Annotated in this window: 102 protein-coding genes, 1 rRNA gene, 2 pseudogenes and 2 riboswitches (1 of these 107 cut by a window edge); of the genes and pseudogenes, 81 read left to right on the forward strand and 24 right to left on the reverse strand. The window is 37.8% G+C overall.

Annotated features, from left to right (window positions below; translation table 11 throughout):
* Nucleotides 1-137: 137 nt before the first annotated feature.
* From rrf to purD, 14 genes are all read left to right on the forward strand, one after another.
* Nucleotides 138-254, forward strand: a 5S ribosomal RNA gene (rrf, locus tag RRV45_RS03030).
* A 551-nt stretch (nt 255-805) separates the two neighbouring features.
* Nucleotides 806-1,327 (forward strand): DUF2179 domain-containing protein, encoded by a 522-nt coding sequence (locus RRV45_RS03035; RefSeq protein WP_315668912.1) that lies wholly within the window; start codon nt 806-808, stop codon nt 1,325-1,327.
* Complete coding sequence (locus RRV45_RS03040; RefSeq protein WP_315667273.1) at nt 1,324-1,527, forward strand: NETI motif-containing protein; 204 nt, start codon at nt 1,324-1,326, stop codon at nt 1,525-1,527. Before RRV45_RS03035 ends, RRV45_RS03040 begins: the two co-directional genes overlap by 4 nt.
* Before the next feature lie 93 nt (nt 1,528-1,620).
* A riboswitch (purine riboswitch) is annotated at nt 1,621-1,721 on the forward strand.
* A gap of 141 nt (nt 1,722-1,862) precedes the next feature.
* The gene (gene purE / locus RRV45_RS03045) at nt 1,863-2,348 is read left to right on the forward strand and encodes a 5-(carboxyamino)imidazole ribonucleotide mutase (RefSeq protein ID WP_315667274.1); all 486 of its coding nucleotides are present in this window, start codon (nt 1,863-1,865) and stop codon (nt 2,346-2,348) included.
* A complete protein-coding gene (gene purK / locus RRV45_RS03050) occupies nt 2,335-3,474 on the forward strand; it encodes a 5-(carboxyamino)imidazole ribonucleotide synthase (RefSeq protein WP_315667275.1) in 1,140 nt (379 codons plus the stop codon). The genes purE and purK overlap by 14 nt, the downstream gene beginning before the upstream one ends.
* Nucleotides 3,475-3,493: 19 nt before the next feature.
* Entirely contained in the window at nt 3,494-4,786 is a 1,293-nt protein-coding gene (gene purB, locus RRV45_RS03055) for an adenylosuccinate lyase (RefSeq protein WP_315667276.1), read from the forward strand.
* A gap of 186 nt (nt 4,787-4,972) precedes the next feature.
* A complete protein-coding gene (gene purS / locus RRV45_RS03060; protein WP_315667277.1) occupies nt 4,973-5,227 on the forward strand; it encodes a phosphoribosylformylglycinamidine synthase subunit PurS in 255 nt (84 codons plus the stop codon).
* Nucleotides 5,224-5,907, forward strand: coding sequence for a phosphoribosylformylglycinamidine synthase subunit PurQ (purQ, locus tag RRV45_RS03065; protein WP_315667278.1), 684 nt, complete (start codon nt 5,224-5,226; stop codon nt 5,905-5,907). Before purS ends, purQ begins: the two co-directional genes overlap by 4 nt.
* The gene (purL, locus tag RRV45_RS03070; protein WP_315667279.1) at nt 5,891-8,110 is read left to right on the forward strand and encodes a phosphoribosylformylglycinamidine synthase subunit PurL; all 2,220 of its coding nucleotides are present in this window, start codon (nt 5,891-5,893) and stop codon (nt 8,108-8,110) included. Before purQ ends, purL begins: the two co-directional genes overlap by 17 nt.
* Nucleotides 8,095-9,513 (forward strand): amidophosphoribosyltransferase, encoded by a 1,419-nt coding sequence (purF, locus tag RRV45_RS03075; RefSeq protein ID WP_315667280.1) that lies wholly within the window; start codon nt 8,095-8,097, stop codon nt 9,511-9,513. The genes purL and purF overlap by 16 nt, the downstream gene beginning before the upstream one ends.
* Before the next feature lie 402 nt (nt 9,514-9,915).
* Nucleotides 9,916-10,941 carry a phosphoribosylformylglycinamidine cyclo-ligase gene (purM, locus tag RRV45_RS03080; RefSeq protein ID WP_315667281.1) on the forward strand — a complete coding sequence of 342 codons (1,026 nt, stop codon included), beginning with the start codon at nt 9,916-9,918 and terminating at the stop codon, nt 10,939-10,941.
* Nucleotides 10,941-11,513, forward strand: coding sequence for a phosphoribosylglycinamide formyltransferase (gene purN, locus RRV45_RS03085; protein ID WP_315667282.1), 573 nt, complete (start codon nt 10,941-10,943; stop codon nt 11,511-11,513). The genes purM and purN overlap by 1 nt, the downstream gene beginning before the upstream one ends.
* Before the next feature lie 71 nt (nt 11,514-11,584).
* Nucleotides 11,585-13,120 carry a bifunctional phosphoribosylaminoimidazolecarboxamide formyltransferase/IMP cyclohydrolase gene (purH, locus tag RRV45_RS03090; protein ID WP_315667283.1) on the forward strand — a complete coding sequence of 512 codons (1,536 nt, stop codon included), beginning with the start codon at nt 11,585-11,587 and terminating at the stop codon, nt 13,118-13,120.
* Nucleotides 13,121-13,138: 18 nt separating this feature from the next.
* Complete coding sequence (purD, locus tag RRV45_RS03095) at nt 13,139-14,410, forward strand: phosphoribosylamine--glycine ligase (protein ID WP_315667284.1); 1,272 nt, start codon at nt 13,139-13,141, stop codon at nt 14,408-14,410.
* On the opposite strand, the gene RRV45_RS22060 is transcribed toward purD, so the two are convergent.
* Both RRV45_RS22060 and RRV45_RS03100 read right to left on the reverse strand, forming a co-directional pair.
* A complete protein-coding gene (locus RRV45_RS22060; RefSeq protein ID WP_410489324.1) occupies nt 14,388-14,501 on the reverse strand; it encodes an EYxxD motif small membrane protein in 114 nt (37 codons plus the stop codon). The genes purD and RRV45_RS22060 overlap by 23 nt on opposite strands.
* 290 nt (nt 14,502-14,791) lie before the next feature.
* Nucleotides 14,792-15,067: a YgaP family membrane protein gene (locus RRV45_RS03100; RefSeq protein ID WP_410489325.1), complete on the reverse strand. Its 276-nt coding sequence runs from the start codon at nt 15,065-15,067 to the stop codon at nt 14,792-14,794.
* A 179-nt stretch (nt 15,068-15,246) separates the two neighbouring features.
* Here RRV45_RS03100 and RRV45_RS03105 point away from each other — a divergent pair, with 179 nt between their 5' ends.
* The 17 genes and pseudogenes from RRV45_RS03105 to RRV45_RS03185 all read left to right on the forward strand — a co-directional run bounded on the left by RRV45_RS03105 (nt 15,247) and on the right by RRV45_RS03185 (nt 37,756).
* Nucleotides 15,247-16,989, forward strand: coding sequence for an adenine deaminase C-terminal domain-containing protein (locus RRV45_RS03105; protein ID WP_315667285.1), 1,743 nt, complete (start codon nt 15,247-15,249; stop codon nt 16,987-16,989).
* Nucleotides 16,990-17,139: 150 nt separating this feature from the next.
* Nucleotides 17,140-18,201: a DUF3048 domain-containing protein gene (locus RRV45_RS03110; RefSeq protein WP_315667286.1), complete on the forward strand. Its 1,062-nt coding sequence runs from the start codon at nt 17,140-17,142 to the stop codon at nt 18,199-18,201.
* Between the two features lie 27 nt (nt 18,202-18,228).
* Nucleotides 18,229-18,534, forward strand: coding sequence for a YerC/YecD family TrpR-related protein (locus RRV45_RS03115; protein WP_315667287.1), 306 nt, complete (start codon nt 18,229-18,231; stop codon nt 18,532-18,534).
* A gap of 545 nt (nt 18,535-19,079) precedes the next feature.
* Nucleotides 19,080-19,763, forward strand: coding sequence for a heptaprenylglyceryl phosphate synthase (locus RRV45_RS03120; RefSeq protein WP_315667288.1), 684 nt, complete (start codon nt 19,080-19,082; stop codon nt 19,761-19,763).
* A 68-nt stretch (nt 19,764-19,831) separates the two neighbouring features.
* Nucleotides 19,832-20,515: pseudogene (locus RRV45_RS03125) on the forward strand (UvrD-helicase domain-containing protein); the annotation flags it as partial.
* 741 nt (nt 20,516-21,256) lie between these two features.
* A complete protein-coding gene (gene ltrA, locus RRV45_RS03130; RefSeq protein ID WP_410489355.1) occupies nt 21,257-23,122 on the forward strand; it encodes a group II intron reverse transcriptase/maturase in 1,866 nt (621 codons plus the stop codon).
* Nucleotides 23,123-23,218: 96 nt separating this feature from the next.
* Nucleotides 23,219-24,763, forward strand: a pseudogene (locus RRV45_RS03135) (3'-5' exonuclease); the annotation flags it as partial.
* 49 nt (nt 24,764-24,812) lie between these two features.
* Entirely contained in the window at nt 24,813-26,819 is a 2,007-nt protein-coding gene (gene ligA / locus RRV45_RS03140; RefSeq protein ID WP_315667290.1) for an NAD-dependent DNA ligase LigA, read from the forward strand.
* Nucleotides 26,820-26,857: 38 nt separating this feature from the next.
* Entirely contained in the window at nt 26,858-28,006 is a 1,149-nt protein-coding gene (locus RRV45_RS03145) for a CamS family sex pheromone protein (RefSeq protein WP_315667291.1), read from the forward strand.
* A 233-nt stretch (nt 28,007-28,239) separates the two neighbouring features.
* Complete coding sequence (pruA, locus tag RRV45_RS03150; RefSeq protein WP_315667292.1) at nt 28,240-29,787, forward strand: L-glutamate gamma-semialdehyde dehydrogenase; 1,548 nt, start codon at nt 28,240-28,242, stop codon at nt 29,785-29,787.
* A 467-nt stretch (nt 29,788-30,254) separates the two neighbouring features.
* On the forward strand, nt 30,255-31,547 hold the full coding sequence (aceA, locus tag RRV45_RS03155; RefSeq protein WP_315667293.1) for an isocitrate lyase: 1,293 nt from the start codon (nt 30,255-30,257) through the stop codon (nt 31,545-31,547).
* Nucleotides 31,548-31,806: 259 nt separating this feature from the next.
* Nucleotides 31,807-32,235: a YueI family protein gene (locus RRV45_RS03160; protein WP_315667294.1), complete on the forward strand. Its 429-nt coding sequence runs from the start codon at nt 31,807-31,809 to the stop codon at nt 32,233-32,235.
* A 465-nt stretch (nt 32,236-32,700) separates the two neighbouring features.
* A complete protein-coding gene (gatC, locus tag RRV45_RS03165) occupies nt 32,701-32,991 on the forward strand; it encodes an Asp-tRNA(Asn)/Glu-tRNA(Gln) amidotransferase subunit GatC (RefSeq protein ID WP_315667295.1) in 291 nt (96 codons plus the stop codon).
* Nucleotides 32,992-33,004: 13 nt separating this feature from the next.
* Nucleotides 33,005-34,462, forward strand: a complete 1,458-nt coding sequence (gatA, locus tag RRV45_RS03170) for an Asp-tRNA(Asn)/Glu-tRNA(Gln) amidotransferase subunit GatA (RefSeq protein ID WP_315667296.1) — start codon at nt 33,005-33,007, stop codon at nt 34,460-34,462.
* A 12-nt stretch (nt 34,463-34,474) separates the two neighbouring features.
* Nucleotides 34,475-35,902 (forward strand): Asp-tRNA(Asn)/Glu-tRNA(Gln) amidotransferase subunit GatB, encoded by a 1,428-nt coding sequence (gatB, locus tag RRV45_RS03175; RefSeq protein ID WP_315667297.1) that lies wholly within the window; start codon nt 34,475-34,477, stop codon nt 35,900-35,902.
* Nucleotides 35,903-36,107: 205 nt separating this feature from the next.
* Nucleotides 36,108-36,671 (forward strand): thioredoxin family protein, encoded by a 564-nt coding sequence (locus RRV45_RS03180; protein WP_315667298.1) that lies wholly within the window; start codon nt 36,108-36,110, stop codon nt 36,669-36,671.
* A 29-nt stretch (nt 36,672-36,700) separates the two neighbouring features.
* Nucleotides 36,701-37,756, forward strand: coding sequence for an NAD(P)H-dependent flavin oxidoreductase (locus RRV45_RS03185; RefSeq protein WP_315668914.1), 1,056 nt, complete (start codon nt 36,701-36,703; stop codon nt 37,754-37,756).
* A gap of 52 nt (nt 37,757-37,808) precedes the next feature.
* Here RRV45_RS03185 and RRV45_RS03190 read toward each other — a convergent pair whose 3' ends face one another.
* Nucleotides 37,809-38,741, reverse strand: a complete 933-nt coding sequence (locus tag RRV45_RS03190) for a manganese-dependent inorganic pyrophosphatase (RefSeq protein WP_315667299.1) — start codon at nt 38,739-38,741, stop codon at nt 37,809-37,811.
* A gap of 151 nt (nt 38,742-38,892) precedes the next feature.
* Here RRV45_RS03190 and RRV45_RS03195 point away from each other — a divergent pair, with 151 nt between their 5' ends.
* Complete coding sequence (locus RRV45_RS03195) at nt 38,893-39,642, forward strand: metallophosphoesterase family protein (protein ID WP_315667300.1); 750 nt, start codon at nt 38,893-38,895, stop codon at nt 39,640-39,642.
* 63 nt (nt 39,643-39,705) lie between these two features.
* On the opposite strand, the gene plsY is transcribed toward RRV45_RS03195, so the two are convergent.
* Nucleotides 39,706-40,332 (reverse strand): glycerol-3-phosphate 1-O-acyltransferase PlsY, encoded by a 627-nt coding sequence (gene plsY / locus RRV45_RS03200; RefSeq protein WP_315668915.1) that lies wholly within the window; start codon nt 40,330-40,332, stop codon nt 39,706-39,708.
* A gap of 223 nt (nt 40,333-40,555) precedes the next feature.
* Between plsY and RRV45_RS03205 the strand changes: the two genes are divergently transcribed.
* The 19 genes from RRV45_RS03205 to RRV45_RS03295 all read left to right on the forward strand — a co-directional run bounded on the left by RRV45_RS03205 (nt 40,556) and on the right by RRV45_RS03295 (nt 60,599).
* Nucleotides 40,556-40,750, forward strand: a complete 195-nt coding sequence (locus RRV45_RS03205) for a hypothetical protein (RefSeq protein WP_315667301.1) — start codon at nt 40,556-40,558, stop codon at nt 40,748-40,750.
* Between the two features lie 126 nt (nt 40,751-40,876).
* Complete coding sequence (locus RRV45_RS03210; protein ID WP_315667302.1) at nt 40,877-41,452, forward strand: RNA polymerase sigma factor; 576 nt, start codon at nt 40,877-40,879, stop codon at nt 41,450-41,452.
* Nucleotides 41,449-41,922 (forward strand): hypothetical protein, encoded by a 474-nt coding sequence (locus tag RRV45_RS03215; protein WP_315667303.1) that lies wholly within the window; start codon nt 41,449-41,451, stop codon nt 41,920-41,922. The genes RRV45_RS03210 and RRV45_RS03215 overlap by 4 nt, the downstream gene beginning before the upstream one ends.
* Nucleotides 41,919-43,001 carry a hypothetical protein gene (locus RRV45_RS03220; protein WP_315668916.1) on the forward strand — a complete coding sequence of 361 codons (1,083 nt, stop codon included), beginning with the start codon at nt 41,919-41,921 and terminating at the stop codon, nt 42,999-43,001. The genes RRV45_RS03215 and RRV45_RS03220 overlap by 4 nt, the downstream gene beginning before the upstream one ends.
* A gap of 183 nt (nt 43,002-43,184) precedes the next feature.
* Nucleotides 43,185-44,111, forward strand: coding sequence for a hypothetical protein (locus RRV45_RS03225; protein ID WP_315667304.1), 927 nt, complete (start codon nt 43,185-43,187; stop codon nt 44,109-44,111).
* Between the two features lie 240 nt (nt 44,112-44,351).
* Nucleotides 44,352-45,284: a diacylglycerol kinase gene (locus RRV45_RS03230; protein WP_315667305.1), complete on the forward strand. Its 933-nt coding sequence runs from the start codon at nt 44,352-44,354 to the stop codon at nt 45,282-45,284.
* A gap of 100 nt (nt 45,285-45,384) precedes the next feature.
* Entirely contained in the window at nt 45,385-45,663 is a 279-nt protein-coding gene (locus tag RRV45_RS03235; protein WP_315667306.1) for a hypothetical protein, read from the forward strand.
* A gap of 436 nt (nt 45,664-46,099) precedes the next feature.
* Nucleotides 46,100-47,473 carry a 23S rRNA (uracil(1939)-C(5))-methyltransferase RlmD gene (rlmD, locus tag RRV45_RS03240; protein WP_315667307.1) on the forward strand — a complete coding sequence of 458 codons (1,374 nt, stop codon included), beginning with the start codon at nt 46,100-46,102 and terminating at the stop codon, nt 47,471-47,473.
* A gap of 605 nt (nt 47,474-48,078) precedes the next feature.
* On the forward strand, nt 48,079-49,101 hold the full coding sequence (locus RRV45_RS03245) for a Wadjet anti-phage system protein JetD domain-containing protein (RefSeq protein ID WP_315667308.1): 1,023 nt from the start codon (nt 48,079-48,081) through the stop codon (nt 49,099-49,101).
* Nucleotides 49,092-50,603: a replicative DNA helicase gene (locus tag RRV45_RS03250; protein WP_315667309.1), complete on the forward strand. Its 1,512-nt coding sequence runs from the start codon at nt 49,092-49,094 to the stop codon at nt 50,601-50,603. Before RRV45_RS03245 ends, RRV45_RS03250 begins: the two co-directional genes overlap by 10 nt.
* The gene (locus RRV45_RS03255) at nt 50,593-51,327 is read left to right on the forward strand and encodes a DUF6063 family protein (RefSeq protein ID WP_315667310.1); all 735 of its coding nucleotides are present in this window, start codon (nt 50,593-50,595) and stop codon (nt 51,325-51,327) included. The genes RRV45_RS03250 and RRV45_RS03255 overlap by 11 nt, the downstream gene beginning before the upstream one ends.
* Entirely contained in the window at nt 51,328-55,755 is a 4,428-nt protein-coding gene (locus RRV45_RS03260) for a coiled-coil domain-containing protein (protein WP_315667311.1), read from the forward strand.
* A gap of 443 nt (nt 55,756-56,198) precedes the next feature.
* Entirely contained in the window at nt 56,199-56,528 is a 330-nt protein-coding gene (locus tag RRV45_RS03265) for a hypothetical protein (RefSeq protein ID WP_315667312.1), read from the forward strand.
* Nucleotides 56,529-56,810: 282 nt separating this feature from the next.
* Nucleotides 56,811-57,071 (forward strand): hypothetical protein, encoded by a 261-nt coding sequence (locus RRV45_RS03270; protein WP_315667313.1) that lies wholly within the window; start codon nt 56,811-56,813, stop codon nt 57,069-57,071.
* The gene (locus tag RRV45_RS03275; protein WP_315667314.1) at nt 57,068-57,292 is read left to right on the forward strand and encodes a pepsin/retropepsin-like aspartic protease family protein; all 225 of its coding nucleotides are present in this window, start codon (nt 57,068-57,070) and stop codon (nt 57,290-57,292) included. The genes RRV45_RS03270 and RRV45_RS03275 overlap by 4 nt, the downstream gene beginning before the upstream one ends.
* Nucleotides 57,289-57,447 carry a hypothetical protein gene (locus RRV45_RS03280; protein WP_315667315.1) on the forward strand — a complete coding sequence of 53 codons (159 nt, stop codon included), beginning with the start codon at nt 57,289-57,291 and terminating at the stop codon, nt 57,445-57,447. Before RRV45_RS03275 ends, RRV45_RS03280 begins: the two co-directional genes overlap by 4 nt.
* 531 nt (nt 57,448-57,978) lie before the next feature.
* Nucleotides 57,979-58,833, forward strand: a complete 855-nt coding sequence (locus RRV45_RS03285; protein ID WP_315667316.1) for a malate synthase — start codon at nt 57,979-57,981, stop codon at nt 58,831-58,833.
* A gap of 559 nt (nt 58,834-59,392) precedes the next feature.
* On the forward strand, nt 59,393-59,890 hold the full coding sequence (locus RRV45_RS03290) for a YehS family protein (protein ID WP_315667317.1): 498 nt from the start codon (nt 59,393-59,395) through the stop codon (nt 59,888-59,890).
* A 1-nt stretch (nt 59,891) separates the two neighbouring features.
* Entirely contained in the window at nt 59,892-60,599 is a 708-nt protein-coding gene (locus RRV45_RS03295; RefSeq protein WP_315667318.1) for a M48 family metallopeptidase, read from the forward strand.
* 539 nt (nt 60,600-61,138) lie between these two features.
* Here RRV45_RS03295 and RRV45_RS03300 read toward each other — a convergent pair.
* A complete protein-coding gene (locus tag RRV45_RS03300) occupies nt 61,139-61,780 on the reverse strand; it encodes a WGR domain-containing protein (RefSeq protein ID WP_315667319.1) in 642 nt (213 codons plus the stop codon).
* Between the two features lie 427 nt (nt 61,781-62,207).
* On the opposite strand from RRV45_RS03300, the gene RRV45_RS03305 reads away from it, so the two are divergent.
* The 7 genes from RRV45_RS03305 (at nt 62,208) to RRV45_RS03335 (ending at nt 70,421) form a co-directional block, all read left to right on the forward strand.
* Nucleotides 62,208-62,729: a hypothetical protein gene (locus RRV45_RS03305; protein WP_315667320.1), complete on the forward strand. Its 522-nt coding sequence runs from the start codon at nt 62,208-62,210 to the stop codon at nt 62,727-62,729.
* An 11-nt stretch (nt 62,730-62,740) separates the two neighbouring features.
* On the forward strand, nt 62,741-66,016 hold the full coding sequence (locus tag RRV45_RS03310) for a tetratricopeptide repeat protein (protein ID WP_315667321.1): 3,276 nt from the start codon (nt 62,741-62,743) through the stop codon (nt 66,014-66,016).
* Between the two features lie 611 nt (nt 66,017-66,627).
* Entirely contained in the window at nt 66,628-67,593 is a 966-nt protein-coding gene (locus RRV45_RS03315) for a tRNA dihydrouridine synthase (protein WP_315667322.1), read from the forward strand.
* Nucleotides 67,594-67,824: 231 nt separating this feature from the next.
* Nucleotides 67,825-68,172 carry a VOC family protein gene (locus RRV45_RS03320; RefSeq protein WP_315668917.1) on the forward strand — a complete coding sequence of 116 codons (348 nt, stop codon included), beginning with the start codon at nt 67,825-67,827 and terminating at the stop codon, nt 68,170-68,172.
* Nucleotides 68,173-68,211: 39 nt separating this feature from the next.
* On the forward strand, nt 68,212-68,991 hold the full coding sequence (locus RRV45_RS03325) for a PhzF family phenazine biosynthesis protein (RefSeq protein WP_315667323.1): 780 nt from the start codon (nt 68,212-68,214) through the stop codon (nt 68,989-68,991).
* Between the two features lie 221 nt (nt 68,992-69,212).
* Entirely contained in the window at nt 69,213-69,548 is a 336-nt protein-coding gene (locus RRV45_RS03330; protein WP_315667324.1) for a DUF6054 family protein, read from the forward strand.
* 246 nt (nt 69,549-69,794) lie between these two features.
* Nucleotides 69,795-70,421 (forward strand): GyrI-like domain-containing protein, encoded by a 627-nt coding sequence (locus tag RRV45_RS03335; protein ID WP_315667325.1) that lies wholly within the window; start codon nt 69,795-69,797, stop codon nt 70,419-70,421.
* A gap of 248 nt (nt 70,422-70,669) precedes the next feature.
* Here RRV45_RS03335 and istB read toward each other — a convergent pair whose 3' ends face one another.
* From istB to RRV45_RS03360, 5 genes are all read right to left on the reverse strand, one after another.
* Nucleotides 70,670-71,440, reverse strand: a complete 771-nt coding sequence (istB, locus tag RRV45_RS03340; protein WP_315668918.1) for an IS21-like element helper ATPase IstB — start codon at nt 71,438-71,440, stop codon at nt 70,670-70,672.
* Nucleotides 71,440-72,993 (reverse strand): IS21 family transposase, encoded by a 1,554-nt coding sequence (gene istA, locus RRV45_RS03345; RefSeq protein ID WP_315667327.1) that lies wholly within the window; start codon nt 72,991-72,993, stop codon nt 71,440-71,442. The genes istB and istA overlap by 1 nt, the downstream gene beginning before the upstream one ends.
* Before the next feature lie 293 nt (nt 72,994-73,286).
* Nucleotides 73,287-73,676, reverse strand: coding sequence for an iron chaperone (locus tag RRV45_RS03350; protein ID WP_315667328.1), 390 nt, complete (start codon nt 73,674-73,676; stop codon nt 73,287-73,289).
* 356 nt (nt 73,677-74,032) lie between these two features.
* Nucleotides 74,033-74,602, reverse strand: a complete 570-nt coding sequence (locus RRV45_RS03355; protein ID WP_315667329.1) for a dihydrofolate reductase family protein — start codon at nt 74,600-74,602, stop codon at nt 74,033-74,035.
* Between the two features lie 67 nt (nt 74,603-74,669).
* Nucleotides 74,670-75,290 (reverse strand): class I SAM-dependent methyltransferase, encoded by a 621-nt coding sequence (locus RRV45_RS03360; RefSeq protein WP_315667330.1) that lies wholly within the window; start codon nt 75,288-75,290, stop codon nt 74,670-74,672.
* 522 nt (nt 75,291-75,812) lie between these two features.
* Between RRV45_RS03360 and RRV45_RS03365 the strand changes: the two genes are divergently transcribed.
* The gene (locus tag RRV45_RS03365; RefSeq protein ID WP_315667331.1) at nt 75,813-76,013 is read left to right on the forward strand and encodes a helix-turn-helix domain-containing protein; all 201 of its coding nucleotides are present in this window, start codon (nt 75,813-75,815) and stop codon (nt 76,011-76,013) included.
* Nucleotides 76,014-76,017: 4 nt separating this feature from the next.
* Here RRV45_RS03365 and RRV45_RS03370 read toward each other — a convergent pair whose 3' ends face one another.
* The 3 genes from RRV45_RS03370 to RRV45_RS03380 all read right to left on the reverse strand — a co-directional run bounded on the left by RRV45_RS03370 (nt 76,018) and on the right by RRV45_RS03380 (nt 77,530).
* Complete coding sequence (locus RRV45_RS03370; protein WP_315667332.1) at nt 76,018-76,419, reverse strand: bleomycin resistance protein; 402 nt, start codon at nt 76,417-76,419, stop codon at nt 76,018-76,020.
* A 17-nt stretch (nt 76,420-76,436) separates the two neighbouring features.
* Complete coding sequence (locus RRV45_RS03375; protein WP_315667333.1) at nt 76,437-76,577, reverse strand: hypothetical protein; 141 nt, start codon at nt 76,575-76,577, stop codon at nt 76,437-76,439.
* Between the two features lie 251 nt (nt 76,578-76,828).
* Nucleotides 76,829-77,530, reverse strand: a complete 702-nt coding sequence (locus RRV45_RS03380; protein WP_410489356.1) for a methyl-accepting chemotaxis protein — start codon at nt 77,528-77,530, stop codon at nt 76,829-76,831.
* A gap of 136 nt (nt 77,531-77,666) precedes the next feature.
* On the opposite strand from RRV45_RS03380, the gene RRV45_RS03385 reads away from it, so the two are divergent.
* The 3 genes from RRV45_RS03385 to RRV45_RS03395 all read left to right on the forward strand — a co-directional run bounded on the left by RRV45_RS03385 (nt 77,667) and on the right by RRV45_RS03395 (nt 81,644).
* On the forward strand, nt 77,667-78,092 hold the full coding sequence (locus RRV45_RS03385) for a TSUP family transporter (protein WP_410489326.1): 426 nt from the start codon (nt 77,667-77,669) through the stop codon (nt 78,090-78,092).
* 440 nt (nt 78,093-78,532) lie between these two features.
* The gene (locus RRV45_RS03390) at nt 78,533-80,338 is read left to right on the forward strand and encodes a sigma-54-dependent Fis family transcriptional regulator (RefSeq protein ID WP_315667337.1); all 1,806 of its coding nucleotides are present in this window, start codon (nt 78,533-78,535) and stop codon (nt 80,336-80,338) included.
* Nucleotides 80,339-80,594: 256 nt separating this feature from the next.
* Nucleotides 80,595-81,644 carry a 2,3-butanediol dehydrogenase gene (locus RRV45_RS03395; RefSeq protein WP_315667338.1) on the forward strand — a complete coding sequence of 350 codons (1,050 nt, stop codon included), beginning with the start codon at nt 80,595-80,597 and terminating at the stop codon, nt 81,642-81,644.
* A gap of 174 nt (nt 81,645-81,818) precedes the next feature.
* On the opposite strand, the gene RRV45_RS03400 is transcribed toward RRV45_RS03395, so the two are convergent.
* Entirely contained in the window at nt 81,819-82,544 is a 726-nt protein-coding gene (locus tag RRV45_RS03400; RefSeq protein ID WP_315667339.1) for a CBS domain-containing protein, read from the reverse strand.
* A gap of 325 nt (nt 82,545-82,869) precedes the next feature.
* Here RRV45_RS03400 and RRV45_RS03405 point away from each other — a divergent pair, with 325 nt between their 5' ends.
* From RRV45_RS03405 to RRV45_RS03425, 5 genes are all read left to right on the forward strand, one after another.
* Nucleotides 82,870-85,332, forward strand: a complete 2,463-nt coding sequence (locus RRV45_RS03405) for a tetratricopeptide repeat protein (RefSeq protein ID WP_315667340.1) — start codon at nt 82,870-82,872, stop codon at nt 85,330-85,332.
* A gap of 12 nt (nt 85,333-85,344) precedes the next feature.
* Nucleotides 85,345-85,830: a peptidoglycan recognition protein family protein gene (locus RRV45_RS03410; RefSeq protein ID WP_315667341.1), complete on the forward strand. Its 486-nt coding sequence runs from the start codon at nt 85,345-85,347 to the stop codon at nt 85,828-85,830.
* Between the two features lie 253 nt (nt 85,831-86,083).
* Nucleotides 86,084-86,467 (forward strand): hypothetical protein, encoded by a 384-nt coding sequence (locus tag RRV45_RS03415; protein ID WP_315667342.1) that lies wholly within the window; start codon nt 86,084-86,086, stop codon nt 86,465-86,467.
* A gap of 247 nt (nt 86,468-86,714) precedes the next feature.
* Nucleotides 86,715-88,658 carry a TetM/TetW/TetO/TetS family tetracycline resistance ribosomal protection protein gene (locus RRV45_RS03420; RefSeq protein WP_315667343.1) on the forward strand — a complete coding sequence of 648 codons (1,944 nt, stop codon included), beginning with the start codon at nt 86,715-86,717 and terminating at the stop codon, nt 88,656-88,658.
* A gap of 118 nt (nt 88,659-88,776) precedes the next feature.
* Nucleotides 88,777-88,983, forward strand: coding sequence for a hypothetical protein (locus tag RRV45_RS03425; RefSeq protein WP_315667344.1), 207 nt, complete (start codon nt 88,777-88,779; stop codon nt 88,981-88,983).
* Between the two features lie 164 nt (nt 88,984-89,147).
* On the opposite strand, the gene RRV45_RS03430 is transcribed toward RRV45_RS03425, so the two are convergent.
* Nucleotides 89,148-89,387, reverse strand: coding sequence for a spore germination protein (locus RRV45_RS03430; RefSeq protein ID WP_315667345.1), 240 nt, complete (start codon nt 89,385-89,387; stop codon nt 89,148-89,150).
* Nucleotides 89,388-89,664: 277 nt separating this feature from the next.
* On the opposite strand from RRV45_RS03430, the gene RRV45_RS03435 reads away from it, so the two are divergent.
* The 3 genes from RRV45_RS03435 (at nt 89,665) to RRV45_RS03445 (ending at nt 93,173) form a co-directional block, all read left to right on the forward strand.
* On the forward strand, nt 89,665-90,687 hold the full coding sequence (locus RRV45_RS03435; RefSeq protein WP_315667346.1) for a CapA family protein: 1,023 nt from the start codon (nt 89,665-89,667) through the stop codon (nt 90,685-90,687).
* Nucleotides 90,688-91,037: 350 nt separating this feature from the next.
* Complete coding sequence (locus RRV45_RS03440; RefSeq protein ID WP_315667347.1) at nt 91,038-91,964, forward strand: beta-carotene 15,15'-monooxygenase; 927 nt, start codon at nt 91,038-91,040, stop codon at nt 91,962-91,964.
* 297 nt (nt 91,965-92,261) lie between these two features.
* Nucleotides 92,262-93,173 carry an endonuclease I family protein gene (locus tag RRV45_RS03445; protein ID WP_315668919.1) on the forward strand — a complete coding sequence of 304 codons (912 nt, stop codon included), beginning with the start codon at nt 92,262-92,264 and terminating at the stop codon, nt 93,171-93,173.
* A gap of 97 nt (nt 93,174-93,270) precedes the next feature.
* Here RRV45_RS03445 and RRV45_RS03450 read toward each other — a convergent pair whose 3' ends face one another.
* Both RRV45_RS03450 and RRV45_RS03455 read right to left on the reverse strand, forming a co-directional pair.
* On the reverse strand, nt 93,271-94,581 hold the full coding sequence (locus tag RRV45_RS03450; RefSeq protein ID WP_315667348.1) for a DUF4179 domain-containing protein: 1,311 nt from the start codon (nt 94,579-94,581) through the stop codon (nt 93,271-93,273).
* Nucleotides 94,574-95,092, reverse strand: coding sequence for a sigma-70 family RNA polymerase sigma factor (locus tag RRV45_RS03455; RefSeq protein WP_315667350.1), 519 nt, complete (start codon nt 95,090-95,092; stop codon nt 94,574-94,576). The genes RRV45_RS03450 and RRV45_RS03455 overlap by 8 nt, the downstream gene beginning before the upstream one ends.
* Nucleotides 95,093-95,300: 208 nt before the next feature.
* Between RRV45_RS03455 and RRV45_RS03460 the strand changes: the two genes are divergently transcribed.
* A complete protein-coding gene (locus RRV45_RS03460) occupies nt 95,301-96,281 on the forward strand; it encodes a GGDEF domain-containing protein (RefSeq protein ID WP_315667351.1) in 981 nt (326 codons plus the stop codon).
* A 74-nt stretch (nt 96,282-96,355) separates the two neighbouring features.
* Here the strand turns inward: RRV45_RS03460 and RRV45_RS03465 are convergent, their stop codons facing one another.
* Together RRV45_RS03465 and RRV45_RS03470 are read right to left on the reverse strand one after the other, a co-directional pair.
* Nucleotides 96,356-97,225 (reverse strand): EAL domain-containing protein, encoded by an 870-nt coding sequence (locus RRV45_RS03465; RefSeq protein ID WP_315667352.1) that lies wholly within the window; start codon nt 97,223-97,225, stop codon nt 96,356-96,358.
* A 119-nt stretch (nt 97,226-97,344) separates the two neighbouring features.
* Nucleotides 97,345-98,607: a helix-turn-helix transcriptional regulator gene (locus RRV45_RS03470; protein ID WP_315667353.1), complete on the reverse strand. Its 1,263-nt coding sequence runs from the start codon at nt 98,605-98,607 to the stop codon at nt 97,345-97,347.
* 315 nt (nt 98,608-98,922) lie between these two features.
* Between RRV45_RS03470 and RRV45_RS03475 the strand changes: the two genes are divergently transcribed.
* The 6 genes from RRV45_RS03475 to RRV45_RS03500 all read left to right on the forward strand — a co-directional run bounded on the left by RRV45_RS03475 (nt 98,923) and on the right by RRV45_RS03500 (nt 105,724).
* Nucleotides 98,923-100,224, forward strand: a complete 1,302-nt coding sequence (locus RRV45_RS03475) for an MFS transporter (protein ID WP_315667354.1) — start codon at nt 98,923-98,925, stop codon at nt 100,222-100,224.
* Between the two features lie 93 nt (nt 100,225-100,317).
* Nucleotides 100,318-101,703: a leucyl aminopeptidase family protein gene (locus tag RRV45_RS03480; RefSeq protein ID WP_315667355.1), complete on the forward strand. Its 1,386-nt coding sequence runs from the start codon at nt 100,318-100,320 to the stop codon at nt 101,701-101,703.
* Nucleotides 101,704-101,881: 178 nt separating this feature from the next.
* Entirely contained in the window at nt 101,882-102,694 is an 813-nt protein-coding gene (locus RRV45_RS03485) for a GNAT family N-acetyltransferase (RefSeq protein ID WP_315667356.1), read from the forward strand.
* 111 nt (nt 102,695-102,805) lie between these two features.
* Nucleotides 102,806-102,987, forward strand: a riboswitch (Lysine riboswitch).
* 179 nt (nt 102,988-103,166) lie between these two features.
* On the forward strand, nt 103,167-104,024 hold the full coding sequence (locus RRV45_RS03490; protein WP_315667357.1) for a transporter substrate-binding domain-containing protein: 858 nt from the start codon (nt 103,167-103,169) through the stop codon (nt 104,022-104,024).
* A gap of 84 nt (nt 104,025-104,108) precedes the next feature.
* Nucleotides 104,109-104,831: an amino acid ABC transporter permease gene (locus RRV45_RS03495; RefSeq protein WP_315667358.1), complete on the forward strand. Its 723-nt coding sequence runs from the start codon at nt 104,109-104,111 to the stop codon at nt 104,829-104,831.
* A 158-nt stretch (nt 104,832-104,989) separates the two neighbouring features.
* On the forward strand, nt 104,990-105,724 hold the full coding sequence (locus tag RRV45_RS03500) for an amino acid ABC transporter ATP-binding protein (RefSeq protein ID WP_315667359.1): 735 nt from the start codon (nt 104,990-104,992) through the stop codon (nt 105,722-105,724).
* A 208-nt stretch (nt 105,725-105,932) separates the two neighbouring features.
* On the opposite strand, the gene RRV45_RS03505 is transcribed toward RRV45_RS03500, so the two are convergent.
* On the reverse strand, nt 105,933-106,256 hold the full coding sequence (locus RRV45_RS03505) for a winged helix-turn-helix transcriptional regulator (protein WP_315667360.1): 324 nt from the start codon (nt 106,254-106,256) through the stop codon (nt 105,933-105,935).
* Between the two features lie 207 nt (nt 106,257-106,463).
* Between RRV45_RS03505 and RRV45_RS03510 the strand changes: the two genes are divergently transcribed.
* From RRV45_RS03510 to ribD, 3 genes are all read left to right on the forward strand, one after another.
* Nucleotides 106,464-107,564, forward strand: coding sequence for an FAD-dependent monooxygenase (locus RRV45_RS03510; RefSeq protein WP_315667361.1), 1,101 nt, complete (start codon nt 106,464-106,466; stop codon nt 107,562-107,564).
* Nucleotides 107,565-107,599: 35 nt separating this feature from the next.
* Complete coding sequence (locus RRV45_RS03515; protein ID WP_315667362.1) at nt 107,600-108,367, forward strand: GTP cyclohydrolase II; 768 nt, start codon at nt 107,600-107,602, stop codon at nt 108,365-108,367.
* 140 nt (nt 108,368-108,507) lie between these two features.
* Nucleotides 108,508-109,596 (forward strand): bifunctional diaminohydroxyphosphoribosylaminopyrimidine deaminase/5-amino-6-(5-phosphoribosylamino)uracil reductase RibD, encoded by a 1,089-nt coding sequence (gene ribD, locus RRV45_RS03520; protein ID WP_315667363.1) that lies wholly within the window; start codon nt 108,508-108,510, stop codon nt 109,594-109,596.
* A gap of 312 nt (nt 109,597-109,908) precedes the next feature.
* Here ribD and RRV45_RS03525 read toward each other — a convergent pair whose 3' ends face one another.
* Nucleotides 109,909-110,808, reverse strand: coding sequence for a TetR/AcrR family transcriptional regulator (locus RRV45_RS03525; RefSeq protein ID WP_315667364.1), 900 nt, complete (start codon nt 110,806-110,808; stop codon nt 109,909-109,911).
* A gap of 183 nt (nt 110,809-110,991) precedes the next feature.
* Here RRV45_RS03525 and RRV45_RS03530 point away from each other — a divergent pair, with 183 nt between their 5' ends.
* Complete coding sequence (locus RRV45_RS03530; protein WP_315667365.1) at nt 110,992-112,521, forward strand: DHA2 family efflux MFS transporter permease subunit; 1,530 nt, start codon at nt 110,992-110,994, stop codon at nt 112,519-112,521.
* Between the two features lie 264 nt (nt 112,522-112,785).
* Here the strand turns inward: RRV45_RS03530 and RRV45_RS03535 are convergent, their stop codons facing one another.
* The 3 genes from RRV45_RS03535 to RRV45_RS03545 all read right to left on the reverse strand — a co-directional run.
* Entirely contained in the window at nt 112,786-114,651 is a 1,866-nt protein-coding gene (locus tag RRV45_RS03535) for an ATP-binding protein (protein WP_315667367.1), read from the reverse strand.
* Nucleotides 114,648-115,046: an ATP-binding protein gene (locus RRV45_RS03540; RefSeq protein ID WP_315667368.1), complete on the reverse strand. Its 399-nt coding sequence runs from the start codon at nt 115,044-115,046 to the stop codon at nt 114,648-114,650. The genes RRV45_RS03535 and RRV45_RS03540 overlap by 4 nt, the downstream gene beginning before the upstream one ends.
* A gap of 182 nt (nt 115,047-115,228) precedes the next feature.
* Nucleotides 115,229-115,343 carry the 3' portion of a pyridoxal phosphate-dependent aminotransferase gene (locus RRV45_RS03545; protein ID WP_315667369.1) on the reverse strand. 1,064 nt of this gene lie beyond the right edge of the window, so the window shows 115 of its 1,179 coding nt (coding positions 1,065-1,179); the start codon falls outside the window, past its right edge; it ends in the stop codon at nt 115,229-115,231.

A 115,343-nucleotide genomic window follows, 5' to 3' on the forward strand; every position in this document is an offset into this window, starting at 1 on the left:
ACCTCAACAATTGTATTCATTGAATATTAATTGTAAAACATAGTACATTGAACGTCTGCTCCTGCGCCGCAGCATATTCAGGAAGTAATTCCTCAGCTCGTCGCAAGCCAGCAGGGAAGTTTAATCAATGTCGTAGGCTTAGTGGCGATAGCGAAAAGGTCACACCCGTTCCCATCCCGAACACGGAAGTTAAGCTTTTCAGCGCCGATGGTAGTTAGGGGCTGTCCCCTTGTGAGAGTAGGACGTCGCTAGGCAAACTAAAGAACATCTATATGATGTTCTTTTTTTGTGCGTAAAATTAGAATGGTAATTTTATGAGCATCATGGAACGAATTTTACAAAAAGCTCATTGAAAACACTCACCATGAGAGGTTCATGGAACGTATTTAACTAAGCCCTCATTAAAAACGATTGCCATGAAAGGTTTATGGAACGCGTTTGGCTAAGAATTCACCGAAAACGCTCACCATGAGAGTTTCATGGAACGCATTTTGCTAGACCTCGCCCAAAACGTTCACCATGAAAGAACTTCATAGGTCGTATCTTAATCATAAACCTCAGTAAACCTTTTCAAATCGATTGAAAGCAAAACTATTTAAAAAAGGAAAACAAGTTCTACATTCCCCTTTTTATTACTGGATTGTAATTTTAATAACAAATTATTTTATTCACTTCGCAAACTCAACATTCTCCTGTACAATTATATTTCAATATAGGAGTAAATTTATGTGGGTATAAAAATATATTGGTTAGAGGGATGACAAATTAGGGGGAGGGGCTTGTTTTGCTGGAAAGTGGATTTTTAATGATAATTATTATTCTTTTAATCAATATTGTGTATGTATCCTTTTTTACGATTAGAATGATATTAACGTTAAAAGGTCAAAGATACTTGGCTGCTTTTATTAGCACGATTGAGGTGGTCATCTATGTAGTTGGACTTGGATTGGTTCTGGATAATCTAAACCAAATTCAAAATTTAATTGCTTATGCGGTTGGATATGGGATTGGTGTAATTGTCGGTATGAAAATTGAAGAGAAGCTTGCCCTCGGTTATATTACCGTGAATGTCATAACGAAGGAGTATGATGCGGATATGCCAAAAATGCTAAGAGATAAAGGCTATGGTGTTACAAATTGGGCAGCTAATGGGCTGGAGGGCGACCGAATGGCACTGCAGATCCTAACGCCAAGAAAATATGAATTAAAGCTTTATCAGACGATTAAAGAGCTTGATCCGAAAGCGTTTATTATTGCCTATGAACCGAAAACCATTCATGGAGGCTTCTGGGTAAAAAGTGTAAAGAAAGGAAAGTTATTTTCATGAGCAAAGGAAAAAAGAAAATGGTTTTTGAAGTGCAGGAAAATGAAACCATTGATATGTGTTTAGACCGGATAAAGAATGCAGGTTATGTACCAATTAGAAGAACAGAAAAGCCGATTTTTGAGGAAAAAAAGATAGGTCAATCCACTACCTATGAGCCAGTAGGACGCCAGATTGTGTTTGAGGCAAAAGTAATCGAATGATAAAACACGAACGATACATTATTAAAGTTTTTTATTGTTCGATTATTAGTTGACATGACTATCTATTGTTGTTAAGATGTGCATATAAGTAATAAATGAAGCGAATAATACCCTCGTATAATAATGGGAATAGGCCCATGAGTTTCTACCCAATAACCGTAAATTATTGGACTATGAGGGAAAGTAAATATGCCTGGCGTAAATAGGAATTCATCCTGTTCTATTTAGGTGTGTTCCTGTATGCTTTTTTGCCCAGACAAATACTTTCTCTCTTTAAGGAAAGTATTTGTGTGGGCTTTTTATTTAGAAAAAACAAAGAGCTGGAGGAAAGAAAGATGGCAGAAGTTGTAGTGATCATGGGCAGTAAATCAGATTGGGAAACGATGAAGCATACTTGCGATATCCTTGATGAGCTTGGAATTCAATACGAAAAAAAGGTTGTTTCCGCCCATCGAACTCCAGATCTTATGTTTGAATATGCGGAAAACGCGAGAGAAAAAGGCATTAAAGTAATTATCGCCGGGGCTGGAGGAGCTGCTCATCTACCGGGTATGGTTGCAGCAAAAACGACACTTCCTGTAATTGGTGTACCAGTCCAATCAAAAGCGCTAAATGGTTTGGACTCTTTACTCTCAATCGTCCAGATGCCAGGAGGAGTGCCGGTAGCAACGGTGGCAATTGGCAAAGCAGGTGCGACTAATGCCGGTTTGCTTGCAGCACAAATCTTAGGCTCTTTCGATTCGAAACTAGCAGCCAGACTTGAACAAAAAAGAGAAAACACGAAACAAGAAGTTTTAGAAAGTAGTGATGAGCTTGTCTAATAAAGTGATTTTACCAGGGCAAACGATTGGAATTATTGGCGGCGGACAATTAGGGAGAATGATGGCTATTGCCGCAAAAGCACAAGGCTTTAGGATTGCTGTGCTTGACCCGACTGAAGATTCACCTTGTGGGCAAGTAGCGGATCATGCCATTATCGGCGAATATGACAGCATTGATTCCATAAAGGAACTGGCAAAAGTAAGTGATGTCATCACGTATGAATTTGAAAATATTAACGCAGATGCCTTGGATTGGCTTTGTACCAACACCTATGTCCCCCAAGGATCAGCATTGCTTGAAATGACACAGGACCGGACAAAGGAAAAAGCAGCCATCCAGAAGGCAGGCGCAGAAGTTGCTCCTTATGCAGTCATCGAAACTATAGATGATATTAATAAACACATAGGAAGCCTTGGATTTCCAGCTGTCTTAAAAACAGCAAGAGGCGGCTACGATGGAAAAGGGCAATATGTAATTAGAAATGAACAGGAAATTACTGAAGCAGCGAAGCTACTTGAAAACGGAATTTGTGTCCTGGAGAAGTGGATTCCGTTTGAAAAAGAAATCTCAGTTATTATTTTTCGTAGTGTATCTGGAGAAACTGCTGTTTTACCAGTTGGAGAAAATATTCATAAAGATAATATTCTGCATCAAACAATCGTACCGGCAAGAATATCGGAACAGGCAAAGGAAAAAGCCGTCCATGCAGCAAAGCAGCTTGCAGAAGCATTCGATCTTGTCGGAACATTGGCAGTCGAGATGTTTTTAACAGGTGATGATCATATTTATATCAATGAACTTGCACCAAGGCCGCATAATTCAGGGCATTATTCCATTGAAGCTTGCGAAACCTCGCAGTTTGAGCAGCATATCCGTGCAGTTTGTAATTGGCCACTTGGCAGTACAGAGCTATTAAAACCGGCAGTAATGGTAAACATATTAGGAGAACATCAGGAACCATTATTAAAGAAGATTCCTACTTTAACGGACTGGAAGATTCATTTGTACGGTAAAAAGGATGCCAAACATAAACGCAAAATGGGTCATGTAACTCTTTTGCGAGATTCAGTTGAAACGGCAATTGGTGAAGCTGAGGATAGCGGCATTTGGTCCGATGTGAAATAAAAGATCGGAGGCTAAAAGGATGATTGAACGCTATACAAGACCAGAAATGGGCGCAATTTGGACGGAGGAGAACCGGTTTCAAGCATGGTTAGAGGTTGAAATCCTTGCATGTGAAGCCTGGGCAGAGCTTGGCGATATTCCAAAAGAGGATGTTCAAAAAATCCGCGAGAATGCTTCCTTTAATATGGATCGCATTAAAGAAATCGAGGAAGAGACAAGACATGATGTCGTGGCTTTTACCCGTGCCGTTTCTGAGACACTCGGTGATGAAAGAAAATGGGTTCATTACGGATTAACATCAACAGATGTTGTGGATACGGCTCTTTCCTACCAAATTAAGCAAGCCAATCAAATCCTTCTTAAAGATCTTGAACGTTTCGTTGAAATTTTGAAAAACAAAGCACAAGAACATAAATATACAGTTATGATGGGCCGTACGCATGGTGTCCATGCAGAACCAACTACTTTCGGACTGAAGCTTGCCCTTTGGTATGAGGAAATGAAGCGTAACGTAAATCGCTTTAAGGAAGCCGCTGAAGGCATAGAATTCGGAAAAATTTCAGGAGCCGTTGGAACATACGCAAATATTAATCCCTATGTGGAGAAATATGTATGCGAGAAGCTTGGCTTGAAACCAGCACCTATTTCAACACAGACATTACAGCGTGACCGCCATGCGCACTATATGAGCACAATCGCTTTAATTGCCACATCCATTGAAAAATTTGCGACAGAAATCCGCGGACTTCAAAAGAGTGAAACTCGTGAAGTTGAGGAGTTTTTTGCAAAGGGTCAAAAAGGCTCATCGGCTATGCCGCACAAGCGAAACCCGATTGGTTCAGAAAATATGGCTGGGATGGCAAGAGTGATTCGCGGTTATATGCTCACTGCCTACGAAAACGTAGCATTATGGCACGAACGAGATATCTCTCATTCCTCTGCCGAAAGAATCATCATTCCAGATGCAGCCATAGCCTTAAATTATATGCTTAATCGCTTTGGCAATATAGTAAAGAATTTAACCGTATTCCCTGAAAATATGAAGAGAAATATGGACCGCACTCTAGGATTAATTTACTCGCAGCGCGTTTTACTCGCTCTTATCGATAAAGGGCTCACTCGCGAAGAAGCGTATGACACTGTTCAGCCGCGTGCGATGGAAGCATGGGAAAATCAAGTTCAATTCCGCAGCTTGATCGAGCAGGATGAGACGATTACTGCAAAGCTCTCCTCCAAGGAAATTGATGATTGCTTTGATTATCATTACCACATCAAGCATGTCGATACGATTTTTGAGCGATTAGGTCTTTAAAAAGATAACTTTATCTCTTATTAATGAAAAAAATACCAATCCTCACGCTATGGTGCTATTTGTTTAAAAATGAACACTGTTATACGAAAGAAATAAAAAGCTAAATAAAAATATTTTCTGCACAGATTTTGGAAGTTTAACTAATGCAAATAAAAAAATGATAGCCAAACTGGGAGGCCAAACAGTATGTACAAAGTAAAAGTATTCGTCACATTAAGAGAAAGTGTTATCGATCCTCAAGGGACAGTTGCAAAAGATTCGCTTCACAAGCTAAATTACGGCGAAGTGTCCGATGTTCGTATTGGTAAATATGTAGAGTTAACTTTAGAAAAAACAGATCGAAATATCGATGAAATCGTGAATGAAATGTGTGAAAAATTATTAGTTAACTTGAATGTTGAAGATTACCGTTATGAAATCGAGGAGGTAGTTGCTCAGTGAAGCTAGCGGTCATTGCTTTTCCAGGTTCCAATGATGTTGATATGTACAATGCTGTAAAAGATGTTCTAGGTGAAGAGGTCGAGGTCGTTAGCCATGAGGCGGATAGCCTTGAAGGTTTTGACGGAATCATCCTTCCAGGCGGCGCGTCATTTGGGGATTATCTACGTCCAGGTGCCATTGCATGTCACAGTCGAATTATCGAAGAAGTAAAAAAAGCTGCAGAAGCAGGAAAGCCTGTAATTGGCGTAAGCAACGGGTTCCAAATCTTATTAGAAGCAGGTATTCTTCCAGGAGCCATGAAACAAAATGAAGGCTTAGAGTTTATTTGCCGTTCAGTTGAGGTGAAAGTTGAAAATAATGAGACGATGTTCACATCCGAATATCAACAAAATGAAGTTCTTTCACTTCCAATTGCACACTGGAATGGCAATTACTATTGTGATGAAGAAACACTTAAAAGTTTAATAGAAAATAAGCAAATTGTATTTACGTATAACGGCTCTAACCCGAATGGAAGCCTTGAAAATATCGCTGGGATTACGAACGAAAAAGGGAATGTTTTAGGAATTATGCCTCATGCGGAGAGAGCAGTTGAGGAGATAATCGGAGGATTGGATGGTTTGAAGCTTTTTCAATCGATCGTGAAAAATTGGAGGGAAGCACATGTCGCTAATGCTTGAACAAAGTCCAGAACAAATTAAAGCAGATAAAATTTATAGAGAAATGGGTTTGACGGATGAAGAATTTGCGATGATTGAGAAAATTCTCGGCCGCCTTCCAAACTACACAGAGACAGGTCTATTTTCCGGCATGTGGTCTGAACACTGCAGCTATAAAAGCTCTAAACCGATTTTAAGAAAATTCCCTACAACGGGTGAAAGAGTTCTTCAAGGTCCAGGGGAAGGAGCAGGAATTGTTGATATTGGCGATGAGCAAGCGGTTGTTTTCAAAATCGAAAGCCATAACTCTCCATCCGCTATTGAGCCTTATGAAGGTGCTGCAACAGGTGTTGGAGGAATTCTTCGCGATGTCTTTTCAATGGGAGCAAGACCAATTGCCGCACTGAATTCTTTACGCTTTGGTGAATTAGATTCGCCGCGTGTGAAGTATCTATTCAAAGAAGCGGTTGCTGGTATTGCTGGCTATGGGAACCGTATTGGTGTGCCAACTGTTGGTGGAGAAGTTCAGTTTGATCCAGCCTACGAAAAAAATCCGCTAGTGAACGCAATGGTTGTTGGGTTGCTTGACCATAAGGATATTCAAAAAGGACAGGCTCGTGGAATTGGAAACACGGTGATGTATGTCGGAGCACCAACAGGCCGCGATGGAATTAATGGAGCATCCTTCTCTTCAGCTGAATTAAAAGACGAACCAGTTGAAGAACGCTCTGCAGTTCAAGCAGGTGATCCGTTCTTAGAGAAGCGTCTAATGGAAGCTTGCCTTGAGTTAGTTCAATCAGATGCGCTGATTGGTATTCAAGATATGGGGGCAGCTGGCTTAACGAGTTCTTCGGCTGAAATGGCAAGTAAAGCAGGGTCAGGAGTAGAAATGAACTTAGACCTTGTTCCTCAGAGAGAACCTGGAATGTCGGCTTTTGAAATGATGCTTTCTGAATCACAAGAGAGAATGCTGATTGTTGTAAAAGTTGGCAGAGAGCAAGAAATCACCGATCTTTTTGCGAAATATGATCTTGAGGCCGTTTCAATTGGAAAAGTAACAGACGATAAAATGCTCCGTCTGCTGCACAAAGGTGAAGTCGTAGCAGAACTACCTGCTGATGCATTAGCAGAGGATGCACCAGTCTATAATAAGCCATCACAAGAGCCGGCATATTTCCGTGAGTTCCAAGCAATGGATAATGATATTCCTGCGGTTAGTGATTATAAAGAAACGCTTGTTAAGCTTCTTGAGCAACCAACGATTGCTAGTAAGGAATGGGTATATAATCAGTACGATTATATGGCTGGTACGAATACAGTTGTTGCCCCTGGCTCTGATGCAGCGGTTGTTAGAATCCGCGGAACACGCAAAGGCTTAGCGATGACAACGGACTGTAATGGACGCTATGTATATCTTGATCCAGAAACAGGCGGAAAAATTGCCGTTTCCGAAGCAGCGAGAAATATCGTTTGCTCTGGCGGAGAGCCTATAGCAGTGACGGATAACTTAAACTTTGGCAGCCCTGATAACCCAGAGATTTTCTGGCAAATCGATAAATCTGCTGATGGAATTAGTGAAGCATGCCGCAAATTAAACACTCCAGTTATTGGCGGAAATGTTTCCTTATCCAATCAATATGACGGGAAAGCTATTTATCCAACACCTACAATTGGCATGGTCGGCCTCCTTAAAGATATTGACCACGCAACAACTCAATATTTTAAAGAAGCAGGAGATCTAATCTATTTATTAGGTGAAACGAAAGATGAATTCGGCGGAAGCGAATTGCAAAAATTAACGTACGGAAAGATTTTTGGAAAAGCGCCTGAACTGGATTTAGATATTGAAGAAAAGTATCAGAAACAAGTACTAACTGCCATTCGCGCGGGAATAGTAGCTTCTGCTCATGATTTGTCTGAAGGTGGATTGGCCGTTGCCATTGCTGAAAGCTTAATGGGTGCAAAAGGCCTTGGTGCAAATATTGAGATTTCAGGAAATATTGTGTCTGCCTTATTCAGTGAATCTCAATCTCGTTTCTTACTTTCGGTTAAAAAAGAAAACCAAAAAGAATTTGAAGGCTTGGTTGATGCAAAACTACTTGGTGAGGTTACAGATACAGGAGTTCTTCAAATTAATTCAGAAGAAAAGGAAACTGTGCTTACCGAGCAAGTTGATGTACTTCGACAAGCCTGGAAAGGGGCTATTCCATGCCTGCTGAACTAGAAGGTCTACAAGAAGAATGTGGAATTTTCGGTGTATGGGGTCATACAGATGCATCACAAATAACGTATTATGGCCTTCATAGCTTACAGCATCGGGGTCAAGAGGGAACTGGAATTGTTGTAACGGATGGGTCCAAGCTAAGAGGCGTAAAAGGCGAAGGGCTTGTGAATGAGGTATTTACAGCTGAATCGATGAAAGAATTAGCAGGCAGCTCAGCCATTGGCCATGTAAGGTATTCAACTAACGGAGGAAGCGGATATGAAAATATCCAGCCCCTCCTATTCCATTCACAAAGCAGCAGCAGCATGGCTCTTTGTCATAACGGAAGTTTAATCAACGCTAAAGCATTAAGGAATCAGCTTGAAAACCAAGGAAGTATTTTTCAAACGAGTTCGGATACGGAAATCTTAGCTCACCTTATTAGAAGAGGCGGATTTACTTCTTTAAAAGATCGGGTGAAAAATGCTTTATCGATGTTAAAAGGGGCCTACGCTTTCCTAGTCATGACTGAAACAGAATTAATTGTGGCTCTCGATCCGAACGGCATGAAGCCTCTTGCACTCGGAAAGCTGGGAGACGCATATGTCGTAGCATCTGAAACATGTGCCTTTGATATTATCGGAGCAAAATTTGAACGCGATATTCAGCCTGGAGAACTGCTTGTTATTAGTGACGAAGGGCTCCATTCGGAAATATTTTCAGTGGCATCACAAACAGCCATGTGTGCGATGGAATACATTTATTTTTCACGGCCGGATAGTAATATTAACGGGATCAATGTTCATTCTGCTCGGAAAAGACTTGGGAAGCAATTGGCACTTGAAGTTCCGATTGAAGCAGATGTGGTTACAGGTGTTCCAGACTCTAGTATTTCTGTCGCGATTGGATATGCAGAAGCAACTGGAATTCCATATGAAATGGGACTCATCAAAAATCGCTATGTGGGACGGACATTTATTAAACCTTCACAAGCTCTCAGAGAGCAAGGTGTAAAAATGAAGCTTTCTCCTGTTCGAGGTGTTGTAGAAGGGAAACGGGTGATCATGGTAGATGACTCGATTGTTCGCGGAACAACGAGCAGAAGAATTGTTAATTTGCTTCGAGAAGCAGGTGCAACAGAAGTGCATGTAGTAATTAGCTCTCCTACCATTAAAAATCCATGCTTCTATGGGATTGATATGTCCACTAAGAGAGAATTAATTGCTGCTAATCATTCAGTAGAAGAAATTAGAGAGATTCTGGGTGCGGATTCTTTAACCTTTTTAAGTGTAGAAGGAATGGTTGAAGCGATTAATAAAAATGAATCCGGTGAATCGCATGGCCTTTGTCTTGCTTGCTTTACAGGCAATTATCCAACTGAAATCAATCCGGTTAAAAGCGAAGAAAAAGTTCCGGTTGGTTAGAGTTTGTTTGCGAAACTAGGGTTTGTTTGCTGAACTAAGGAGTTTGTTTGCGGAACTTAAGGGTTTGTTTGCGAAACTTAAGGGTTTGTTTGCGAAACTAGGGTTTGTTTGCGAAACTAGTTAAGCTTTCAGTGAGCATAGAATTTTTAAAGATTTTGATGAATAATCCAGGACATAATTTGAGATGAATTTGATAAAGCGGCATTGAAAGATGTCGCTTTTGTTTTGAACTGATTAAAGAATAAACTTTCGTTTTTGAGAAATGTCTAGCTCCAGCGCCTACCCCCTCGAGGTCATAAGCCGTTCCACCCAGAAAGGTAAAGAACACCTTTCCGTGCGGACCGTCTTATGCTTGTCGGGGGTGAGCAAGGCGCTTGCGCTTTTCGAATAGGAGGACTAATAATGGCAAATGCATATAAGCAGGCTGGTGTCGATATTGAAGCAGGCTATGAAGCTGTATCGCGTATGAAAAAACATGTAGAGAAAACGATTCGCCCGGGTGTTTTCGGTGGGTTAGGCGGTTTTGGCGGGATGTTTGATTTATCGGTTCTAAATTTAAAGGAGCCTGTTCTTGTATCGGGTACAGACGGAGTAGGAACGAAATTAATGCTTGCATTTATGATGGATAAACACGATACAATTGGTATTGACGCTGTCGCTATGTGTGTAAACGATATCGTTGTCCAAGGGGCAGAGCCAATTTATTTCTTGGACTATATTGGGTGCGGAAAAGCTGAGCCATCCAAAATTGAGGCAATTGTTAAAGGAATCGCAGATGGGTGTGAACAAGCAGGTTGTGCACTAGTTGGAGGCGAAACAGCTGAAATGCCGGGCATGTATACGGAAGAAGAGTATGATCTTGCCGGATTTGCTGTCGGTGCATGTGAAAAGTCAAACATTATCAGTGGCAAAGATATTAAAGCTGGAGATGCACTAATCGGTCTTGCTTCAAGCGGAATCCACAGTAATGGATATTCTTTAGTTAGAAAATTATTTTTTGATCAAGCAAACATGTCGTTAACGGACCATGTTGATGAATTAGGCTGCACATTAGGTGAAGAGCTTCTACGTCCGACGAAAATTTACGTAAAGCCGATCCTTTCTGCATTAAATAAATTCAAGATTAAAGGGATGGCTCATATTACTGGCGGCGGTTTTATCGAAAACATTCCGCGCATGCTTCCTGAAGGCTTAGGTGCACAATTAAAAGAAAGCAATTGGGAACTACCTGCTGTCTTTAAGTTAATGGAGAAGATTGGCGAATTAGACCGTAAAGAAATGTACAATATTTTTAATATGGGAACAGGAATGGTCTTAGCAGTAGACCAAGAAATTGCACATGATGTGATCTCCCATTTTAATGAGAACGGCGAAAAGGCTTATCTGATCGGAACAGTAACTGATAAAGAAGGAATTGAGATTTTATAATGAAAAAGATTGCAGTATTTGCTTCAGGCAGCGGTACGAACTTCCAAGCCATAATTAATGCAGTTCATAAAGGTGAGCTTCAAGCTGATATTCAATTGCTTGTATGTGATAAGCCCGATGCATTTTGCATTAAACGGGCTGAAAAAGGGAATATTCCTCAGTTTATTTTTACAGCTAAAGAGTACCCAAATAAAGAAGCCTATGAAAAAGTGATTTTGCAAAAACTTGAAGCTTTAAATGTTGAATATATTATTTTGGCTGGCTATATGAGACTAATTGGACAAACTCTTCTGAGGGCATTTGAGGGAAAAATCGTTAATATTCATCCTTCCTTGCTGCCTGCTTTTCCAGGAAAGGATGCTATTGGTCAAGCATTTGAAGCGAAAGCAAGTGTTAGCGGTGTAACCGTTCATTTCGTTGATGAAGGAATGGATACGGGCCCGATTATTGCTCAGCAAGAGGTTGAAATTAGCTCAGGCGAAACGAAGGAAAGTCTTGAAGCTAAAATCCACGGGATTGAACATCAGCTTTATCCAGCAGTTTTACAAAAGTTGCTAACTAACAATTTGTAATAGCTCTTTCATCTGATTGAGCGGGACATTAATGAATAAGAGAAGGCATAATTTTTTGGAGGGCAAACTTGATGAAGAAAAGAGCATTAATTAGCGTTTCTGATAAAAGTGGAGTCGCTGAATTCGCAAAGGCATTAAGCGAATTAGGGTTTGAAATTCTTTCCACAGGCGGTACCAAAACTGCCTTGGAAGAGATTGGGCTTCCTGTGACAGGTGTCAGCGATGTTACTGGTTTTCCAGAAATATTAGAAGGACGGGTCAAGACATTAAACCCACTCATCCATGGAGGATTATTAGCTAAGTTTGATGAGCCTAGCCATAAGAAACAATTGGATGAGCACCAAATTCAGCCGATTCATGTCGTATGTGTAAATTTATATCCTTTCCAGCAAACCATTGCTAAGCCAGACGTAACTGTTGAGGATGCAATTGAAAATATTGATATCGGCGGACCTGCTATGCTTCGCGCCTCAGCCAAAAACCATGAGTATGTAACGGTTGTTGTCGATCCTTCCGATTATGAAACTGTTTTAAGTCAATTAAAGCAAAACGGTGAGGTGGAAAAGGAAACTCGCCGTAAGTTAGCTGCAAAGGTATTCCGTCATACAGCAGCTTATGATGCAATGATTGCAGAATATATGACGAAGCTTGCTAATGAGGAAGCGCCTGAAAAATTAACAGTTACTTATGAATTAAAACAAACATTGCGATATGGAGAAAATCCACATCAGAAGGCATCTTTTTACCGGAAGCCGTTAGGCTCTGAGTTTTCGATTGCGAATGCCCAGCAATTACATGGAAAAGAATTATCCTATAATAACATAAATGATGCGGATGCAGCCCTTCAAATTGTAAAGGAATTTACAGAACCAGCGGCAGTCGCTGTCAAGCATATGAATCCTTGTGGGATTGGAAATGGAGAAACAGTTTACGATGCTTTTACAAAGGCATTTGCTGCTGATCCTGTTTCGATTTTTGGCGGAATTATTGCATTCAATAGAGAAGTGGACGAAGCAACAGCACAAAAATTATATGAAATTTTTCTAGAAATCATTATTGCTCCTTCTTTTTCAAAAGAGGCTTTAGAGATTTTAAAAGGGAAAAAGAATCTTCGCCTTTTAACGATTCCATTCTCTAAACAGAATAAAGAAGAAGTAAAGTTAACATCTATTGAAGGTGGATTATTAATTCAGGATTTTGACCTGTACACACTAGATCAAGCAGAAATCACGATTCCAACGAAAAGACAGCCTTCCGAGGAAGAATGGAAAGCACTGAAGCTTGGCTGGAAGGTCGTTAAACATGTGAAATCCAATGCTATTGTTGTGAATAACGCAGAAATGACCCTTGGAATTGGCGCTGGCCAAATGAATCGTGTAGGTGCAGCGAAAATTGCTTTAGAACAAGCAGGGGAAAAAGCAAATGGAGCAGCCATGGCATCCGATGCCTTCTTCCCTATGGATGATACAGTTGAAGCGGCAGCAAAAGCTGGCATTACAGCTATTATCCAGCCAGGCGGATCTGTTCGTGACGAAGATTCAATCAAAAAAGCGGATGAGTACGGAATCACGATGGTATTCACGGGCGTTAGACACTTTAAACATTAAAAGTGGGGGATGTTTATAATGAACGTACTAGTAATAGGAAGAGGCGGCCGTGAGCACGCTATATGCAGAAAGCTTTCTGAAAGTCCGTCAGTAGAGAGAGTATTTGTTGCGCCGGGAAACCCAGGCATGGAGGACATTGCTGAGCTTGTAGCCATTACGGAAAACGCACAAGATCAACTCGTCCAATTTGCGAAAGAACATGAAATTGGACTAACTGTGATTGGACCAGAAGTTCCCCTGCTTGAAGGTTTGTCAGATCGTTTCCAGGAGGAAGGCTTAAAGGTATTTGGTCCGAAAAAGGAAGCGGCAATCATAGAAGGCAGCAAGTCATTTGCTAAGGATTTGATGAAGAAATACAACATTCCTACTGCCGATTATGCGGTATTCTCCACATATAATGAAGCTAAAGCTTATTTAGAAGAAAAGGGTGCTCCTATTGTTATTAAGGCTGATGGTTTAGCCGCAGGTAAAGGTGTGACCGTTGCACTAACAATGGATGAGGCGAGACAAAGCTTAGAAGAAATGCTTCTAAATGAAAGATTTGGTGATGCTTCGTCTACTGTTGTCCTCGAGGAGTTTTTGACTGGAGAGGAAATTTCACTAATGGCTTTCGTTAATGGAGAAACAGTGATTCCTCTTGAGATTGCCCAAGATCATAAACGTGCCTTTGACGGGGACAAGGGACCGAATACAGGTGGAATGGGTGCTTATTCTCCTGTGCCTCATATAAGTGAAGACACGGTACAAAGGGCAATTGAAACAATAGTAAAACCAACAGCAAAAGCACTTGTTCAAGAAGGCCGGCATTTTTGCGGCGTTCTATATGCAGGTCTCATCATCACTGAAGCTGGCCCTAAGGTGATTGAATTTAATGCCCGCTTTGGTGATCCGGAAACACAGGTCGTTCTGCCAAGAATGAAATCAGATTTAGCTGAGGTAATGCTAGCTGTTATTAATGGAGACGCCCCTGCCATTGATTGGGATGAACAAGCTATGCTAGGAGTAGTCGCTGCTTCTGTTGGATACCCAGAGGAATATCAGAAGGGTGCCATTTTATCAGGCTTAGGGGATATTAGCAGCGATGTACTAGTTTTCCATGCGGGCACAGAAAAGAATAGTGCGGGGGAATTTATTACTAACGGCGGCCGGGTTTTCCTTGCAGCTGCAAAAGCAAATACTCTAAAAGAAGCACAGGATCAGGTTTATGCAGAATTAGGCAAGGTAAACTGTGACGGCATCTTTTACCGTAAAGATATCGGATATAAAGCTATCGCGCCCTTCTTTTCTTAGATCTGCGCATATAAGAATAGACGAGAGCTATAATGCTTCCAATTAATATGATTAGGACAAAGGACATATCAGTTAAATATTCTAAAAACATAATTGGCACTCCTTATTTTTTAGCCCCCATTTAGGGGGCTTTAATAATTGGGTTGAAATTAAGCGGAATCAAAGAGCGGTTAGTTTCCCGAATTTTTAAAGTTTCATGAAAAGGTGGAAACAAAGAGCGTTAAGTTTCCCAAAATATAAAGATTTCATGAAAAAGAGGAAACAAAGCGTGTTAAGTTTCCCGGAATATTAAAGTTTCATGAAAAGGTGGAAACAAAGCGCAGTTAGTTTCCCGAAATATTAAAGTTTCATGAAAAAGTGGAAACAAACAAGTCAAAACCATTATGTTGGGTTATACGGAATCATTTCACTTAAAGCACCGATTTCGTCTTTATCCTCATTCATTCGTTCCTGCCCGCATCGATAAAGGTCTGTAACAGGACAATATCTTACAATTCCTTCCGCCACCTTCATTGCTCCGAGCACAACCCAAATTAAATTAGATTGGCGCCAAGGTCTTTTGACAAGCTTTGCGGAGGCGCAGGATAAAACAGTAAGTCCGATAGTAATTCGGATTAATGCATTCACGATTCCAATATTAGGTTTGAAGTTCAACAACCTTCACCTTCTTTAAATTTTTTAAAAAGCTAAGCAATTCTTTAGTGCGTTAAATTGCGAAATATGTTAAGATAGTAGAAATGAAAGGGCTTTCTTTTTCTTTTTTTACCAATAAAAATTTATAACCCATACAAAAGTGACGGTTTTTAACAAATAGTAAAACAGGGGAGGGGAGCAAAGTGCTGGAACAGAGATTTCGTTGGAAAAACAAGCATTTGCGTGACCATGTTTCAGTATTAGATGGAAAATTGTCACCGACAATACTACTTAAAAATGCACGATATCTAAATCAGGCATTCCGTAAATGGATGACAGCAAACATTTGGATTTATAATGATCGCATCGTCTATGTGGGGGAGAGGCTTCCCGAGAAATTAGACGAATGCGAAATCATGGATTGTGAAGGTTTAATACTCGTTCCAGGATACATTGAACCCCATTCCCATCCGTTTCAATTATATAATCCCCATTCATTTGCCAGCTATGCATCTCAATTCGGGACAACAACCTTGATTAATGACAATATGGTTCTCGCTTTGCAATTAGATAAAAGTAAGGCGTTTTCCTTTATTGAGGATATGAATCATTTGCCGACATCGATGTATTGGTGGTGCAGATTTGATGCACAAACAGAAATACAAAATGAAGAAACGATATTCTCACATACCAATATTAAATCATGGCTTGAACATGATGCTGTTTTGCAAGGCGGGGAATTGACTGGCTGGCCGAAGCTATTAGACGGTGATGATTTAATTCTTCATTGGATACAGGAAACGAAGAGGAAAGGAAAGAAAATTGAAGGACACTTCCCTGGGGCATCAGAGAAGACGTTGGCAAAGCTTATGCTGCTTGGAACCGATTGTGATCATGAAGCGATGACAGGAAAAGATGTTTACAATCGTTTAATGCAAGGCTATACAGTTTCTCTCAGATATTCATCGATCCGCCCAGATTTACCTGTATTATTGGATGAAATGCATGAGCTAGGCATCAATCATTATGATCAAATAATATTTACAACGGATGGATCCTCTCCTGCTTTTTACGAACAGGGCATCATTGATCAGATGATACGAATAGCTATTGAAAAGGGAGTCCCGATCATGGACGCCTATAATATGGGAACGATAAATATTGCACGTCACTACAATATTGAACATTTGCATGGGAACATCGCAACTGGGAGAATCGCCAATATTAATTTCCTCACAGAAGAGACAAACCCCACTCCTGTTTCTGTTTTGGCAAAAGGAAAGTGGGTCAAGAAGAATGGGGAGCCGTTGGATGCTTATGAGTCAATAGATTGGGAAGATAAAGGCTATAAGCCTTTACAAATAGATTGGAATCTTGATTCCGATGATTTACAATATTCCATGCCGTTTGGAATCAATATGGAGAATACAGTCATTATGAAGCCATACTCCATCTCTATCGATATTTCGGCTGATGAGTTATCCTCTTCTCATGATGAATGTTTTTTCATGCTAGTTGATAAACATGGGAAATGGAGAATTAACACACTGATAAAAGGGTTTGCAACTAATTTAGATGGGTTTGCCAGTTCATTTTCCAATACAGGAGACTTTATCCTGATTGGAAAAAGTAAGCAGGATATGATCAACGCCTTTGATCGAATGAAAGAGATCGGCGGGGGGATTACAGTTTCGGAACAGGGACAAATTGTTCAAGAGATTCCCTTAAATATTATGGGCGTTATGTCCAGTGAAAGGGTTGAAAGTATTATTGAAAAAGAGAATCAGCTCCGCAGTTATTTAAGTGAAAAGGGCTATAAGCACGAAGATCCTATTTATTCTCTTCTTTTCTTTTCTTCAACCCATTTGCCATATATTAGGGTAACACAACAAGGAATATTTGATGTAATTAACAAAACAGTACTCTTTCCAACGATAATGCGTTAAAATGTAAAAGCGGAATAGTAGTTAATTATATATTGTAATCTGCATCTAGACTAACAGAACCAGAGTACCAAAGTATATTGAAATATCCTAACTCACTTCGTAAAAAATGATCGAGGCAAAAATCTTTTTAAATCTTACAGGGGTGTCTTCATGTCAAAACAATGGTTGGCTGCTTTTGCAGTAGTAATGCTGATAGTTTCAGGATGCAGTAAAAATGATAAAACGATCGTAAAGAACGAAGAAAATGATAGTGTAGAAACGGCAGGGGAGAAAGAGCAAGTCACCGAGGAGGAGGATTTTCCTTACCAATTTCCATTAACAGGTATTGGGTCTCGAGAACAGGTGGAAATGAGAGCAATAGCGGTCATGATCAATAACCACCCTCAAGCTCGTCCTCAATCAGGTCTTGGTCAGGCTGACATAGTCTATGAACTGCTTGCAGAAGGGGATGTTACGAGATTTCTTGCAATTTTTCAAAGCGAACAGCCAGAGGAAATTGGACCTATAAGAAGTGCAAGAGATTATTATATTGAATTGGCAAAAGGCTATGATAGTCTATATGTTGCTCATGGATATAGCCCAGATGCGAAAACGTTGATTGATAGAGGATATGTCGATAACTTAAACGGAATGAACTATGATGGGACGCTTTTCTATCGTTCCACTGACCGAAAAGCTCCGCATAACTCTTATTCTTCCTTTGAGAATTTCTTAAAGGGTGCTGAATTAAGAAATTATGACATGGAAAAAGCTCCTGCAGCGCTTACTTTTCTTGATAAACAAGAGATAGAAGCGTTAAACGGAGAAGAAGCCAAATCAGCTATGGTTTCTTATTTTAACAGCAAGCTCTTTAATTCAATCTATGAATATGATGAAACTCTTGAAAAGTATAAGCGGTATTCTAATGGTGAATTAACCGAAGATCAACAAACTGGCGAACCGGTGCTTATAGATAATATTTTCATCGTAGAAACAGAGCACAAGGTCATTGATTCTGCCGGTCGGAGATCTATCAACCTTATATCTGGAGGTAGAGGGTACTTGCTGCAGAAAGGACAATGGAAAGAGGTTGAGTGGCAAAGTATTGATGGGAAAATCCTGCCAATGCTGAATGGACAAATGGTCGGGCTTGTCCCAGGGAAAACATGGATTAATGTTATTCCTTCCAACCCAGGCTTGGAGCAAACTGTTTCTTTTGATGTAAAGGAATAGATTATATATTTAAAGGGGTATGAGCATATGCAAATTGATAAATTAAGAGGAAAAGAGCTGGATCAGTTATTTAAATCGATTTTATCATTAAAAGATTTAGAAGAATGCTATCGTTTTTTTGATGATCTATGCACGGTTAATGAGATTCAATCTTTAGCCCAGCGTCTTGAAGTTGCCCGTATGCTTACAGAAGGAAAAACATATCATAAGATCGAGACCGAAACAGGTGCCAGTACCGCAACCATATCTCGTGTCAAACGCTGCCTCAATTATGGAAATGATGCTTATGAGATGGCTTTAGAGCGAATTAAGGAAGACGAATCTATTAAATAATAATATATTCCATACATGAAAAGCCGCGGGTTTTGATCCCTGCGGCTTTTTGGGGTTTAGGATTTTATTGTGCAGGTCCCCGACATTTAGTGTCCTTTAAAACTAAGTTAAAGGACATACCTTGGTGGCTTCCTCCAATCTGTGTCCTTTAAAACCAAGTTAAAGGACAGACATTGGTGTTTTCACTCATTCTGTGTCCTTTAAAACCAAGTTAAAGGACATACTTTGGTGTTTTCACTCATTCTGTGTCCTTTAAAACTAAGTTAAAGGACATACTTTGGTGTTTTCACTCATTCTGTGTCCTTTAAAACCAAGTTAAAGGACATACTTTGGTGTTTTCACCCATTCTGTGTCCTTTAAAACTAAGTTAAAGGACAGACATTGGTGATTTCCTCCATTTAGTGTCCTTTAAGCTTTTATTGTTTTTTAAAATTATTGGGAAGCGTAAACATTTTTGGATTTTTGTTGTTTCGCGCTTTACTTTTTGATTTATTTCACTAATGATATAATGTTGAAATGGAATGATAGAATGGGGGAAAGTATGGATGTATGATGTTCGCGAGTGGCGCCATGTGTTTAAGCTCGATCCAGATAAATATATTTCTGACGAGGATTTAGAAAAGATTTGCGAGTCAGGTACCGATGCACTTATTGTAGGTGGAACGGATGGAATCACATTAGATAAGGTATTGGACCTAATGGCTCGTATTCGCCGATATACGGTTCCGTGTGCGCTGGAGGTATCCTCTATTGAAGCGATTACACCTGGATTTGATTTATATTTTATTCCAACGGTTTTGAACAGCAATGAGACAAAGTGGATTTCGGGACTTCACCATGAAGCCGTGAAAGAGTATGGAGAAATTATGAACTGGGATGAAATATTCGTGCAAGGTTATTGTATTCTTAATGAGGAATGCAAAGCAGCAAAGCTGACAAATGCAAATACCGGTTTAACTAATGAAGATGTTAAGGCTTATGCCATTATGGCAGAAAAAATGTTCCATCTCCCTATCTTTTACCTAGAATATAGCGGGAAATATGGAGATCCCAAGCTGCTGTCAGAGGTTAGGAAAACTCTTGAAAATACAACCTTGTTCTATGGCGGTGGAATAGAAACAGCTGAGCAGGCTCTTGAGATGAGTACTTTTGCAAATGTAATAGTAGTTGGAAATGTTATTTATACGGATATTCATGCTGCTTTGGATACAGTTAAAGCTGTACGTTAACAGTTGAATGGCATAAGATAATGAGTTAATATTAGAAATAGAACATACGTTTGGCGGTGAGTAAAGAAATGAATTTTTTAACAGATAAGCTTTTAAAGGGGTTAAATCCTGAACAGCAAAATGCCGTAAAGGCAACAGATGGGCCCCTATTAATTATGGCAGGTGCCGGCAGTGGCAAGACAAGAGTGTTAACACACCGCATTGGCTATTTAATGGTAGAAAAGGGAGTAAATCCTTATAATATTTTGGCTATTACCTTCACGAATAAAGCCGCACGAGAGATGCGTGAGAGGATTCAGAAAATGATGGGCGGAGCGGCTGATGAGATTTGGATCTCGACCTTTCACTCGATGTGTGTGCGGATATTAAGAAGAGATATTGACCGCATTGGGTATAACCGGAATTTTACCATTCTGGATACAACCGATCAGCAGTCCGTTATTAAAGGGATTTTAAAGGATAAAAACCTCGATCCGAAGAAATTTGATCCGCGTGCCATCCTTGGTTCCATTAGCTCGGCAAAGAATGAACTAACAACACCCGAGGAATTTTCAAAAACAACTGGCGACTATTATCAGCAGGTTGTAAGTGATGTTTATTCAGAATATCAAAAGAGACTCAGAAGAAACCAAGCACTAGATTTCGATGATCTCATTATGATAACCATTCAGCTTTTCCAGCGTGTACCGGATGTTCTGGAATATTACCAACGAAAATTCCAGTACATACATGTCGATGAGTATCAGGATAGTGCGACACGTTGCTAACTGAAAAGGTTAGCCACTAGAATAATTTCTAGGAGAACTAAGAATCTGATGAGTCGAATGATGGGGTAACGCCCTGAAAGGCTCGCCTAATCCTCCGAATAGCGTTCGGGCGGTGCAAAACGTCTGAGGGTTATAAGCTCGGTGAAGTCGGTTGAAGGTCATCCTAACGTGAAAGTCGAGGAAAGCTCTCTGGAGGCAGGGGGTATGGCTAATAGACCGGGGTTCTACAAAATACCTATGATGAGAAATTAGATGTAACAACCATCTATTGACGAAATTCCGAATGTACGGCTCTAGAGGTATAACTATTCGAAAGGATAGTCCGCCACGCGCGGGTTAGTGGGGTAAAGTAAGATTTGTCTTTATGAAATACCTTATGGTGTTAAAGGCACCATCCAGCTAACAGGGCTAGAGGAATCATCTAAGGGTATATGAATAGATAGGATTCTTGGAACGTGGTAAGCCGATAACGTGGAGAGTTTGCACTCTATGAAGCGGTGTTAGGAAAGCATTAATTGTATAACTAACTTTATATCGGTGAAGGTAGTGGCACAGTACCGGTGAAGCTGTGATAACAAGCAGTGGAGGGATAGCCACTAGTCAACTAATAGAAGACGGACATTTAACACACAGAAATCAGGTTCGAGTATGACTAAGAGAAGTGAAAGCTGAAATTTACAAATCGCTAGGATTTGTAAATGAGGTGAGTAATTGACTGATACCAAAATGAAACCGAAGAAGTTGAAACGGCAAAAGCTGAGGAATAATGAGTATTACAACACGCAAGATATTTTTGATTCTCTTTACAAGAAAAGCACTGAAGGGAAAATCTTTAACAACCTATATGAAATGGTAGTACATCCGGCCAATATTAAACTTGCTTTTCGAAACATCAAGAAAAATCTAGGCAGCAAAACGGCAGGAGTAAACAAAAATACCATTTTCGAAGTAGGTCTTAGAAGTTCTGAAACACTTGTAAAGTATGTTAAAAATAGACTTGAGGATTATAAACCTCATAAGGTTAGACGTAAGGAAATTCCTAAACCTAATGGTGGAGTTAGACCGCTCGGAATACCAACAATCGAAGATAGACTTATACAGCAGTGTCTTAAACAGGTGCTAGAGCCTATATGCGAAGCTAAGTTTCACAAACATAGTTACGGTTTCCGCCCTAATCGCGGAACACTGCACGCATTTTCAAGAGCGGTCACACTAGCTAATAAAAACAAACTACATTATGTTGTAGATGTTGATATTAAAGGCTTCTTTGATAACGTTGACCACGGGAAACTGCTTAAACAACTCTGGTCATTAGGGATAAGGGATAAACGAATACTTTCGATAATTAGTAAACTGCTCAAAGCTGAAATAAAAGGATTTGGAAAACCGACAAAAGGGACTCCGCAGGGTGGAATTATATCACCACTTCTTTCAAACGTAGTTTTAAATGAATTTGATTGGTGGATTAGCAATCAATGGGAAACGTTTGTAACGAAAAGAAATTACACAAGACAACGTATAATTAGCGGAAAAATGAGGGTTGACCAATCAGCAAAATATCGAAGTTTAAGAGATCATTCCGATCTAAAAGAAATGTTTATCGTTCGATACGCAGACGACTTCAAGATATTTTGTCGGGATCATCAAATCGCCTTTACAGTATTTGAAGCAGTAAAGAAATGGCTAAAAGAAAGATTAGGTTTAGAAATTAGTCACGAAAAATCGAAAGTAGTAAACCTTCGGAAAAACTATTCTGAGTTCCTTGGGTTCAAATTCAAGGTAATTCCAAAAGGGAAAAAGCGTGTTGTAAAATCGCATATGTCGGATAAAGCCAAACGAAAAACAGTTGATAAAATTAAGACCAAGTTAGAGAGTATCCGCAGGCATCAAAAAAGAGCCGAGGTTACAAAGTTTAACTCTACAATACTTGGCTCTCACAACTACTATCGACAGGCTACCGAAGCGGTTAAAGATTTCAGTGAAATTGCTTACTCAGTCAAACGAATCCTGTACAACAAATTAAAAAAGGTCAGAAGCAAAAATGGTGTAATAACGAAATACTACCAGATTGCTTATAAAGATTATCTTGGTAAGAAGAAAATCTTTGCTTGTGGATTAGCTCTGTTTCCAATAGATGGAGTTAAACATAAGAAACCAATCAACTTCACTCAAGAAAAAAACAGTTATACTGCAGAAGGAAGAGCCTTGATTCATAATAATCAAGAAGCCGTACCATCCTTTATGGTTCACTACCTTATGGAAAATCCAATTAAGTCTGAGAGTATGGAGTACAATGATAATCGCTTATCGAAGTACATCGCACAACATGGGAAATGTGGAATAACAGGTAATGAATTAGAGATTGGCGATATGGAACTTCATCATAAGAAACCAAAATCAAAAGGTGGAACAGACTCTTTTCAAAATTTGTTGTTCATCACAAAAGATGTTCACAAATTAATACATGCAGTCAATCACAAAACCATTAAGAAGTATCTATCAATACTAAATCTTTATGAGGAAAAACTGAGTAAAGTTAACGACCTTCGAAAACGTGTTGGGAACTGTGTAATTGAAAATGTGACGAGCTAGTAGTTGATGGGGCGCCGTATGAGGTGAAAGTCTCACGTACGGTGCTAAGCGGGGGAAAAGACGGAGATGACTTCAAACTCTTACCTATCGCAACCAAACCGAGCTCAATATATGCTCGTAAAGCTTTTAGCAGCAAGGTTTAGAAATCTATGTGTTGTAGGTGACTCGGACCAGTCTATTTACCGCTGGCGCGGGGCTGATATAGCCAATATCCTTTCCTTTGAAAAAGATTATCCAAATGCTAAAGTGATTCTCCTTGAGCAAAATTACCGATCCACGAAAAGAATTCTTCTTGCAGCCAACCAAGTGATCTCAAGAAATATGAATCGAAAGCCGAAAAATCTTTGGACAGAAAATCCTGAGGGAAATAAGATTTTTTATTTTCGGGCAGATAGTGAGCAAGGGGAGGCACAATTTGTTGTTGGCAAAATAAAAGAACTAACGAAAGACGGAAATCGGAATTTATCGGATATTGCCATTTTATATCGCACGAATGCACAATCCCGTGTAATGGAGGAAGTTCTTTTAAAATCAAACATCGAATACTCCATCGTTGGAGGAATTAAGTTCTACGATCGCAAGGAAATTAAAGATATTCTTGCCTATTTAAGACTTATCGCAAACCCTAGTGACGATATAAGCCTGCAAAGAATTATTAATGTTCCAAAACGCGGAATAGGTTCTGGAACAATTGATAAGATTGCTAACTTTGCATTGCTGCACGAGATGACGATGTTTGAAGCTTTGCAATCTGTTGAACTAATCGGTTTAAGTCCGAAGATTACAAAGGCGGCAGCAGAATTTAGGGATTTAATAAATAACTATACGCAAATGCAGGAATACCTTTCTGTTACGGAATTAGTAGAAGAATTGCTGGAGAAATCAGGTTATCGGGAGATGCTGATAGCTGAAAAATCACTAGAAGCCCAAAGCCGGATTGAAAACCTGGATGAATTTCTATCTGTAACGAAAAGCTTTGAAGAGGCAAGCGAAGATAAAAGCTTAGTTGCCTTTCTAACGGATTTGGCGTTAGTTGCTGATATTGATAAGCTAGATGAAGATGGAGAAAAGGCGGATGCTGTTGTTTTAATGACTCTTCACTCGTCAAAAGGTCTTGAGTTCCCTACTGTCTTTTTAATTGGTCTGGAGGAAGGGGTTTTCCCTCACAGCCGATCACTAATGGAAGAGGCAGAAATGGAGGAAGAACGCAGGCTGGCGTACGTTGGAATAACAAGGGCTGAGCAAGAGTTATTTTTGACCAATGCCCAATTGAGAACATTATTTGGCCGTACGAATATGAACCCGCCATCTCGCTTTATTAGAGAAATACCTGAGGATTTGCTAGATGGACTTCAGCCGGTAAAAAGATCAGCTTCGCCTTTTGGAGGCACAGCGTTTGGATCTTCATCCGAGGGAAGGCCTATGCCTAGAAAGCCAGTGATTCGTCCAGCCATGAATGTAACAGGCGGGGATGAATTAGGCTGGAAGGTTGGCGACAAAGCGGTGCATGGCAAATGGGGTACGGGTACCGTTGTTAGTGTGAAGGGCGAAGGAGAAGGAATTGAATTGGATATTGCCTTCCCAAAACCAATCGGAATTAAACGTTTATTGGCTAAGTTTGCGCCGATAACTAAGGGATAGCATCTTTTTTTAGTAGCAGCGAGTTTTTTCTAAGATAGGGGTTGAATGAATGGACCTTCAAATGGCGGAAACAAAAGTAAATGAATTGAAGAATTTATTAAATCAATATAATTATGAGTATCATGTTCTTGATCAGCCATCTGTTCCGGATGCGGAGTACGATCGGCTTATGAGAGAGTTAGTTGAAATAGAGGAAAGTTTTCCGGAACTGAAATCATCGGATTCTCCTACACAGCGGGTCGGCGGAGAGGTTCTGGATATGTTCGAAAAAGTACAGCACCAGTCCCAAATGCTAAGTCTCAGCAATGCTTTTAGCGAGCAAGATTTAATCGATTTTGACCGCCGCATCCGTCAGGTTGTCGGGGATGATTTTTCCTATGTATGTGAGTTGAAAATTGATGGTTTAGCCGTGTCTCTTCGCTACGAGGATGGATTATTTGTTCTTGGCGCAACGAGAGGGGATGGATCCACTGGAGAGAATATTACAGCTAATCTGCGAACGATTCGTTCCATTCCGCTTCGCTTAAATGAGGAGGTTTCGCTGGAAGCCCGCGGCGAAGCATTCATGCCAAAGCGGTCCTTCGAGGCATTGAATGAGCAAAGAATGGAGAAGGGTGAGGAGCTTTTTGCCAACCCACGAAATGCAGCAGCTGGTTCATTGCGTCAGCTTGATCCGCGAATTGCAGCTTCAAGAAACCTTGACATCTTCTTATATAGTGTGACAGATACAGGTGAAGCAGCTATTGATTCACATAGTGAGGCATTGGACTTTTTAGATACACTTGGTTTTAAGACCAATAAAGAGCGAAAAAAATGTGCAGACATTCATGAGGTCATTGAATATGTAGAAAAATGGACGAAAGAACGTCCTCAGCTTGCGTATGAAATAGATGGAATTGTGATTAAGGTGGACTCGTTTGAGCAGCAGCAGGATCTCGGTTCAACAGCAAAAAGTCCGCGCTGGGCGATAGCCTATAAATTCCCTGCAGAAGAGGTTATTACAACCTTAAAGGATATTGAATTAAGCGTAGGCAGAACAGGTGTCGTTACTCCAACAGCCATCCTAGAACCAGTCCGTGTAGCAGGAAGTACAGTGCAGCGTGCTTCCCTTCATAATGAGGATTTAATTCGAGAAAAGGATATCCGAATTGGGGATAAAGTCGTTGTGAAAAAAGCAGGTGACATTATCCCTGAGGTGGTAAATGTATTAGTTGACCAAAGAACTGGTGAAGAAGCAGAATTTCATATGCCGACTCATTGCCCAGAATGTGAAAGTGAGCTAATCCGCCTAGAAGGGGAGGTCGCTTTACGCTGTATTAACCCAAAGTGTCCAGCGCAAATCCGTGAGGGTCTCATTCATTTTGTTTCCCGAAACGCGATGAATATTGATGGACTCGGAGAAAAAGTGATTGGTCAATTATTTGGAGAAAATCTGATCCATGATGTGGCAGATTTATATAAGCTGAAGTATGAACAGCTTATTGGGCTTGAACGAATGGGAGAAAAATCTGTTCAGAATTTATTGGCTGCGATTGAGGCGTCTAAGAAAAATTCTCTTGAAAAGCTGATTTTTGGCTTAGGCATCCGTCACGTTGGGGAAAAAGCTGCTAAAACCATTGCACAGCAATTTGGTTCAATGGCAGGTCTTGAAACAGCTACTCGCGATGAGTTTCTTGCGATAAATGAAATCGGTGAGAAAATGGCTGATTCAATCGTGGCCTTTTTCGAACAGGATGGGGTTAAAGAACTTCTACAAGAGCTCAGAGAAGCAGACGTGAATATGGAATATAAAGGTCCTAAGCCAATCTCAGCTGAAAATTCAGAGTCGATTTTTGCTGGAAAAACAATTGTGTTAACAGGTAAGCTTGAGCAGCTGTCTAGAAACGAGGCAAAAGACAAGATTGAATCCATGGGCGGAAAAGTATCTGGAAGTGTAAGCAAGAAAACAGATATTGTGATTGCAGGTGAGGATGCAGGTTCTAAGCTGACGAAAGCACAGGAACTAGGGATCGAAATTTGGGATGAAGAGAGACTTGTGGAAGAATTACAGGATTAAATTTTCTAAAGACTAAAGGTAAGAGAGTGGGAAATTCCGTGAAAAAATTAATGTTGCTTGCTCTTTCTTTAAGCCTTCTTCTTGCCGGATGTGCACCAAATTTTAATGAACAGGATGAAGTAGTCCGCGAAAAAGAGGATGCTAAAGAGAAAGCAATAATTCCTAGCTTTAAGATTTCAGATCAGTATTACCAAACGGTTTTGCCTTTTGAACCTAGTGAATCGAGAGGACTGGTCGTAGGCAATATTAATTCAAAATATGATATTACAGAGTTTGAAACGGGCCTGATGAGGGTAGCCCAAAATACTTTTGACCCAGATAAATATTTGTTTCAGGAAGGTCAGCATTTAAAAAGAAAAACAGTGAGCCTCTGGCTAAACCGAAAATTCACTGCTGCCCAATTAGAAGAGAATAAATTAAAGGAAGAGGAAAACATTGGACTTAACCCTCTTGATAACGGGAAAGAAGAAACTCCAAAGTTTTTGGCCCATATATTAGAACATAATTATTTAGTTAAAAATGATGAGGGCAAGTATAAATTAGGAGGAGTCGTCATTGGGCTTGCTCTTAATTCAGTTTACTATTACCAAAAGATCCAATATGGCCCAACATATGAAACGAAAATTAGCCATGCTGAACTTGAAAAAGAGGGAAAGAAGCTCGCGGATGAGGTATTAAGCAGATTACGAAAAATGGATCAACTAAAGGACGTGCCTATCACAATCGCTTTATTCGAGCAGCAAAGTAAAACATCCGTTGTTCCCGGAAATTTCTTCGCCTACGCCAATGCCCCAAAGGGAAGCACTAAATTAGGTGGCTGGGAAAAGATTGAAGAAAAGTATGTCCAATTTCCTTCATCAGCTGCGACTGAATCTCACCGCGATGATTTAACGTCCTTTTTGAACTTTAAACAAGATGTCGAAGCCTATTTCCCTAATTTTAATGGGGTAATTGGTAAGGCATTTTATGTTCAGGGACAGTTACAAGAGCTATCCATTAATATTCCGATTCAGTTTTATGGGAAGGCTGAAGGGATTGGTTTCACTCAATATGTTGCAGGTCTTATTATGAAACATTTTCCGGAATATATCTCCATAGAGGTTAATGTTTCATCCGTTTACGGCCCGGAAGCCCTGATTGTCCGGAAAGCTGATCAAAATGAACCCTTTGTCCACATCTACAATTAGTATTTTTTGGATTAACTGGAAGACGAAAAATTCACTATTGGTAAAGGAAATGTCTATTTTCACATTCAAATCAGAATGCAAATTAGACCATGATGTTTGAAGGGATAAATCAAAACTGATAATATTGTATTTGGGTGCAAAGCTATACAAAGATAACAGTGAGCACATAATTAGCTATTAGTTTACCTTTGTGTTCATTTGTCATTTTTATTAGATTTATGGAGGCGAAGAAAATGGTACAACCTTACAGACACGAACCATTTACAGATTTTAAATTAGAAGAAAACCGTCAAGCGTATTTAACAGGTTTAAAAACGGTTGAAGGCTATTTAGGAAAAGATTACGATTTAGTTATTGGCGGAGAACGCATTACGACTGAAGAAAAAATTACATCATACAATCCTGCTAATAAGGAAGAAGTGATCGGACGTGTATCAAAGGCAAGCCAAGAGCTAGCTGAAAAAGCAATGCAGGCTGCAGTTGAAGCGTTCAAAACATGGAAAAAAGTAAAGCCGGAAATTCGTGCGGACGTTCTTTTCAAAGCTGCAGCGATTATCCGCCGCCGCAAGCATGAATTCTCCGCTCTTCTAACAAAAGAAGCAGGAAAGCCTTGGAATGAGGCGGATGCGGATACAGCTGAAGCAATTGATTTCTTAGAGTACTATGCTCGTCAAATGCTGCGCATTAAAGATGGTGTTCCAGTGAACAGCCGTCCAAACGAATTCAACCGTTATGACTATATTCCATTAGGTGTTGGAATTATTATTTCTCCTTGGAACTTCCCGTTAGCGATCATGGCTGGTACGACAGTTGCCGCAATCGTTACAGGAAACACAGTATTACTAAAACCAGCTTCAACAACGCCAATTGTTGCAGCGAAATTCGTTGAAGTTATGGAAGAGGCAGGACTTCCTGCAGGTGTTCTTAACTTCGTTCCAGGAAGCGGTGCGGAAGTGGGTGACTACTTAGTTGACCATAAAGACACTCGTTTCATCAGCTTCACAGGCTCTCGTGATGTAGGTCTTCGTATTTTCGAACGTGCTTCAAAAATTAATGAAGGTCAAATTTGGATGAAGCGCCTGATCGCAGAAATGGGCGGAAAAGACACGATTGTTGTCGATAAAGAAGCAGATCTTGAATTAGCTGCGACTTCTATTGTTGCTTCTGCGTTTGGATTCTCCGGACAAAAATGTTCTGCATGTTCTCGTGCAGTAGTTGTGGAAGATGTTTACGATCAAGTATTAAACCGTGTTGTTGAATTAACAAACGAATTAACACAAGGGGATCCAACAGATCCAAACAATTACATGGCGACGGTTATTGACCAAAGTGCGTACAACAAAGTGATGAGCTATATCGAAATTGGCAAGCAAGAAGGTAAGCTAATGACAGGCGGAGAAGGAGACGATTCGAAAGGATACTTCGTCAAACCAACTGTATTCGCTGATCTTTCACCAGAATCTCGCATCATGAAGGAGGAAATCTTTGGCCCAGTTGTTGGCTTTACAAAAGCTAAAGATTTCGATGATGCAATTGACATTGCCAACAACACTGAATACGGTTTAACTGGTGCCGTTATTACAAATAACCGTATGAATCAAGAAAAAGCACGCGAAGATTTCCATGTTGGAAACCTATACTTTAACCGTGGTTGCACAGGTGCTATTGTAGGCTACCAGCCATTCGGCGGATTCAATATGTCAGGAACTGACTCTAAAGCAGGCGGACCTGATTATCTGCTTCTTCACATGCAAGCAAAAACAACATCTGAAATGTTCTAATTTTAAAGGAGTGATTTGTCATTGGGCAGATCACTCTTTTTTCGTTTTTCAAAAATAATCATTTTTGGGCATAGAAAAATGAGCGAAAAATTTAAAAACATTACCTGTTCAAGTTCTCAAAAGGGGGCCACTGGTAAAAGAGGTGCAGTTTAATTGCCCGTTCAAGGTTAAAAAGGCGGTCACCGGTAAAAGGAATACCATCTCATTGCCCGTTCAAGGTTAAAAAGACAGTGATCGGTAAAAGCCGCCCCGTTTCATTCCCCGTATAAGTTCAAAATGCGTCATAACTAGCTGAGGCCCAACTCTTTTAAAATTTCCAACAGATATTGAATACAATTTTCTAAAAATTTAATAAAATAGGGTTCCTTTTTTAAACCACCTGTTATATAATACAAAATGTAGAATATAAATTGTAATATAACAACAAAAGAGGATCATCAAATCATATTAAAGGAGGAGTAACACAGATGACTGAATCAAGAGTGAAGCAATTGCAGGAAAGTTGGGAAATGGATGCAGGATGGAAAGGGATTGAAAGACCATATTCTGCAGAAGAGGTCATTCAATTAAGGGGCTCCATCGACATTGAATATACACTGGCACGGAGAGGAGCAGAAAAGCTTTGGAAGCTTGTGAATGAAGAGGATTTTGTTCATGCGTTAGGAGCATTGACAGGAAATCAGGCCGTTCAGCAGGTTAAAGCAGGATTGAAAGCCATTTATTTAAGCGGCTGGCAAGTAGCGGCAGATGCCAATCTTTCAGGTCATATGTATCCCGATCAAAGCCTGTACCCTGCAAATAGTGTTCCGAGCGTAGTCAAAAGAATTAATCAGGCACTGCAGCGTGCTGATCAAATTCATCATATGGAAGGGGATTCATCTATTGACTGGTTCGCTCCGATTGTAGCTGATGCGGAGGCTGGGTTTGGCGGCCAGTTGAATGTGTTTGAATTAATGAAAGGGATGATTGAAGCCGGAGCAGCAGGTGTCCATTTTGAGGATCAACTGTCTTCAGAGAAAAAATGCGGGCACCTTGGAGGTAAGGTTTTATTACCGACACAGACAGCCGTCAAAAACCTAATTTCTGCTAGACTGGCTGCCGATGTGATGGGGGTGCCGACTCTAGTAGTTGCTAGAACAGACGCAAATGCAGCGGATTTAATTACTAGCGATGTGGATCCATATGATGCACCTTTCATTACGGGAGATCGGACACCTGAAGGATTTTTCCGAACTAAAGCAGGACTTGACCAAGCTATTGCCAGAGGATTAGCGTATGCTCCGTACGCGGACCTTGTCTGGTGCGAAACAGCAGAGCCTAATCTGGATGAGGCAAGGCACTTTGCTGAAGCCATCCATGAAAAGTTTCCTGGCAAACTGCTTGCTTATAACTGTTCCCCGTCATTCAACTGGAGGAGCAAGCTTGATGATGAAACGATTGCGAAGTTTCAGGTTGAGCTTGGAAAAATGGGCTATAAGTTCCAATTTGTTACCCTTGCTGGCTTCCACGCCTTAAACCACAGCATGTTTGAATTGGCTCGTGGCTACAGGGATCGCGGCATGGCTGCTTACTCGGAATTACAGGAGGCTGAATTTGCAAGCGAGGTGCATGGCTATACAGCTACAAGACATCAAAGGGAGGTGGGGACCGGATATTTCGATCAAGTTTCAATGACGATTACAGGTGGAACCTCTTCCACAACCGCCTTAAAGGGTTCAACGGAAGAGGAGCAGTTTACATCTGCAAAACAGGAAGTATAATGCATGAATTGTATTTCTGTAGTATGTTAGCCAATTGACTTTCTTTTATCGATTATCATTCTATCGTGATTTTTGACCAAATTTTTCTCCCGATTTTTCCTCTCTTCTTTGTGAAGGGAGGATTTTTTTGTCGCAGGATTTTTCAAAGGCAGCACCACTTGGTACAATAATACATACATATTAATAGCCCTTCTTTTAGAATCGCTTTAGAAAAAACTTGTTTTGGAGGCTGTTGAAAAAAACAACAGGAGGTTTTACTTTGTCTAATAATATCGATGATTATATCCTACAGGGAATCCATGGCCAGAAAGAGACAAATCCTGATGAACGAAGGAAATTCCTTGGCACATTGCGAGAGCGCATCGTTATTGCCCTTAAGCAATCACAAATAAGAGAAAATGGCATCTATCCTCAAGTTGAAGATGCACTAAAGAAGAATAAAGGAGCCCATCTTTACTTAAATGGAAATATGAGCTATGAAGAATTATCGAAATACACAAAAATAGCATCAAAATACAATGTCGCTTATACGATGGTTACGAATAAAGATTATAATTCAGAAATTGGCTTAGCACTTGCATATGACTATGCGATTGATAAAGAGGAGATCTATGTCAAAATGGCGGTGCCGATCAAAAAAGCAGCCAAAAAGAAAAAAGGACTTTTTTCGTTATTTTCAAAGCGATAATTCAAAATTGTATTCCCACGCACCAAGTCCGTCATTGTTCCAATGATGGGCTTTTCATGGTTAGTATACTCCTCAATTATTGTCACAATTGTGAGTCGTGAACCCTTTATAGTGAGTGTTTTCCCAAATGATCAACACAAACGCGCGTCATGAACCTTTAATAATGATTGTTTTCCTCAATGGTCATTCCAAACGCGAGCATGAATCCTTAATAGTGAGTGTTTTCCTCAATTACTTTTACAAATACTAGCCATTATCTTTTCATAATGATTTATTAAACATTTTTCCAATAACCGTCCGATTTGGACAATGTTTGGTCCTGTACTGCGTTTTGTCGAAATTCATGATAAAATCGCAGAGATATTAGTCGAATATATCGGTTAAAATATTGCTTTAACGTGTAAAAGTTTGATATTATCTATATTATTGTGTCTATGGAATGAACACTTTTGGAGGTGTCGATAAATGTCTAGAATTTCAACTGAACAAGTAAAGCATGTTGCAAACTTAGCGAGACTGGCAATAACAGAGGAAGAAGCGGAGATGTTCACAAAACAGCTGGATTCGATGATTTCATTCGCCGAGCAGCTGAATGAATTGGATACGGATCATGTGGAACCGACTTCCCATGTACTAGATATGAAAAATGTCATGAGAGAGGATGTACCACAGGAAGGGCTACCTCAGTCAGAGGTTCTGAAAAATGCACCAGATCATCAGGACGGGCAAGTAAAAGTACCGTCCATAATCGAGTAAGGAGGGATACACGTTGAGTTTATTTGATCATAAAGTGTCAGAGTTGCATCAGCTTCTGCAAAAGAAAGAATTATCAGTTACTGACCTAGTAGACGAATCGTATAAGCGTATAAGCGAAGTCGATGATAAGGTACAAGCTTTTTTAACTTTAGATGAAGAAAATGCACGTGAAAAAGCGAGTAAACTGGATGAAAAATTAGGTACGGATGAGTCGAAGGGGCTTTTATTCGGAATGCCGATTGGTGTGAAGGATAACATCGTCACAAAAGGTTTGCGCACAACATGCGCAAGTAAGATATTAGAAAACTTCGACCCGATTTATGATGCGTCAGTCATCAATAAATTACATACTGCGGAAACCATTACGATCGGAAAATTAAATATGGACGAATTTGCGATGGGATCCACTACTGAGCATTCTGCTTTCAAGAAGACTCGAAATCCATGGAATTTAGAGGTCGTGCCTGGCGGATCTTCAGGTGGTTCTGCTGCGGCTGTTGCTTCTGGAGAAGTGTTGTTTTCTTTAGGAACAGATACTGGCGGCTCAATTAGACAGCCGGCTGCTTTTTGTGGTGTTGTTGGGATGAAGCCAACATATGGACGTGTGTCTCGCTACGGTATTGTTGCATTTGCTTCATCGTTTGACCAAGTGGGTCCAATTACGCGAACGGTTGAAGACAACGCCTATTTATTGCAGGCGATTTCAGGCCTGGATCCGATGGATTCTACGTCTGCTAATATCGAAGTTCCGAACTTTGTAGAATCATTAACTGGAGACATTAAAGGGTTGAAAATTGCCGTACCGAAAGAATACTTAGGTGAAGGTGTTGGAGAAACGGCACGCCAATCTGTTTTAGATTCTTTAAAAGTCCTTGAAAAGCTTGGTGCAACATGGGAAGAAGTTTCCCTTCCGCATTCTAAATATGCATTGGCATCTTATTATCTGTTATCTTCTTCTGAGGCTTCAGCGAACCTTGCTAGATTTGACGGAGTTCGATATGGATACAGGACAGAGAATCCTGAAAACCTGCTTGATCTATATAAAAAGACACGTGCAGAAGGATTCGGTGATGAGGTTAAACTCCGTATTATGCTTGGAACATTTGCCTTAAGCTCTGGTTACTATGATGCTTACTATAAAAAAGCTCAAAAAGTACGCACACTGATCAAGAAAGATTTTGATGATGTGTTAAATAAATTTGATGTCATCATTGGCCCGACATCACCAAAGCCAGCTTTCAAAATTGGCGAGAAAATGGATGATCCGCTAACTATGTATGCCAATGATATTTTAACAATCCCAGTAAACCTTGCGGGTGTACCAGGAATTTCAATTCCATGCGGATTTGATAATGGCCTGCCGCTAGGGCTGCAAATCATTGGCAAGCATTTTGATGAGAGCACTGTTTATCGTGTGGCACATGCGTTTGAACAGGCGACAGATTATCATAAACAAAAACCGGCACTGTAAGGGGGGAAAACAATGAAATTTGAAACGGTAATTGGACTTGAAGTACACGTTGAATTAAAAACAGATTCAAAAATTTTCTCAGCAAGCCCGAACCACTTCGGTGCTGAGCCGAATACGAATACAACGGTTGTTGATCTTGGTTATCCAGGAGTTCTGCCTGTCCTGAATAAAAAAGTAGTTGAATTTGGGATGAAAGCTGCGATGGCTCTTAACTGCGAAATTGCTCCAGTTACGACATTTGATCGGAAAAACTATTTCTATCCCGATAACCCAAAAGCCTACCAAATCTCTCAGCTTGATAAGCCAATTGGAGAGCATGGCTGGATTGACATTGAAGTGGATGGCTATAAGAAAAGAATCGGTATTACTCGAATCCATTTAGAAGAGGATGCTGGAAAGCTAACTCATGGAAATGGCTATTCATTATGTGACTTTAACCGTGCAGGCACGCCGCTTATCGAGATTGTTTCTGAGCCGGATATTCGGACAGCGAACGAAGCTTATGCTTACCTTGAAAAATTAAAGTCGATCATTCAATATACGGGTGTTTCTGATTGTAAAATGGAGGAAGGTTCTCTTCGTTGTGACGCGAATATCTCGATTCGCCCTGTTGGTCAGGAAGAATTCGGAACGAAAACAGAGCTAAAGAACTTGAACTCCTTTAACTTCATTCGTAAAGGGATTGAATACGAGGTAAGCCGTCAAGAGGAAGTAGTCCTTTCAGGAGGCGTGATTAATCAAGAAACGCGCAGATATGATGAAGCGACAAATACGACAATTCTTATGCGTGTGAAAGAGGGAGCAGACGATTATCGTTATTTCCCTGATCCGGATTTAATTGATGTTCATATTGATGATGAATGGAAAGAGCGGATCCGCGCTGAAATTCCTGAGCTTCCAGATCAGCGACAAAAACGTTATATCGAAGAGCTTGGTTTACCTGTCTATGATGCAGCTGTATTAACTGTCGTTAAGGAATCAGCTGACTTTTTCGAGGCAACTGTAAATGCCGGTGCAGATCCAAAGCAAGCATCCAACTGGATCATGGGTGATGTTTCAGCTTATTTAAAGGCGGAGCAAAAAGAGCTAGATGATACAGCCTTAACACCTGATGGGCTTGCTGGAATGATTAAGCTGATTGAAAACGGCACAATCTCTTCAAAAATTGCGAAGACTGTTTTCAAGGAATTAATTGAAAACGGCGGAGATGCTGAACAAATCGTGAAAGCGAAAGGATTAGTTCAGATCTCTGACGAAGGAGCCCTCTTGAAAATCATCTCTGAAGTATTGGATAATAATCCGAAAATTATCGATGATTATAAAAATGGAAAAGAAAAGGCGCTTGGTTTCTTTGTTGGCCAAATCATGAAAGCAACTAAAGGACAAGCAAATCCTCCATTAGTGAATAAGTTACTGTTAGAGGAATTAAAGAAAAGATAAGATGAAAAAGCTGGTGGATTATTTCCATCAGCTTTTCGACTTTTTATCCAAAAAGTGTCGACATATTTCAAGTGTATTTCCCAGGAAAAGACTTGTTAATTTTCATATAACGACAAAAAATGAAAGCAAGTCTATCCATTTCACTTTCACGGAAGGGATATGTAATAATAAGTAAGAATAACTTCGACTTAATAGGAGGGCTATTATGAGCTTAAATCAATGGTTTGAAAAAGGTTTAACAGCGGATCAGTACATAACAGAAATGACGGTTAACCAGAAGGAAATGACCCTTATTCTTGAGAAATTTTCACTATCAGATGCGGAAAAAGAAAGATTGGCTCCTTTTAAAGAAAAAGGTTTAAAAGCCATTGTTTTAACCGAGGACTGGTGTGGAGATGCACTCTTAAATAACCCAGTTTTATTAAAAATTGCTGCAGAGATTGGCATGGAAGTCAGATTCGTATTAAGGGACCAAAACCTTGAATTAATGGATCAATATTTAACAAATGGAACATCAAGAGCCATTCCAATTTTTATTTTTATCGATAAGGATGGAAAAGAGCAGGCTGTTTGGGGACCAAGAGCGAAACAGATTCAGGAAATAGTTGACCGTGAGCGTGGTCAGCTCCCTTCTCAGGATGATCCTGAATTTAAGGAGAAGCAAATGGCATTATATAAAAGGTTAAAGGATTCCTACGTGGAAGATGCTTCCCTATGGCATATAGTAGCAGAAAGTATTATTGATCGATTGGCTGAACAAAGTAAGTAATTCAAAAGGACGTGCTTGTCGTGAAAAAAATGCAAAATGAGGTAACTGAAAGGCTTGGCATTTCATATCCAATTTTTCAGGCACCAATGGCAGGCGGAATTACAACACCAGCGTTAATCAGCGAGACATCAAACTGTGGCGGGCTCGGCAATCTTGGTGCAGGTTATATGCTTCCGGAAGAAATGAACGAGACAATTAAATCGATTAGAGCGTTAACAGACAAGCCGTTTGGGGTAAATTTATTTGTCCCTAATCATCAGGCTTCTTACACAGAAGAAGGGTTTGCCCATGCCGTTAATGTTTTAAAAAAATATCAAGATGATTTGGGAATAGAAGAAGGCAATCCCCAGATAAATCAAGATTATCAAGCTCTTTATGGACAGCAATTAGAAGTCGTTCTAAATAAAAGGGTGCCGGTATGCAGCTTTACTTTTGGAATTCCTGATGAAAGCGTCATAAAGGAGCTAAAGACGCAGGGAACGATTGTAATCGGAACAGCTACGAATGTGAATGAGGCTTTGGAGCTGGAAGCATCTGGTGTCGATATGATTGTTGCCCAGGGAAGTGAGGCAGGTGGCCACCGGGGGACCTTTCATGAAGAAAGCAGTGGGTTAATTGGTTCAATGGCTCTGATTCCGCAAATTGCAGATGCTGTTAAACTGCCTGTCATTGCGGCAGGTGGAATTATGGATGCAAGAGGAATGGCTGCAGCCTTCATTCTAGGGGCAAAGGGTGTCCAGCTTGGTACTGCCTTTTTAACATGTAAAGAAAGTGGAGCACATTCTATTTATAAGGAAGCCATATTAAATTCGACCGGGGAGCAAACCACGTTAACAAAAGCTTTTTCCGGGAAACTGGCGAGGGGCATTAGCAATGATTTTATAAAGGAAATGGAAGGTCAATCGACCGGAATTCTTCCTTTTCCCTTGCAGAATGATTTAACAGGTCCGATAAGAAAACAGGCTGCTAAATTAAACAACCGGGAGTATATGTCCTTATGGGCAGGCCAGGGGTTGCGTCTAGCAACAGAAACGACCGTCAAGGAATTAATGGATCGTTTAACGAAGGAATACTTGGAATTATAAAGCATAGAAAAAAGGAGGAACAATGGATGTTTCTCCTTTTTTGTAATCATTATTATTTTTCAGTTAAAGCTCTTGTAAGTCCAGGGACGATTTGTTTCTTACGGGAAACAACGCCTTTTAATAGGGCACGGTTATTTTCAAGCTTTACGTTATAAGCCTCTTCCACTGCCTTTGTTTCGTTTCCAACAGCGATGGCAACGGAATCATTGTTTAAAATGTCCGTAAGAACGAAAAGGAATAAATCTAATTCCTTGCTTTTAACAACTTCAGATAGCTTTGCTTCAAGCTCGTCCTGGCGGCTTAGAACGTCATTTAGATCGACAGCATTTACTTGAGCAATTTCCGTTTTGTAATTGCCCATTTGGAATTCCTTAGCGTCAAGCGTGATCAGTTCATCAATCGTTTTATCACTAAGGTCTGCACCTGCCTTAAGCATAGCTAAACCATAATCCTCAGCATTGACTCCAGCAATATCTGCCAGCTCGCGTGCTGCTGCCACATCTTCCTCTGTGCAAGTAGGAGATTTGAACAATAAGGAATCAGAAATAATCGCTGAAAGCATTAATCCAGCGGTTTCTTTGCTGATTTCTACAGCGTTTTCCTTATAGATTTTCTTTAAAATAGTTGCAGTGCAGCCGACCGGCTCAGCACGGTAATAAAGCGGGTCGCTCGTTTCAAAGTTGGCGATGCGGTGATGGTCAATAACTTCAAGAATTCTTACATCACGAATATCATCAGCACTTTGTTGGAATTCGTTGTGGTCGACAAGAATGACTTCACTGACTTCCTTGGATACGGCTTCCACAAGACGCGGTGCCTCAACCTTGAAAGTATCAAGCGCAAATTGAGTTTCAGCATTTACTTGTCCTAAGCGGATCGGTTCTGCCTCTACACCTAATTTTGTTTTTAATTCTGCATACGCTATAGCAGAACAGATCGAATCTGTGTCAGGGTTTTTATGACCGAATACAAATACTTTTGACATAATCCTTCTCCTTGGATAAATAGAATAATTGCATGAAAGCCTGTTGTTATTTTACCATATATGCAACAGCAGAAAAAATCAACTTTCGAAAAAATAAAGGGATATAATTAAATATAGAGAAAGTATTAATAAAAGTTGGGAGGGCAGGCAGATGGGAAGTATAGCGGTTATTTCGGATATTCACGGGAATGTAACGGCACTTGAAGCAGTCATGGACAATATTAAATCCAGAGGGATCCAAACCATATTCTGTTTAGGGGATCTCATTGGCAAAGGCCCAAACTCGCAAAAATCGGTTGAACGAATTAGAGAGAGCTGTGAGGTCGTTGTGCTCGGGAATTGGGATGATTTTATCCAGAGACCGGTTGAAATAGACGAGGTGAAATGGCACCAGGACCAGTTAGATAAGGATGCCCTGAACTATCTTAGTTCCTTGCCATTCCATCATGATTTTTATATGAGCGGCAAATATGTCAGGCTTTTTCATGCTTCAGCGAAAAGTGTGTACCACCGGGTTGTTCCAATGAGAGATACATATGAAGAAAAGCTTGCCATGTTTGATAATACGGAGAACATCAATCATAATGGGAAATTACCAGATGTCGTTGGCTATGGCGATATTCATGCTGCCCTTATCGAGCCTGTGAAACCTCAAAAGACACTATTTAATGCTGGAAGTGTCGGGAATTCACTTGATATTCCCCAAGCTACTTATACCATTCTTCACGGGGATTATCTATCTGACAGGACTGCTCCTTTTTCAATTGAGATTGTCAGAATTCCATATGATGTTGAAAAAGAACTGTCCATAGCAAGGGAAATGGGGCTGCCTAATTTAGAGGCATATGCACTCGAGCTGCGTGAAGCGAAATACAGAGGGCCATTCAAATCAAAGATATAACGATTATTTGAAAAAGAAAGCCGAATATTGGACGATCCAATATTCGGCTGCAATGGAGTATTTTTATGCGCGTTTTGCATTATTTTTTGGCGGAATACGGTCATTCTTTAAATTTTTATCGTTAATTTTTGGTTCACGCCGATGGAAATGATTATGAATATTAGATCTGTGAAGGAAAATCAATAATAATAGAAAAATAGAAAAAATAAGTTCATGCTCGCGGCCAGGTGTGAAAAAGGAATAGACGAGCAGAGTCAGGCCGACTGCTAGTGATCCGTAGTATACATATTTCGATATAAAGATAATAAAGAAAAAAGCAAAATAGGCAGCCAAAAACATCCATATATTCGCTACAAGAAGGACCCCTGCCGTTGTGGCAATCGCCTTTCCCCCTCTAAATCCCGCGAAAATTGGAAAGCAATGCCCCATAACAGCAGAGAGCCCAATTAGTAAGGAATCCGTTTCTACCCCTATTAAAGTAGGAAGAAAGGCGGCAAGAGCCCCTTTTCCAACATCGATAAGCAAGACGATGATAGCGGCTTTTTTTCCAAGAACCCTTAATGTATTTGTGGCGCCTGGATTATTGCTGCCGTGCTCGCGTATATCAATATTAAAAGCTAGCTTTCCAACAATAAGTGCAGTCGGAATGGATCCGATAAGATAGGCAACTACAAACAATAATATTGTCATCATATCATCCTTTAACGGAAAATAGTGGGTGGTAATTCCCATGAATTTGGTAAAGTAATTATTTTTATCTTACCATGGATTGATTTCTGATTGTGCGGAAATTTTTTAGACAGGCTATTATGTGATCTAAATCACTTATATCTCTATCAAAGAAATGATATCTTAAATATAAAGAGATTTACACTATATATATGTGGGAAATATAGTTTAAGGGGGTAGGAGTTTGATGACAGCAGTGATATTTTTTGTGATCGTCACCACCATTATCGCAATTATTACTACTATTATATTTATTACTAAAGGTGATCCTAATTACAGAAAATCAGCTAAACGGAATACAATGAATCTGACGATTATATACGTGATAGCTACCATCCTATCATTAATTGCATTAGCTTTTTATATTTGGCTATTTTAATAAAATACATTTTTTGAAAACGCTTGGGAAAGCCAATTTTCTAAGCGTTTTTCTATGCCATTATATTTTTTCTAAAAAAATTACTTTTTAGTGTAGGGATAGAGGTCCTGTCTTTCGTCTATTAAGGTGGAAGCTGTCAGAAAGGGGGAGAGAGCGATTAGCGACCAAGTTCTAATCCAAAAAGTAAAAAGCGGCAATAACCATGCATTTCGGCTTTTGGTTGAAAAGTACCGCAATGATTTGTTCCGGACCATCTACGCGGTATTAAGAAACCAAAAAGAAACGGAAGATGCCACACAAGAAGTTTTTATTAAGATTTACACCTCTCTCTCCCAATATGAAAATCAAGGGTTTAAAACGTGGATAACGAGAATTGCAGTTAATCATGCAATTGATGTAAAGAGGAAGCAGAATCGGAGCCAAGAAGATATAATAGATGTGGCGGAAAATGAAATATTGAGGACTCGATGGGAAAGTGTAGAGGACGAGATTATACATAAAGAAAAAGTTTCCCGTGTTCGTGAAAAGCTCCATGAGCTGCCTGAAAATTATCGAAACGTCATTTACGATTTTTACATTGCAGATAAGACGTATCAGCAAATGGCTGCGGAACAAAATGTTCAAGTGAAGACAATTGAGACAAAGCTTTACCGTGCCCGCAATTGGATGAAGAAGCATTGGAAGGAGGACGATTTTTCATGAGGCATTATTCAATAGAAGAGTGGATGAAATACGTGAAAAATGAATTCAATCAAGACGTCCGCGAGGAGTATGAAAACCATCTTTATACTTGTGACCAATGCTTGGATTTATATCTAGAGGCGGTAACGGTGGCGGAAAGCGAATTGCCAGAGGTTGAGAATGATGTTGAATTTACTAATTCAATCATGGTGCAGATCGCCGAGAGTCATCCTCCTTCATTAAAGGTCGTGAATAAGAGGAAGGAAAGCCGGCCTTTTTATCAAACAGCGATATTTCACTATACAGTCGCAGCGGCCATGACCATTTTACTAATGACAACTGGCGTTTTCCAGTCGATTACACAATATACAGTAAGTGTTCAAACACCAAGCTTCCAGGAAAAAAGGATATCGGTAACAGAAGGAATTGTAGACAAAACCTTCGCCTGGATGGATTCGTTGGATAAAGATAGCAAGGAGGCTAATAAATAATGAAAAATCCGATTATCGCGTTTTTATTGGGATTTTTTCCTGGTGGCGGTTTGTTATATTTAGGAAAAATACTTCGAGGCTTAGCCTATATGTTCGGGGAGTTGTTCCTGATTGCGATCACCTTTATATTGGGTGTTAATGGTGATGGTGATGTTGCAATATTCATCGTTTTTGCAGGGGTGTTTTTATATATCGTCAATCTGGTTGATACAGGAATTTCAGCATCTAGGCTGTTAAATCGCAAGGAAGTCATGCCTGTCGAATCTGGTTCGGCAACAAGTGAAATGGAGTATGAACGGTTTCGGACGATTCTATTATCCTTTATTCCCGGTGTAGGGCATTTTCAACTCGGCTTAATGAACCGCGGGATTACCTTATTAATTGCTTTTATGGGCTTAGCCATTATGGTGTTTTTTGTGGCAATATTGACCCATAGAGAAGAATTCTTAATTTTTTGGGCGATACTGCCTGTCATTTGGGTGTACGGATTTTTTGATGCCATTCAGCAATTAAATAAGAAGCAGCGTGGTGAACAGCTTATAGACCGCACCATCTTAGAAGATTTCGAATCCCGAAGAGAGGAAGGGAAGAAAAGTAAAGCCATCGCTACTTTATTTTCCGTCTTCCCTGGAGCCGGCCATCTATATCTAGGCTTGCAGCGCCGCGGAATTCAATTAATGGCAGCGTTTCTGTTTTCCATCTATATTTTGGACGTATTAAGATTAGGTATTTTCTTATTTTTAATTCCAATTATATGGTTTTACAGCTTTTTCGATGGTTTACAAAAGGCTTCTAAATATGAAGATGAACCGCTTGAGGACACGCCAATCATTTCCTACTTATTTAATCATCAGAAATGGATCGGCATTGGTCTCGTGCTCCTTGGCCTGTATTATTTAACAACGAATATTCTTCTGCCTGTTCTATCACCAATGCTAATGAATGCGATCAATATCGATATTCGCTATTGGTTCGAGCGCTATTTCCAAACAGCAGTTGTCTGTATTCTCTTAATTGGCGGGGGCTTGAAGCTGCTCACGGGGAAAAAGGAGAAGAAAATAGAGGTAACAGAAGAGTAGAGGGTCAATGGTACCCGTTCGCGTGGGTAAGTACGAGGGCAGGGAATCAGATAGCGATCTAGGTGCCCGTTTATGTGAAAAAAAGCGAGGGGAGGCATCAGATAGCGATTCCAGTAACTACTTGCAAGAAAAATACTTTAACCCAAACCCATCCATAGTTTAAAAAAGAAAGGTGGTTATCTAATGAGGACCTGGCGTGTTGGGACTTTTTCTATGGGAGCTTCACTCCTTTTGCTCGGAATATTTCTTCTTTTATCACAGATCTTTGGCTACAAGCTATTACATGTCATGATGTCATGGTGGCCCATTATTTTAATCGTTCTTGGCATTGAAATTTTAGTCTTTTTACTTTTAACAAAACAGGAGAAGCCTTTTTTGAAATATGATTTTCTCAGTATTTTCTTTGTTGGGGTGCTAGGAACCGTTGGAATTGGATTTGCGATCATTAGCTCCACAGGGCTCTTGGAAAAACTGAATGATGTTTTGCAAAGAGAAGAGCGGACCTTGGAGCTTCCAGGCTTTGAGCAGAAAATTAGTGACAGCATTAAAAGAGTAGTAATAAATGCGGAGCGTTCCCCTCTTACGATTGAGGGTTCAAGCGAGAGCGAACTAGCGATATTTGGTACCTATCGTGCACTGTCAGGAAAAAACGAAGAACTGGTTTCTAAATCAGAGGATTACGTTTCGATTACCGAAAAAGGGGATACCCTTTATATAAGCTTTAAGGGATTGCCTAGTGAATCTGTAGGGCCATTTGACAGGTTCGCAAGTTTATCTGCCACTATACTTATTCCTAGCAACGTAAAACTTGAGGTGAATGGAAATGATAACTCCATTACTCTCAAACCGCGTTCCCTTATGAGTGATTGGGCTGTTGACCGCGTTTCCCATCTTTCAGTCCAAATTCAAAACTCGAGCAATGTAAAAGTTACTGCATCAGGGGTGCGGGAAATTCAAGGCGACCTTGAAAAATGGAACATTACAAAAGAATCGGTGCAGAATGAATATGCAGATTCCGTCATTAAGCAAGCAACCTACCAAACTGGGAAAGGAAGTCACCAGCTTCAGATTTTAAATAGTTATCAGGTGAGTTTAAATACAGTCGAGTAGTCTTTATTACGAAATGCAGGTACCCGGATAATCTGGGTATCTTTTTCAAATGGTCAGCATTTATTAGTATTAGAGAGCGGGATAATTAAGCTTGTATATTGGGAATAATGGATTCATGCATTTAGGTTTATTTTCCGATTAGGCAAAAAATTGATATGTTCATGCCTTTTCGATATTATGTTAGAGGGAATAAGAAAAAACGGATGAAACAACTAAAAGTTGAATAATAGGATGATGGGTATGAAAAGAGCAAGAATAATTTATAATCCAACTTCCGGTCGGGAAATTTTCAAAAAACATTTGGCGGAAGTGTTGCAGAAGCTTGAAATAGCTGGCTATGAGACCTCTTGCCATGCGACAACAGGCCCAGGTGATGCCACAAACGCAGCACGAATTGCTGTAGAACGTAAATATGACCTTGTGGTAGCCGCTGGGGGAGATGGTACGATTAATGAGGTCGTTAATGGACTGGCAGAACAAGCATACCGACCGAAGCTAGGAATTATACCTGTAGGAACGACTAATGATTTTGCAAGAGCCCTTCATATTCCAAGAGACATTGAAGCGGCAGCGGATATTATCGCTAAAGGTGATACAATCCCTGTTGATATTGGACGGATTAATGATAAGTATTTTATAAATATTGCTGGTGGGGGCAGGCTGACAGAGCTTACTTACGAAGTGCCAAGCAAGCTGAAAACAATGCTCGGGCAGCTCGCCTATTATTTAAAAGGGATTGAAATGCTTCCATCCATTCGATCAACGGAAGTGAGTATTGAGTATGATGGAAAGCTTTTTGAAGGAGAGGCGATGCTTTTCCTTGTTGGGTTAACCAATTCAGTCGGGGGATTTGAAAAGCTCGCTCCAGATTCATCGATTAATGATGGCCTGTTTTCCTTATTAATTTTGAAAAAGACAAACCTGGCTGATTTTATCAGAATTGCTACATTGGCAGTCCGCGGTGAGCATATTAATGATCCGCAGGTTATTTATACACAGGCTAACCGGATAAAAGTGCAGTCAAGTGAAAAACTGCAGCTAAATCTCGATGGCGAATTCGGCGGATTGCTGCCAGCTGAATTTGTGAATCTCTATCGCCATTTAGAAGTCTTTGTTCCGATTGATCAAATCCGTGACGAAGACCGCCCGCGGGATTGGGAAAGTTCTATATAAAAAAGAGAAGCTCGTTCCGATTGGGGCGGGCTTTTTGCATACCAAGCATATGAAATGTGATAAACTATAAGAGAATTACATAAAAGGGGTGATGTTAAACATGAGTATTAGTGAAAGGCTTGTGAACGAACTGATCACAAAGATGAATCAAATGAATCAGAACCACAGTGAAAGTGAAATCTTTGTCCCTGGAAAGGGAAAATTCAAGATTATCTTACAGACAGAAAATGAAATATCTATAAACGAAGAGGTAATTGCTGATCCCACATTGGCGGAAAAGTTTGAGAAGAGTCGAGATGCCTATCGTCATCAAAGGTTTATGACATCCAAAGAATTAATAAACAGGATAAAAGAAACGGACTTTAATGATGAGAAATAAAAGAAGAGTCATATGGCCAGAACCTATCTATGAAAAACTTTTTACCCTTCAAAGTATACATTTTACACCGGAAGAAACCCAAGATTTTTTAATAAACCTCGTACTAGAAATTGAAGACCTGTTACTAAATCCCATCCTATCTAAATCATATACTGAGGAATTTGGAGAATTCATTGGTATCTCTAGAGTTATTGTCAGGAAGTTTTGTATTTATTATGAGTTTCATGGCTCTGACATTGTTATATTGAACATTAAATTCCCAGGTGAATACTCCGGTTAATTTCTTACCTAATTTTCTTCGATTGCTAAGGTCCCTCAAAAAACTAATAGTAATATCCTCTTTTGTTTCTAACACAAAAGATTCAACAGTATTTCGTATTCCCCCAATAATATGATACAATTTCCCTTATTAATGCTGAAAAAAAGGACGAAACGAATGAGCAAAACATTACCAGTACAAAAAAATGATTATATAGATGTAATTTTTGAAGATTTAACTCATGATGGAGCTGGGGTAGCTAAGGTTGATGGCTATCCATTATTTATTCCGAACGGGCTTCCCGGTGAAAAGGCAAAAGTTAAAGTCATCAAGGTGAATAAAGGCTATGGATTCGGCCGGATTGTTGAAATGTATGAAAAGAGCCCCTATCGGGTTGAGGCGGCCTGTCCTATTTACAAAGAATGCGGTGGATGCCAGCTTCAACACTTAAGCTATGAAGGGCAGCTGAAAGCGAAGGAAAAGCAAGTTAGAGACGTACTAGAGCGGATTGGAAAACTCGAAAATGTTAAGGTTCACCCTGTCTTAGGCATGAAAGAGCCTTGGCGCTATCGCAATAAGGCCCAGGTTCCGGTTGGCGAGCAAGAGGGAGGCCTCATCGGCGGCTTTTATCAGCAGCGTACCCATCAAATCATTAATATGAAAGAATGCATCATTCAGCAGGAAAAAAATGATGAAGTTGTTCAGACTGTGATCGACATTTGCAGCCGTTATGGTGTTCGAGCGTATGATGAAGGCAAACATAAAGGCGATCTCCGTCATATTATGGCCCGACACGGACTCGTAACTGGAGAAGTAATGGTTGTTCTCATTACGAGAACGAATGACCTTCCGAATAAAAACAAAATTGTGGAAGAAATCACCTCACGAATAAAAGGCATCAAATCCATTGTTCACAACGTCAACTCAAAGAAAACGAATGTCATCTTTGGTGACCAGACAAAGGTTCTTTGGGGTGAGGAAGTCATCTATGATTTCATCGGAGATATTAAATTTGCTATTTCCGCGCGGTCCTTTTACCAGGTTAATCCGGAACAGACAAAAGTCCTTTATGATAAAGCTTTAGAATACGCGGATTTAAGCGGTGAAGAAAACGTGATTGACGCCTATTGCGGAATTGGAACCATTTCCTTATTCCTTGCTCAAAAGGCGAAGAAGGTTTTCGGTGTCGAAATTGTTCCAGAAGCAATTGAAGATGCAAAACGGAATGCGGAACTCAATGGGATTACTAATGCAGAGTTTGCTGTTGGGGAAGCAGAAGTAGTTATACCAAAATGGTATGAGCAGGGCAATTCTGCAGATGTGTTAGTCGTTGATCCTCCACGAAAGGGCTGCGATGAAGCACTTTTGGACACAATTATTGAAATGAAGCCGAAGAAAGTTGTGTATGTCAGCTGCAATCCGGGAACGTTGGCGAGAGATTTGCGGATACTGGAGGATGGCGGGTATAAGACAGTGGAAGTGCAGCCGGTGGATATGTTTCCACAGACGATGCATTGTGAGGCGGTTGCTAAATTAGTTATGAAAATATAACCAAAAGCCCTTGACGAAGATGGAAGAGATTTGAATGTTAAATATTACAGAATAGCCCCAATCATTGTCAATAAAAATTAATGCAGAGCCTAATGCAAATGAGATTTATTTAGATCTGTATGAACGGTATATTATAGTAGGAATTCTTACTTATAATCCAATGAATTAACAACTGCGAAAACAACGTATATTGAGATTGTTAAAGAACTATGCGAGAAGTTTGATAGTATCTCTTTTGAGGAATATTAGTGAGAGCAATTAATATATTTCAAGGTAGCTGCCATTGTCTAATTACAACGAATGGCAGCTACCTTTTCTTTTTTATTGGAAAACAGAGGGAAGGGAGTTTTCACAAAGGCTGTTTCTTCATCCCATCTATAACTCAAAATGGTGTGGCTAAGAACTATTGCTTTAAATCAACAGGTAATGCTCAAAGATGATTTGGTTGATGTTAGCGATGTCATATTTATAAAAGCTCTGCCCGTAAATAAAAAAATAACCATATAAGAGGAATTTAGTTGTTATATAATATAACTATCGAAGTAAATACTAGACTATTATTTTATTTCAAATCACAAATTCCTTTCGAAAGTTGAGATGATGTTATGAAAAGAAGATTAATCTCAATCCTTGAAATAGCCAAAAAATCCACGATAACACTAAGTGAATTAGAGAAGACTGCTGATTCTCGTGACACTTATGATGATTTTGCAACGACTATTCAAGCCTTAATAAATGAAGGTTTTATTACTGCTGTTAAAAGCCATGGAACCAATTGGAGGGGGCTGCCCAATAGCTTTCGTATTCAAAAAGGAAAAGTGAAGCAATCCTTAATTGAAGAGATTCTAGAGATGCAATTCAGAGTGCATCCTGTAATTGAGCTACAATCATATATATCTTCTTCTAAGAAGAAATGGATGGAGGATAAAGTATGGATCGAAATAATCGATGCGTATTTACAGAAAAACGGACTACCTACCACCTATACGAATAGCTCGGGGCGTTCTTACGAAATAATGAAGGATGAGAAATGGATTGATGAAAAGGGTGGAAAAACTCTTTTAGAAAAAATGAATCTGTGGGATAAGTTGAAAATCATGAAAACCCCAGACCCTCTCATGTTTGCAATAAACCCGAACCATCTTCTGTCAAATCAAAGCGTACATAGACACCTCATTGTAGAAAATAAAGCAACTTATTCCGGACTAATAGATTCATTATTAAATACCAGTTTCACTACACTAATATACGGTTCAGGATGGAAAATATCTTCGAGTCTAAACCAACTATCCAAGCAGCTTGGCCTCACTGACAAGGAAATTCAACATGAAATCTATTATTTTGGAGACTTAGATTATGAAGGGATAAGTATTTTCCACCACCTCTACCAAAAATACAACGTAAAGCTGGCCACCTCTTTTTATGAAGCCATGCTTAGAAAGCCCTACTATGAAGGGAAAGAAAATCAAACGAGGAATGAAATGGCGATTCAGCACTTTTTACACTATTTCAGTAAAAAAGGTCAAGAGGTCATTGCATCTATGTTTCAGGAAAATGGTTACTATCCTCAAGAATCGCTAATGAAGGAAGAGTTACATCATATATGGAGGAGCACGTTATGGACATAGAATTAAAAGGGATAACGGAAAATTATCGGGAACGAATGCAGCGATTAGCATTATTTGATCCGTTATTCCGATTAGAAAATAAGAGGGAAAAGGATGAGAATAACCAACCCATTGATTACTTCGGATATGGTCTATTAACCCTATTATTTTTCTTTGAAAACATGTTAATTAGAAACAAAAAAACAAGTATACAAGATTTAGCTCAATATTTATATACGATAAATCGAGGTGAATACTCACTTTCCCTTGGAGGGTTTGAAAAGGTTGCTCGAACCATAGTCGAAACCTTTCGTCCACCGAGTGGAAAGCGGAATGAAAAAACATTTTATAACTGGGAAACAAGGGAGTACGAATCTGTCCATTATTCCATTTTAAAAGCCGATCGAGCAGATGTTAGTTCCAATACCCAATATTATAAATTAGATGAACAAGGGCTAGAACTCGTTTTTGCAACGAAGGAGTATTTCACTGAGTTTCAACTTTCCATTAACCAGTTAGTCTTAAGGAAACAGCTTGAAAAAGGGGAATTTGTAGGTGCCTTAAGGCAAATTGATGAAATGCATATTGATGTGGAATCGTTAAGAAATCGAATGACCATTGTGAAACATGAAATTCAACGAAATATTATCTCGGATGAAACGTATGAACGTTATAAACAAATGGTAGAGGACATCAATTCCCGATTAACAAGAGAAAATGAGGAATTCACTGAATTACATACTTTCGTAAAAGAAACAAAGAATCGCTTGGCCTACGATATGAACTCGGAAAAGGAGCAAAAAGCTTACGAATTAATTTTGCAAATTGATCGGGAGCTTGGGGAAGTGCATCATACTCATACAATGTTATTGAAGGAAAGTATCGATTTAAAAACAACAGCGTTACATGCTGCACAAGAGGCTCTATATTTTGTAGGGATTGACTCTTTTAACTTTAAACAAGAAATTACAGCTCCGCTAGTAAGTAAACCTTTACCTCTAGTCGCATCAAAAAGATTAATAGAGCCATTTCTAAAAATTGAACAGAGCGAAACTTGGTCTCCGCTAGTGATTTTTTCAGAGCAACGAATTGAAACACAAGACGGGATCGAACGAACAAATGACTTTGATGAACTTTCAGACGAGGTATTACAGGAACTAGAAAATGCTCAGGTTCGGAAATTATTTGGGGATATTATGACTCTCCTTCTAAAGATAATGGAAGGGAAAGATGCCATAACATTAAAAGAAGTGGTCGAACGAATTCGTGTAGAGGATCCTGACTGGTTGAATCGAAGACTATTTTATCAATTCTGGTATTGTCTCCATCAACGATCACCCATTATTCATGAAAAAAGAGAGGAAAGTAATGAGTCACTATTTGAAGAAGTTTTAGAGTTAATTAAACATCAATATTCCTCTATAGAAGTAGAAGAATTACCTGAAATTATAACAGTGACAGAGCGGTTTTCTATTCAAAATATGAAGCTGCGTTTAATAGTAGGTGAAGAAGATGGATTATAGACAAGAAGAAGTAATAAAGGCTTTTCAAATTTACGCAAAAATTAGTCAAAAGGGTTATAGTGAGGGCGATGAGCTCAGATTGTATTTGGCAGAAGACAAGGTTAGAGGGCTCGTTGATCAATTTGCCAAGGAAGTTGATTGTACGATTTTCTCAGTGGGGGAACGCCTCTACTTTGTACCATTGGCTTTGAATTCCCCCTTTCATATTTCTAATGATACATTGAAAAAAACTTATTTTACGGGAAAAACAGTTAATGCAGATATTTATTTTATGTATGTGACCATTATTATCCTTATTGGAGAATTTTACGATAGTTATCAAACGACAGAGCCTACGCGGGATTTCATTTCGATGAATGACTGGCTAGAGCAAGTGAATGAAAGGCTAGAAACATTGCAAGCAATCGGGGAAGAAGAATTAAAAGAGCTCGAAAAGGAATACGAGTATAGCTGGAGTGCCATTATTGGAAAATGGGCAGATATGGATGATTTAAAAGAAACGGCCAAATCCCAATCTGGAAGAACTATTAGCAGACTTAGTTTTCTTCATACGGTGAAAAGGTTTTTGATTGCGCAAGAATTAGTGCAAGACATCGGGAACGATGAATTGCAATTAACAGAAAAAGCAAAAGTGATTGTCCAAAGGTATTTTATGGAGTTGGAGTATAATCGGGGTATTTTAGAGTTTATTTATTCGATTGACCGACAAAAGGAGGAGGTATAAATGCCTTCCATTTCAAAAATTAGGTTCACCAATGTCGTGTATGAAGGTGGAGCAAAACGTTACAATGACGATATTTTCCTATTTGATAGCCGTAATGGGGCGATCTTACTTGAAAATGGTGGAGGAAAGACCGTATTTATTCAAACGGCCATTCAGGCGATTTTACCCAATGCAGAACTGGCAGAACGCAAAATAAAGGAAACCCTTTCCCTGGAGTCTTCAAGTTCTCATATCGCGATTGAATGGATTATAAATGAACGACCACGACGTTATGGGCTTACCGCTGTTACCTTATTTATGGAAAAAGAAGGGGTCAAATCATATCGTTATACCTATGAGTATGATGAAGGGGACAAGCATCGAATTGAGAAATTACCCTTTGTCCGACCAACTCCAAATGGAAAGCTTCGACCTGCGAATCGTGATGAGATGTATGAATATTATCTGACAATGAAGTCATCACATCCTTTAAAAGCGAGTACGTTTGTCACGGTAAAAAGCTATCATCAACATTTAGAAGATCGATTTAAAATTATCGCTTCGGAGTGGAAAAAAATCGCCATCATTAATAGTTCGGAAGGTGGAGTGGAAAGTTTCTTTGATGGCTGTAAAACGACATCCCAACTTGTGGACCAGCTGCTTATTCCAACCGTAGAAGAGGCAATCGCCGGAAAAGGCTCGACCGATTTTGTCCAAACATTTGAAAAACAGCGTGAGCATTTTAAAGCCCATAAAAGGTTACGACGCGTAATAGAAGAGAATAAACAAGTAGAAAAACAAATTGAAAGTTATGTATCTTCCTTTAAGCAATTAGATCTAGTAGAGAGACAACTAGAGGAACAGAAGGCAAATGCAAAAGCACTGTACAATCATACAAAAGTTGAGCAAGAAGAGACAAGTGAAACTTTAAGGGAAATTCAAACTAGTATAGAAAATTGGCAAGCTGAGCAGGAAGAATGGGAGCGGAAGAACAAATCCTATGAAATCTCCTTGTTGCAGCAAAAGAAAGATGCCGCATTTGATAAGTATAAAGTGGAAAAAGAGGAATTCGATCAATTCATACATGAGCAAAAAGAAAAGAATAGCCGATTAACCCAATTAAAGGTTGCGAAAGTTCTTGAGGATATAAAGAAAAATGAGGAATTACGCCTTCATTATGAAGAACAACTTAGCTCCCTAGAAAAAGATGAAGAAACCATCGATCTAGAGGAGCAATTAGCCGACAATACTGCTTTTTTGAAAGGGTATTTCACCCATGAAGAAGAAAAGATAGAACGAAATATAAAGCAAGTGGATCTTCAAAATAGCAGGAAGCAGGATGAGATAGCGCAAGAGAAAAGGGCGTTTTCTAGTCTTAAAGATGAGGCTGAAACGAGAAAGCTAAAGGAAACAGAGCTAAATGGTAAAAAAGAGCTTTTAGAAAAAGATATGAAAGAAATTGCGAAGGAAATTTTGGCTAACCCTCTCAAAGAAAGTGTAGAGGAAGAGTTTCCGAAATGGGAGCGTGATTATCAACGCTGTGATGAAGAAATTGTTGCTTTTGAAAGTCATCTAAAAGAATTGGAGCAATCGAAAAGGGAACTAAAGGAAGCGATCCCAAATGTGCAAGTGGAGTATTATAAATTTCGGGATGAAGCAACTACTTACAGGCAACAAATAAAAGTTATCGAAGACCAACAAAACGAGATTTTATCAGATCTAGTTGTACGAATGCCCCAATGGATGTATTACAATTCGATTTATGAAAAAGAAGAAACCATTATCGTTCAGCTCGAAGAAAGGGTTGAAAAGCTTACAATAGAAAAAGAAGACCTATTATTCAAAGAAAGACAGGCAACGAGATTCGCTGATGACTATCAAAATAACACATCGTTTACCGCAGACCCTAAACTTGAGCTATGGAAAAATCGTTGGCGAAATCAGTTTACCTATCTTGAACTAGGAACTGATTTCGTTCAGCAGGCAGCCCGATCTTTAGAAGGATCAGTGGAGGATTATTTTCTCAAATATCAGTATTGGGCTATTACGTTTATTGTGACGGAAGCAGAAGTGATGAAGCTGTGTGATAAGCTACATAGTGTTGAATTGGAGATGTCTCATCCAATTTACATTTGTACGGAGGAAGAAGCTCGGACATTGATTCGGGAAGAGGGAAAATCAAATGATCAACAGATTTTTCCTCGTATATGGAAAGAAAACCTCTCTATAGAAAAGTTCCATAACTGGAAGAGTGAGGTCGAAAGGCAAGCGAAGGAATCAAAGAATGAGCGGACGAATAAAGAATCAGAGCTCCAAAACTGGAAAAGCGTTTTATCGAAGGTTCGTGAATTTATTCTGAAATATCCATTTGAGCAGTATGCTCACTTAAAAGAACAATTAAAAGTAGCCTCGGAGGAAGAAGGAAAACAAAAACGAGTGTTGCATGAGCTTAATTCGAAGGTCGACCACAAAGAAAAAGAGATAACAGACTATACTAAGCGATTAGCCGATACTAAAAGCATTTATACTGGATTAGAGTCCATGCTCTCTAAAGGAAGAAATTATTTTACGAAAAAGAAGGAATGGGAGTTCTATCAGAAAGAGCTTATAAGAATTCGTGTAGAATTGGATGAAGTAACTAAAAGAATAGAGAAAAAGGGAAGGCTTCTGACTAAACTTACGAAAGAACTTGATGAATTAGGCGAGCAATTAAAGTTAGCTAAAGAGCCATTATATGATTTAAGGGGCGATACGTATTATAAAGAGGTAGTACAGGAGATTCCAAAATTCTCATCAAAAGGTTATGAGCTATTAGTAAATGAACGGAAATCATTGAGAAGAAAGTTAGAAGATAAGCAAGAAGGCAGGGAGTTATTAGTAGAAAGAATAGGCACAGTGAATAAGAAACTTGAAGAATTAATCGGGGAAAAGGACCTGTTAGAGCAACAATATGGATTAGTCGATGTGATTGAATTTCCAGCTCATGGGAAAGAAGAAATTACTCAGCTAAGCAAGTCGAATAGGGAATTAGAAGGAAAAATCGAAACTTTAAGGCCAACTGTTGAGAGACTTCAAGAGCAGTGGTCTAAAGCAAGTAATGAATATGAAATTCGTAAAAGTGATTTTCAAAAATTATACCAGGATATCGAAATCTTTAATATTTACCTTACCGAGGTAAAGGAACAACTTAATTTAGAGCGGGAAAAGCTTCAGGAAAAATATGTTTTTTTAACTAGTGAACAAAAAAGATATGAGTCATTGGCGAAAGAAATCGAAAAAGCCATTAATGAATTAGAGAAGCAGGATTTTCGCTTTGCCTTCTTACATGAAAGTGTTCCGAAACGTCTTTTAGATGAGCAAATCAAACAAGATAATGCTTATAAGCGGATGGAGATTGTGTCTCATTCAGTTGAAGCCCTGTCATCTGTAAAAGAAAAAGTGGTTTCTTTGCAGAAAAGGCGGGATGTTGAAAAGACACAATTTATCAGGTTTTGCCACGAGAAAATCATTGATATAAAGTTACGGAATACTTGCATTACAGGAATAGAGCATAAACTTACGTATAGCGATGTAATCGAATGGCAAGAAAAAATGAGCGATCGAATTCATCGAACTGTGAAAATTGCTGAAGAAGATATGAGGGAGCATGACAAGCAATTACAACAATTTATCTCCCATCTCCATCTTTACTTGCGAACGATTGCTGATGAATTAAGGTTAATTCCAAAGCAGACTCGTGTAAAAGTAGAAGATAAATCAAAAGACATTTATATCTTTACAGTTCCTGATTGGGATGAACAAGAAGGGAAAGAGGCCCTTCGTCATCATATTGATTGGATGGTCATACAGCTAGACAAGGATGAGTATAAAGATGATGAAGGAAAAGAAGACGAGTCACTCGTTCGCAAACAGATCGAAAAGTGGCTCCATACGAAACAGCTGCTGAAAAATGTCATGAAAGAAAAAGATATAAGTGTTAAGTGTAGAAAAGTCAGCAATGATGGTAAAGTAAGTGGTGCTCTTACTAGTTGGGAAAAGTCAAATGCTTGGTCTGGTGGAGAAAAATGGAGTAAGAACATGACACTATTCCTCGGTATTCTTAACTATTTGGCCGAAAAAAGAGTACCTCTTCAAGGAAACCAAAAGAGACACCGGACGGTCATAGTCGACAATCCATTTGGAAAAGCTTCGAGTGATCACGTATTAGAACCTGTCTTTTTTATTGCAGAACAATTAGGTTTTCAAATGATCGCTTTAACGGCCCATGCAGAAGGAAAATTTATTCGAAAATACTTCCCTGTTGTTTATAGCTGTCGCCTGAAAGAATCTGCAAGCGGAGAAACACAAATCATGACCAAAACTAAAGAAATTAGAACAGCTTACTTTAAAGACAATGACCCTGAAGCAATGGTGAGGCTTGGAGAAGAAGAGCAATTAGCGCTGTTTTAATGGAAACTAACCCTTTGAATTGCACATCAATTGTTATACGTATATAACAATTGATGTGCAGGTTTACTTAGGGCGTTACTCATTCATGTATTTCGTTAAGGACATTTGTCGAAAAGTCTACTTTGACAAATTTAGCAGACTATGAAACTATTAAATAAAATACCTCATATTACCACTTCACATTCTCTTTAACACCTCTATGTAAGTCCTTACGTATTTTGAATTCCTTTTAAAATTTACTACTATGAAGTTTTTTGAGCACCGTCATAATGGTATCTTCGCCATTTTACACTTTGACCTTTTTTCAACCACACTATTTTCAGCCAAAATCAATCATAAAATTCTACTCGAAGGGAGTGATGTCCCATGTAAACTATAGATCCTCATACATAAATCTTTTCTTAGACTGGATAGTAAAGAATTAAATAAAAAGGAGCATGATTATGGGTCACGATATTTCAGGATTTAATAAAGCAGGACAAGAAATTGCTTATGCACGTTTCAGTATGGGGAATTATAATGCTTTAATACTGTATAGGCTGCTTAATGCGCATAAATATTATGCAGGAGTTAGTGGGTCAGGAGGAAGTACTTCCTTTTCGATCCAACAAATTGAAAAAGCAATAGATGATTACAAGCAATTTTATAATCATGGTGATTCATCAGCAGAAAACGATTCCTCAAATTGGGATCAAAAACAAATACTGGACTTTATTCAAAACTGTTTAGAGACGGCACGAATAGAGGGGCGAGTTAGAGTATATTTTGGTTAGTTTTTTAATGCCTGTGTATAGGTTTACTTGGTCCAGTACTTTCTCTTTGCGAACACCATGCTCTACAATAAAATCCCCGGATCTTTTTGTAACAAAAGTGCTTCTGCCATATTTCCTCTTTTCCATTCAAAAAAATTAAAACCAATACTCCATATGATCACCTCGGTTTCCATTAATATTAATTTCAAGAATAGTTTTCAAAGCGTATAGAAAATAATAAATTATCAAATCTAAGCATGTTATAATTTATGGCAAATTGAACTGAAACGGAGGCGCAAGTAAATGAAATGGTCTGAAGTACGTCAGCATTTTCCAGAACGTTGTGTCCTAGTTGAAGCATTAAAATCAGAAACAAGAGGAAACGAAAGAACCATTGAGGAAATGTCAGTGATTGATGATTTTGAGAACGGCAATGCAGCATGGAAGGTATACAAAAAGTTACATGCAGAAAATCAAAACCGTGAATTATATATCTTTCACACGAATAAAAAGGAAATAAAGGTAATTGAGCAGCCATATATAGGAGTGCGAAGAAGAGTATGAAATTTGAAATGGTTGAGCAATTGCCTCTAGTTTCTGTTGAGATTGAATACAATGGAATGAAGAAGACATTTAGCAACGTGCTGCTTGATACTGGCTGTGCTTCAACCATTTTAGATACGGACCTATGTGAAGAAATAGGACTGTTGCTGGATTTAGAAAACCCATTACAAGAAAGATGTATGGAATTGGCGGAACTGATATCTGAATTGAACAAAAAGTGAGCGGAATAAAAATTGAAGAGTTTCAACTTAATAATTTTACTATACAGCTTGGCGATGTTCGGGAAATGCATGGATTTGACGGGATTATTGGCAGTGATTTTTTTCTTGCTAATAAATTAAATATTGATTTTGAAAATATGGAAGTGCGGAAGTAAGTACTAAGTTAAGGTATACTTTACTACACCCATATCCATCTGCCATCAACATCCAAGCCATTATCGCATTTAGTTATAACAGAAAAAACAGGTTTCCGATAAGGGATGTGGGTTATTTAAAAGTTTAATCGTGGAATCAATCCACTTATCACCGGTAATAACAAGTAGTTAATTATAGGGGCTTTCCAGAAGTTTCGCGACTTTTGGGAGGCCTTTATTTCATAGCGGATTTGAATAAGTGCAGAGAATAAAGTTTTATTTTACCCCACAATAAAATGTGTTGTCAATAAGAAATTTGTGGTTTTTTCAAAAAATGTTATAATAGTCTTATAATTGTTTTTTTAATCGTATTCCGAATTCCGCTGTATTTTTTCGCAGATAGAATGATGGATACGTTTTTTTAATATCCTTTTCTAAACCAAAGGAAAATTCAAACAGTCGTGTGAGCTTTGAAGGAAGTTAGTTGAATAAAATTATCAATTTACTATCTAATAGTAACCGAGTTTTTATTCTACAAGGAGGACTAGAATAATGAATCTAATCAATGAGAAAGTTACACACAAGCGTTTTGGCACGGGTAGTATCGTTAATCATAATGATTCTAGTATTGAAATACATTTCGCATCGGAAAATAAAAAGTTTGTTTTCCCCGATGTATTTGGAAAGCACTTAACACTGCATGATAAAAGGATTGCAAATTCACTAGAAAAAATAATACAAAAAAAGGAAATGGAACGAAAAGAGGAAGAATGGAAGAAGGAAGAGGAAAAAAAGCTGCAACAAAAAAATCTGGAACTTCGTTTGGAACATGAAAAACTGATGAAAAATCATAAACTTCATCCCGAATCACAAATGGTATATTGGTGTGACACAGAAGAACAGAATAGTTCTTTGTCGGAGTGGAAGGTTTTTTCAGGCTTAATAAAAAGCGGTAATAACAAGGGGAAGCCAAACAAACCCATTCGCTTGCACCAAAATAGCGCTGTCCTGTTAACGGCAATAGATCCCAGCATGCCAGAAAAAGACAGACGTATCTTAGGTGTCTATATGGTGAATGAAAATTTTGTCGGTAAGCTTTGTGAAGATGGATATATTCCTGCTCATTCAAAATACAAACTCCAACTTACAGAACAGGAATCGGATCAAATGCTTTTCTGGAAATACTATGTAAATAAAAAATTCCCCCACAAAATGACATGGAATACAGGTAAATACCGTTATTTTGATAATTCTTGGATGGCTCAAATTTTGCTTGATATCGTTTCGTTGAAAAGTGATCCAAAGGAACGGGAGCTGGGACAACAATTTTTTGAACATTTTTGTAAAATGAATCAGATAACAGATCAAGAGTTACCAAAGCCTAATGGCGCACTCATGCGTATTTAGACGTTAGCCTAAAGATAATAAGAATGACAGGGGACTGACACATTTTTCCCACCCTTCACTAATGGCGAACAGTTCCTGGCTATTAAGAGCGGTCGCGGTGGTTGGAGTTGGTATTATAGAAAAGCAGTTGATATAGAAAAAATCTATACCAACTGCTTTTTTGTTTTAAAAATACTATTCATGGCCGATTTTCATTTTTACCTGATCATTCATCAATATTCCTAATATTCATCGTATTTCTTCCGCAACCTCTGACCAAGTTTATTCCAACCGATCAATGAAAGAGTGACAGGGCGAGAAGCTAAATAGTAACCGCCGCCATCAATAACTGATGACAACCGAGGCACATATAAATCCTGTAACCTTCAGCACCCATCATATGTTGCCACACTACGCGCACACTGTGAGGCGGTTGCGAAGATAATTTTCTAACCCATTGGGTGTTTCCTATTATTTTTTTGAAATTAGATTTACGATGAGGTAGTATGATATTTATCAATTGGTCAGTACCTTTGTTGGAACAAAGGATTGACACTAATTTTTTATATGGAGGTTTATTGTGGATAATAACGATATTTTAATCCGCTTGAGATATGCGCTGGAAATTAAAAATAAAGAAATGGCTGAGATCTTTAAACTTGGGGGAGTGGATGTAACAGTACCAGAAGTAATAAAGATTCTTACAAAATCAGACGTGTATGAAGAAGAAAATGACGATCAAATCAAATGTAATAACAGTATGTTAGATTCATTTTTAAATGGTTTTATTATTTATAAAAGAGGAAGGCAAGAGCCGAAACCAGGGCAGTCTGCTGCGCCAGAACCGTCTGTAACTAAAAGTGCAAATGTTAATAATCTCCTATTAAAGAAAGTAAAAATAGCATTAGCCTTAACGACTGAGGATATGTTGGATCTATTCGATAGTGCAGGAATCACTGTTACAAAAGGAGAGCTGGGCGCTTTATTAAGAAAAGAAGGGCATAAGAATTATAAGGAGTGCGGAGATAAATTTGCCAGGAACTTCTTAAAAGGATTGGCGACCAAATACAGGGGATAACATGATACATACATACTTAGGTGAGACAATCCGTTTGGAAATCAAGTACAAAAATCGTACCTCTATAGGAATGACAATCGATAGTTATGGAAATGTTGAAGTCCAGGCTCCAAAAGGGACACCTGATGATATAGTGCTTCAATTAGTAGAAGAAAAATGGGATCTTATACAGCTAAAATTAAACGAAATGAAGGATAGGCTGCTGGGGCCACAGAAAAAAGTTTATGAATATGGTGAGAGTTTTCTTTATTTAGGAAACCATTATCCTATACAGATCTTCCAAGATACCAATATTACGCAAGAAAATGTAGTGTTTGAAAACGGTAAGCTCCATATTTATGTAAAGGAGCCTGACATTGAAAAAATAAAACAGGCTTTGAAACGATTTTATTACAAGCAGTGTAAGGCTTTAGTGGAAAAGAGTATTTCCGCTTATCAAAGCAACTTCAAAACAAAACCACGTTCTATTCGCATCTCGGATAGCAAAACGACATGGGGAACTTGCGATTCAAAGCTGCAGTTAACATTTAATTGGAGACTGGCAATGGCACCACGGGAGGTTATTGACTATGTAGTCGTTCACGAAATGTGCCATATGGTGCATCTGAATCACGACCGATCCTTCTGGCGACTTGTCGGAAAAATAATGCCTGACTATAAGGAAAAGGAAAACTGGCTGACCTTATCAAGTTGGAAAATGACTGTTTAGTTGTCTTGAAACGAGTGTCGAAATTTAACAAGAAGACATTTTTCTCATTAATAAATTCATCATCGACTTTGAAAAACACTACTACATTTATATAATCTGCCATCCATCTATGCCATTGTGAGGCGATTGCGAAGATTAATTTAGTTGATAGAAGAAGCTCAAATCCTTAATGATTGGGCTTTTTTTGTGTGTTATTCTTGTGAAACATCTATGGAACAAGACTTTTCGAGGCGTGACAGCCACAATATCTAATGCAAAACTCATTATTGAATTATTCTAGTGTGTACAATGGAATGAAGAATCGTATTTATCATGAATCTCTGGAATTGGAGAATGAAAATATGGATTATAAGGACACAATTGCTGTTGAATAGGCGAAAGTCGAAGGAAAATGGCTGATCTAGGATAGGCAGTAGTATTAAGCTTTGGGAAGAATTACCGATTCCCCTTGTGTCGCCGCATAAAATCTGGACATAGGGTGCATCTCAGCCTAACTTGAAATATTAATAAAGTCTAAAAAGAATTCTTTGTTTCTTCACTCAATATTCATAAGATGAAGCTGAGATCATTTGATTCAACCATTCTTTTTTTGCTTGTACCTTCTTGAAATTATCCAATAGATGGATTTTGTCTATTTGATTTCCAAACACAACAGGAATAACCGAATAAAATTGATTGGACAGATGAATAACATCTGTGTTGCCATTTTGTATCTTCTCTTCAATTTCAGTTAGTATTTGAATCCCTCTATAAAGCTGAATCTCTGAAAGTTTCCCTAATTGGGTATGAATAGAAAAAAGGGGGGCTTGGGAAATCGGGTGAGTTGTTTTTCTTTGAAAAGGAGCTCTGATTGGTATGAGAGAAGATTCGTCCCATTCTTCATCTATCACAATTAATTCATACCCTTTTTTCCGTTTAGAAGAAAGAATCTTTTCAAATGCATTCTTAGCTTCCAAGCGAGTTAGAAAATACCTCTCTTGTTTTCTTGGAGAACTTCCCATCCGTCCGTATTCAGTATAAATGCGGTAAGAGTATTCTCCTACCCCTTCCTGAAATTCTATCAAATAAAATTTATTGGAGTTAGCTTGGATTGAAACATAATTTAGTACAACTCGTTGTTCTACTTCCTTCAACGCAAATAAAGGGGTGTCGTTCGTATAAAGAGAAATTGCTTTTGTCATAAGAATTCCTTCCGGTTTTAGCATGTTAAGTGATTTTTTAAAAGGTATTGATTATCGGTTAATTTAATCTACCATATTGTACATATAGAATCTACCATTGAAGATGAAGATTCAGGAACAACAAATGAATTTGTCTTCAAATTTAGAAGAACTTTTTCCAAACTATTTAACGCTTTAGAGATCGGATTACGTTGCTCTAATTTTTGATGGATTTGGACTGAATTACCAGATTAATCCATTATAAAGGTTTTTTTCTTTGGATAAAATGAAAAAAATGAAAATTTGGACGTTCAAGAAAATCAAATCAAATTAATGTAACACTAGTGAAAAAACTATTTAAAATACTGGAATTGCCCCCCTTCATTGTATGGTATTGGTAGGATAGTAGTGTTAATATGATTAAAGACCTAAAAACAGGAGGTTTAGTATGGATTTTCTAGAAACTTTATACCCGCAAAAAAAACTAGGTTTGTTATTAAAAACAATGGATGAACAGACTGTCAATGTATATCCATGGATTAACGAAGAACTTTTAATAACAGATGAATTGGGGAATACGTTAGGATTTATATCAGAAACGTCCAATGATTATACGCTTTATAACGAACATATGAACATGATTGCTGCTACTAATGAAGTGCAGGATTTTTCAATTCTGCATGATTTTAGTGGGAATACAATTTCTTATGTGCATGATATGCCGAATGGCTTTACGGAACTAGCTTTTACCGGAGAACAAATTGATGCTTTTTCTAATGTGTTTGGCGGTTATGACTTCATTTCATCTGGTGAGGTAATAGGTCAATCTAAATTAGCCAGTGATCATTTTACTTTTACATATAATCCAATTGAAACACATTTTAGTTCATTTGATTTTGCTGGTTTTAATACCATCTTGTTTGATGCTTTCGATTATTATGAAGCACAAGCTTTATTTGACTTCTTATAGGTGGTGTTGATTTGGAACTTATTAAGGCGGAAGATCTTGTTGTAGGATTATATGATATTCGATTTGAAAGACCAACATTATCAGAACAGCAGTTGAAAAATATAGAATTACTCGTTCAAATTGAAGTGGATGCAATATATGATGAGTTAATGAAAAATTGGCGAGCATACAGTCAAAATATTACGCAATCGTTTACCTCTTTGCAGCAAATGAAGGAAACGATAAAAGATGCTCAGAAATTTTCGACAGCTCTTCAATCCATTGAACCTAGTAAGATAGCAAGTAGTTTAAACCAAACTTTTCACGCCAAACGTTTAATAAAAATACAAGAGCATTATACATATACATTTAATCAATTAACGTCCAGCGGCATAGCTGATATTGCAGAACGATATCGTTTGTCGCATCAAGTATTTCAAGTACTTGCAGATGATTTGCTTCAATGGAATGATGAACTCATTCGAAAAATTGAAACTTACAATACAAGCTATAAGCAATTATTCGAGGTTTTAAATAAAGGCAATGCCACTAACTCTGAAGATGAAATATTTATCTTTGGGGCAGGACTGTTAGCTTCGATGCTTGCTGGTCCGCTTGGAGGAATAGCGACTCGAACAGCTTTACGTTCAGCAAATAACCCGTCTTCTCAAGTAGAGCAAGCTGTATGGCATGTATTACAGTCTCTTAATGAAATAGATAATTTTGTTCATGCGTATACAGCCTCTATTGGGAAATATTTAATTTATTTCTTTAGCCATACATACATAGGATTGATGGAATATCTAAAGGGTGATTTACCACAAATTGGTTGGGGATTTATTGATGTTAATCCAATTGAGAAAACGATCATTGTGAAAAAGAATCATCAATATGAGAAAGATAGCGAGCGTTATATTCAACAGTTAAAAAGGCAAGCAAAGGAAGCTGTTGATCAGAATGATTGGGTTCATGCAGAAAAGAATTATGCTGCTTTATTGAAAGCGGCAAATACCGATTTTGATTTAGCGAAAGTACTTGGCATTGATAGTGCTGCTCAAACATTCCATAGTATTGCGAAACAAATTGAGGCGTTGCCCGAACAGAAAAAGCATTTTGCATATAGCAAATTATTTCAAAATACCTATGTAGGAATGGGGCAGATCCCATACTTCGAGGTAAATGATGTTATTATACGTTATATTTTATGTACTGAACATGCTGTAAGTAAGGAACCAGAAAAAGCGATTGCACTTCGAGGTTCGACAGTAAGTCACTTTACAAAATATATTCAAAATTTTTTATCCATTGAAAAGAGATCAAGAGTTTATCGAACAAAAGATGAAGTGATTTCAGGGACAACATTAGCAATCATTCATACATATACACAGTTTGTTTCATCTCAGGGCTTAAACGTACCAAATAAATTGTTAGATACGTTAACGAATTCTAGTAATTGTACGCAACTTGTATATGAACAATTTTTCAAAAAGTATATTAACTCATTTACGTTATATTTAAAAAATAAACCGAGTAACAATCCCTTTCCACAAGACTTAAAGAAAAAAATAATGCCAAGCTCAATGCCTGAAAAACAGCTGCCTTTAATTGATTTTTACATAACGTATGAGTTTAATGAATTAATCCATTTAAATAAACTTGAAGATTCGGATCAAAGCTATCACGAATTCAAGGAGAATATTGACCAGTATGTTTCATTCCGTCATTTAATAAGCGACGTAAGTAACGGGAAGAACGATAAAGATCGATTATTTAATATTGCAGAGCACTATTATTATGGATTAGGTATTGCCCAAAACTATCAGAAAGCGATGGAGTGGTTAAAAAAGGCGGATCAACAAGGACATCAAGATGCAGTGTCTCTCATGGTTGATTTATACAATAACAATAAAATTGCTATTAACCAAAATCACCACAAACATATATTAGAGCGTTTCGTTAAAGAAAACGAAGATACCATATCTCATTATCTTCTCGGTACGTACTATTTACATTCAGAACGTGAAAAAGCCCGACACCATTTTGAAATTGCTGCAAGTGGAGGACATATAGTATCGGCTTACGAATCAGGACTACTTAATGAAATAAAGAAAAATAAAAGAAAAGCGTATGACTATTTCCTTCAAGCAGCTGAAAAAGGGCATGATGAAGCAAAGAATAAAGTAAACCAATACCGAAAAATCAAGTTTATGCAAATAATGCTGTTTGTAGTAGCGCCTGTTACGATTCTGATTATTGCTTTTGTAATCTATAATCAACAACAGGAACAGAAAGAAGCTCTGCAGCGGGAAATTGAATTTGAGGAGTTTAAAAAGGAACAGGAAGCTGAACACCAGGCGTGGCTAGATGCAAACGAACCTTTTACAATTAATGTACATGTTACGCCATATTGCAGCTATTTATCAGATTATCTAGAAAACTTTGCTGAACCACCACTCCCTACTAATGGTGATAAAAAAACGATAGAAATTATCGTCTATCCTCAAACTCAAATAAAATATGAAATGTACGAGTATTATTATTTGAAAAAAGAGGTAGATTGTGTAGTTAATACAATTGATGGAAACATATTAGAGAATGGATTTATTAATAATTTAGATCACCGTCACACATTAGAACTATTAGAAATTATTAATGAGGAATTGGCTTCGGGTGAGTACCGAGAAGGATTTCGTCAATTGATAAATTCTATAGACATTAATTATGTTCGTAATATTGATCAATGGAATGAAGCCATTTCTTTAATGCAGTCAGCAAGTAAAAAACTCGATGACTACTTCAAAGAAAAAGGAATACACGAGCAAAATAATGAGAAGACTACGTCAGAACAAAACAATGATGAATACGTATTGTCTGGCCCAGCTAATAATCCGAATATGATAGGGTATCTTTATGTGAATAGTGAATCTAATTATTTTGAATATATAATTAGTCCAAATTGGGAAGAAGTATTGCCAGGAAAAACAAAATGGGAAGTAGTAGATGAAATGGCTGATGGTTCGGTATTATTAGCAAATGGATATGTTGTTAGTATTGCCGGGGATCAGGATGTGAAGTTTGAACGTACAAAAAGGGAATATCCGCAAGAGAGTTTTAATGGAGTTGCAACCGTAAATGTGTTTTTTGCTAATATACCAGTATATAAAGGTAAAAATATTGAAACAGAATATTATTTAGGAGATGGAGGTGTTTACGAAGTTTCAGAGATTTATTCTGATGGACGAATAAGAATTAGTGAAGATTATTGGGTATATTACGATGAAAATCACATGGGAATTGAATATAATTAATTTTCCTGTAAGCTCAAATAATTTATGCACAAACATTATTAGTGTTTCACTAATTTAATACAATAGATAGGAACGGATTCTGTTATCTGTCAAAACTAAAAAAATGTATAGAAAATAGACCACTAAATTGTTACTATATTTGATGGTCTATTTTCTTTGTTTATTAGCATTATAGTAATGAAACAACAGCCATTTATTGTAGTACATGATAGATACTTTTAGAGGAAATCGATGGATTCAATTATTTTAGACATTAGAGGAAAAAGAGCGGGGTATAAATCATTTAAATTTAATATGGGTACAGTTGTATTTTTACAGTTGCTTTTTGAAATAGTAGAATAAAACGCAGCATTTTAGTGATTATCTTTCTCCAAAATTTAGATATCTTTTATAACAAAATTCATAATGTACGGTACCAGTTTTTGTCATACAAATAATATAAGTCTTCCGGGATAATGAAATTGTCAACGAAGGCAACTATAGATATTATAGTATAGGTATACTATTAGGTTTACTTATTCATTGGATTATGTGTAGAAGAAGCATGAGTTTTTTGCCATTTAATTTAGAGACGAGAGTTTGACTCTTATAAGAGAGGTTTGAGTTTATATATGAAAGAAAATTTTTGGAACGAATTACCAAGGCCGTTTTTTGTACTTGCACCAATGGAAGATGTGACGGATGTTGTTTTTCGCCATGTAGTGAGTAAAGCGGCCAGACCGGATGTGTTTTTTACTGAGTTTACAAACAGCGAGAGTTATTGTCACCCAGATGGGAAGCAAAGTGTGCGTGGGCGTTTGACTTTTACAGAGGATGAACAACCTATTGTGGCTCATATATGGGGGGATAGGCCAGAAAACTTTCGGAAAATGAGTATCGGTATGGCTGAACTAGGATTTCGGGGGATCGATATCAATATGGGCTGTCCTGTACCTAATGTGACATCGAATGGGAAGGGAGCCGGTCTGATTCTTCGTCCGGAAGTTGCAGCAGATTTAATACAAGCAGCAAAAGCAGGAGGATTGCCTGTAAGTGTGAAAACAAGGCTTGGTTACACGGATGTAGAAGAGTGGCAGGACTGGCTAACACATATATTGAAACAAGATATTGCCAATCTTTCTATTCATTTGCGTACAAGACAAGAAATGAGCCAAGTCGAAGCTCATTGGGAGCTGATTCCGGAGATAAAGAAACTTCGTGACGCGATTGCACCAGATACGCTTTTGACGATCAATGGTGATATTCCTGACCGTCAAACTGGCTTGCAGCTGGCTGAACAATATGGTATTGATGGAGTTATGATCGGGCGAGGTATTTTTAAAAATCCTTTTGCTTTTGAAAAAGAGCCAAAAGAACATAGCAGTAAAGAATACCTAGATCTTTTAAGACTGCAGCTTGATCTTCAAGATCAATATGCGGAAGAACTGCCACGTTCAATCTCAGGCCTTCATCGCTTTTTCAAAATTTATGTCAAAGGATTCCGTGGAGCTGGTGAATTAAGAAATCAATTGATGAACACGAAATCAACAGATGAAGTACGTGCATTGCTTGATAACTTTATGCTAGAGAATGAATAATAAAACCATACTACCTGCGATCACTATTAAAGTCATGTGGTAAATGTCGCAGTGTTGGAGTTGAAAAATAAATAAGGTGAAAAAAGAAGTCTAGCGATAGACTTCTTTTTTATGGTGAAACAACAATCAAACCTGTTTAACTACCTGTATGAAGAAGGTATTTATTTTTATTTCTTGAATTTCTAAGTTAAATGGAAAAATCAAATTAGAGATTGGAGCGAGTTTATTATGATGATTAAAGGTTTCGGGGGAATATTTTGGAGGACTAAAAATCTAGAAGCTGTAAAAAAATGGTACAGTGAAGTGCTAAAGATTGAAATGGAAAATTGGAATGGGACCATTATAAAACCCCATACGGAAAATGAAACTATCTTTTCCTTATTTACTGAAGATAACAGTTATTTCCCAACAGAACAGCAAGTGATGTTAAATTTCCAAGTTTATAATCTAAACGAGACGATTAAGCATCTTGAACAAGTTGGTGTACCTCTTGTAATGGAAAAAAAGATTAATGAATATGGTAAGTTTATTTGGATTAAAGATCCTGAAGGCAGACTGGTTGAGCTATGGGAGAAATAAGCGGGTTTAGTTTAAATGAACAACAAGGAGATTAAGAAAATGAGAATCCCAATTTATCAGATTGATGCTTTTACAAACGAACAATTTAAAGGAAACCCAGCGGCAGTATGTCCATTAAACGAATGGATAGAGGATGACTTAATGCAAAAGATTGCAGCAGAAAATAATTTATCTGAAACCGCCTTTTTTGTAAAAAAAGATGCTGAATATGAGTTAAGATGGTTCACTCCAATAGGGGAAATAGACTTATGTGGACACGCCACATTAGCGTCTGCTTATGTAATCTGCACATATTTAGATGAAAATATAAAGAATGTAAAGTTTTATACAAAAAGTGGACTTTTAGAAGTATCGAAGGATGGCGGTCTATTTACATTGAGTTTTCCTTCTAGGGAAGGAGAAAAATGTGATACTCCAGAGGAACTGATTAAAGGTTTAGGCAAAGAACCTAAAGAGGTCTATAAGGCAAGAGATTATTTGGCGGTATTTGATGCAGAACAAGATATTTTAGATCTTGAACTAAATATGGATGAACTAAAAAAACTGGACGGTTTTGGTGTAATAGTGACAGCTAAAGGAAAAGAAGCAGATTTCGTATCAAGATTTTTTGCACCAAAGGCAGGAATAGATGAAGACCCCGTTACTGGTTCAGCTCATTGTACGTTAGTTCCGTATTGGAAGAATAAATTGAATAAAAATGAATTTGTCGCATTGCAATTATCAGAAAGAGGCGGAAAGCTATTTTGTACTGATTTAGGTGAAACGGTAAAAATGTCTGGAGAAGCTGTATCTTATTTAGAAGGATATATAAATGTTTAAGAAAATTTGTTCAACAATATAAAAATTTATTGACGGGTGGTGCTATTCTTCAAGAAAGAGAATAGCATTTCTTATTGAAGGGGCAGGTTTATTCAATAATAAATCACAACAGGGATCTGCATTTACCGTAAAATATTGTTAATTTTTCATAAAATAAATCCATACAAGAAACAATCGTGTTATATAAAGAAAAAATTATTATGGGGGAGGATAGGGTAATCATGGCAAAGTATGAAAAGACAATTGTTGGTCAATTTGAGAAAGTCGTTAATCAATTGCAAAACGATATTGGTAATAATGGAATAAGTATGAGATTAGTTGATGAAAGCAACTACACTATTGGAGAGACAAAAATAGCAGTTCGGGTTTATGATAAATATTTTATGAGAAATGGAAACAGAGCAAGTTTGAGCCTTACTGTGGTAGGTTATAACAGTAATATTTTTATTTCAGCAATTGGTGCTGGCGGGGGACAAGGTGTTTTTTTAAACTTTAGTCTTGGTGCCGAAGATGATATGGTGGCAATAGTGCAAAAAAGTATAGAACAAATGGAATAATACTTAATTTTATTTCTAATTGCAGTTTCCTCGTAATTCGATTCCTGCTTAACTGTGTCGTGAAAAGATGAACTTAAATTAACGCAGCATTTCTGTAATATTGAGGAAAGCTTTTTCACTTAAGGAGCAGGATTATTTAATAGGGGTGGCAATGTCCCCCAGACCGGTGGATAGGTAATTTGAAAGATTACATACATACCCCTTGTTACACCTCAAATCAAAAATCTAATCGCGGGAGTTTTCTAAATGAAATATGAATGGAGAAAGAACGAGAAAGATCTATATATGCCTAAGCAAAAACCTGAATTGGTCACAGTCTCAAAGCAAAACTTCCTTATGATAAAGGGAAAAGGGGATCCCAATAAAGAGGATTTTTCCGAAAGAATAGGAGTTCTTTATTCGTTAGCTTACGCTATTCGAATGATGCCGAAACAAGGATATACTCCGGACGGCTATTTCGAATATACTGTTTACCCTTTAGAAGGGATATGGGATTTGACAGAGAAAGGAAGAATAATAGAAACTTTAGATAAAAATGAATTGCTGTATACGATTATGATCAGACAACCAGACTTTGTAACGGAAGAAGTTGTAGAGAGAGCGATGGAAAGGGTGAGGAAAAAGAAACCACATCCGCTGCTAAATGAAGTGACATTCGATTCAGTTGAAGACGGTCTGTCTGTACAAATGCTCCATGTAGGCTCATATGATGAAGAACCACAAACTTTTGAGAAAATGAATGAGTTTGTAATCACGAATCAACTTGAAAGAGCTTGTTTAACACATCGAGAAATTTATCTATCCGATTTCAGAAGAGTAGAACCGGATAAATTAAGAACAGTTCTCAGATATAAGGTAAAGCTAACGAAATGATAGGTATCATAAACCTTATCCCAATTCCGTAAAAAATACTAAATAATTTTGTTCTAAATGTGTTTTACATTAAATTAAAATGATTTTTTATTCCCTCAGACAATCGTTTTGAGGGATTTTTTAATTGGGATATAATGTGTTTTACTTAAAATTTAGGATTTTACGTGTTTTGGCAATCGAAAAATGCTGTTCATGGCAGTATTAGAAAATGATGTAACCGTCAAGTAGTTTTGAACACTTTTTGCTAATTAATTTTGAACACTTTCTTTGCTAAAAATGGTAGTTCGATGCTTAATTCTATAGCTGTCATTTTCATTTAGTTGAATAACCTCTACTCGATGGAGAAGTCGGTCAAGAATGGCTGTTGTAATTCCTTGATCACCCATTAACTCACCCCATTGTTCTGGTCCCTTATTAGAGGTCAAAATGACTGAGCTGCGCTCATAAAGATGATTAATCAAATGGAAAAATAGGTTAGCTTCTCTTTGATCCATTGCCATATACATTAAATCATCAATAATAACCAAATCTGCTTCTTTTAATCTTTTTAGCTGCGTTTGGGACTTACGAATATACTCTTCCGTTTTCAATAGTTGAACAAGCTCACCCATTGTAGAAAACGATACTTTATATCCTTTTTGAATAGCTTCATAGCCAAGTCCGATACTAATATGAGTTTTTCCAGTCCCAGGCGGGCCCAATAAAATCATATTATACTGTTGTTCAAGCCAATTTAGTTCTTTCAATTGATTTAATTGACGGGCACTTACGGATATTTGGTCCTCCACATTAAATTCATCAAGTGTCTTGAGATAAGGGAATTTAGCCCATTTTAGACGCTTTTCCATATTTTTTTCTTCGCGTCGTGTCAATTCATGGTGAAGCAGCTTTTCAAGAAACTCCAGATAAGTCCAGGACGATTTTTCGGCATTCCGAAGAAGCATTGGCAGCTCATCAGCCGTTTCCACCATCCGAAGATGGCGGAATTGTTCTTGCAGTGTATGTACAGAAACTGTCATCATGATACGCCTCCCATTGCACTTGTGTAATAATCCATTCCTCTAGTTACTGCAGTAGCTTTTATTGCGGGGCTGTCAATTTTTGATTTTTTCATTGACTGATCGGATGGGGCCTTTTCTTCTTTTAATCTTGTAAAGTGAAGTGCAATATCGCGGAAATCATTTGCACTCCACAGCTGCTTTTCGATACAAACAGCGAGGGCTTCCTCTATTTCGGAACGGAAGTGAGTAATGACGTATTGGATGATTTGTAACTGGTCCCTGATATATCTTGGATACCTTTGGGCTACTTCATTAATAAACTTTTGGGCTTTTTCCTGATCATCAAACTGGCGTACAATGGTTTCCTTATAAGCTTGGATTCCTTTTGATCGATCTCTTGAATGTTGTCGGTTCTTAATCAATTCACCTTTTCCGTGACTAAGCGTATGTTTAGCCAGTACCTCGCCTTCAAGATCTGCCCTTATAATTAGTTCTTCGCCTTTTACCTCTAAATAAACCTTATTATCTCCTCTAGGACGATAAGTTCCTAGCGGAACGGAATATCGATTTGATTTATATTTGATAATATTGTCCTTATGAACAGTTCTTGTTATACTTGAACCAAGGTTGTTTTCGTAAGAAAACAGGGCGGAGACAGGTTTTAAGTGTTGCTTTTCGAGGGCGTGCACTTCAACCGGTCTCTTTTTCGTTGTGTGATGAACATTATAATTACCCGTTCGTTTTAGCCACGCTAAACATTTTTCATTCCAAGAATCAAGATTAGGAAATACTCTATTTTTCGCGAAGTTCATTTTTACGAACTTTACCACATTTTCTACCTTACCTTTACTTTGGGGATCAGCTTTCCTACATAAATAGATTCGAAATCCACGCTCTTGTTTATATGATTGAAAATCTCCAGTCAATATTATATCTCCCGCATTTTCACTTACAGTTATTAGGTGGTCCAGATCATAAACAATTTCCTTTGGAATTCCTCCGAAAAATTGAAATGCTTTTTCATGGCACCGAATCGTATCTCTTGTGGTAAATGGTCTATCTTGCCATTCCACATATTTAAAGCGAGAATGAGAGAGTACAAAAGTAATAAAGTACAATTTCACAAATGTTTTATCCTGCTTCTTAACCGTTATTTCTCCCCAATCCACTTGAACCTGCTGTCCGAGTGGCAACTCCTCCACAGCTTCATGATCACGAATACGAACCACTTTAGGTATGTGATAAAAATCCCTGATTTCACTTACATAACCTCTCACAGTACTACCTCCAACAGCTAGTTGAGGTTGGTGCTCTTTTAGCCAATCCTCCACTTGCGCAGAAGATAAATCTGGGTGTTCCTTTAACCAACCTAATATTTGATCACGATAGGGATCAAGCTTCTTATGCCGGCTTTGAGAAGATATCACCCAATCAGAAGCTTCCTTAAAAGTCATTTTCAAAAACTTATAAACTGTGTTCCTTGAAATCCCTAACTTTTTTGCAATAGCTGCAATCTTAAACCCTTGATCTTTTAATTGATGAATCTCGATGAATAACTGCAATTTTTCCACCTTTCCAATCCCCCAGTTAAGCAATGATTACAAGAATCATATTATCCCAACTGTTGATCTTTTTGGTAAAAAAGTGTTCATTTCTATCTGGCGGAAACTGTTGATTTTAGTTTAGCAGTTACAAATGAGCCTATAAATACAAGAAATGTATAGAAACTTGCATATTTAAGGCTCTTTAACTTGTATTCCTTGTTGTGTTAATGCACCTATTCGTTTAAGTACATTTCTGCACAATCTTTATCTACTTGATATTGGAAAGAAAGCGACTCTCCCCCTAAATAATAGCAATAAAATTATTCCTTCTTTTTTATTTTCCCTTCAGCTTTACTTTTGTTTTCGTCAACTCTAAATTTCACGATTTTACTAATTAATCCATAAGGGATGGGTTTTCCTATAGGAAATTGCACTGCGCCTTTCGATGTCTTATATCCCGATAATTCCTGTTTAAATGTATTAATTCCGCTTGGAGTTGGATAAAACCCTATATGGTTTTTGTATGCAGCAAAATGTACCAGATTTCCATTTAAAACAAAAGTAGGCATTGCATAACTTATTTTTTCCTCAGCATTTGGCGCTGATTCCTTTATAACCTTTCTTAATGTTTTTAGTATTTCTTGAATCTCTTGAGGAAATTGTAAAATATATTCATCAATTGATTTCGGAATGATGGTTTGTTGTTCCATAGTATTTCTCCTATTCATAAATAAAGTTTTTATAGTATTTCAAACCATTTTATCATAAGGCTCTGTTAACGTTTAATGTTGATATATAACGAGAAAAAATAGAACATCCAATTATCTGGAGGTTCTTTTTTCGTAGTATTTATTTGTAGACGAATAAAAATACGAAACAAATCGGGATCTACACGGTGAACAGGGACCATAAAGAATAGAGGGATTCGAAGTAGCTAGACTAGGTAAAATGCTGCATTAACTGTGGCTACGATCACTATTCCAGCCATGGGAAGTGCTGATCACTACTCGTAAGAGATATAAGTAATGAGCCTCCCTATTAAGGAAAGGCTCTTTCTCATAATTTATTAATTTCTATTCAAATGATAGATTAGTTGCACAACGCCAGAAGAGAAGGTTCTTGTATTAACCATTTTTAAATTAATTCTCTCGTTTATATTTATAAACATCGGTTTTCCTTCTCCCAAAATAACAGGGTGAACAGATAATCTAAATTCATCAACAAGCCCTAAATTGATAAAAGTTGTTATAAGACTTGCTCCACCATATAGCCAGATATCTTTACCAGACTTATTCTTTAATTTATTTACTTCTTCAAAAATATTATCATTTATGAGTATTGCTTTATTATCTGTCCATTTTTGCGATTTGGAAAACACGTATTTTTCTTTACTATGAACTAATTCCCAAATTTCTTTTTCAGTATCAGTAACTTCAACTTCTGGAGTAAATTGTCCCCATAAGTCGTAGCTTTTTCTTCCATATAAAATAGTATCAATTTGATTTAAGAAATTAACAAAACCCATCTCAGAGTCCATGATACACCAGTCAACTTCCCCATTTTTCCCCTCAATAAATCCATCTAAAGTTACTGCTAAATCTAAAATTATTCTTCTTGGTCCTACGTTTTGGGACATAAATCTTCCTCCTTTGTAATGCCTCATCAAACTGCATTTCTTTTCGTAATATGGCAATGTTTCAGCATTATAGTATGTAAATATGCTTATTTGGTTTGGCCCATACTAAATGAACTGTACCAGTCAGATAATGTTCCATCCTCTCAACGTGAATGTCAGAGTGCTCTATGATGTGAAGGATATCACGATTTAATTCGCAACCTACGATCTTTCTATAAAGTGGATTTAACATCGTTTGAATGCAACCAATCATAGTATTTGAGCTTTTTCCATGTTCTAATAAAAGAATTTTCCCGTCAGGTTTACACCACTTATTAAATGAATTTAGTACTTTCGTAGGATTTTCATATCCACACATCGATAATGTAGAGATAACCGTATCAAATGAATTGTCCTCAAACGAAAAGGATTCAACATCAGAAAGTATAAATTGGGCGTCTATGCCTTCTTCAATCGCAGCTTCTTGTGCTTTCTTTAACATTTCCTCACTGAAGTCAACTCCAGTCACTTTCAATCCTTGAGGATAATAATGAAAGTTTGCTCCTGCACCAACTGCTACCTCCAGCACATTCCCTCTTGTAGATGAGAGCAATCTTTCTCTCCATTTTCTTTCCGACCGTATCCTTCTTCTCTTTTCATATATTTTTGCTTGTTTATCAAAAGTTCTAATGATCTTATCTTTGTTCATTAGCTACACACCTTTTATCCCCATTTTCATATTGAAGATATTTTATTTAAAACCATTTATTTTTCGATACCTACACTTTTGCAGTACCTATGTTTCAGAAAAGCGCCGTTTAATGGAAGATCGTACTTGCTCATTGCTACTAATAAGAAGATGATTAATATAAGACAACTTGAATTATTAATTGCAGCAACTGATGGGGCAATGCGTTAAAAATTGCACCTTGCACTCACATTAATTCATGTATTGTTCGTGGAATTTCATTGTTATGGTGTAGCATGATGTACATTGATTTTTATAAGCATTTATCTTTATTAAGTCTAATTCGTAAGCTGTAATATCTTCTTTATTGTATACGAAAAACGCCTTTTGACGAATACAAGTAAGTCATGCGTCAACCATATATTACGGTGAAGAGCCATATTAAAAAGCTTCGTTACGCGCTGATCCTTGTTATGATATGCTCTCCTTATAGTAGACATGTTTTAAAAAGTGCATTAATCTGTCTACTAGGGGGCGTTTTTTATGGAGAAAAAAGTAGAGACTTATGCAGTGGATTTATATCATCAAACAAAGAATTTTGCAGTTGTTTCCAAAGAATTAAACACTCATCGAAAAAACATACAAGGATGGGTTAAACAGTTTAGTGAAGATGGGATGGTTGGTTTTATAGAAAAACATGGCAGAAAAAGTGGGGCTATACTCTATAAATCGAAATTTGACTAATGAATTAACTACTAATTTGTTGCGAAAAACTTAACAAATAACCATCTGGATCTTGAACGAGAAATTCAAGTTTTTTGATTACTGTCTCATTACTTTTATATTCATTAACAGTAGGTTCTCTGAATAGCAAAATTTCATTTTGAATTAACCTTTCTGCAATGGTTTGAATATCATCAGTAAGTATTTGAAAGTTAATGCCTCTGCCAAATGGATATTCTAACAACCCGGTATTCCAAAATCCGTTAATTTCTTCAATTATAATCTGCGCTCTGTTAAGTGATAGAAAAGCAAATTTAGCATCTGCTCTCTCATATTCTAATTGAAAACCAAGTATCTCTATATAAAACCACTTCGACCTTTTAATGTCCTTAACTGATAATTCCGGAACTAAAGCATTGAATTTCATTCCCTCACTCGCCTTCCTTATTGTAGTAAACTGCTGCTTTCTATGGATTGGGTAGCAGAACTTTGAAGGACCTCAGTTTCCATATTTCTTGTTATAAAAGCAAGAATAACAAATCCGATTATGATGAACCCAACAGCTATCCAAGATAATAAATCCACTTTTTATCCCCTTTGTTGTGAATTATCTTCTAAACCTGTTACGTAGTTCAAATACATTCCTTCGCAATTTTTATACGTCGAACACTTAATCAACAACATGGCCCTTTAATGGAATATGTTAAAATTCCATTGTCAAATAGAAATGCCCTCCATATAAACAGAGGGCATTAGTAAAGGACTTTTTTATTAATTTTTTCAAATAGAGAGCTTACTTTTAATACCATAGAGCCTATTACACTTTTAATACTGTATTACATTTTATTGTTTATTTTGAACACTGATATAGATTGATTCAAATTATTTACCAATAATTGTAATTCGGTGATTGCCTCATATACTTTATTGTTAATATTATTTTGTTCTTCGATTGTCGCACTGATTTCTTCAGAAGCTGCTGCTGTTTCTTCTGATATATTAGCAATAGATTCGACTTCTTTTACTAGAGAATCTTTTTGATTTTTCATATCTATAAAGGCATTAGATATCGATTTAATCTCATCTGTAATTTCATCTATTCTTTTGACGATAGAATCGAAAATTTCTTGTGTTTCTTTCATGTTACTCTTATTATTTTGTACGATTATATCTGTTATCTTAACGGCTTCAAAGGTTTTTTCGATTTCATTTTGAATATCTTTAACAATATTAGAAATTTCTGATGTAGAGTTAATTGATTGATCAGATAATTTTTTCACTTCGTCCGCCACAACAGCAAACCCTTTTCCGTGTTCACCAGCTCTTGCAGCTTCAATAGCTGCATTGAGTGATAATAGTCTTGTTTTATCTGATATTTCATCTATAACTCCAACAATATCCCCTATGTCTTTTGATTTGTTCTGTAAAGTTGTAATCATATTAATAATTGAATGAAATGATTGTGTGATTTCTTCATTTTTAATATATAAATTCTTCATTGTAATATTACCTTGCTCACTAAGGTCTTTCGTATCCATCGAACGGCTCTCAATTTGTTTTGAATACTCACTTGCATGTTCAATTTTTTCAGATAAGCTATCTATCTCTTCTGCCAAATGATTGGTGTTGTGAGCTTGCTCTGTTGCACCGGTAGAAACCTCATTCACTGATATTGTGATTTCATTATTTGCAACAAAACAGTCTTCAGCCGTGCAGGAGGCCTCAGCTGCTTCAGAAAATAATTACGGATTTTGGATTCGAGCAATTTTTCTGGGGCTGCTTTCCGGTCTGATGGAAGGGTCTTTCGGTATCGGAGCTGCACCATTTATCCAGCTTGGATTAATGATCTTTTTAGGATTATCTGTCCGTCACTCTATCGGAACCACGATGCTGGTCATTCTTCCAATTGCGATTGGCGGCGGCCTTGGATTTAGTACGGGCGGATATGTTGATGTGATTCTTCTTATACAAATATTAGTCGGTTCGATGACTGGTGCCTATATTGGCGCGAAATTCACCAACTTTGCCCCAAAACCAGTTTTAAAAATAACGATGATTTCAACGCCCGCAGCAGCCGGGTTTTTACTCCTCTTGGGATAATAAAATGCAATTTATTTTAGCTTATGCAAATGTAAACTAAAACCTTAAAACAGCTCAAACTAAATTGGCAGATATATTACTCGATAAATATTATTGGATATAATTGGATATCAAGACGTTGAAATTCTCAAAGAAAAACGGGTTCGAAGGTAGTAAGGATTTTAATATTGAAATTGATTTTCCTCATAGGTATTAATTCTCTAATCATACTTGCTGCCCATTTTATAACAAAATAGGTACTAAAAAGAAAAGCATAGATGAAGATATATAGTTTGTCAGTTTATAAGCTTTAAAGAATACTAGGTTAAGGATGGTTACAATTACCTAATTAGGTACAGAAGAAAAACTACCTAAATTATGTATAATTAATACAAGATAGTATGGATATTGAATCTAAAATACTAAACTAAAGGTATTGCTCTTTAGGAGGTTTTTCTTGAATGACTAGTGCAGTTGTGACAAAACAAACTTGGATGAGTTTTGTACAAGAAGGTTCGATCGATGAACGAAATTTGTCATATGAAATTCTCCAGTCTTGGCAATTATGCAGACAACATAACGTGAATCCGTATGATGGAGTTGCCACGAAAATTTTAAATAGAGAAGACTTCGAAAAAAAAATAAAAGAGAATCAACTATTGATCAGTTTGACAAAACAGACTCTTCCACAACTACAAAGATTTTTAAAGGCTTCCAATTATGTAACCATTTTAACGGACTCTGATGGATGTATTTTGTATAGAGCGGGTAAAAGTTCCATTGTAAATGCAGCAGAGCGTATTTCCTTTAAAGAGGGAGTAACATGGATTGAGGAGGAAGTAGGTACAAATGCGATTGGGCTGGTAAAACGATGGCTAAAACCGATAAACGTTAATGGCTATGAGCATTTTGCTAGAGCCTCTCAGTCTTGGAACTGCTTTGCTGCTCCGATTCTCAATCAAAATCAAGAACTGTTAGGGGTGCTCAATATTTCAAGCATGACTCCTCCTAGTAATGTTCATTATGTATTATCATCTGTACAGTTAGCTGCCGACACCATTTCATTGGCTTGGCGAAAGAAGGTACAAGAAGATATTGAATGGTTATCAATAAATGACTTCTATTCAGATAGTCCTTCTATTATATGTTCATGGGATAAAACCATTTGTGCTTTATCGCCTCAACTTATTCCTAATTATCAAGGTTTGATAGGTTTATCGCTTACAGAAGTAGATAAAGGAGACTTAAACCTATCAAATACACTTATTCCCATCTTAAGAGAAAATAGAGTAATTGGTTATCGCATTCCAATTTCTGGGGAAAAAGAACAAACCTCAAATTTGAGATTTGATGGAGTCAAAGGAGTAAGTAAAAAATATCATAATCTGTTAGAAGAAGTAGAAAAAGTGGCTCCCACAGAAGCTCCTGTTCATATACTTGGTGAAACAGGTGTAGGAAAAGAATTAATTGCAGAGGCCATTCATCATAATAGTCATCGTCGGGCAGGTCCTATTGTTAAGGTAAATTGTGCTGCTATACCTGAACAGTTGTTAGAAAGTGAACTTTTTGGTTATGAACCAGGTGCCTTTACAGGAGCGAATAAAAAAGGCTTCAAAGGTAAGTTTGAACAAGCAGAAGGTGGTACTCTATTTCTTGATGAGATTGGCGATATTTCTCATTCGATGCAAAAAGCTTTATTGAGAGTTCTTCAGCAAAAAGAGTTAACGCGTTTAGGCGGTACAGAGGTAAGAAAGGTAAATGTCCGTCTCATTACAGCGGCCAATATCGATATAAGGGACTTAGTGAAACAAGGAAAAATGAGAGAAGACTTTTTTTATCGAATTTACGTGTATCCTATGACCATACCTCCATTACGCGAAAGAAAAGAAGATATAAAAAGTTTAATAGAAAGCTTTTTTCTGAAAGAACAATGGTTTCCGCGTTGGAGAGAAAGGTTAATCAGTATCTTTACCGAGGGCCAATGGCAGGGGAATGTCCGTGAATTACAAAACTCACTCGAACGATGCAAACTACTATATGAATATAAAGTTCCTACAGATGATGAATTGTTACAATTGACATCAACTTTGGGCGAAATATCATTAACAAATACTTATACAGAAGCGAATAACTTTAGAGAAGAAGTAGAAATCAACAAGATTAAAAACGCACTCATCAAAAATAACGGGCATGTATCCAATGCAGCAAAGGAATTACAAATATCGAGAGCCACTTTATATCGAAAAATGAAAAAATATGATTTGTAATCATAAAGATAGAATCGATGGACTTCTTTTTTCGATATATTTTCTAGAGCAACCACTTTTAGTGAGACAAAACGAGTCAACATGAGACGGAATGAAACAATTTGAGAATAATTGTTTCATTCCGTCTTTTTTTTCAATATAAAGGAGTTAGAAACTATATCAATGTAGCAATTTTGAAGTTGGCACGAAACTTGCATTTAAAGAAGTGTGTAGAAAAAATACACCAAAGAATGACGTAAGATAGGGGATGGGTTGAATGAAAGCATTAAGATGGCATAACGCAAAGGATTTAAGACTAGACAATATTGATGAACCGGCAGCAAAAAAAGGGGAAGTAAAAATTAAAGTGGAGTGGTGTGGAATTTGTGGAAGTGATTTACATGAATACACCGCAGGTCCTATTTTTATTCCAGCGGAAACACCACATCCATTAACGGGTGATAAAGCCCCTATTGTCATGGGACATGAGTTTTCTGGACAAGTGGTTGAAGTCGGTGAAGGGGTAACAAAGGTACAAGTGGGTGACCGAGTTGCAGTAGAACCAATTTATTCTTGTGGAAAATGCGAAGCTTGTAAACAAGGAAAATATAATCTTTGCTCAAAAATGGGATTCTATGGCCTTGCAGGAGGCGGAGGCGGATTTTCTGAATTCGCTTCAATCCCAGAACATATGATTCATAAGCTTCCGGAAAATGTATCTTATGAACAAGGGGCACTAGTGGAGCCATCAGCTGTTGCTCTTCATGCTGTTAAACAAAGTAAAGTCCAAGTCGGCGATAAAGTAGCTGTATTTGGAACGGGTCCGATCGGTTTATTGGTTATTGAAGCATTAAAAGCTGCGGGTGCAGCGGAAATTTATGCAGTTGAATTATCTGAACAACGCAGACAAAAAGCAGAAGAACTTGGGGCGATCGGGATTGACCCGAATAATGGTGACGTTGTAGAGCAAATCCACCAGTTTACAAATGGCGGAGTGCATGTTTCTTTTGAAGTGACTGGAGTACCAGTAGTTTTAACACAAGCCATTAACTCTACGAAATTCAATGGAGAAACGATGATTGTAAGTATTTTTGAGAAAGAAGCATCCATTCATCCTCAAAATATCGTTCTGAAGGAACGTACAGTAACGGGGATCATTGGATATCGTGATGTCTTCCCAGCTGTCATCAGTTTAATGGCACAAGGATACTTCCCTGCGGATAAACTTGTAACGAAACGTATCACTCTTGATGAAGTAATTGATGAAGGCTTTGAAGGACTGTTAAAAGAAAGAAACCATATAAAAATCTTAGTAAAAGCTGAATAATTGTTTGAGAAGATATTTATCTTCGAATTATATCTAGCTTTAAGATATAGGCTTCATGAGTCCTGCTTCAGGATAAAAAATACTCACGGTGCGGGAGCACTGTGAGTATTTCATTGAAACTTATGGACAGTTAATTTAAAAATGATCGACCAAGTTCTGAAAAATTCGCAGCTACTAATCTGTTGTGTAATCAATCTCAATTAAGTCCCAAGCAGTGACGATCCCAAGAGGTTTTTCATTTCTGAGTCCGTTTTCAGTGATGATAACCATTTCTAAATCTTTTTTCTCTTTATGATACTCTTCAAAGACATCTTCTATTTCAAATATCGTATAAGATTTTGGGGCAAAAGATATAGGGTGATCTATTTCTTCGCAAGTTAATATATCTCTTACTTTAATGTTCTCTAGATCTACAATATGATTTACCATATTTTTAGCTAGCCATTTAACAATAGCAGAATTACTTAAAAGACCAACACAATCTTTTCCTTCATAGATCGGGTACTGAGAATAGTTATGTTGATTCATTCCTAAGATTACATCCTGTATCGTATCTTCTACATCGTAAGAAATCGGCTTTTTTGTTGCAATAGTTAGAACGTAATTAGGGTTATTAAATAAATCTGATATTTGTTCTAAGCGTTTCACAACATTTTCATGGGGTTCAGCAATATAAAACCCTAGTTCTGTCTTTTCATGAACCATTGCATTACGAAGCTTAGCGTATTGCAGCAGCTCGTCAGAATACTTATTGATTACTTGATGATGCGGGGAACCAATACGAACAAGCTCTGTAAAACTATTGGTGAATGCTTTTACCTTTTTCTTTAAAACCCCGTGAATTTGATTAAAGGCGACTTCGAAGCGTTCAGATAATTTTTTTTCAGTATTAATCATCATTATAATTTAGATCCTTTCTATCGCAATCATGCTTATTGTAATTTTAACTTGTATTTTAATAGTTAAATATTACTATGTATATATATGTAATTATAGCAAAATAAAGGCGCAAAGTAGGTTAGAAGAATTTAAAAAAGCGATATAGGCAGTTGGTTTAGTTAATTCTATTAAAAAAATTAAAGTAAATGGTAAAATATTAATATGAAAAGTAATCAGAGGAAAATGTGGTGGGAAAATCCAAAGATATGGGGATGAAGATGGATTCTTAGAAGAAGCTCTTTGCATAGGAAGAGTATGAAGAAGGTCTTGTTTGGAGAGGTGAAATATGGGAGAGAGTAATATAACTGCGGTTTTGGAAGTAGAAGAAAGAAATACGGGTCGACCAAAAAGGACTAGAAAAGGTATAGCTACGCTATTAAAAGATAAAGAAGATAAATATACGGGTCGACAAAATGAACTGGATTTATTTAATAATGCCTTAGAGAGCAAAAGGTGGGATGAATATAAAATACTTTCCTATTACGGAGTCGGCGGGATTGGTAAAACGGAATTACGCAAAAAGATAATGAAGAAACTGGAGAGTCGATCCGAAGTTGAATTCACTTTTATTGACTTTGAAACCGGTGAATTGCAACAAGTAGAAAAAGCGCTTATCCATTTAAGAACGGAAATTGGTAAAAAGTATCCCGTAGCGTTTACTCTATTTGATGCTGCATACATCATTTATATGGGAAAAACAAATAATGCTATTAACCTTAATGAAAAGACTCTGCCCTTTGTTGAAAAGGGAACATGGGTCGCGGATTTTGTTAATATCATAGCGGAAAACCCTTATGTATCAATTGCAACTAAACTGATTAACGTTATCTCAAAACGAATAGTACATGCTCTGCCTAAAGAAGATATGGATTTAATACGGAATTTCGAATCATTGGAAGTGCGTGAGCTACAAGAACTTTTGCCGCAGATTTTTGCAGAAGACTTGGAAAGATACTTACTAAAAACGAATAATAAATTCGTCATTTTTATTGATACATATGAAGCATTATGGACTGACAAGAGAATGAAGGCTTATGATGGTGCGGTAGATGAATGGATACGAGATCTGGTTCTTGAACTTCCTAATGTTTTTTGGGTAGTATTTGGCCGGGAACCTATTGATTGGGGACTTTATGAGGAAACAGAGGATATTGATATTTCCTATGTGCCACTTGACGCATTATCAGAAGCCGAAACAAAAGAATTATTGGAAAAGCACGAAATTCTTGATATAGCCATTCAAGATGAGATTTATCGAAATTCTGAAGGGCACCCTTATTCTATAAAACTATCCATTGATACATATAATAATATACCTAATCCAGTTGTATCCGATTTTATTGGATTAAGAACGCCAGTTAAATTATTTAATAGATTTATAAAATATCTCTTAGAGCCTGAAAAACAGGCGTTAGAGTTATTAGCCTTAACGCAAGGTTGGGACATTGATACATATGAACATTTAATGGATTCGTTCCGTATACTGCTGAACGAGGATGACCATCATAAACTAACTCGATTTTCATTTATTACACAATTAGATGGTAATACATGGGACATGCATCGGTTAATGCGAGATAGCCTGATTGACTATCAGCGCTATGAAAAAATGGTGAAAGGAAGATCTTTTTTATTTAATTATTATAAAAAGGGGCTTTCAAAAGAACTAGTTAGAAAAGAGACTCATTACGCCGGCAAACTCATCAATCAAGCATTTTACCAAGGTTTTATGTTAATGGAACAAGGAGAAATTTCAAAAGCGTATTTTATTGATTGGTTTAGAGAGTACGATATCGTCTTTTTAAATAGCAAGGCAAATTATTTAACATTGCCTCTCTTACATCAGCTAAGAACATTCTTAGAGAACGGAGCTAGTAGAGAGGATGAGAAATATTTAGGTGTTATTCTTTATGATATTGCTTTTGTCTATATGGATGAAAATCGGGATTACAAGAGAGCAGAGCGTTTATTTAAAGAGGTTTTGGAGCTTCGTGAACAGAAATTCTCTGATGATAAAATAATGCTCGCAAAATCTTATTTTGGTTTAGCCACTCTATATCAACGAATGGGACGAAATCAAGAAGCTGAAGTGCTCCATGAAAAGGCGTTTTCACTGCGCAAACAATACTGTGATTCATCAAATATAATAGGACTAGCATATTCAGCTAATGGACTAGCCATGCTTTATCAAAATAGGAAGGATTATGAAAAAGCATTAGAGTATTATGGAATAGCGCTTAGCATCTATGAAAACCTTGATAAATCTCACTATGGCAAAATTTCTACCAGCATGATGAACTTAATTAGCTGCTATCATGAATTCCATCAGTACGATAAGGCTTATGAATTTTCCATCAAAGTTATGGACATTGTTAAGAATGACGAGCATTTTAATCAAATTAGATATGCAGAGGTGCTAAATGTATTTGCTGTCACTAAAACGGCTTTAGGCCAGTATGAAGAGGCACTCGAGCTACTTCAAGAATCTTATGACATCTTTAAAGACCGGTTAGGTGAAGAAAGTATATATGTGTCAAAGGTATTGCATAACTCTGCTATAACATTTAAGCTGCTGCAAAACGACACCGAAAGCATCAATACAATGAATAAGTGCTTAGAAATAAAAAATAAAATGGTCAGCATCGGAACGTTAAAAGAGGAAAATATAAACTACAGCTATAGCCAGGAAATGCAAAGGTTTTTACAACAAGACACGATCGAATATGACCAATTGAAGTTTAATTTTTAGAGGGTGACCAACATGTTTACGATTAAGCCTAACAACTTCCATTTTGTAGAGCCGCTTGAGGAATTAGAAAAAATTGAAAAATTGATTATTCATCATACATCACGAGTGGATTTTACAGCAGAAGATACCCATCGATTTCATCAAAATGAAAGAGGCTGGAGCGGTATCGGATATAACTATTTCATAGAGAAAGATGGATCCATTTCCGAAGGCAGAGGACTCCATGTGGGTGCCCATACCTACGGTTATAATCGTAAAACGATTGGAATTTGTGCTACAGGCGATTTCGATATTGAAAATCCTACAAATGCACAGATCAAATCATTAATTGATATTTGTCATTATTTTATGGGGAAATATCAACTAAAACCGAAGGATGTTCTTGGACACCGAGAACTGGATGGCTTCGACTACACTACATGTCCGGGAAAGTTATTTAACATGAATGAATTTCGAACGTTGCTAGAAAAGGTACAAGTAGGTGCTTCAAAAGCTTAGCTTTTGGACATATTTTTGGGCTAGACGTGAATTTAATAAGATGAAATGATAAGAGAGTCAATAAAGTCACAAAACCTATCATTGTGGTAACTTTATTGACAAACACCATATACAAAATTAACATAGAAATAATACAGTAATTCTGATACATTCATAGAGTTTTTAATAGAATGAAAATCATGAAAAGTGGTAATCCTATCAGCTGAAAATGTAATAAATAGAGTAGAGTTTTAAGTGGAATGGAGGAAAAAGGATGACTCCGAAAGAAGAAACATTTGAAGAATTCCTGAAGAACTCATTTGCCAATGATGTGTATTTTCGGGAATTAAGGTTATCACAGGAAGAAGCAGACTATGTTTCGAAGAAGTACCCAACAGCTAGCTTGAAAAAGTGCTCAGCAGAATCACCAGATGGAAAGTGCTGGTATGAGGTAAATCTATTGCCTTCTACTTTGAATGAACCGGAAACCCTTGAATCTGAAAATCAGCGATTAAAAGAGGAACTCAAAGCATTAAAACTTGAATCTGAAAATCAGCGATTAAAAGAGGAACTCGAAGCATTAAAGCTCGTATCTGAAAATGAACGTTTAAAAGAGGAACTTGAAGCATTAAGGAAATCCCTTTCTCCTATAAAATAATTTATTTTTGAAGGAATTCGTACAAGTAATGTTTGGACGAGTTTCTTTTTTTTGCAATGTTTCTTCTGGACTTAAGCAGCTATTAAGTAGAAGAAAATAGGTGAAATTAATTGTAATTTTTAATCAAAAGACTCAAAGTGAAAAGATAAAAATAAAAAGCCAAAAACTTGATTTGGTAATCACAATAAGCTTGTTATAATAGCAATCATATAGTGACGGAAATCAGGACAGGAGTATTAATTTACCTATGAACAAAACAATTGGAATTTTAGCACATGTCGATGCAGGGAAAACGACTTTTTCTGAACAGTTGCTTTATCATACAAGCAGTATTAAAAAGCGCGGGCGTGTGGATCATCAAAGCGCCTTTCTTGACAGCCATGAGATAGAGAAGCAGAGGGGGATTACGGTATTTGCGGATCAAGGCATCTTTGATTTTGGGGAGTCTACTTATTATTTAATTGATACCCCAGGTCATGTTGATTTTTCTCCGGAAATGGAGCGGGCCATCCAAGTGATGGATGTTGCGGTTATTGTAGTTAGTGCAGTAGAGGGAGTTGAAGGGCATACGGAAACCGTTTGGAATCTATTAAAAAAGCACCACATCCCAACATTTTTCTTCATTAATAAAACTGACAGAACAGGGGCAGATATTAATCGGGTATTGGATGAGATTCGCCTTCATTTAACAGAGGATGTTTATGATATTTCTGCGTCATTTACAGATGGAATAATGGATGAAGAATTAATAGAATTCATTGCAGAACGTGATGAGGAATTGTTGGAGATTTATATGGAAAAAGGATATGACCCTGATCTATGGCTGCAAAAAATGCAAGCGATGATTCAATCAGTTCAACTTTTCCCATCCTCAAATGGATCTGCACTCCAGGATATCGGTGTAAAATCCTTTTTAGAAAAGCTCGAATTATTGTCAGAATCTCATTATCCAATGGATGAACCTTTTGGCGGGCGGGTATATAAAGTTCGATATGAAGAAAGTGGAACAAGAGTTACTTTTATAAAGGCGCTTAGCGGCGTGTTAAATGTGCGTGATGAGCTTTGTTATGAAGATGGAAACACTGAGAAAGTGACACAAATCCGCCGATATAATGGAAGTCAATATGAACAAGTTAATCAGGTTAGGGCTGGCGAGCTTTTTGCAGTTACCGGGCTCGCAAACGCCTCTGTAGGTGATGGAGTTGGTACGCTAAAGGAAAAGGCGTTTTTCGAAATGGTTCCTACTCTACGATCGAAAGTAGTGTTTGAATCTGGAGTGAACGTAAAAGAGGCTTTGCGATTTTTTCGTATGCTGGAAGCGGAAGATCCTTCTCTCCAAGTTATCTGGGTGGAGCGTTTACAGGAAATCCATCTTCATGTAATGGGAGCGATTCAGCTAGAAGTGTTAGTGCAAGTAGTTCGAGATCGGTTTCATTTACACATAGCTTTTGAAAAGCCTGAGATTGTTTATAAGGAAACGATTGAAGATGAGGTTATTGGGTATGGTCACTTTGAGCCGCTTCGTCATTATGCAGAGGTTCATGTGAAATTAGAGCCTGGAATTAGAAATAGTGGGATTGTTTTTGAAAGTGTGTGCCATCCAGATGATTTATCGATTGGATTACAAAACTTAGTTGGTCAGCATCTTTATGAACGGGAGCTTCACGGATTGCTTACTGGCTCATCACTAACAGATTTAAAAGTGACATTGTTAAAGGGGAGGGCCCACAATCAGCATACACATGGCGGCGATTTTCGAGAAGCCACCTACCGTGCTTTAAGACAAGGATTAGAAAAGGCTAGAAACATTCTGCTCGAACCATGCTATCAATTCAAAATTAAAGTAGATCTGGATCAGATGGGGCGAGTATTAGCGGATATCCAATCAGCCTATGGTCATTTTGAGCCGCCAGTTACAGATGGAGAAAAAGCGATTATATCTGGGATCGTTCCTGTTGCTACCTTTATGGAATACAGCACAGTACTTGCTTCTTTTACACAAGGCAAAGGTCGCATAAGTTTGACATTCGGAGGTTATCAACGCTGCCATAACGAGCAAGAAGTGATTGATCGTATCGAATATGATAAAAATGCCGATCCAGACTTTACTTCTTCTTCAATATTTTGTGCAAAGGGTCAAGGATTTTCTGTTAAATGGGACGAAGCTGAAGGGATGATGCATTGTTTATAATCGATTGGCTTGTCTCTTCGTATAAATGTACGTGTGTTAATTTTCATTGACCATATATTAAGAGGAAATCAACTTAATTCATGAACTAAAACCATTAATCGAATCGGAGGGAAAGTATATGGGGCTTTCACTGGAGGATACTTCATTTGCAAGATATTTTCGAAAGGAAGGCTTTGAGGAAGGAAAAGCTGAAGGAAAAGAAGAAGGTGAAAAACAAAAAACGATTGAGATCGCAAAAAACCTTTTGAAAATGAATATAAGTATAGAATCTATTTGTGAGGCCACTGGTTTAACTTTAGAAGAGGTAAAGGGATTATTAAAATAATGTAAGCTACAAAATTTCCACTTTCTTAAGAAGTATAAAGAAGAAGAACACAGTAGTCTGTTCTGTGTTCTTCTCAAAAGAAACTATTAGAAAAAACTCCAAATAGAAAATGAATAATTGAAAAAATTATATAACGATTCATTAACTATTATATTGTTAAAATATTACGGAAATAAGCTTTCTTCTTCAAGACCTTCATCTAATTTCTGATCACTGACATCAGGGTCTATATAATTTGTGCATGAAATACCAGTTGATGTCATGACCCATCCTCCAACATTTTTTGACCCGCCTCCAGATGGATCTTTTACAGCAGATTTAGGTGAGATAGACATTGTATTACCGAAATTAACAATGCCTCCCGTTACTTTGTGTATCTGAATTTCTCCGAAAATTGATGCCATCTTTATTAACATCCTTTTGAAAAAATATTTATTAGCATCATATGTTTCATTCATCAAATTGAAACTTGGTTTAGCGAGAGAAAATGACAGGAGTGCAGCATAAATGCCGAATGCCAATATGTCATAATTTTTATAGACTAAAGCTAGTGGCAGTCCCAATAAGTGAGTAGTCCAATCTTGGGCGAACCAAATCATCGTACTTCTCATATTTTATGAATAGTAGGACAAACACAATGTGATCTTCTAATCATAAATTTCTTTTAAGAGGGGATAACGATTGACGATAAAACCATTGACATACAAAGTTTCTAAAAACCTCACGAAGGAGCTAAGTATCTTTTTAGGCGGAGATACGATGTTAGGTGATGCGGCACAAAAAATATTAGACAGGGAAGGGTATGTCTACCCCTTTAAATACCTGGATCGAATATATAAATCAGCGGATGTACGGTCATTTAATCTTGAGACTCCAATCAGCAAACATGCAAAAAGGCTCGAAGTGGAAAAAGAATATATTTATAACATGCCCCCTCAAGTGCTTGATGTATTTAAACAAAAGGGGTTCAACGTTTTTTATTTAGCTAATAATCATATGACTGATTTCGGACATGAAGGCTTATTGGAAACAATTTCGCATATAAATAATAATTCAATGCTAGCGATCGGTACCGGAAGGAATAAAGAAGAAGCAAGAAGAGCACTCGTCATTAGGAAAGGAAATGTTAAGGTCGCACTAGTAAATTACATGAGCTTCAGGAAAAGCTATCACGAGAAATATCAACACTTTGCGTCTACTAATCATAGTGGTGTAGCGGCTTTGTCTCGAAAAGCAGTATCCGATGATATTAAGGCCTTAAGAAATATAGGGATAAACACGATTGTTGTGTCCATTCATTGGGGAAATAATTATGAACCCGTATCAGAAGAGCAATTAAAACAGGCAAAAATGATTGTGAAAGCCGGTGCTGACATTATCGTTGGACATGGATCACACCAGTATCAGCCAATAAGCATATTGGATGGAGTCCCCGTTTTTTACAGTGTTGGAAATTTTATTTTCAATACACCTGGTCGATCCTCTCTCACCTATGGATTTCCCATTACTTTACACTTTAACGAAAGTGGATTAATAAGGGCTGATATTTGGCCACTCCATACAAATAATAAAGTCGTTAAGTTCCAACCTCGGCATTTATCTGGTAAAGAAGCGTATGAGGCCATTCATGAGTTATATACAAACTCCAAATTAGATGGATTGAAAAAAGAAATCGATATGGATAAAGGTGTTTTATTTTTTTAATCAAAGCTATATTAGCGATTATTGTTGATTACCAGCCTTATGCATGCGAACGGGTTATATTCGGACGAATAACGTAGAGAGCAGGTGTGCATAAGACGGTCTGACCGCAAAATTCATTAAACAAAAAACGATTAGCTGGGTTTAATTTGAAATAAATTAAGGAAAATCCCAAAAAATAGGTGTTTGAATCACTTCACATAAGTTACAATTAAGGTAAAAAAAGGTGACTTTATGCTAGTTAAGCAGATTCTTAGGAAAAGCTATGTATGGATGCTGATATTAATACTTAGTTCAAATTTCATATTGTATCGAACGCCCCTTTCTCCATTGGTTCTTACGGATGAAACGAAATGGTTGTTCTAGGGTCTCTGCTAGATTTAGCAATTATTTCACCATTATTAGTATTAGCCATAAATAAGAAAAAGGGTTCCTTCGTTAAGCGTTTTATTATTTTGATGGCAGGTGGACTAATACTAGCCAAATTCTTAATCCCCATGAAATATTTTGAACCATTTATCTGGATCTCCTATATTGGTTTTGGGGTTGAGGGACTATTGATTCTGGTAGAATTGTCGTTGCTTTTTATGCTAGTTCGATATATGCCTGACATCATTCAAAAAGTGCGCAACAGTGATGAAACACTATTATTCTCCTTTCCTGCTGTGAGGGAAAAAGTACGAAGTCATCCCATTGTAAAAGTTTTTTCCTCTGAATTACTTATTTTTTACTATGCCTTTGCGTCATGGAGGAAAAGTCCCCCGAAAGGAAAGGGATTTTTCACTCTACATACAAAATCTAGCTTACTGGCATTTCATATTATGTTGATTCATGCGATTGTGATTGAAACACTGGGACTTCATTGGTGGCTGCACGATAAGTCCATCGTTTTGTCGATTGTTCTCCTTATCTTAAATATATATTCAATTATATTTTTTCTTGGCGAAATTCAGGCTGTCCGTCTAAACCCAGTCAATTTAACAGATAATCGGTTATACTTATCCCTTGGCTCAGCAAAGAAAATGGTCGTTTCACTTGATGATATTGCTGCTGTTACAACGGACCAACAAGTATTAGAACAAAAAATAAATAGTAAAACAACAATTGATTTTATTGCACGGGATTTTGAAGAGGTTCATCCCCATATGATCCTAGAATTAAAGAAACCTTGCCGTGCGACACTCATTCTAGGAATAGAAAAGTCATTTACTAAAGTGGCTATCCGCTTGGACGATCCGATAAAATTTCATCAAGAGTTGAAAAAGCGAATCAATATGTAAGCCTAAGTGAAATAAAGATAAAAGAAATGCGATCCCCTAGTCAGAGAATCGCATTTCTTTTATTTCATTTTAGTAGTCAATTCATTTTCAATGGTTGCCGGATAGTATAGTAGTATTAATTTAATTGGTCCAGGTGGTACTGCAGAAATTGATACGAATAATGGGAAAATTAATATAAATGAAAAATTTAATTAATGTTTAGGTTATATAATTATGTGAGAGTGGAATAATCAATTACTGCTAGCTTGAGAGAATTTAAGCTGGAATAAACTGGGGAGGGGGAACAAAATATTGAACATGAAAAATAAAGAATCACATAAAAATGCAGACTTTAATGCGGCATTGTTGGAGCTGGAGTTTAACAAAAAGAGGTTTAAAAATGGAAAAGAGTATTATGATGAAGAACAGGATCAAAAGGAAATCAAAGATTATTATCATCAAATTGATTTTAATGAAGTGGACAAAAAAGAGTTATATAAGAAACTTAATCAGCTAATTACGAGTACACATGAAAATCAGCTGCCTTATAACGCTAAAACCCGGAATTATCTCTATTCAAGAATTGACCTCCATATAGACGGGAAGTTGAAGAGCATCTATTCCGGAAAAGAAAGAGATCCTGAACAAGTCATAAAAGATGATTATGAGGCAGAAAGAAAAAGAATAGAAGCCTATGCCAAGTTGCAAAAAAGCGGCTCGAAAACCGATTATGAAATACAGATGGCGATGGCGTCCATTGAAAGTGAAAATATGTATAATTGTGAACATGCCGTTCCTCAGTCATGGTTTGATAAGGATAATCCAATGAGAGGAGATTTACATCATCTTTTTACGTGTGAAATAGATTGCAATTCATTAAGGTCCAATCATCCTTATTTTGATTTTGTGGACTATTCTCCTCAAATGGAGACGGAAGCGATCAGAGCACAGTGCGGGAAATATGAAGAGGGTAAGTTTGAACCTGAAAGCGGAAAAGGTGAGGCTGCCAGGGCAACATTGTATTTTTTGTTAAGATATCCAGGAGAAATTAGCCGATATAGCAGTAAGGACATTGAGATGCTGCTAAAATGGCATCGTGAATATAAAATATCCATTTATGAAAAACATCGCAACAAAGAGATCTTCCATATTCAAAAGAACAGAAATCCTCTAATTGATTTTCCTCAATATGCCGACATAATCGATTTTACGTTAGGTTTATCATTGTGATTAATAGATGAAGCTATTTTTATTATATGGGTATTATTAAAATGGAGAGGGCTCCCAAAAGTCAGTTAGGCTGACTTAAAGGATAGCCCCTTTTCTGTTATTTGATTTTTATATTCACTTTCTTATCAATAGTTGCCGGATAGTCTATAAGTTTTAATTTGATTGGTCCAGGTGGTACAATTTCAGAAGGATATGGAATTTGATATATAATAAAATCTTTATCAGGTGATCTAGATACTCCTTCATTTTCACCAATAATATTACCATTCTTATCGATAGCATGTGTGAATATTAAATCGACATTGGAGTCAGTTTTGGTTTCTAACTTTAATTGAATTATATCTCCCCATGCTTCGATCTCTGTAAATTTCCCGTCTTTAGGTGACTTAAGGATTTTTTTGTTAACTGGATCGATTTCGAGCCATAGTTCATCTTTATCAAGTGCCCGAAGAGAACTGAATTGCAAATTTAACTTTTTCGGGTTGGAGAAGTAGTTACTTTGCAAATGTATGATGTATTCGTCTTCATTAATAGGATAATTTCCTTTTACACTTAAACCCCAAACCTCTCCCGTTTCGTCAATTAACCGAAGATCATTAAAACCGAAAATTTGCTTACTATTTTGTGGATTAATTGAAACATGTACATCTGTCTGTGATGGATAAACTGCGACCTCTTTAATTGTAATCTCTTGACCTTCAATTACTACTGTCTCATTCAGATCAAACACTTTCTTTTCTACAAACTTGCTTTCATCTAAATGCAACGGAATTTCCCAAACATCTTTCTGGGCTACCCTATCAATACTAAATTGGGCTGAAAAAATAAGATCCTTCGGAAGCTGTTTTTGCTCATTAAGGACCATCCTTAATTCTAAAAGCGAATTTTTATCTATTGTCCACCATTCTCCATATGTTTGAATGGGAAGCTCTTCGCCTTTATGATTTAAGAGTTTAAAATTATCTGCCACGACATGAAGATCTTCATTTTCAGCATGATAGTTATAAAACAAAATTAATCCTTTTTCATCATGGATGACAGAATCTATCGTTAGGTGTATACCGGCGTGTTCGACAGTAGCATTCACTTTTTGTATGTAATCATTTTCTGCCGCTGCCAACAGCCCTTTGTCATAGCGGACAAATTCTATAACCTTGTCCATTCCTGGAATATTTTTCATATAAGTAGCCATTGTTTCGGAAACATTCACTGTTGTGAAAAAGGAAATAATGATCATGCTTGCCGTTAAAAGAATTTTCAACGGGCGTAATTTTCTCTTTTTTATTTTTAGTTCTTTTCCGCGTTTCATGCCTTCTAAGATTGCCGAATCAGCCCGATCATCAGAAAAAACAATCTCATTATAAAAATCTCTTGATTTCTCCAATTCTTTTTCTTCTTTTTCAAACATTCAGCCCACTCCTATCCTCCATTTGATTTCTCAGCGCTTTGAGTCCTTTGTATAACCATGTTTTTATCGTGGATTCAGGACGTTCCAATATTTCTGCGATATCTTTTATCCGGAGATCGTGGTAATACTTGAGAATAATCACTTCACGGCAGCGAGAGTCGATTTTCTGCAGAGCTTCTTGGATTTCTATCGATTGGCTGTGATCAATTGTTTCCGCAAGGCTATCTAACAGGTCTGTATCGGCTATTCTCTTTTTCCTTCGGCTTTGATCATGGCAGTAATTCAGCATAATCCGAATGAGCCATGTGGAGAAATATTCCGGTTCCTTTACTTTTTTAATAGAACGATAGGCACGAAAAGTTACCTCCTGCAAAGCTTCCAGTGCATCCGCTTCATTACGCAAATAGGAGTAGGAAACTTTTAGTAGACGAATTTTATGAATTTGCATAAGTTCATAGAATGCTTCGTCATCTCCCTTTTTTGCTTTCTGTAGAAGTTTACTTACTTCCAAGAAGATCCTCCCCTTTTTCTTTTCTATACGTTAGACATAGAAATCGCGTAAAAAGACTTAAAAATTTACATTTTGATAGTGATCCTTTGGTAATAGGTAAAATTTCATAAAATAATCTAAAAATTAACACGTATTTTACGAACAATTAACATTCCTGCAGTAAATTATAGTTAAAAGTGATTAATTATTGGGAATTGGGGGTGAGTATGTGCACATCGTAATTGGAGAAATATCACAAGACAATGTCATTGTAGCACCTTCAACCTTATGTGAGGTTGTTTATTCAATATTTACTGAAGACCCATCCTTGGAAGGGATTGTCGTGTGTAATGAAGAACGGCCAATTGGATTAGTAATGAGAACTCACTTTTTTCAAAAACTATCAACAAAATACGGATTTGACCTTTTTATGAAGCGGACGATTGAACTCGTTATGGAGCAAGAGTTCCTAATGGTTGAATATTCAGTCCCCATTACTGAGGTCAGTGCGCTAGCGATGGGCAGGAAGCAGGAGCATCTTTATGATTATGTCATTATCACGAAGCAGGACCGTATCCATGGAGTTGTAAGCATTAGAGAATTAATTATTAAATTATCAGAGATTCAAATTACTATTGCCCGTTTTTCAAATCCTCTCAGCGGACTTCCTGGAAATAATGTCATCGAAGAAACACTGAACGAAGTGTTGTCATATAAAAGATTTAGTGTGTTTTACATAGATATTGATTTGTTCAAATCCTTCAATGATACATTTGGATTTAGTAAGGGCGATGAATTAATTAATGAGACAGCCAAGATTATTAAGAAGGTAATTGACATCGAGGAGAATGCTCCCTCCTTTGTTGGACATATTGGAGGCGATGATTTTATTGCTGTTATCCCTCATTACAGCCATGAGCCATTATCACGACAAATTATCACACTCTTCGAGCATGCTACGAAACGTTATTACTCTGAGGATGAATGGAAAAATGGCAGAATTCAAGCAAGGACAAGGCAGGGGCAGATTGAAAATATTCCATTAGTAACGATATCCATAGCGATTGTACAAAATAAAAACTGTGAATTTACATCAGTAGAGGAAATAAGTAAAGTGGCTGCTAGAATAAAAAGCATATGCAAAGCTATTAAAGAGAGTGTATTTCTAACGTTAGAGGATGTCGGTGAAGAAGAAGCTTTGCATCAATAGAGGTAAAAAAGCCATGTAGTTTTGATAAACTACATGGCTTTTTAAGTTTTACATTAACACATTTGTCTATCAGTCTAGGCGAATTGTGTTCGTAAAATGGGATTGGCGTGTGGTAATTTTCCATTAATTAATTCAGGATTTGGTTTCCCGAGAGCAAATCCCTGCCCCATGTGGACGCCTAGTTTTCGTAAGTATTTTAGCTCCGAAAGTGATTCTATTCCTTCTGCAACGATTTGAGTATTTGATTGTATAGCAAAATCAAATAGGAGCTCTACTAAATGCTGCTTCTCAGGATGCTCATCAATTTTGCGGATAAGAGATTTATCCAATTTAATAAATTCGGGTTTTATGTAAATGAGGGTTTGTAAGCTGTTATAGCCGGTTCCAGCATCGTCAACGGCAATACGAAATCCCTGTTGCCGATAATGGTCTATGATTCGTTCGAACTGGCTATAATTGGTTACTGCCTCTTTTTCAGTAAGCTCTAAAACGATTTGCTCAGGGCAAAGATTATATATTTCCAATAATTCCAGCGTTATTCCACTTCGATAGGCGGGATCCGCTAATACTTGTGGCTGGATATTGAGAAATACGAGTGGGGTCGAAGTGTGTTGAAACCCCTTGACCTGATCCGAGAATCGTTCAAGAGAAAGATTCCGCAGAAACCGTTCTATCATAAAAACATCATTGCTTTTACCGACATATTCATAAAATTTTTCGGTTGTCGGAAACAATTCTGTCGGTTGAGGACGATTTAAAATCTCAAATCCTAATGTCATACCTTCCTTCAGGGAGAGAATTGGCTGAAAAACTGTATCCACCTTCCCTTTTTGCATGAGCTCCTGAAGCTCTATACTCTTTCTATATTCTTGATAAAGGCTTCCCTTTTTAGCATTTAAAAAGGCAAGAAAATTAATAATATTTGTCAATCGGTTATTTTTCATAGGCCACCTATTGTAGAAATTTGTCGTAAATCTATCTCCATTATAATAGGTTTATTTAGATCATAATGATAAGTGTTTGTAAATTTTATGTAAAAGCAGGGTACTTAGTGGTATATGTCCTATATTTCTTCTTCAACGTTTATTCTAGCCTTGATTTTATTGAAAGTTTCATTCGCAAATTCTTTAAGTGAATTGAATGGAAGCGGTTCAAAATTCCTCACCGCTTGTTTCGCTAATTGAAAGGCATTATCCAAGTTTTTTAGATTCAGATGACAAAGTGATTTGTATGAATCCATCACATAAAAGAGAGACAAATCAAATGGATGATGGATATAGGATGGAATCGCTATTTTTTCAAAGCTATGAAGTGCTTCTTCATAACGATTTAGCTTATATAGGGCTTTCCCTTCTTCAAGGAAGAAGTAATATTTAAAAGAATTCGAAAGGTTTGGATCTGTTATGCACTGCTTGATTTTCTCGATGGCTTCTTCGTATTGCTGCTGTTCCGATATGAGAGTGTCAATCATCATAAATTCATAAAACAGAATAGAAATCGTATCATCAGCAAACTCACCGTATTGTTTAAGTTTTTTGGAGTAGTACAATTTTCTTTCTTCATCTTTTGTAATCATGGCATACCCAGCGGCGAGTCTATACACGTCATCGATGTGATAGAAAATCCGATGCTTTTTTGAATAAGCGAATGCGTTCTCCAGAACTTGTGCAGCTTCTTTTGAGTGACCTGCGGAAAAATATAAAACCGCTTCATGATAATCTAGATCAAGACGGGTCTTTGGATCTATATAGGCATGGTGTGCTTCGATTTTCGCCCGCTCACTTAAGAAAATGGTTAATGATTGCTCATAGTCCAGTTCAATGAATTTCTCGAGTGCACGGAAGATGCCAATGTCTGCTCGCCTTGATGTGAGGTTCATCTGATCGTAAATAACTGCCGCTTGTTCAGAAAATTTCTGCCAGCCACTAATCTTTTCTTTGTACAGACAACGGCTGTAAATGTCTAATAACCTCGCTGACACATAGCCGTTAGTTAGGTTTGAGACATACGGCTCAATTAACGCAATAATTTTACTTACTTTTGCCGTATTTAATATTGTAGTTTCTGAGTCACTTAATTCATCTTCACTATATAGTTCTTCTGCCTGTTCTAGAACCGCACTTAATTCAGAAAAACTAACTTCCTCCAATAAATCAGTTACTTCAACACCTAGCTGTTCAGCGATATAATGCAAGCTTTCTATCGAGGGATTTGCCTTATTATTTTCAATTAGACTTAGCATCCCTTTCGTAAGAGCCTCACCGGCAAGCTCCTCGAGTGTCATTTTTCTCTGTTTTCTTAATTTCCGAATTCGTTCCCCTAACATTTTGAATAGGCACGCTCCTAAAATCAATTTTGCCTTAGCGAAATTGCCCCCAGATTTTTATCGAGTTAGCTCGATAACTAACTTCCTCTTTAAAATCTGAGGCATCCGCCGGAGACTTAGCTTTATTCAGCCGGGTATTGCCCCTCTGAATTAGATACTTCATTTGCATTCATCTCCCCTTATAGAAGTGGAAGACTTCTGCTTAATAAAGTTATTTCATTTGTTTAATTATATTAAACTTTCTCTTGAATGGGAAGGGAAGGATATGGTAAGATTTGTTTAATTAAATTAAACTTTTTAGAGTGGAGGATTCACATGGAAGAAGTTTATAAGATCAAAAAAGCAACATACCATCTTTGGACATTTACCGTTAGCAAACTGATTTCCACTTTCGGAGCACAGGTTTATTCATTTGCCATTAGCTTTTATATTTTACAAATGACGGGTTCTGCAACGAGTTTTGCAACTAACCTTATTTGCAGTATACTGCCGCGTACTCTTATATCTCCTTTTACAGGATATGCTGCGGATAGGTATTCAAGGAAGAAGATCGTAATCATTGCACAAATTGGTACAACGCTTGCCATTGGGGGATTGCTCATTATCATCTTATCATCAGGTTTATCACTCGGTGCCATTTATGCAACAACCTGCATCTTGTCCATTACATCAACCTTTTCCGGAGTAACCTTCACATCATCCATTACAGGCCTTGTAGACAAGGAAAGAATTCAGAGAGCCATGTCGCTCAATCAAATGTCCATTTCTTTCGCTTCTATTGGAAGTCCGGCAGTTGGCGGACTATTATACGGTACAGTCTCAATGCCAGTATTTTTAATTTTGTACATGGCCGCTTCCTCCATTGCTGTTATTCTTGAATCAACGATGAATTTCAATCTCTTCGCCAATCGTAAGAAGGATGACAATGCCGAGCAAAAGGAATCGATGTGGCAAAGTATGAGAGCAGGAATTCATTATTTGAAATTGCAGCCAATCGTTATGTCGATGATCTGGATCGGCCTGCTAGTAAATTTCTTATTCGGAGCGTTTGAGGTGGGCTATTCATTCATCCTAATTGAAAAATTGAAAATGTCATCCATTCATTTTGGCTTAACAGAGGGTGCTTTTGCATTTGGAATGCTGTTGCTGTCTATTTATTTAACAGTAAGAAAAGAAGTGAGGTTTCCATTTCTCTTATCCAAAAGAGGAATTATTGGGATGGGAATCACGATGGCGGGAGTAGGATTTCCGTTGCTAGTTTCTTTATCCTATAACATCGTATTTGCTTATTATATGTTCATTATGTTTGGTTTTGGCTTATTAGTCATAATCGTCAATACACCATTGCAGGTGATGATGCAAAAATTGATTGATGATGATTTTAAGGGGCGGGTTTTTTCCATTCTTGAAACAATGGCCATGGCACTTATGCCATTAGGAATGGTCATCTACGGATTTATGTATGATATTTTTCCGGCACAATGGATATTGTTTTTGTCTTCGGCTTTACTAATTGGAGTTGTACTTTTTCTTGCGAGACCTTCTGTTATTCGACAAGTGCATCCGGAGTTAAGAGGAGTTAAAGGAGTTAAGAATCATACGGAATCTTTTTCATAGAATCTTTGAAAAAGAGATTAATAGAACAAAGGAATTTTCCTTTCGAATAACGAAATAAAGTAAGGAGATTTAAGAAAAGGGGAGAAACTAACCATGTCATTACAAGCTAGCATTTTATTTTCCAATGATGCGCGCATTCAAGAAAATAATCACATTAAACAATATGTTGAAAATAGCAAGGCAGCTTTCACAGCCTTGTTTCTTGGGAAAGAGTTGACAGTTGTTATAAAAGAAATTGAGCGAGAGAAGCAGTCTCTTGAAAAAATCCGGATGGTAGCAGGAGCTATTGCACGTGAATTAGGCAGCCGCCAAGTATTAAAGGCAGTTATTCATGCAGATCCAATGAAAGAGGCATTGCCAAGCCTGCAGCCAGATGAGTTAGTCACTGCCTTTGTGGAAGGCTGGCATTTAGGCGCATATAAATTTGTTATTTACAAGTCTAAGGAAGACCTTACTCATACTGAATTAATAGTAGGAGGAGGAGCGGAATTTCAGCCATTTATTGAAACGGGAAAAATTCGTGCGGCTGCAACAAATTTTTCCCGTGATCTGATGAATGAGGTTCCTAATGTTTTGAACCCAGAAACATTTCCTTTGATCTTACAGGATGAGTTTTCCGAAACAAATGTTCAGGTGAATGTATTCGATAAAGAAAAACTCGAGGAAATGGAAATGAACGGCGTTTTAACCGTTGGACGCGGAAGTAAATACATGCCATCCTTTGTTGAGCTTGTTTATAAGGGAGATGAGTCAAAGCCGCTTGTAGCTCTTGTTGGAAAGGGAGTTACGTTTGATACAGGGGGAATAAGCCTGAAGAGTGGCAGAGATTTAAGCGATATGAGAATGGACATGGGAGGGGCGGCTGCTGTTGCAGGAGCCATGAAGTTATTGGCTGCATCAAATGCAAAGGTCAATGTGGTGGCATTGATTCCAATCGTTGAAAACTCACCAGATAATACGTCAGTGCTTCCAGGGGAAATTATCCGTTATAAAAACGGTCATACCGTCCAGGTTGGGAACACGGATGCAGAAGGACGCCTCATCCTAGCTGACGGCCTTATTCGTGCAGGTGAATGGGGAGCTGACCATGTTGTTAATATTGCCACTTTGACAGGGGCGATTGTGAATGCACTTGGAACTAAATTAGCCGGAGTCTTTGGCGATGAGCAGCTTTCTAACGAAATAAGGATGCTGGGCAAGGAAAATGGCGACTTTGTTTGGCCAATGCCATTAGTGGATGAATATGATAGTTACTTAAGAAGTAATTATGCAGATTTCAGCAATATTAGCTCTAAAGGAGAAGCGGGATCAATTACGGCAGGTTTATTTCTCCGCCGTTTTGTACCCCAATCATGCAAATGGCTTCATGTGGATATGGCGGGGGTAATGGAAAGTGAAGAAAACGGTTATTATCCGAAAACCGCAACAGGATTTGGTGCGAGATTACTTGCAGATTTTACAGTTCATGTTTCAAAGTAAATGTAATATGGCTATAAGAGACACTTACTTTTCTATATAATAACTAAATTGTCGTTGGATTCAGCAGAACTTGTCCTTGATGTACGGAGTAATCACCAGCGCAGAGAAATGAAGCCAACGACATTTACATACTGAGTTGAGATTGCTTAATCATGAATTTATTTTGGGAGGAACCCGTTTGTTAACTAGCGAACAATTAATAGACATTAAAGAACTTCAGCAAGCATGTGAGGCTTCAGAAACATTTGACCTTAAGCTCAATTGGGATATGCTGAAAACTCGGACAGGAAAAGATAGAGAGGATTTTTTCTATTACGAGGATGAAAAATTAGTAGGTTTTATCGGTCTATATGGCTTTGGAAATAAGGTTGAAATATGTGGAATGGTTCATCCAGATTTCCGCCGAAAAGGAATCTTTACTGGGCTTTTTCATGAAGCCCTTCACGAAGTAAAAGAAAAAGGCTATAGGAAGGTTCTTTTAAATGCCCCTTCTAATTCAAAATCAGCAAAAGATTTTCTAGAAAGGATCCCATGTAAGTATTCTTTTTCGGAATATCAAATGAAGTGGGAAGAAACAGAGATGGACAAATCCGAGGATGTGACTCTTAGACTATCAACTCCAGACGATTTTGAACTAGAAGTTCAATTGGAGGTTCAATGCTTTGGATTTGAAGAAGAGGAAGCGAGAGCCTACAATACTCAAAGATATGTTGATGACCAATATTATATAATTTTGTCTAGTGGAAAGGCGGTAGGGAAAATTCGAGTTTCTCACCTTGGTGGTGAAGCTTGGATTTATGGTTTTGCCGTACTTCCCGAGTTTCAAGGAAAAGGAATTGGGCGGAAGGCCTTAACAAATATTGTCCTAAAGGAACATAAGGCAGGTTTTCCTATTTTCCTAGAGGTGGAAGCGAAAAACGCTCATGCGTTACGATTATATGAATCATGCGGATTTAGAGCCTATCACTCCCAGGATTATTATGAGATTTAAGATTGTATGATAAAGGATAGGTGTTTCCTTCCATATGAATCTAGGTAACTTGACATATTTTATCGTATATTGTAGACTACATGTAACAATTTAATAAGGCCTCACTTTTACTAGTGAGGTAGAGGCGCGATATTTAATAGTCTTTAGTGGAGCTTGAGAAGCAATGATGCTAGAGAGAAGGAAATTTCGCCGAAGCTTGTAATATTCTCAGTATTACCGGCTGGGTCTGCAGTTAAGAGCTGCAGGACTGTCTCAATAAACTTCCCGGTTTATTGAGGGGTGCTATCTCATTTAGGGAAAAGAAGAGGACTTAAGGGCAACGAATGTAACGAGACCTGAGTTTATCCCAGGTCTCTTTTTATTTTGTGAATTACCAAAATAAATGGAATATTGCCATTATTAAGAGGTGGCAGTCATACCTAGTTAAATGGAAAAATATACTAAACTATTATAGCAAAAGGGGAGTATGATCATGAGGAAAAAATTATCATTATTTTTAGTAATGTCTTTATCTATGATTTTGCTTTTAGCAGGATGTGGTACAAGCGGTGATACTGAAAAAGCAAAAGACTCAGGCAGCGCAGGCGATGATTCTAAGGGAACTTTTAAGGTCGGTATGGAAGCAGGATATGCACCATTCAACTGGACACAAATAGATGATTCCAATGGCGGTGTGAAAATCGATGGCAATGCAGAGTATGCAGGCGGATACGATGTGGAAATTGCAAAAAAGATTGCTGAAGGCTTAGGAAAAGAACTAGTCATTGTGAAAACAGAATGGGACGGCCTTGTTCCAGCCTTACAATCAGGCAAATTAGATGCCATTATTGCAGGTATGTCACCGACAGAAGAACGTAAACAGACAATTGATTTCTCAGAAAACTATTATACATCACATTTTGTAATGGTTGTTAAAAAGGGTGGTCCTTTTGAAGGGGCAACTTCTATTCAAGACTTTAAGGGTGCCAAAATTACTGGTCAGTTAAATACATCTCACTACGCTGTAATCGACCAAATTGAAGGCGTACAGAAAAAGCCGGCTATGGATAATTTCCCTGCGATGCGTGTAGCTTTAGAATCAGGAATAATTGATGGATATGTTTCAGAACGTCCTGAAGGAATCAGTGCTTCTTCGGCTAATGCTAACTTTGCAATGGTAGAATTTGAAGATGGATTTGAAGCAGATGAGGCAGATACAGCGGTAGCAGTTGGACTAGTTAAAGGCAGTGACTTAACAGAGAAAATCAATGAAATTTTAGCAGGCATCTCTGAAGAAGAGCGCCAAAATATTATGGATACTGCGGTCAAAAATCAACCAGCAGCAGAATAATGTAGAAGTGAATACCGGCTGCATCCCATTGCAGCCGGTATTTAGATTTTGTCTAGCTTCCGCATTTCTATTAGGGGGGAAAGTATGAGCTTAGAGTGGATTTTAACAATGATTTCAAACAACTGGCCGATGTTCCTTCGTGGAGCAGGGATGACACTCTTTGTTTCCATAATTGGTACAGTCATTGGAGGAATTATAGGGTTATTGGCAGGAGTCATACGAACAATTCCTGTGCCTGAAAATAAATTCAAACGAATATTTTTAAAAGCAGTAAATGCCATTCTTTCTATTTATATAGAATTTTTCCGAGGAACACCGATGATTGTACAGGCCATGGTTATTTTTTATGGTTCTGCATTAGCATTTGGCATAGATATGAATGTAACAGTTGCAGCAATCGTGATCGTATCGATTAATACGGGGGCATATATGGCCGAAATTGTTCGAGGTGGTGTTATTTCAATCGATCGAGGACAGTTTGAAGCTGCTCAAGCGGTTGGGATGAATCATGTGCAAACGATGCTCAATGTCGTATTGCCGCAAGTCATTCGCAATATTTTACCGGCAACTGGTAATCAATTTATAATTAATATTAAAGATACATCCGTACTGAACGTCATTGGCGTAACAGAACTGTATTTCCAAACAAAAACAGTGGCTGGAATCAGCTTCAAATACTTTGAACCATTCTTTGTTGCGTGTGTTCTGTATTTCGTCATGACTTTTACGGTAACACTCATTCTGCGCTACTGGGAAAGAAAATTAGATGGACCGGAAAATTACAGCATGACTGAATCAAAAGCTTAGTAATCAGAAAAGCGCGATGTCCTACCAAAAGCTACGCTTTTGGTCGTGCGATGTATCACTGACGATGCATTCCTTGTCCTGTCGCATTGTCAACACTAGTACGTCCTGTACGTCGGGGCTAGGCGCTAAAGCTAGACAAAAACGAAGGAGGAGCACTTTTGGAAAAAGTAATTGAAGTACAGCATTTAAGCAAATCCTTTGGATCACATGAAGTATTAAAAGATATCGATTTTTCCGTAAATAAAGGGGAAGTTGTTTGTATTATTGGTTCATCCGGTTCCGGTAAATCGACTCTTCTTCGTTGTATAAATCTTTTAGAAAAGCCAAGCGGCGGTCAAATTATTTATCATGGTGAAAATATTTTAGACGATAAACATGATATTCATGCTTACCGCACAAAGCTTGGAATGGTTTTTCAGCAATTTAATCTTTTTAATAATCACACTGTTCTCAGCAATTGTGTTGTCGGCCAGGTGAAGGTATTAAAGCGCTCAAAAGAAGAAGCGGAAAAAATTGCTATGAAATATTTAAAGGTCGTTGGCATGGACCAATATGTAAATGCAAAGTCTAAGCAGTTATCTGGAGGGCAAAAACAGCGGGTAGCCATTGCACGAGCACTTTCTATGGAGCCGGATGTTATGTTATTTGATGAACCGACTTCAGCCCTTGATCCGGAGATGGTTGGAGAGGTTCTTAAAGTCATGAAGGAGCTCGCTGAAACAGGTCTTACCATGTTGATTGTTACGCATGAAATGGAGTTTGCCCGGGAAGTTTCAGATCGTATCGTATTTATGGATAAAGGGGTTATTGCCGAGGAGGGAACGCCAGAGCAAATCTTTAATCACCCAACGCAAGAACGTACGAGAGAATTCTTGAAACGTACATTAAAATAAACCTAGTGTACAGATATTGGAACAAGTAGGGTTCCAACGGTCCACGCTTAATACAAGAAAGGCGTTCATAAAGTATCCAATTAACTTTATGAACGCCTATTTTCGGTGTCATTTTATACTGGCTGAATGATATGAGAAAGAGAAGTCATGCTTTGAGAGAGTATTTCTACAAAACAGAAAGCCGGTTGTCAGCGTGGACAATCGGCTTTTATTCGTCAGATTCTGCATCTAACCACGTTTGTGACCATTTTTCTATTTCCTTCATAATTGGCTCCAAGGCTAGACCTTTTTCAGTTAAGGAATACTCGATTCGCACTGGTGTTTCCGGGTAGACTTCACGTTTGACGATTCCTTGGTTTTCAAGATCCTTCAGTCGTTCTGAAAGGACTCTTCCGCTTATGCCAATTGAGGATTCTAACGCACAGAAACGTTTTGTCCCTGTTAGAAGCTGGTAAATCACGAGGCCAGTCCAGCGTTGACTCAAGATACTCATGGCATTCTCGAATCGAGGACAAACAAGAGATTTATTCATCGTCCATCACCCCTGTATTTATATAATAACATATTGCGATAATCATTATAATTACCTTACATCATAAATTCACTTGACACAAGTGCCTTTGAAAAATATAATTACTTACATAAAGTAACTAACTTATAAAACTGAAATTTAGGATCATTATTTTAAAATATACGAATTACGAAATGGGATTTAATTTGGGATAAATGGAGGGTTAGCATGAATCTTGAAGCGGATGTATGCATCGTTGGTGCTGGCCCTGGCGGAGCGCTATTAGGGTATTTGCTGGCGAAGAATAATATTTCAACGATTGTTGTCGAGCGTCATGACGGGATTGATAAAGAATTCCGAGGAGAACATTTAAATAAGGATGGAGAAGCCATTTTAAAAAAATATGGCCTATATGAAAAGGTTGAAAATGAAGGACTTCTTCTAATGGAACGAATCGAATATTGGCATCATGGTCAAGTGATTAAGACGATTACTCCTGCTGATGGAGATAAACATGTGGGAATCCATGTCCCGCAGCGGAATTTATTAAGCGTGCTGATCGGAGAATCCGAACTATATCATAATTACAAGCTCATGATGGGCACGAAGGTTACTGAATTAATCAAAGATGAAAATGGCCGTATTACGGGAGTAAAAGCCATAAATGACGATCAGGAAGTGACCATTAACAGCTCCGTTGTTGTGGGTGCGGATGGGCGGTTTTCTACAGTAAGAAAATTGGCGGAAATGCCGTTTCGGACGATCAAACATGGCTATGACCTCCTTTGGGCCAAAATAACAAGCCCGGCAGGATGGGAGCCAACGATTAAACAGACATTGGTTGGAGAAAGGCAGCTAGCCTTATTTACCCAGGCAGGCGGATTTATACAAATCGGCTGGAATATCGAAGAGGGTTCGTATCCCTTTTTGAAAAAGCAGTCCTTTGAACCGTTTATTAAGCAAGTGATAGATGCATTTCCGGAATTGACAGAAACGGTTCAGCAGCATGTTCAATCATGGAATGATTTTATTTTATTAAAAGTTCAAAGCTGTCATTGTGAAACATGGGTGAAGGACGGCCTGGTAATTATGGGGGATTCCGCACATACAATGAGTCCTACGGGAGCATTTGGCATAAATTGTGCCTTGGTTGATGCAAGTGTTTTATCGGAAGTGATTATCGAAGCACTTGCCAGCCATGACATAAGTGCGGCACAATTAAAAAAATATGAAAATAACCGTCGAAATGAGATCGTACAGCTGCAAGAGCAGCAGTTAATAAAAGAAGCAGCCTATAAAGAACATTTTGCCGTTTCAGCCATGGCTTGATGACGGGATGAAAATAAGGCATTGGGGGGATTATTATGGGAGAAGTTCAACTGAATCCGAAAGGACTTTCCGTTTTAGAAGATAAGATTCAAATAATAAAATCAGGTGAAGGTGCGATTTACTTAGTGGGACCAATCCGATTGCCAGTGAATTTAAACGGTGAAACGGTTGTTTTCCAATGGTATAGCTGGCTGAAAAGCGATGAAATAATAGAAGATTATCAAGGAGTTATTTCTAAGTTGTCATCTGCGAACCTAGCAGAATATCAACAGTCAAGTGTTCTTGTTTATGGTGACTTTGAGTATGAGGATGAGGCTATGATAAGAATGCACTCCATCTGCCATACGGGAGATATTTTTGGAAGCAAGAGATGTGATTGCGGGTATCAGCTCAAGCAGTCGATGAAAATGATTGTTGAGCATGGAGCTGGTGCCTTATTTTATTTGGCTAACCATGAAGGCCGGGGAATTGGATTATTTAGTAAGGCGATGGCTTATATCCTTCAAGAAAGTGGACACGATACAGTGGAAGCCAATGAAGCTCTTGGCTTTGCGGATGACACAAGGAACTACGATGAGGCGATCCAAGTTCTAAAAGCATTAAGAACGAAACCAGTAACGCTTATAACTAACAATCCTAAAAAACTCGATGCACTTAGGGCTTCAGGTTTGCCTGTCTCAGGAAGAACACCATTATGGGGAGATGTCTCCGAATATAATGAACAGTATTTGCGTACAAAAATAAAGAAATCCGGGCATATGGAAGTGGAAGGTACAGTGCCTGCCACGCGCCGAGTTATGTAACTACCCGGATCAAGATTGCAAAGATGCTCCCGAACTTTGTAGTTCTGGTGTCTGCCTCCAGTTGAAATCATGTCGTAACAGGTAATTCAGGTGCATAATCGCCACCTGAGAATTGCCGCAGAAAGGAAGAGACTGTCCGAATGACGAATCATGAATTTTATATGCAATTAGCTTTGAAAAATGCGCAAGCGATGAAAGGCCAGACCGATCCCAATCCATTGGTTGGTGCGGTCATTGTGAACGACAACCGTGTTGTGGGGATAGGTGCTCATTTAAAAGCAGGGGAACCGCATGCGGAAATCCATGCCATTCGAATGGCTGGTGAGCAAGCAAGAGGCGGCACCATTTATGTAACGCTTGAGCCTTGCTCCCACTACGGCAGAACCGGCCCTTGTGCAGAGGCTATTGTTAAGGCTGGAATTAAAAATGTAGTAATTGCAACGCTAGACCCGAATCCGGTTGTATCAGGTAATGGGGTGAAAATCCTTGAAGATGCCGGTATTGAGGTTGTTACGGGAATATGTGAGGCAGAATCTCGGAAGATGAATGAAGTGTTTAATAAGTACATCGTTGAGAAGAAGCCGTTTATCACCTTGAAATCGGGTATCACCCTAGATGGGAAAATCGCAACCCATACTTCCAGCAGCAAATGGATTACTTCCGAAGATGCGAGACACGATGTCCACCAGCTTAGAAGTGAGAATATGGGCATTCTCGTTGGGGTCAATACAGTTATTCATGATGATCCCGAGCTGACTTCAAGAATTCCGAATGGACGCCATCCAATCAGGGTTATTTTGGATTCTACGTTGAAAATCCCATTGGAATCCAAGGTGATTACAGATAAGAAAGCTGAAACATGGATTTTTACCGGCGAAAACTACGACAAAGACAAGCGGAAAACATTAGAGAGCTTAGGAATTTCTGTATTCGAAACGACTGGTTCGAAGACTGTAGACCTGAATAACGTTGTAGAAATATTAGGAGAAAAGCTTGTTTCATCCGTATTAATTGAAGGTGGCGGAACAATTAATGCTTCCTTCTTAGAAACTAAATTAATTGATAAAGTCGTCCTCTACATCGCTCCTAAATTAGTAGGCGGAAAGCATGCACCTACCTTTTTGGAAGGGACGGGAATCGAAATGATGAGCGATGCAGTAGAATTATCAGATGTAACTGTGACTCCGATTGGAAAAGATTTTAAGTTTGTGGGGTATCCTTCGTGGTAAGTGGATTTCTGGATATAGGTCACAATGAGATAGCGTTAAAAGGTGCCAGTTTCTATCCAATGATGGGATAGAGGCTGGCACCTTTTATTTTTTTCACTATGAGTCGACAAAGTTTTTTTGATGAAGTTTTATTCCTACACCATGAGGGACATATTGCCTCTAGATGTCGCATAAAATGTCCGTCATCCCCTCGATAACGGTCATGTTGCCTCTTGTTGTCGCATGAAATGTCCGTCATTCCCCCTATGACGGACAAATAGCCTCTAGATGTTGCATGAAATGTCCGTCATACCCTTGATGACGGACATAAGCTTAGTCTAGTTCCTCTATTTGTGTAAAATAATCCGCAATCAATTGTTCAAGCTTTTGGAGGCCCTTATTGTCTATAAATGACTTTTCCATTTTAAGTGTTTGAAGAGCCATTTCAATTAGGAACTTTCGGGGCTTTTTGGAATCTATTATTTCTTCCTGGATAAAATCCATTAATTCAGTGTATTTGGACTGTTCTGCATGATGGGTTATAGTCTTTTTTATTTCTAAAATCGAATGGTACAACTTGTTTTTGAAAACATGATCGTGTCCCTTGCAGTTCGGCAGCCAGTTTGCCAATAGCTCTGGCTTAAGCAGCTGATCCCCCGCTTCAGCCACCTCATTCACAATCTTCACCATTCTATTAACACAATAACGGACAATTTTGTTAAGGCTCACATTTGATTCATAGGCCAAATTATTGTATTTAAGATTATGCTGCAGAATACCCATAAACATAACGGCACAATCCAATAAATAAGGCTCCTTGTCTTCCCCAAAGATATCTATAAAACGATAATAGGTCCAACGGAGTATTCTAAGGTGTCCTCTTTTAAGAAATTGTTTGAGTTCCTCATCCTTCGAAAAAATGACTTCTTCAAAAAGGGAAATGAGTTTGTTTGCCCGATTGGTCTCCAATTGCAATTCTATTTGTTTAATGAATATCTCAATATTCGAAGGATCCTGACCAATTAGTAAATCATTTCGCTCAATTTCAAGCTGCTTGTATATTGTCTTAAAGAGGGCGATTAATAATTCGCTTTTCGATGAAAAGTAATTATAAAATGTCCCTTTAGAAATTCCGCTATAAGTTAGAATATCTTGAATAGATGTAGCCTGAAACCCTTTTTCCATAAATAATTGATGGGCCATTTTTATGACATGCTTCTTTCTTTCGTTCATAATATCACCTTTTATATGATTTGGACTGCCTGTATAAAATTTATAGTACATTAATATTAATGTTTATACAAACCCATTTAAATATGGAATTTTTTTGTTGCAATAATTGAACACATAGTATATGATATTGTTCTGTGTAACACGAGTACAAATTAATGTACTTGAGGTATAGGAGGAGAAATAATGGGTGAAGCCACTAAAAAGTCAAATGGTGCACCATATGGAATTCTTACGATTCTCATGATTGGGGCTTTTATTACCTTTTTGAATAATACATTATTAAATATCGCGCTTCCTTCTATTATGGAGGATCTTGATGTTGGCCCATCGACCGTACAGTGGCTGACAACAGGCTTTATGCTTGTGAATGGGGTCTTAATTCCAACGACCGCCTTTTTAATTCAGAAATATTCTGTTCGTCATTTATTTATGGCAGCTATTGGTTTGTTTACAATCGGAACTGTTCTAGCTGGCTTTGCACATGCCTTTCCATTGTTATTAGCAGGAAGAATGTTTCAAGCTGCTGGTTCGGCCATTATGATGCCGTTATTAATGAATGTGATGTTAGTCTCATTCCCAATTGAAAAAAGAGGAACGGCTATGGGGTTCTTTGGATTAATTATGATGGCTGCACCAGCTATTGGCCCGACATTATCAGGCTGGATTATTGAACATTATGACTGGAGAATGCTGTTTCATTTTATTACACCAATTTCTATCATTGTATTACTGCTGGGTGTCTTCATGCTTAAGGATAAAAAGGATAAAGTGAATATCCGCCTTGATTTCCTATCCGTTATATTATCCAGCGTAGGCTTTGGCGGGATGCTTTATGGATTTAGCTCTGCTGGTACTAAGGGATGGGATAGTCCCCTCGTATATATCACGTTAATTCTTGGCGTTATTTCATTAATATGGTTTATTTTGCGCCAATCAAGGATGGAACGTCCGATGCTTAATTTCGGCGTGTTTAAGTTTCCGATGTTTGCATTATCTGCTTCTATATCGATGGTTTTAAATATGGCTTTATTTTCGGGAATGTTATTACTGCCGATTTATGTGCAAAATATTCGTGACATTTCGCCGATGGATGCCGGAATACTCATGCTGCCCGGAGCCATTGTTATGGCGATTATGTCTCCAATAACAGGGAAATTATTTGATAAGATTGGCGGGCGGCTGCTGGCGATTATCGGCCTAGCCATTACTACGCTAACAACTTATTATTTAAGTAAATTAACACTGGATACAACTTATGGCCATTTAATGATGCTATACACTGTCCGGATGCTAGGAATGTCGATGGTTATGATGCCTGTTTCGACAAATGGCTTAAATCAGCTTCCTGCACGCTTTTATCCGCATGGTACAGCCATGAATAATACACTAAATCAAATTTCCGGAGCGATTGGAACAGCAATACTTGTTACACTCATGTCCAATCGTACGGAAACGCATGCAGCTAACTTAGCTGCTGAAGCCATGAAAAGTGCTGCAGGGCAAGCGCCTACAGAAGCAGCAATGGCTGCCATGAAACAGCAAATTGAGATGAAGGCTATGCTTGAGGGGATTAATGATGCATTCTTTGTCGCTACCTTTATTGCTGCGGTATCGCTCATACTTGCCTTCTTTATCAAGCGAGCGAAACAAGCTGAGGATCCGATGGCTAGAAAATCAGAAGGCACAAAAATCGCTGAATTAGCTGAGAATTAATAAATAAATGCACGAACCCTTATAAATTAGGGTTCGTGCATTTTCTATTAGATAATAGGAATAACATTTCTCTAATTTGAGAATAGTCTAGCTCCACAGGGAACGCTTCGGCAGCATAATCATCGCACGAGTAAAAGCGTTAGCTTTTAGGAGGAGTGCCTAGCCCCTCGAGGTCATAAGCCAATCCGTCAAGAAGGTTAAAGAACAACCTTCCTGCCGGCTTGTCTTATGCTTGTCGGGGCTGGACAAGGCACTTCCGCTTTTTTAATTAAATTGCTTCATTTCCTGTAAAGCCTGCTGAAGATCAGACAAAGTTTTTACTCCATTGTCAATTTCGATTCCGAGTTCAATCATTGTGTCTGCAGTATCAGGATTGATTCCTGTTATGATCGTAGAGCAGCCTAGTAGTTTAATGCCTTTCACAATTTTAAATAGATGGTTAACAACCGATGTATCGATATAAGGAACACCTGAAAGATCAATAATTAGTTGCTCAGCTTTTAATTCCTTTACCTTTATAAGTGTTTTTTCACGAATTTTCTTTGCCCGATATGTATCAACATTTCCCACTACAGGAAGAATACAGACCCTTTCAGCAATCGGGATAATCGGGACAGACAATTCATCAACAGTTTCTCGGTGAATCTTTAATAATTCATCTTTATAGCTAACATAATAAGATGTATGGGAATCAATGTATAAGTCAATAATGTCATTGACATATCGCTCTAAGGCAAAGAATTCTTCCATGCTTAGGGAATGATTAGATTCAAGGTAAAATCCTTTTATGGCGTTCCAAATAATTCCTCGAGCGGACTGAAAAAGCTCCAAGGATAAATGGATTGGGAAGTCAGCTCTAGCACTTTTCCCCCCTCTTTCCTTTGCCTTTTCCATAATATCTTCTGTTTTCAACTCAAGGATATTTTCTGTTACGACCTTGATGATGGGGTTTCCTTCTGCTTCATACTCTTCAAGAATATGATTTTCCTTCATATACGAAGTAAGGTAGCTTTTGTTTTTCTGTAAATATTGAATCCATTCTTTTGTATAGAAGTGTAGATTGTCATTTAGAAATTGTGCTAATTCTACCTTTGAATTTACCGAATTGATCATGGAATGGCCCCCTGTATATGTATTGGATGGGTGACTTGCTTTAGCAAATGTAAGAATGAAGGTGGTTCCTTTTCCTGTTTCGCTAGTGACACGAATGCTGCCATTATTGCTTTGGATGGCATTAAATACTTGGGCAAGCCCCATTCCTTTGCCATCTTGTTTTAATGTGAAGAAAGGAGTGCCAAGCAGGCGAAGCTTGTCCTTTGGTATGCCGATACCTGTATCAGAGATGCTAAGGTGGATTCCTAAAGCATCTTCGTATTGCTCAATCATTAAGGTGCCGCCTTCATTCATCGCTTCAATGGCATTCTTAATTAAGTTAAAAAGCGCTTTCTTAATTTGATCCTTCCTGCCGGTAATTACCGCATTCTCTTGGTTGAAATTCTTTATTAGCTGGATATGATAAAGCTGGTTTTGGAATAAAAGCAATATCGCTTCAATCTCTGAACATAAATTAAAGGTTGTATGCTGTTCCTGGAAAAATTCTGGCTTTGATACACTCATTAAATCATTTAAGGTTTGAATGGCTCGGTCTAATTCACTTTGCGCTATTTGAGAATACTCTTGATTGTAGCTTTTCTCCATTAGCTGAAGAAAGCCTTTCACAGCAGTTAAAGGATTTCGCACTTCATGGGCAATTCCCGCTGCCATTTCTCCGATTGAGGATAACAGGTGATTATTCCAATTATTATGATCATGCATGCTTTGAAGTTGACTCACATTAAAAATAAATATATGAATCTTTTCTAATTTTTCATCTTTAAATGTTCGATGAAACAGAAAAAAATGCGGCTGTGTATCTAGGGCAAGAATAAATTCATTTAATTTGCCCATAAAACATTCATGCAGTTTTGTCTTAAGGTCACTGTTTTTTATTCGGTGAAATAGGTAATTGGAGTTACTGTCCTCTGAAATTAATAGTCTTTTTCCTGCAGAATTCATCTTTTGGATTGTTCCATCAGGAGTCAGCTCTATCATTCCATATAAGGCTTCATTAGAGGCAGGCGATTTAATCAATTTATGGTACCCCCATTATTGAGCCACTTTACAGCTCGGACTTTTGTTCCATGGTTTATTTTGCTGGTAATTTCAAATTCATCCATAAGACGCCTTACTCCAGTTACTCCAAGGCCTAAGCCCGTCTTCGAGGAATAAGACTGGGCCAATATTTGCTCCAAGTTCTTAATCCCAGGGCCTTGATCGCTGGCAATGATTTCTATACAGTGAGGAAGTGGCCTTATTTGAAGCTCGCCTTTACCAGCATAGAAGACGATGTTACGAGTTAATTCCATTATAGAAACAACAACTTTGGTTTGTTGGCTACAACTTAAGCCTGACTCCCGTGCAACCTTTTTTCCTATTGAACTTGCCACATACACATCGTCTTCTCGCTCAATAACAATTTTGTACAAATCCATCTCCGTTCCTTTATGTAAAAATATTAGAATTTTGAGAGTATTTTAGCATATTTTAGCTAAATTTTATCATAATTATTAAAAAAGTATAGTAGAATTTTTCTATTATATTAAAATAATAAGTATAGTATATAAAAAAGAACTCGCTATGCTTCACACGAGTTCTTTCCAAATGCTTTTTATAATTCCTGATTACCGAAAAGGTCCAGCTTTCCAATTCGTCCAATAGCCTCTACAAGCACTTCTTCGTCTACTAATAACCCAACCCGGACATAGCCCTCACCATATTCGCCA

Source organism: Bacillus sp. DTU_2020_1000418_1_SI_GHA_SEK_038, assembly GCF_032341175.1.
Lineage (GTDB): Bacteria > Bacillota > Bacilli > Bacillales > Cytobacillaceae > Cytobacillus.

What these genes read in the sequence shown, in the direction of transcription:
- RRV45_RS03510 (WP_315667361.1), top strand. Translation starts at nt 106,464, where the DNA reads ATGAATCTTGAAGCGGATGTATGCATCGTTGGTGCTGGCCCTGGCGGA.
- RRV45_RS03400 (WP_315667339.1), bottom strand. Translation starts at nt 82,544, where the DNA reads ATGATGATTAATACTGAAAAAAAATTATCTGAACGCTTCGAAGTCGCC.
- purK (WP_315667275.1), top strand. Translation starts at nt 2,335, where the DNA reads ATGAGCTTGTCTAATAAAGTGATTTTACCAGGGCAAACGATTGGAATT.
- RRV45_RS03305 (WP_315667320.1), top strand. Translation starts at nt 62,208, where the DNA reads ATGGATTTTCTAGAAACTTTATACCCGCAAAAAAAACTAGGTTTGTTA.
- purL (WP_315667279.1), top strand. Translation starts at nt 5,891, where the DNA reads ATGTCGCTAATGCTTGAACAAAGTCCAGAACAAATTAAAGCAGATAAA.
- aceA (WP_315667293.1), top strand. Translation starts at nt 30,255, where the DNA reads ATGACTGAATCAAGAGTGAAGCAATTGCAGGAAAGTTGGGAAATGGAT.
- RRV45_RS03180 (WP_315667298.1), top strand. Translation starts at nt 36,108, where the DNA reads ATGAGCTTAAATCAATGGTTTGAAAAAGGTTTAACAGCGGATCAGTAC.
- RRV45_RS03490 (WP_315667357.1), top strand. Translation starts at nt 103,167, where the DNA reads ATGAGGAAAAAATTATCATTATTTTTAGTAATGTCTTTATCTATGATT.
- RRV45_RS03315 (WP_315667322.1), top strand. Translation starts at nt 66,628, where the DNA reads ATGAAAGAAAATTTTTGGAACGAATTACCAAGGCCGTTTTTTGTACTT.
- ribD (WP_315667363.1), top strand. Translation starts at nt 108,508, where the DNA reads ATGACGAATCATGAATTTTATATGCAATTAGCTTTGAAAAATGCGCAA.
- purD (WP_315667284.1), top strand. Translation starts at nt 13,139, where the DNA reads ATGAACGTACTAGTAATAGGAAGAGGCGGCCGTGAGCACGCTATATGC.
- RRV45_RS03215 (WP_315667303.1), top strand. Translation starts at nt 41,449, where the DNA reads ATGAGGCATTATTCAATAGAAGAGTGGATGAAATACGTGAAAAATGAA.
- RRV45_RS03530 (WP_315667365.1), top strand. Translation starts at nt 110,992, where the DNA reads ATGGGTGAAGCCACTAAAAAGTCAAATGGTGCACCATATGGAATTCTT.
- RRV45_RS03110 (WP_315667286.1), top strand. Translation starts at nt 17,140, where the DNA reads ATGTCAAAACAATGGTTGGCTGCTTTTGCAGTAGTAATGCTGATAGTT.
- RRV45_RS03040 (WP_315667273.1), top strand. Translation starts at nt 1,324, where the DNA reads ATGAGCAAAGGAAAAAAGAAAATGGTTTTTGAAGTGCAGGAAAATGAA.
- RRV45_RS03475 (WP_315667354.1), top strand. Translation starts at nt 98,923, where the DNA reads ATGGAAGAAGTTTATAAGATCAAAAAAGCAACATACCATCTTTGGACA.
- RRV45_RS03260 (WP_315667311.1), top strand. Translation starts at nt 51,328, where the DNA reads ATGCCTTCCATTTCAAAAATTAGGTTCACCAATGTCGTGTATGAAGGT.
- RRV45_RS03185 (WP_315668914.1), top strand. Translation starts at nt 36,701, where the DNA reads ATGCAAAATGAGGTAACTGAAAGGCTTGGCATTTCATATCCAATTTTT.
- istB (WP_315668918.1), bottom strand. Translation starts at nt 71,440, where the DNA reads ATGACAGTTTCTGTACATACACTGCAAGAACAATTCCGCCATCTTCGG.
- RRV45_RS03350 (WP_315667328.1), bottom strand. Translation starts at nt 73,676, where the DNA reads ATGGAACAACAAACCATCATTCCGAAATCAATTGATGAATATATTTTA.
- purF (WP_315667280.1), top strand. Translation starts at nt 8,095, where the DNA reads ATGCCTGCTGAACTAGAAGGTCTACAAGAAGAATGTGGAATTTTCGGT.
- purS (WP_315667277.1), top strand. Translation starts at nt 4,973, where the DNA reads ATGTACAAAGTAAAAGTATTCGTCACATTAAGAGAAAGTGTTATCGAT.
- purM (WP_315667281.1), top strand. Translation starts at nt 9,916, where the DNA reads ATGGCAAATGCATATAAGCAGGCTGGTGTCGATATTGAAGCAGGCTAT.
- RRV45_RS03515 (WP_315667362.1), top strand. Translation starts at nt 107,600, where the DNA reads ATGGGAGAAGTTCAACTGAATCCGAAAGGACTTTCCGTTTTAGAAGAT.
- RRV45_RS03410 (WP_315667341.1), top strand. Translation starts at nt 85,345, where the DNA reads ATGTTTACGATTAAGCCTAACAACTTCCATTTTGTAGAGCCGCTTGAG.
- RRV45_RS03480 (WP_315667355.1), top strand. Translation starts at nt 100,318, where the DNA reads ATGTCATTACAAGCTAGCATTTTATTTTCCAATGATGCGCGCATTCAA.
- RRV45_RS03250 (WP_315667309.1), top strand. Translation starts at nt 49,092, where the DNA reads ATGGACATAGAATTAAAAGGGATAACGGAAAATTATCGGGAACGAATG.
- RRV45_RS03505 (WP_315667360.1), bottom strand. Translation starts at nt 106,256, where the DNA reads ATGAATAAATCTCTTGTTTGTCCTCGATTCGAGAATGCCATGAGTATC.
- RRV45_RS03225 (WP_315667304.1), top strand. Translation starts at nt 43,185, where the DNA reads ATGAGGACCTGGCGTGTTGGGACTTTTTCTATGGGAGCTTCACTCCTT.
- RRV45_RS03330 (WP_315667324.1), top strand. Translation starts at nt 69,213, where the DNA reads ATGGCAAAGTATGAAAAGACAATTGTTGGTCAATTTGAGAAAGTCGTT.
- RRV45_RS03285 (WP_315667316.1), top strand. Translation starts at nt 57,979, where the DNA reads ATGAATCTAATCAATGAGAAAGTTACACACAAGCGTTTTGGCACGGGT.
- RRV45_RS03365 (WP_315667331.1), top strand. Translation starts at nt 75,813, where the DNA reads ATGGAGAAAAAAGTAGAGACTTATGCAGTGGATTTATATCATCAAACA.
- RRV45_RS03405 (WP_315667340.1), top strand. Translation starts at nt 82,870, where the DNA reads ATGGGAGAGAGTAATATAACTGCGGTTTTGGAAGTAGAAGAAAGAAAT.
- pruA (WP_315667292.1), top strand. Translation starts at nt 28,240, where the DNA reads ATGGTACAACCTTACAGACACGAACCATTTACAGATTTTAAATTAGAA.
- RRV45_RS03120 (WP_315667288.1), top strand. Translation starts at nt 19,080, where the DNA reads ATGTATGATGTTCGCGAGTGGCGCCATGTGTTTAAGCTCGATCCAGAT.
- purN (WP_315667282.1), top strand. Translation starts at nt 10,941, where the DNA reads ATGAAAAAGATTGCAGTATTTGCTTCAGGCAGCGGTACGAACTTCCAA.
- RRV45_RS03390 (WP_315667337.1), top strand. Translation starts at nt 78,533, where the DNA reads ATGACTAGTGCAGTTGTGACAAAACAAACTTGGATGAGTTTTGTACAA.
- RRV45_RS03335 (WP_315667325.1), top strand. Translation starts at nt 69,795, where the DNA reads ATGAAATATGAATGGAGAAAGAACGAGAAAGATCTATATATGCCTAAG.
- RRV45_RS03115 (WP_315667287.1), top strand. Translation starts at nt 18,229, where the DNA reads ATGCAAATTGATAAATTAAGAGGAAAAGAGCTGGATCAGTTATTTAAA.
- RRV45_RS03495 (WP_315667358.1), top strand. Translation starts at nt 104,109, where the DNA reads ATGAGCTTAGAGTGGATTTTAACAATGATTTCAAACAACTGGCCGATG.
- RRV45_RS03295 (WP_315667318.1), top strand. Translation starts at nt 59,892, where the DNA reads ATGATACATACATACTTAGGTGAGACAATCCGTTTGGAAATCAAGTAC.
- ligA (WP_315667290.1), top strand. Translation starts at nt 24,813, where the DNA reads ATGGACCTTCAAATGGCGGAAACAAAAGTAAATGAATTGAAGAATTTA.
- RRV45_RS03450 (WP_315667348.1), bottom strand. Translation starts at nt 94,581, where the DNA reads ATGTTTGAAAAAGAAGAAAAAGAATTGGAGAAATCAAGAGATTTTTAT.
- RRV45_RS03255 (WP_315667310.1), top strand. Translation starts at nt 50,593, where the DNA reads ATGGATTATAGACAAGAAGAAGTAATAAAGGCTTTTCAAATTTACGCA.
- RRV45_RS03525 (WP_315667364.1), bottom strand. Translation starts at nt 110,808, where the DNA reads ATGAACGAAAGAAAGAAGCATGTCATAAAAATGGCCCATCAATTATTT.
- RRV45_RS03245 (WP_315667308.1), top strand. Translation starts at nt 48,079, where the DNA reads ATGAAAAGAAGATTAATCTCAATCCTTGAAATAGCCAAAAAATCCACG.
- RRV45_RS03425 (WP_315667344.1), top strand. Translation starts at nt 88,777, where the DNA reads ATGGGGCTTTCACTGGAGGATACTTCATTTGCAAGATATTTTCGAAAG.
- RRV45_RS03235 (WP_315667306.1), top strand. Translation starts at nt 45,385, where the DNA reads ATGAGTATTAGTGAAAGGCTTGTGAACGAACTGATCACAAAGATGAAT.
- RRV45_RS03190 (WP_315667299.1), bottom strand. Translation starts at nt 38,741, where the DNA reads ATGTCAAAAGTATTTGTATTCGGTCATAAAAACCCTGACACAGATTCG.
- RRV45_RS03465 (WP_315667352.1), bottom strand. Translation starts at nt 97,225, where the DNA reads ATGAAAAATAACCGATTGACAAATATTATTAATTTTCTTGCCTTTTTA.
- RRV45_RS03195 (WP_315667300.1), top strand. Translation starts at nt 38,893, where the DNA reads ATGGGAAGTATAGCGGTTATTTCGGATATTCACGGGAATGTAACGGCA.
- RRV45_RS03270 (WP_315667313.1), top strand. Translation starts at nt 56,811, where the DNA reads ATGAAATGGTCTGAAGTACGTCAGCATTTTCCAGAACGTTGTGTCCTA.
- RRV45_RS03420 (WP_315667343.1), top strand. Translation starts at nt 86,715, where the DNA reads ATGAACAAAACAATTGGAATTTTAGCACATGTCGATGCAGGGAAAACG.
- RRV45_RS03300 (WP_315667319.1), bottom strand. Translation starts at nt 61,780, where the DNA reads ATGACAAAAGCAATTTCTCTTTATACGAACGACACCCCTTTATTTGCG.
- RRV45_RS03360 (WP_315667330.1), bottom strand. Translation starts at nt 75,290, where the DNA reads ATGAACAAAGATAAGATCATTAGAACTTTTGATAAACAAGCAAAAATA.
- plsY (WP_315668915.1), bottom strand. Translation starts at nt 40,332, where the DNA reads ATGACAATATTATTGTTTGTAGTTGCCTATCTTATCGGATCCATTCCG.
- RRV45_RS03380 (WP_410489356.1), bottom strand. Translation starts at nt 77,530, where the DNA reads ATGGATACGAAAGACCTTAGTGAGCAAGGTAATATTACAATGAAGAAT.
- RRV45_RS03430 (WP_315667345.1), bottom strand. Translation starts at nt 89,387, where the DNA reads ATGGCATCAATTTTCGGAGAAATTCAGATACACAAAGTAACGGGAGGC.
- rlmD (WP_315667307.1), top strand. Translation starts at nt 46,100, where the DNA reads ATGAGCAAAACATTACCAGTACAAAAAAATGATTATATAGATGTAATT.
- RRV45_RS03230 (WP_315667305.1), top strand. Translation starts at nt 44,352, where the DNA reads ATGAAAAGAGCAAGAATAATTTATAATCCAACTTCCGGTCGGGAAATT.
- RRV45_RS03370 (WP_315667332.1), bottom strand. Translation starts at nt 76,419, where the DNA reads ATGAAATTCAATGCTTTAGTTCCGGAATTATCAGTTAAGGACATTAAA.
- RRV45_RS22060 (WP_410489324.1), bottom strand. Translation starts at nt 14,501, where the DNA reads ATGTTTTTAGAATATTTAACTGATATGTCCTTTGTCCTAATCATATTA.
- purE (WP_315667274.1), top strand. Translation starts at nt 1,863, where the DNA reads ATGGCAGAAGTTGTAGTGATCATGGGCAGTAAATCAGATTGGGAAACG.
- RRV45_RS03265 (WP_315667312.1), top strand. Translation starts at nt 56,199, where the DNA reads ATGGGTCACGATATTTCAGGATTTAATAAAGCAGGACAAGAAATTGCT.
- gatB (WP_315667297.1), top strand. Translation starts at nt 34,475, where the DNA reads ATGAAATTTGAAACGGTAATTGGACTTGAAGTACACGTTGAATTAAAA.
- RRV45_RS03035 (WP_315668912.1), top strand. Translation starts at nt 806, where the DNA reads ATGATAATTATTATTCTTTTAATCAATATTGTGTATGTATCCTTTTTT.
- RRV45_RS03320 (WP_315668917.1), top strand. Translation starts at nt 67,825, where the DNA reads ATGATTAAAGGTTTCGGGGGAATATTTTGGAGGACTAAAAATCTAGAA.
- RRV45_RS03445 (WP_315668919.1), top strand. Translation starts at nt 92,262, where the DNA reads ATGAAAAATAAAGAATCACATAAAAATGCAGACTTTAATGCGGCATTG.
- purH (WP_315667283.1), top strand. Translation starts at nt 11,585, where the DNA reads ATGAAGAAAAGAGCATTAATTAGCGTTTCTGATAAAAGTGGAGTCGCT.
- purB (WP_315667276.1), top strand. Translation starts at nt 3,494, where the DNA reads ATGATTGAACGCTATACAAGACCAGAAATGGGCGCAATTTGGACGGAG.
- RRV45_RS03275 (WP_315667314.1), top strand. Translation starts at nt 57,068, where the DNA reads ATGAAATTTGAAATGGTTGAGCAATTGCCTCTAGTTTCTGTTGAGATT.
- RRV45_RS03395 (WP_315667338.1), top strand. Translation starts at nt 80,595, where the DNA reads ATGAAAGCATTAAGATGGCATAACGCAAAGGATTTAAGACTAGACAAT.
- RRV45_RS03470 (WP_315667353.1), bottom strand. Translation starts at nt 98,607, where the DNA reads ATGTTAGGGGAACGAATTCGGAAATTAAGAAAACAGAGAAAAATGACA.
- gatC (WP_315667295.1), top strand. Translation starts at nt 32,701, where the DNA reads ATGTCTAGAATTTCAACTGAACAAGTAAAGCATGTTGCAAACTTAGCG.
- RRV45_RS03440 (WP_315667347.1), top strand. Translation starts at nt 91,038, where the DNA reads ATGGTTGTTCTAGGGTCTCTGCTAGATTTAGCAATTATTTCACCATTA.
- ltrA (WP_410489355.1), top strand. Translation starts at nt 21,257, where the DNA reads ATGAAACCGAAGAAGTTGAAACGGCAAAAGCTGAGGAATAATGAGTAT.
- RRV45_RS03355 (WP_315667329.1), bottom strand. Translation starts at nt 74,602, where the DNA reads ATGTCCCAAAACGTAGGACCAAGAAGAATAATTTTAGATTTAGCAGTA.
- RRV45_RS03415 (WP_315667342.1), top strand. Translation starts at nt 86,084, where the DNA reads ATGACTCCGAAAGAAGAAACATTTGAAGAATTCCTGAAGAACTCATTT.
- RRV45_RS03325 (WP_315667323.1), top strand. Translation starts at nt 68,212, where the DNA reads ATGAGAATCCCAATTTATCAGATTGATGCTTTTACAAACGAACAATTT.